Source organism: Dolichospermum heterosporum TAC447, from assembly GCF_024584745.1.
In the GTDB taxonomy this organism is placed as follows: domain Bacteria; phylum Cyanobacteriota; class Cyanobacteriia; order Cyanobacteriales; family Nostocaceae; genus Dolichospermum; species Dolichospermum heterosporum.
The window spans coordinates 1,441,786-1,555,060 of sequence record NZ_CP099464.1 but is presented as its reverse complement, the minus strand read 5'-3'; the positions used below and the strand labels follow the sequence as shown (position 1 = coordinate 1,555,060).

The window sequence follows — 113,275 nt, the reverse complement described above, 5'->3', positions numbered from 1 at the left end:
AGAACCCGATTTTCTGGAATGACCTCTGTTGCGGTTATGGGGGTTACTGGGGGGGGATGTAATAAGTAATTGGACAAAAATATTTACAGTCATTGCGAAGGAAGGGAAGCAATCACAACCCTGGCGATTGCTTGATTTCACTTCGTTATATATGGCTAACGCCACGCTGCGCTAACGTAATGACATTGTGTAATTAATTCTGTCTCACTACTTATGAAGTAAGAAGTAAGGAGTAAGAAGTAAGAAATAAAGAAGGAAGGGCGCAGGGCCTGCGCCCTACGATTGTTCGATGATTCCGCCACCTAAGACTTTTTCACCTTCGTACCAAACGGCTGCTTGTCCAGGGGTGATGCTGAATTGTGGTTCATCAAATACTAACCGGACGCGGGAATCTGGTAGGGGAATGACTGTGACGGGTACGGGTTGGGAACGATAACGGATTTGAACTTCGGCGCGAATGGGGGCGACAGGTTCAGCTATGGAAACCCAGTTTACTCGATTTATTGTACATTCTGACTGAGATCCTTTGGTGCGATCGCCTACAACTACTTTGTTATTAGCTGCGTCTAGTTCAATCACATACAAGGGTTCAGCGGCGGCGATGCCTAAGCCTTTTCGCTGACCAATGGTGTAATGATGAACACCATCGTGTTGTCCCAAAACTTTACCAGTGGTATCTACAATATCACCAGGTCGAGGAGCTAAATATTTATCTAAAAATGCCCGCATAGAGCCATTGCTTTCTACTAAGCATAAATCTTGACTTTCTGGTTTATCGGCGGTTTTTAAGTTGTATTCAGTAGCAATTCTGCGAGTATCGGTTTTATTCAGTTCACCCAGGGGAAAAATTGTTGCCCCTAATAAGTCTTGGGATAAGTCATAGAGGAAATAAGATTGATCTTTGTTGCGGTCTACGGCTCGTAATAGTTGGTAACGGTTAGTGGTGTCATTGTAGCGGATTTGGGCATAATGACCTGTGGCGATTTTAGCCGATGCCAATTTTTCCCTTGCATATTCCACCATTGGCCCGAATTTCACCGTTTTGTTACATTGGGAACAAGGCAACGGCGTAATGCCTACACTGTAACCTGTCACTAAAAAATCAATAATTTCTGTTTGAAAGACATCCCGAATATCAACAATTTCATGGGGTATACCCAATTGTTCACAAATATTAGCCGCGTCGATCATTCCTTCAGAGCAACATTGCCCTTTGCCTTTCATCAGCCAAAGAGTTAAACCAATTACATCATAGCCCTGATTATGCAGCATAGCGGCGGCTACGGAACTATCAACGCCACCGGAAAGACCAACGACAACTTTTTTCATAAGGATATCCGGTAAGTAGGAAACGAGCGTGGCTTGGCTCCCTGAGAGGAAAGCGACACGGGCGGTTTTAACCGCTTTGAATGCTTTTTTCATTACCGTCTTGGAGTTAAGAAATTCGGGGTACTTTTGTGGTGTACTTTCAACGGGACAATTACCGATTCAAATTTCCCAAATCTGTACGCATAATGTAAGTAGTGAAACAGAATTAATTATACAATGCTATTGCGTTAGCGCAGCGTGGCGTTAGCCGTATGGAACTAAGTTAAATGAGGCAATTCCAAGGGTTGTGATTGCTTCCCTTCGCTCGCAATGACTGTAAATATTTTTGTCCAATTACTTATTGCTCCGAAGAGCCTCCCATTTCTGGGGTAATGTTAGCTGCGTCAATGTTTTAAGAGCTTTTTAGGCTTGCAACACTGTTTCAGTGACTTTGAAACTGTTTAATCACAAGCGACAGAGCAGGGAACTAGCTACGCATTCCAGGGTGTCGTGACTCAAAAAACGTAGTCAGTGAAGACTTAGACTGGTCAGTACAGCTTGCAATTTCTTACAAGCTCAGTCCCTTTAGGGCTGAGTTACTGACATTTTTCAAAGTCTTTGGGGCTTAATTGTTGCCACAAAGAGATTTTTATTTGACCACAAGGTGCGAGACTGTCCAATTATAGCACACATACTGATAAAGCCTGAAGGGGATGGCAAAACTAAAGTCTCCAGATTGTCCAGATTAGTGAGAAAATAAAAACTTGCAATTATCTTTACCTTGTATTGTTGACTGACCAAAGGAATTGGAAAAAATGTGGCAAAGAATTACGTTCATCTTATTATTGCTATTGAGCTTCAGCTTGAGTAGTGGCGGTGTAGCTAATGCGGCTGGACTAAATAGGTTTGTAGATAGTGCTGACGGTTATCAGTTTGATTATCCTAATGGTTGGTTACAAGTTAAAGTTGGTGATGGTCCTGATGTGGTGTTTCACGATTTAATTGAAGTATCAGAGAATGTGTCTGTGGTAATTAGTCCGGTGGCTTCTGGTAAAACTTTGGCGGAATTGGGAACGCCAACGGAAGTTGGTTATAAATTAGGAAAGGCGGCTCTTGCTCCTGTAGGTTCTGATCGGACTGCTGAGTTGATCAATGCGGCTGAAAGGGAAGTAGATGGAAAAATTTACTACTTTCTAGAATATGCAGTTAAATTTCCTAATGGACAGGAAAGACATAATATTTCTAGTGTGGCTATCAGTCGTGGTAAGCTGTTTACGTTTAATGCTTCGGTTCCTGAGAAACGTTGGAAGAAGTTGCAACGGATGATTGATGAGGTTGTGAGTTCTTTCACTGTTTATTAATAACTAGAAATGGTGGTAATTGACAATTAACTATTATCAATTACCAAAAAACTACTTATACAACAATTTATGAAAATTCCGCAATTTGTGCTTGCTTCTGCTTCTGTTGCCCGTCGTCGGTTATTGCAAACTGTGGGAATTGAACCAATAGTTTGTCCGAGTGATTTTGATGAGTCACAAGTACAACTAACTGAACCTGGGGAATTGGTGAAAACGCTGGCTAAGTGTAAAGCGGAAACTGTGGTTTCCCAATTTCCATCGGCGTTGGTGATGGGTTGTGATTCGGTTTTGGCTATGGGTGGGGGGATTTACGGTAAACCAGGGGATGCGGAGGAAGCGATCGCTCGGTGGCAATTGATGCAAGGTAATTTTGGTGACTTGTACACTGGTCATGTTTTGATTGATACTACTAAAAATCAAACTGTGGCTAAATATCAAGTTACTAGGGTGTATTTTGCGAAAATGAGCGATCGCGCTATTCTTGCCTATGTAGCTACAGGTGAGCCTCTTCAATGCGCTGGAGCATTTGCTTTAGAAGGCTTTGGAAGTTTGTTTGTGGAGAAAATAGAGGGTTGTCACAGTAATGTCATTGGTTTGAGTTTACCCTTATTGCGGCAGATGATCGGGGAATTAGGATATGAAGTTACAGATTTTTGGGGATAGTTAAGTAATTATTATTCCCAATTTTTAATGGATAAAATGTTAAAAAATAGGGACTCCGCAAGGCAGAAGTCAAAAGTCAAAAGCAATATTGAGCAAGATTTTTGGCAATTAAAAATGGTTGGTTTATTTACGCCGTGCTGCACTACTATCTTAATATAGAATTGGTTTAGGAAAATAAAGCATGAAACGAGATGAGGTACTGGCAACTTTAGCTGCACATAGAGAAAAGTTGCAGGAACTGGGAGTAAAATCCCTTAATTTGTTTGGTTCAGTGGCGCGGGATGAAGCTAGTTCAGATAGCGATGTAGACTTTTTAGTGGAGTTTAATCGTTCGGGTGGGTTGTTTCAACTTTTGCAAGTGCAGTATTATTTAGAAGATATTCTGGGATGTTCTGTTGATTTGGGAACGGAGGATGCTTTGAGAGAACATTTGCGAAAACCTGTATTAAAGGATGTCATTCGTGCCTTCTAGAGATTGGCGGTTTCGTATTCAAGATATTGTCTTATCTATCAATGAAATTGAGCAAAGGACAAGGGGTGTAACGTTTGAGGAATTTACAAAAAATCAAACGCTTGTCAAAGCTGTTCTCTATGATTTCGTCGTGATTGGAGAAGCTACTAGAAATGTTCCTAATGATATTCAGTTACGCTATCCTCTCATACCTTGGCGGTTGATGGGAGGGATGCGAAATGTTGTAACTCACGAATATTTTCAAGTTGATTTGAGTAGAGTCTCTTAAACAATTCAAAATGATTTATCCTCATTATTGCCACAACTACAAGAGGTGATAGAAAGAGAAATATCAGGAGAATAGTTGATCTGGTACAAATAATTGTAAACTAGGAAATAAATTGTATTTCCTAAATAATATGTCTTCTACTCCTTCTCTTCGTGAACAACAACATCCCCTGATTCATCAACTAGCTAATTGTATTGAAGCGGTTTGGCATAAACACTTAGACTTATCACCATACAATTTACCTGCGGAATTGGGATATGTAGAAGGTAAATTAGAAGGGGAAAAACTGATTATCGAAAATCGTTGTTATCAAAGTCCCCAGTTTCGCAAAATACACTTGGAACTAGCAAAGGTGGGGAATATGTTAGATATTCTGCACTGTGTGATGTTTCCTCATCCTGAATATGATCTTCCCATGTTTGGTTGTGATTTAGTCGGAGGTAGAGGTCAAATTAGTGCTGCTATTGCTGATCTTTCGCCAGTAAACTTAGATCGAATTCTACCAGATGGTTATAATTTGCAACTTAGTAAATTAACCACAGCCAACTTTTCTCAACCTCGTGAATTACCAGAATGGGGCCATATTTTTTCCGATTTTTGTCTGTTTATTCGTCCTAGTTCCCCGGAAGAAGAGACAAGTTTTTTGTCTCACGTAGAATCATTTCTAGATATTCATTGTACCCAAGCGATCGCATCTAGTCCAGTTGCACCTGAAAAAGTAGCTCAAATTATTGCTGGACAATATAATTATTGTACCAAACAACAACAAAATGATAAAACCCGTAGAGTTTTAGAAAAGGCTTTTGGGATAGATTGGGCAGAAAATTATATGACTAAAGTTTTATTCGACTTGCCAGAGTTGCCAGAATAATCTGAGAAAATATTACCAGAAGTCTCAGCAATTAAAAATTGCTATGGCAGCATCCCAATTATGCGGTAAGCATAGATGCTTAGAGACTTCAGGGAGAATAAAAGGCAAAATAGCCGAAAAGTGATGAAGAGAAAAAATGAACAATAAATTTAAATTCTGTATTAATTACTATACAGAATTTGGATGCTAAAAATCACAATTTAAACAAATGACCCAGATTGGGACGGTCTACCACTTCCTCTAAGAGGGTGTTTAAAAAGTCACGATTGCTGTATCAAATGTTTTACCCCTCCCTAACCCTCCCCTTATAAAGGGGAGGGAACTGGATTTTCTTGTTTCTCCCCTTTGTAAGGGGGGTAACAATGTGATGAAAATTACGGGATACCACTTTTAAAACATCCTTCCCCTTTGCAAGGGGAGGGTTAGGGTGGGGTAATTTCAGGAATAATGGTGATTCGATAACTTGTGTAAACTCTTTTGCGTTTACTAGCATTTTGCGAACTGACAGAATAAGGAGGGTTTCCTAATCCTACCATTACCGGAATTTCCGTTTTTACTTTTCCTGCTTGACTGGATTCTTCGGCAATTATTTGAGTAATACCAGGAATTAGATCACCTTCCTTTATTCCTGCTTCTAACGCATTAGTTAAATAAACTTTCAATCTTTCTTCTGGTACAAATTTATAACCTAAATCTCCTAATAATAAACCTAATTTTAAATGCGCTATAGTATAGGGAGTCATTAATAATTCAAATCCAAATAGACGGTTTAAAAGTCTTGCACCTCTTAAAAAATTAGTCGGGGATTTTATCCAAAAAAATTTAGTTTAGCATTGTTCTAATTAAATCATTTTTTTGCGATCGCCTTAGACATAGCACATCACAGGAGATCAAGAAATCGCTCAATATCAGTGTGGGCTTGTTTCAAAATATGGACAAGAGTAGAGCGTTTAACAGGTTTATGAGCCGGAACTGTCAATTTAAGGACTTCATCAGTCAGTTCTTTTTCTAATCGAATGTGGCTACCACGTTGACGAGCTACAATCCATCCATCTCGTTCTAGAGCAGCTATGATTTTAGTGTATGGAAGGCTGGGAACTTTACTCATATAACCAACTCTTGAACAATGATACCTTCCTGAGCGGAAAATTCATTTTCTACAGGTTCAAGATATAACTCTATAGCTTCTTTAATATTTGCTAATGCCTCATCAACATTTTCCCCTTCACTGATACAACCAGGTAAGGAGGGAACATAGACGGTGTAGCCACCTTCATCACTAGGTTCTAGAATTACTCTTAGCTTCATATTTTTACATCCATGATAAGTTTAATTATATAACAATATTTGAAAAATGCTGTAACTTCGTCCAAGGCGTTCATCAATTAACAATTCATCTGCATTTAATTCTAGAGCAAGAGCGTTGCCTATGGCGAGCGAAGCTATCGCTTCAGCTTCACCTCGATCTAAATTGTGATTATTCCGTAATACAGAAATAAGTTCAATATTTTTAGCTGGTATAACTTCAATCCAATCTAAAGAAAGCACTCCTGCAATTAAATTTTCTTCATCACTTGCATTTCTAAGTTCTTCTGCAACTCCTTGAGGAATAATCACCTTGTTGTAAATCTGCTGTAAAAGTGACAAATAACCAACAATGGCTAAATTACTCAAAGGTGAAGTATCGCTGATAATAATCATAGCCAGCCTTTTGCACTTAGATGCTGGATATCTTCCTGTAACTCAGCTACATCATAGTGAATACATATTCCCCGTTCAGCAAGTAATTTTTGAAACTTAATTTGATTCATTCCTAATATTTCACTAGCTTTACCCAAGCTGATTTTTTCTTGCTGGAATAACAAAATTACAATTTCCATCAAAAGTTGCTTCTCTGATAAACCACTTGCTTTGACGACTTCATCTGAAATGATCATAATTAATTTTTTAACCTGTTTTCTTGATTCTAACAAATAGAGTTGGCTATAGTCTAAGATGTATACACTACTATGGCTAAATTATTTGATTCTACCTGCTTAATTACCTCTAAAGGTAACTCTAACACCTCCGCAATTTGCTCATCATTTAAACCAAAATACCGTAATTTATCAATTTTTTCTATCTGAGTTTTATTATTTTTACGTTGCTTTAATCTTAAATATTCAATAAAATCTGAGTCTTGTATTATACAAGACAATTACTACCAGTAGTCATCGTAGGGTTGGTTAGGCGAACAAGGTAATAAAGAAGAAACATATAATAATGTTTATGCTCCGTAACCCACCATTTACTATCAATGCTTATGGTAGGTTACGCTGTTGTTAACTCAGTCTAAGAAATAGAGAGTAAAATGGGAATAATAGACAAGCTCTTATAAATGAATATAGCCGCTCAACAACTACCTAACTTAACAGGAAAAACTCATTCAGAAGTCTTAATAATTCTCAGCAACCAAGGATTTGAATTTAAAACGCAAACTCAAGGGGGTTATGAAACATTTCAGCATCCAGATGGTAGCCAAATTCATATTCGACCAAATGGGGAAATTGTCCGCACAGGTTCTAGAATTAAAGCAGTTGATGGCAAATCTTACCGTCGTCGCTACAATCAACATGGAGAGCAGATAGAATTTGTTTCTGGAGCTAATACTCATAATACTGGAGAGATTGTAAATTTATGACAACAACAATTGCACCAACCCTCACTACTTTTCTCGAAGATTTGAAAAGTGCTGACTTAGTTGGTATTTCTTTAAATCCTCAAAACCTGGGATTACGTCTTGACTTTACCTTTGGTCCTGAAGCCGATGATGTCGCTATTGAATTTTACCAAATTATTCACCTGGTTTTTTCTCAACCTCTCAATGCAAATGATGAAGATATCTGTTTTTGGGTAGGAGAAGTTGAACTCAAGAAAATTGAAGATAATATCCAGGAATTTTTATCTACATCCTATCCATTTGTCAATCAAACTGGCATAATTAATACCAACTTACAATCACTAATTTATTTTCATTTAGAAGGAGATATTTGTTTGGAGGTTGTTTGTAGAAATTATAAAACTTTCCAACAAGTCAAAAATTAAATAATTTCAAATAGAGCTAAAAGTACAGTAATAGTCCAAATCTTTGTAAGATACTCAAACGACAATACACACCTACCTAACAAAATAGTGATATAATTAGAGTGGATAATTCTCTTGATAATACTATGTCCATCAACGTAATCAAAGAACATATTGAAATCACTCCTGGTATTTGTGGAGGAAAACCTCGCATTGCTGGACATCGGATTCGAGTTCAGGATATTGTGATTTGGCATGAAAAAATGGGAATGTCTCCTGATGAAATTCTCTACCATTATCCTAGTATTACCTTATCTGATGTCTATGCTGCTTTAGCATACTATCATGATCATCGGGAAGAAATTAGACAACAAATATCAGAATCAGAGGCTTTAATCCAAGAAATTCAAGCACAAACTCCTTCGATTTTGCAACAAAAACTGAAAAAAAGTCAAATTTAATACTATAGATATTCTTGTAAAATTATTCGCCAAGCTTGAATATGAGAATCTTTTACCTCCGTTGAATTTCTAGCATCTATTACTAATTCTTCGGTATATGTGCTAATAAATTCATGATAATCTTCTATAAAACGCAAGTAATATTTTAAGGTATTCACAATACCATTAGCAATAATTTCTAAACCTCGTTCTCTTTTAATACCCAAAATCAATTCATTAATATATTCTTCTTCATCTTGATTAATAAAACAGTTGTTGTATGTTGTTAGAATATAATACCTTTCTATTGTTGTATTGGCAGATTTTTTTACTATATCTAATATCATATTTCTGTCAATAGGAACATTATGTTTTATCTCTAATATTTCAAATGGATTATTATGGTTGTCCCTTATTTCTATATCACCATAACCATGTTTATCAGCAGAAGTATGAACATTTAAAGGTAGTAGTATTTTATTTTCAAATCTGCGGATAGTTTTAAATAATTGTTTGTAAATAGCAAAAATTACAATAACTGGTAGCCTAGAACTTAAAGCTTCTTCAAAATGTCTTTCTACCATTTTTATAACTGTATTGATATTGATAATATTTATAGAATTAGCAACTTCTAGCGTTTCTGAAAAAACAACTTCATGAGATTGGCACAGAAGATGTAATTGTGCAAAAACATAAACTAAACAATTTTCAAGATCAATCGTTTGATTTTCAATTTTATCAATTAACTTCAGAAAAGGTTCAACTAAGCTTTTACTCCTTAATGGTAATTTGACTCCCTCATCAAAATTCCAGATAATTTCTGCGCGTGTTGCTTTAGTTAAAAATGCAGTTTCTTTATTAGCATATTTAGGAAATGTACGTTTAAAAAATGGTGTAGTTACTTTGGTATCAATGACTCTAGCAGAATATCCATTTGGAAATTTAGCCATGTGCAATCTTATATCTTGCTCAGGTTTAATTATTTTCTTGAGTAAAGTTGTAATAATTACCTGAATTAAAGATTTATCAGTTTCTATTTTCTGAATAAAAATATCTAGACTTGCTTTTATTTCTTCCTGAATTTCTGATAACGCTTGATTTTCAATTAATTTAATTGCTTGTTGATAGTATTTTTCTAATGTTTCTATTTCTTGATTATAATTATATTTCATATAAATAATTCCTGTTGTTTAGAATCAGATTGTTCCATGCGGTTATTAGCTAAATTTACATAATCTGGATTAATTTCAATTCCTAAATAAGTTCTATTTAAATTTCTAGCTGCTACACAAGTAGTACCACTACCACAAAAAGGATCAAGTACAAAATCACCTTCTTGACTTAATAATTTAATAAGTTCCTGAATAATATATATAGGATAAACTGCTGGATGATGATTATTTTTAGTAATTTCTACTGGACTTTCGATGATGTCTTTTTTCATCGTATTTCCTAAAATTCTAATAATAGTAAAACCATTATTCTTAATTTGGTTATTTCTACCTCCATCTTGTCCACCATAGGCTAATTTATGTACACCATGAATTTTCATTCGGAATCCTTCAATTTCTCCATTGTGTACTGCTAAAATAGCTTGATTTAATGCTTTAACAGCATTTATTTTTTGTTCTTCGCTTAAATCAGAATTTTTAATTAATTCCAGATATTTTTTACCTAATTTATCAGATGGTTTACCTTTAATACTTTTATTAAAGGTATCTAGATGTTGTAAATAATTATCTAAATTAAAGTAATAATCTTTTGATTTGGCAAATATGAAAAATGGTTCTGTAGCTTGTATTAATTTTCTTTTATCTTGCCGTGGTGTAGGATTTAGTTTTGACCATGTAATTTGATTAATCAGAAAAATATTTTGATTTTGGGTAGCTTGAATGGCAAATTTATAAGGAATTAGAGATAAACCACCGTTAATATATTTATCTCCCAAATTAAAAACTATTGCTCCTGTTTTTTTCAAAACGCGCACACATTCCCCAAATACCGTTAAGATATTTTGTAAATATTCTGCTTCAGTTGTTTCATTCCCTATACCTAAATTACCATTTCCATAATCACGTTGCTGAAAATATGGGGGTGAAGTGATGATTAAATCAAAAGTATCACTTTCTATTTGTTTGAGAATAGATAGATTGTCACCGAGAAGAATTTTATTTCTAAAGTCTAATATTTGTTGTTGTACTTTCATATAATTTAATTATTAATTATATTAATTAAATTGTCATTTTCAAACTATCATACAGCATTTTTGTTTTTAACCTTACAAATTTAATAAAATTTAACGTTTGATTTAGTTTTGTAGGGTGTGTTAGCGATCGCATAACGCACCTTTTTTATGCTGTTGTTAACCTACCCTATAGTTATAATTTCTCTCTCTGGTAGTACATTAGCTGAAAATATAGCATAATTAACAATATAATTAACCTAAAAAGGATTATCAATAATGACAATAGTTAACTTACAAATGCCCTTTGAATCATTAATTGCGGCAATTTCATCCCTAAATTTAGAAGAAAAACATCAAATTTTGGAATTTCTAGAAGAACAACTTTTAGAAGATGAAGAAGATTTAATAGAACAAAATCCCCAAATTATGTCCGAAATTGCAGAAGCTCGTCAAGCTTATCAAAATGGCGACTATCAAACAATTCAAGAATATATTGCTAATCAGAATCCTCAAATCTCATGAGCTATGAAGTTATTATCCCCAAATCAGTGCAGAAACAACTGAAAAATTTACCACCAACCATAAGTGAGCGAGTTTTAGAGAAAATTTTATACTTTCTGCGCCAACCTACCTTATAAAATAGTGATATAATTAGAGTCAGAAGTGTTGAATGTTAAGATTTTGATGATCTTGTTCAAGTTGTGCATTGGCATTGGTGATACCAAATTTGAGCAGTTAATGACTCTATTCTCAATAAATAAGGGATTTTGCCTGGGTAAAACGCAAACATTGTCAAGTTTTATTGCAGGATTCAACACTTCTGAATTAGAGTGGATAATTCTCTTGATAATACTATGTCCATCAACGTCATCAAAGAACATATTGAAATCACTCCTGGTATTTGTGGAGGAAAACCTCGCATTGCTGGACATCGGATTCGAGTTCAGGATATTGTGATTTGGCATGAAAAAATGGGAATGTCTCCTGATGAAATTCTCTACCATTATCCTAGTATTACCTTATCTGATGTCTATGCTGCTTTAGCATACTATCATGATTATCGAGAAGAAATTAGGCAACAAATATCAGAATCAGAGGCTTTAATCCAAGAAATTCAAGCACAAACTCCTTCGATTCTGCAACAAAAACTGAAAAAACGCAATGATAGAGAGAATTAAATTTCATTTAGATGAAAGTGTTAGTAATGCGATCGCGTTAGGTTTACGTCGTCGAGAAATCAATGTTACTACAACTTCAGAAGCCGGATTAATTGGTGTATCAGACAGAGAACAAATTGCTTTTGCTTGATCTGAAAACCGGATCTTGATTACTCATGATGATGATTTTGTGATCCTTCATCGTAGCGGTATAACTCATGCAGGAATTACATATTGTGATCAGAAACGCCGTTCGATTGGTGAAATTTTAAATACTTTAATTCTGATTTGGGAAACACTTGAACCAGAAGATATGAAAAATCAACTTGAATTTTTGTAATTAAGCACCTTTTTTGTAGTTACTGGTGCTATTACCTAACCACAACTCACCCCAGATGACATTTTTTTAGATTGAGCTAGTTATAGAATAAATTAGTACAATTCCAAACAATCCAGATTTGGATTATCAAGCAATTTTTGAATTGCTTCCACCCCAGAACGCAGTAGAAATTCAACTATTTGTGTTGGTGCATTTATACAGCGTAACCATATAACTTTAGGTGGAGAACCATACAAACGGCCTCTCTCTGCAAAATCTACATCTTGAGTAACGATACAAAAATCATTTATCTTAGCAAATTCCCAAATTTCAGTATCAGTTTTTTCTGCTAAATCATGAAGCTGAACATGACTAGAATCAAGAAAAATATCTGCTAATCGAGTTACTAATTTACGACTCAAATTTTGATCAAAAAGCAATTTCAAGCAGAATCTACCATAGCAACTAAAGATGTTCACGGTCAGCAGCAAATTCTAGACAAGCTCTAATATCGTCTTCTGTTAATTCGGGAAAATCCTCTAATATCTCTGCATAAGACATACCAGATGCTAACCAACCTAAAATATCATAAACTGTGATTCTCATCCGGCGAATACAAGGTTTACCACCCCGCTTATCTGGCTCAATGGTAATAATATCTTGATAGCTCATATTATTTAATCTCTCTAACTTTATAGTATTTTAACATCTTTATTGACCTTGTTCAATTAACCAGCGAGCAACAGCCACACCTGTATTTTCATCTACCAAAAATCGCATCTAGGCAATCTCCGCAATCAAATTTTGAATTTAACTCAATTTAACTCAATTTTCATAATCCTGAATTTAACTGAATTATTGATTGATATGTTAAGGGATACTTTTAAGAGTATTCTAGAAAGAAAAATTATCATGAGTTCACTGAAGAAGTTCGTATCCTCAGCTATATCTTTGGCGATTGCTGTATCACTTGTACTATCTTTGACAATTGGGTTCTCTGGAACAGCAATGGCAGGATTTCCCCCTTTGACTGGCGCACGGAGGGAATGGTTACGGCCTATTGAAGAATGTGTTCCTGTCCAAGAAGGAAGATTTAGAGTTAGGCAGAAAGGAGAAATAAAAGCACTTACTACTATTAAATCTGCTGTAGTTAAATTAAACCCTCCTGATCTTCGTGGACGAATAGACAGAATTCAGATTCAGCAAAGAGTTCCTAACTTCGAGTGTGAAGGTATTCCAGTCGAGAATGGTGAAGACTTAATTGCAACTTGCAATAAAGGTTCTATCCACTTATCAGCGTTACCATTTGTTTACTCTGCATCAGGAAGATTTGATCCTCCAGGCGATGGCCAATTTTGTGTTGAATTAAATTAATAAATCCCTAATTTTCTTTCTTACAGTTTGCTGTAAAAGTTATCTATAGCAGTTCTGAATGATATGTGAAAACGAAAAAAGCCAGTAAAATCTGTAAAATCGAGATTTTGATCACATTAAGTTTTCATAAATAAGACAGGATTGCTATGGTTTTTATTCCAACTTTAAACGCAAAGTAAAAATATTTTTTCTCTATTTCTCAATTAATTTAAAACACTTCCTAAATATAGGATATCTCATTTTATTAAAAAATACTCAGATGACGTTAACAGTTTTTTACTGCGGCTGAAGTGGCAGATAATTAACTCTAATTATCTGTCCATTTAATACCTTGAGTAATAGATTACTCTATAAGTTATGGGTTGTAAATTAAATACCAAATGAAACCTCTATGAAGTGTGAAAAGATACAATTCAGGCAAATTGGGAATGCTAAAGTTTCTTTACAAGAAAACCCTAAAGGGGTAATTCAATTTTTTGGCGGTTATTTTTTTGGTACTTTTCCTACTTGTTTTTACAACAAGCTTCTAGCAGACCTAAAAAGTTATGGCTATACAATTGTTGTATTTCCATATTCTTTATCATCAGATCACATTCTAGTTGCAGAAACTTTATTTGAATCCCACACTAATACACTAAAAGAGCTAGAAAAGGTTGATGATTTTTACAAAGATCATAAAAACTATTCTTGGGTTGCCCACAGTCTAGGCTGCGAATACATAGCTTTATTAAACCTTTTAAGCAACAATGATAAAAATAAGCGAGACAATATCGCTAGTGCAATAAATAACGTTCCTACCATCTTGACAGAGATTAATGAAGATGCTGTTAGAAGAATTTTTCAGCTAAGTTTGCAACTAAAAAATACACTATCACCAATTGGAGAACAACCATCTGTATTTATAGCGCCTTGTTTTAGACCGCCAACTTCATTCTTGCAATGTATAATTAAGCCTACTCAAGAACAAATGTGGCATTGTATAGAAGAGAAAAAAGATACTTCATTCCAATTGACATCTGTTATTTCTTTTACGAATGATGGTATAGCAGGAAATGGTAATAAATGCCAACAATGCAACTTTGACATAGATACTAAATATAGTCAAAAATGTAGCGATGTATGCTTTTTAATCGAAAAACTCAGACTAAAAAATAGAGATTTATGGGTTGAACTAGATGGTGATCACATGACACCTATCCAGATGAATAACAAGATCAATTTAGCAGAGAGTGTAGTAAATTTTTTAAATAAACCAAAATCTACGGAAAATTGAACACAAGATAAATCACAATTATGCCCCTAACAACCAATCTAGCAGGCAGAAAAACTCTCTTGCACGGGGAAAGTGGGGTAGAAACAACCAAGAGAGCGATCGCCTTTCTTTCATCAAAGCCATTTCACGAAAGCGCGATCGCTTTTTTGATTTGTGGAAGGCGATCGCACCTCCCACATCCCCAAGAGCGATCATTCCTAATCTTGACTCAAAGGTATTTTACCGGAAAGTGCCGGAAAGTGCGATCGCCTTTTATGTACAATAATCAGTAATAGGCATAGCAAATTGTCATATTACTTACTCCAATCTTGAATTTCTAAGTTTTCTATTTTTCCAAAATCTCTGATATTATTTGTGACAATAATCAAATCGTTGGCTATGGCAATTCCTGCTATCAGAATATCAATATCGTCAATTGGCGTGCCTTTATTTCTTAAATTGGCATAAATATCAGCAGAAATTATGGCAGAGCTTGTAGTTAGAGGTAAAACCGTATTGTATGAAACAAATTCCTGAAAAGATGTGAGTTGTTTTTGCGCGTCACGATGTTTTAATCCACTGACAATTTCATAATAAGTGATGATGCTAATGTTAATTTTGTCATACTCTTTCAAATAGGCTTGAAAACGCTCGATAACTAGACTATGATTACGGAAGAAAAAAGATAAAATGTTTGTGTCAATCAACGCTGGCTTCATCACTTCTTCTTCCTAAAAATGCTTGGTGGCGGCGGGTGATTATTTCTTCATTGAAGTTAGCAAATACTTCATCTGACATATCATTCCAACATCCAGCAAACTGCATATTTTTATTAAATGAAGGTTGAGATACTTCTATACCTAAGCGAAAATAATGAATAAAATTATATAATTCTTCTAATTTCTCTGGTGGAACAAGATTTATTTCCGTAATAACTTTTGTGCGTAGGTTGAAAGAATCCATAACAAGTTAATATAGATTGATTGAGTGACAAATAAATTATATCTCACATTCCATTTATTTACAGGATGGCAACGGTCAAATGAACACTTTGTTGCGATCGCCCTACTTATCCCCAAGAGCGATCGCCTGTTTAGAGATAGTTGACATTTCCCTAACTCCCAATCGCATCACTAAAATAACTCCGATACAATTGACAACGCGGTTCTACTTCATTCCCCACCAGCTTGACCAAACCCATACTCTGTAACTGATAAGCTGATATTGTTTCTAATCTCACTGGTTCAGTAGCAGAAATCACTGTTTGCAATGCTGTAATTAGTTTTGGTTCTTCTCGCAAATTCAACCAAAATTGTCTTAAATGATGGCTATAAATACCTGCGTCAGTTCTAGCCTCTACTAAAAATTGATCAAGAGTAATATCAGGATAACTTTTAAGGTGAGAAAATGCCTGCTGCAACAGATAAGGATGACCACCTACCAATTGCATTAAAGGATCTACTAAAGATGAATCTTCAGCTAATCCATACTTGTTCACGTAACCAGCGAGCGACAGCCACACCTGTATTTTCATCTACTAAAAATCGCATCTAGGCAATCTCCGCAATCAAAGGCATGAAACTGGTACTTTCTAGAGAGCGAGATGCAAATAATAAACAAGCGCGAATATCTGCTTCTACTAAACCTTCATATTCTTCCAGAATTTCTGCGACTGTTGCACCATGTGCAAGGAGATTAAGAATATACTCGACGGTTAAGCGTGTACCCTTAATTGTCGGTTTTCCAGCCATTACTTTGGGATTTGTAGTAATACGATTCAGTATTTCTCGTTCTATCATATATTCTCAAGTGGTAAAGAGTATAGTAGTTAGATTTATTATAATAGCAAAATTGCTTACTGAAGTTAAGAAACTCAAAATATCTAACTAATTATCTTTTTACCCATCAATTAACCGCACATAAATAGCCCGTGCTATTTCCCGATCTATAGTCATAGATAAACCACCACATTTAATCACAAAAGTCGGAAATTGCTGTTCTACAGTAATCGTATTCCCTGTTTTAATGCCCATTAATATCAGCTTTTTTCTAATCGTTTCATCCTGACTTTGGCAAACAGTAACTATCCCACAATCTCCTGATTTCAGCAATTCTAAAGAACAACCCATAATAGTAAAAGGAGTAAACATTGTATTATCAGAATAAAAAGCGAAAATTGAAATGATGAAAGATGATAAACATCCTCCATCATTGTTAAAAATGAAAGGTAAAGCAAAAGCTTAATGGTGTCAACTTAATCTCAAATCCCTACCACATCTCGTTCCTAGTCTCTGACTAGGAATGCAGTTGATGAGGCTCTGCCTCTAATATCATTGAAGGCAGAGCCTTCTAAAATGCGTTCCCAGTCTCTGACTGGGAACGAGATGAACGAACGAGATGAACGAACGAGATGAACGAACGAGATGAACGAACGAGATGAACGAGATGAACATCCTCCATCATTGTTAAAAATGAAAGGGTAAAGCAATGCTAAACCCCTACAGATATTGTATTAAGCAAGATAAGGTTCTTGGTGGGTTTTGATTGTGCAGTTAGAACGGGGGTAGGTAACACACAATAAAGCGAATCCTTTGCCCATTTGCTCATCATCTAGGAATGATTGATCGTCTTGATTGATTTCACCTTCAACAACCTTACCTACACAGCTAGAACAAGCGCCAGAGTGACAGGAAAAAGGTAATTCAATACCAGCTTCTTCTGCTCCTTCGAGAATTGTGGTGTCTTCGTCAATTTCAACTGTAGTGTCTAAATCTTCTTTTTTGTTGATCAATCTTACTTGATAAGTTGCCATTTTTCAATTTTCCTCAAAGATTAATGAAGTGAGCTTTTGAGTTACAGCAACGGACAAGGAGGTGAGGACATTAACTAATAATAAATAAAAGACTTTTAGCACTGTCACCTGTCACCTGTTCCCTGTCACCTGCTATAGAACTATTGTCCACAAGGTACACCTGTGGGAGTACCATCATTGGTTTTAAAAGACTTGCCACAACCGCAGGTATCAGTTGCATTGGGATTGGAAAACTTGAAACCGCTATCCATGACTCCCTCAACAAAATCAACTACCACACCTGCTAATAACGGCGCACTTTTAGCATCAACGTAAATCAACACATTTCCTTGTTGAGATACGACATCATCAGGTTGGGGCTTACTGGTAATTTCGATGCCATATTCATAGCCGCTGCAACCACCATCTTTAACCGAGATGCGGACACCCTTTTTAGCGTCTTCGGTTGCAGAACCTTTTAAAAATGCCCAGAGACGAAATTCAGCCTTTTCTGTTAAAGTAACAGTCATTTTGTTTCCTATTCTGTAGCGAATATTCTGATTTGGGATGTGGATTTTGAAAAAGTGGTACTTTAAACCGTTGCAGTTTGAGATTGGGAATATCTCCAAGGGGCAGTATTACCGCAGACTTGACAATTGCGATCGCGGTGAGAACGACGTTTAGCAAATTCCATTCTGTTCAAGTCAATCGTCAGCAACTCTGACAACAGCGGTTGACTAAAACCAGTAATGAGTTTCACCGCTTCCAAAGCCGTCAAACAAGCCAAGGTCCCAGAAACCGCCCCCAGCACAGAAAACCCGCGCCGATCCCAATCAGGCTTTTCTGGAAACAGACAGGATAAACAAGGCGTAACACCCGGAATAATCGTGGTGAGATAAGCCTCCATTCCATCCATAGCTGCCTCTACCATTGGCTTACGCCAGCGCACACAGGCTTCATTTAACAAATTGCGTTCAGTGAAATTATGAGCGCAATCCAAAGCCATATCCGCCGACTGCACCAACTCATCTACATTTTCAGCGGTAATGTAATCATGAATTACATCCACTTGGACATCGGGATTGATGGCTTTGAGTGTTTCTTGGGCTTTAAATACTCTAGGTTTACCCACCCAGTCATCAGTCATCAAAACCTGACGATTCATATCATCCAGCCGCAAATCACCACCCCGGACTAGGATTAGCCGCCCAATGCCCGCTACTGCTAGGTAAAGCGCCGCCGTACCGCCTAATCCACCCACACCCGACACCAAAACAGTCGCTGATTTCAGGCGTTTTTGAGCTAATTCGCCAAAATTAGGAAGCATCATTTGACGACTATAGCGTTCTAATTCGGTAGGCGTTAGGTTGATCACTTTTTAACTCCTAATCTGAGGTGATTTCTGTCAGGGTAACTACATTTTTCCGCTTATCATTAAACACCTTGAACAGCTTTTGTTCATGAGGTGTAGATTCTATAAACACCTGATAAGCCTGTTGCAAAGCAATACAATATTTTTCTAATCTTTCTTGGTCACTTATCTGGGGATAACTATCATCAATTTGACTCATGAACTGAGAGAACTTTTTCAAAATATGTAAACGATTAACATTTACAAATTTTTGGTCATAGGGCAGTTTAAAAAAGATAAAAAACTCTTCCGCGTCTACGAGCTTCTTGAATTCATCAATATTGGTACTCATTTAGAATTCTCCATTTTTTTGAGTTTTTGCTTGAGTCCATCTAACTGACAGTAGATTTCATAAGTAGCAGCAGCAACATCCATCAGTTTGTGGTAATCTGTTGGCAGTCCTTCCGCTAAATCATGCAGATCCATTTTCATTTGACCTGCTTTGCTATTTAGCTTTTTAATCTTGTTGGTGATTTCCTCAATTGTCATTGGTGATTGGTGATTGGTAATTGGTAATTGGTAATTTTTGCCCAGTCCCCAGTCCCCAAGTATTAAAGATTGCCTACTTCGGGGAAACGTTTGGCTAAATCAATTCCCTTCTCAACAAACTTTGTGCCTTCTTCGTCTAATTTCTCGAAGGAATCAAAACCAAAACGATGAGCATCACGTAAAGTTTTTACCGCTAATAATAAGCGTCCAGAAAATATTAAAGCCCAGCCGAAACCCTCATGTCCTAGTTCAACAACTACGTTGGAAATGAGTCCAGTTTCCTTTTCAATACTGGCAGCTATAGCCCGAAAAAAGGCATTAATACGAGAAATTGTAGCGGGATCAATTTCACCTTCTACGGAAATTTCCCGTTTCTTTTGTTTAGTAACAACATAGGGTTTTAGGATTAACTCATCAGTCCAACTCCGGTAAAAACCATAGCTATCTTGCGCCCGGATTTGTTGAACTAATGATTTATGGAAAGGCGTTAAAACTACCTCTGAATTGTTACCAGTTCCATTCACATCATTCATACTCATAATGTTGCTTCGTTTTCAAGTTCTTCAGCAAAACTAAGTTTTTTCTGGACTAAAGCTTTCCGTAACCAAGGTGGAGGATTACCCTTGAGAGTTTTAACTAATTTGTTGAGAATATCTTCAATCTTTTCCTCTTCAGATTTAGCCTTAACTGGGGTTACACTCTTTTTAATTAAACGAGCGGCTGCACTACCACCAATAGCGACAACATAAACAATTGTGCAATCATTCAGTGCTTGTAGTTTGGGGGTAATTTTATCTTCATTACCATCTTCTTTGAGATCACCTTCAAACTTGAGAGTTTCTATGAATTCATATCCGTTGTCGGAAATTTCATAAACATCAATTTCCTTAGCCCAACCAAAGTGAGCATTAACATGAATTCGGTCAGTTGTCGTAAAAGCAATTTTCACTTTCATTTGTCCTTTGTTGGTTGTCAGTTGTCAGTTGTTGGTGGTCGGTTGTCATACTAATTATTCTGAATTAAGATGAACGAACCACAGAGGCACAGAGGACACAGAGATAGAAAAAATGGTATCAGGTGTTATTTGTTGATTACTGATGACCATTGGTTCATCATTGATGATTCTTCTTGTTCTATAAATAGGTTTCCCATGCCAAAAAGAAGTTCGATAGTACCGCGATAGCCTACTTTGGTAAATAGCCCGTTTCCTAATCGGTCATAGATAGGAATACCTAAACGATAGAGGGGAATTGAAAGGCGTTTAGAGATGGTATTTACGTTGGAATTTCCGATTAATAAATCAGAACCTAACGCCAATTTTTCAAAATCCTCTAAATCACCAATGGTGACATTCTTGATAGGAAGTATTTCAAGTAATGGGGAACGAGTTGTGGTGACAGCATTGTGAATTTCCGCCCCCATTGATTGCAAAAATCCAACTATAGTCCACAACAAATCTGGTTCTAAAGCTAAAGATACTCGTTTGGAACTAAAATAAAAGTGAGTATCTAACATTGCATCTTGCAATTGCCGACGTTGACGGCGATATTTTTCAGGAACGGGATTTCCACTTAATAAAGATAACTTTTGCAGAAATTGATCTACAGGTTCTAATCCTGTTAAATCTCTAAATACTTGATAACTTGTTCCAAAGCGTTCCTCTAAAATTTGCGCCGCCCCTAACATACTTTCACCTAATGCTAAGGTAAAAGCTGAACTGCCTAAAGAACGCAATTGTTTGAGGGTTGTACCACTAGCAGTTATAGGAGTATAACCATCTTCCAAATGTCCATCTAAAGAAGCTCCCAAATCAGGAACAAAGATTGGTTCTAAACCAAAAGCTGTGACAATTTCTCGAATTTCCAGCACATCTCCGGGAGTGAGCGCAGAACCAGCTAAAACTGTGATTTGTTCTGGTTTGATTCCCCCGGCTTTGGGAATTTCTTTAACTATACTTTCTACCGCAACTGCAAAACCGTCTTGCAATGCACCTTTAAAATCGGGAGTGGGAGCAAAAATAATGGCTAAATGATTAAGTTCAGGATGACGTTCTCGAATATCCTTCAAGAACATTTCCATATCATCACCCCTAGTTTCTGTTAAGCCAGTGGTACACAAACCAATAATTTCCGGTTGTACCTTTTCCACCAAAGTGAGAATAGCTTGCTCAACATTTTCCTCACCACCCAAAATAGTAGTAACTTCCGTCATTGCAGTAGTAGCAAGAGGAATTGCTTCCCGAAAATGTCGAACCAAAACCACTTTTGCAAACGCCGTACAACCCTGAGAACCATGAAATAAAGGCATAGTTCCCTTCAAACCCAAAAAAGCCAAAGAAGCACCTAAAGCCTGACTTTGTTTAAGGGGGTTTACAGTCACAGACTTTTCTGGAATAATTGCGATCGCCATAAATTAATCTTTCATAAATTATAAACTTCTGAACATCTAACAATCTTGTGGGATGGGCTTCTAGCCCATCCAAGGGCAGGCAGGATGCCTACCCCACAAGAATTAACAAGATATTTCTTCCTTTGCGCCTGGAGCATCTCTGCGTGAGACAATTACTCCCAAGGTGCTGGCTTCCGAATTTGCTCCCACACAGGACTATATAAAGCCTCAGTCAACTCCCGCGCCATTTCCACCATGCCCACATAACCGGCATATGGATGATGACGTTCTTGGTTAATATCTAAAAAGGGAATTCTGGCTTTGAGAGCAGTATATTGATTTCTGCCCCCAGCAATAAGCATATCTGCGTTAGTTTCTTGAATTAATTTCAGGAGTTCTGTGGCGTTCCCCTTCTCCAACATGATCCCATCATTACCCAACAAATTTTTGATTTTCGCTTTATCTTCTTCTGTACTTTTGCGCGTGCTAGTTGCCACAACTTCAATTCCCAAATCCTTCGCAGCGGAAATAATTGACCAACTTTTCACACCACCAGTATAGAGAACAATACGCTTTCCTTTCAACTTGGCTCGATAGGGAGCAAGGGCAATATCCAAAGCCGCAGTTTCTTCAGCAATAAGTTTTTCTGTGCGTTCCTGCAAATCAGGATCACCTAATTTAGCAGCTACAGTTCGCAGACAACGATTAATATCTCTAATTCCATAAAATGACTCTTCAATGTAAGGAATTCCATAACGTTCCTCCATTTTTCGCGCCATATTTAAGAGCGCTCGTGAGCAGATCATCACATTTAATTTAGCCCGGTGAGCATAACGCACTTCTTCATAACGAGCATCACCAGTAATTTTCGATAAAACCCGAATTCCTAACTTTTCAAATAAACTTAAAACCCCCCACATTTCCCCGGCAATATTGTACTCACCGATGATATTAATATCATAGGGTGTAGTATATTCCGGTTCAGCAGTACCGACTACATATTCTAGTAAAGCCTCACCACCAAAGCGATTACCTAAGTTTTTGCTGCCAATAAATCCGGGAGCAATCACAGGAATTACCGGAGTTCCAGTTTTTTCGGCTGCTACCTTACAAACAGCATCAATATCATCACCAATTAAGGCTGTAACGCAGGTGGCATAAACAAAAACCGCCGCAGGTTTGTAATTTTCATTAACTTCTAAAATCGCCTTATAAAGCTTTTTCTCACCACCAAAAATCACATCATTTTCACCCACATCGGTAGTAAAACCTGTCTTATAAAGCATTGGACCTGAAGACAGACTACCACGACTTCCCCAGGAATTGCCGGCGCAAGCGATCGGACCATGTACCAAGTGAGCAGCATCAGTAATAGGAACTAAAGCAATCATCGCTCCATCAAAGGCACAACCACCTTGAGCCGCGCCAGGTTGGGCTTGTTGGGTACAAGATTTATTTTTCTTTTCTCCCTGTTTCTTTTGATTATGTTCGCATCCTGATTCACTCAGAAGTTCGTTAATTTTGCTTTGGGTGACTTTCATTTTTATTCTTGTGCTAGATGGAGTTTACAACCATGACAAATCTTGCTTAAAGTTAATCATCAAGATGATGATTTTGAGAAAAATATTGCAAATTAATAAAAATTATTTGTGGAACTATTGACAGCATCATCCATTTCTGGGTTTGTGTCTCTACAGAAAGGATAATAGAAAGTTGCTGTAATAGAGAATAAGTGAGAAATATCTCACAAATAATTTAGGATTACCACAGGACATATTAAATATAATAATTCTAATTTCCCGAAAATAACCAAGTTTTTATACTTAGTTTGGATTGATTTATAGATTTTCTGCAAAATCTGATTAACTTAATATTTACACAGATAAACTTTCAAAAAAGATATGTATTTATCTGTATTTTCTAGGTGTGGGATTTTCATAACATTTGGTTTTGCAAGAGAAAATAGAAAAATTGTCAGAAATGGCTAACGCCACGCTACGCTATCAGGATGTCCATGATTAAAGGATGAACAGCATGAAAAGGGGGATTTTATCACCAATTACCAGGAACTTATTTGAAAATTCATCCGTCAAGTAGATCAAAGGAACAAAAAGCTTATGCTAGGAATTGGAGATAGGGGATGGGATTTTAGGTAAATTACCTAAGTCCCAATCCCCTTTGTTTATTGTCGAGGTTGGGGTTTCCCCATCCTTACAGACATTTCTTAACGAATTAAGTCGTAGGAAATATCGGTCTTACCAGCAACATTGGTGGTGCGGTCAATTTCTTCAAAGACTGTGTTAACAATCCAGTTCAACAGGTTGATGATACCTTTGTAACCAACGGTTGCATAACGGTGGTAGTGGTGACGATCCATGATAGGATAACCAATTCTGACTAAGGGTACACCACAATCGCGCCACAGGTACTTACCGTAGGAGTTACCAATTAATAGGTCTACGGGTTCTGTGAACAACAAAGAGCGTAAGTGCCACAAGTCTTTACCACCCCAGATTTTAGCGGACTTACCAAAGGTACTAGAATCTAACAATGCTTGCAATTCTTTCTCGAATACGTCGTTGGTGTTGTGAACCAAGATATGTACTGGTTCAGCGCCCATTTCTAACATGAAACCAACTACGCTATAAACTAGGTCAGGATCACCGTAGATAGCGAAACGCTTACCATGTAACCAAGCATGGGAGTCGGTCATTGCGTCAACTGCACGACCACGTTCGATTTCTAATTCTTCAGGAATAGCCTTACCAGTCATTTGGCTGAGTTTCATCAAGAACTCGTCAGTTCCCTGGATACCCCAAGGACGAGAAACACTAACGTCTTGTTTCCATTCCTTAGCAATGTATTCACGGGTCTTGGTGGTGGAGTAAGCTTGAAGAGCAATAGTAGCTTTAGCGTTGATGGAATCTGCTGCATCTTCTAGCTTAGTACCACCTGGATACATATTGTATTCACCATCACAAGGTGAATCAACATAATCACTGTTGTCAGATAACAAAGTGTAGTCAATACCCATTAAAGAGGCAATCCGCTTAATTTCGCGGTTGTTTTCTACGTAGGTATCAAAACCAGGAATAAAGTTGATTTTACCGTTGCTCTTGGCTTTCTTCTTACCTTCTGTCAAGGTAGAAAGAATTCCCTTCATCATGTTGTCGTAACCAGTGATGTGAGAACCAACGAAGCTAGGTGTGTGAGCAAAAGGGACTGGGAAATCTTGAGGAACAGAACCAGCTTCCTTAGCATTACCGATAAATGACTGTAAGTCATCACCGATAACTTCTGCCATACAGGTGGTGCAAACAGCGATCATTTTTGGCTTGTATAAGCTGTAGGAGTTAGCCAAACCATCAATCATGTTTTGTAAACCACCGAACACAGCAGCGTCTTCTGTCATGGAAGAAGAAACACCAGCAAATGGTTCTTTGTAGTGACGGGTTAAGTGGGTACGGAAGTAAGCTACGCAACCTTGAGAACCTTGAACAAAAGGAAGAGTACCTTCAAAACCCACAGCCGCAAACATAGCGCCTAAAGGTTGACAACCCTTAGCTGGGTTAACGGTTAAAGCTGTCCGTTCAAAGTTCTTTTCCCGGTATTCCCAGCTTTTTGTCCATTCGGAAACCCGTTGTACTTCTTCGTTGGTGTGACCGTTTTCAAACTGTTTCTTGTTTTCAAACAGTTGTTGGTATTCTGGCTGGTGGAATAGCTCAACGTGGTCCTGAATCTTCTTTGGATCTTGAGGCATTTCTATATCTCCAAGCTTGCTGTGTATGATGTTTGCGTTCGGTGGAGAGTGGGGAATGTGCCTCAAAATTCAGAATGCAAAATCCAGAACTTTGAATTTTTAATTTTGAATCTTGACTTCCCAACTCTCCTGGGGTAGAACCCCAGACTATCTTTTGTCCCCTAGACGGAAGCTTTAGCTTTAGCCTTAGCTTGAGCTTTCTTGTTCCAGGGAGCACCGATTAATCCCCAGGTTGGGCTGTTGAGTGCCAAATCCATGTCCCGAGCGAAGATTGCGAATCCGTCGTAACCGTGATAAGGACCGGAGTATTTATATTCCTGGTTTAATAGCTTTTAACTTCGCTATGTTTGCAGTGAGCAATGTCAGCGATAAACTATGTTTGCAATTAACTGATTTATTTTTACTCTAAATATAGTCTGAAAGATTCAGAATAAGTCTCACGCAGAGGAAAAATTAAATTTCTCTGTGCCTTGAGCGTCTCTGCGTGAAATAAATTCATATTCTTAATCAGCAACGCCAAGGATTATGAAAGAACAGCTACTATGGGAATTGGGACAAGTAAATCTGCGTTTGAAGTCTGCAAAAACCAGAGTAACAATTCGGGAATCAAATGGATGTCTGCAATTACGGGCAACTTTACCCATTAAACCGGGAGATGAGGATATCAGGGGAACTGGCAAAAAACAATACAATCTCAGTTTGAATATTCCCGCAAATTTACTAGGTTTGAAAACTGCTGAGGAAGAAGCTTATGAGTTAGGTAAGTTAATTGCGAGAAAAAGTTTTGTTTGGAATGATAAATATTTGGGAAATGAAGGAATTAAAAAGGAATTAAAAACTATTAGTGAGTTGTTAGAAAAATTTGAGGAGGAATATTTTAAAACCCATAAACGCACGACTAAAAGTGAACATACTTTTTTCTATTATTTTTCTCGCCTTAAGCGTTATACAAATGCTGATGATTTGGCAATTGGGGAAGTTTTGATTAATGCGATTGATAAGATAGATAAGGAATGGGCTAAATATAATGCTGTGAGGGCTATTTCTGTTTTTTGTCAACTTTTCAAAATTGAGATTAATTTAACTCATTATTCTAAAGTTCCTGAAAGTAATTCTCGGAATGTTCCTACTGATAAGGATATAGTTACTGGATTTTATAAGTTTGATGAATATTTGCATAATCGAGGTAAACAAGTTAATCAAGATGTGAAAGATAGTTGGCAACTTTGGCGTTGGACTTATGGAATGTTGGCGGTTTTTGGTTTACGTCCCCGTGAACTTTTTGTTAATCCTCATATTGATTGGTGGTTGAGTAATGAAAATATAGATTTAACTTGGAAGGTTGATAAGGACTGTAAAACTGGGGAAAGGGAAGCTTTACCTTTATATAAAGAATGGATTGATGAATTTGATTTAAGGAATCCTAAATATTTAGAAATGTTGGCGATCGCAATTAGTAAAAAAGACCAGAATAATCATGCAGAAATCACGGCTTTAATCCAAAGGGTGAGTTGGTGGTTTAGAAAAATTGGTTTGGATTTTAAACCCTATGATTTACGTCATGGTTGGGCAATTCGAGCGCATATTTTGGGAGTTCCTATTAAGGCTGCGGCGGATAATTTGGGTCATAGTGTGCAAATTCACACGAAAACTTATCAACGTTGGTTTTCTTTGGATATGCGAAAGTTGGCAATTAATCAGGCTTTGAGTAAACGGAATGAGGTGGAGTTGATTAAGGATGAAAATACTGGGTTAAAAATGGAGAATGAACGGTTGAAGATTGAGGTGGATAAGTTGAGAATGGAGATGGTTTATAAGAGGAGTTAAGTTTGGTTAATCAAGAATATCATTTTTGTGAAATGTGGTATAATTGGTCAATAAATAATTATCTCAACCACCTAGCGAAAAAAATGCTATGATTAGTTAATGGGTAAACTAAGTAAATTAATTAAATATCTTCTCTCTCGCCCTCCTGAAGCCAGATTTGAAGAGATTAGTTATGTTCTTGAAGCTTTTGGATATCAGGAAACTAGAGTAAGAGGAAGTCATCACGCTTTTGAGAATGAGCAAGGAGAAGTAATTATTATTCCCAAAAAAGGTGGTAAAAAAGTCAAACGAACGTATATTGAAGAAACGATTAGATTACTAGATTTGGAAAATTGGCAAGATGAAAACTAATTCTCAACTTGAGCATCAATCTTTAGAATATTATCTGTCCTTAAAATATCCCATGTCTATTTATCCAGAAGAGGACGGAGGATATACAGTAATTATTCCTGACTTACCAGGTTGTATGAGTCAGGGAGAAACTTTAGAGGAAGCGATAGAAAATATTAATGAAGCGAGAGAGTTATGGATAGAAACTGTTTATTGTAGTGGTAAAAAACAAATTCCTTTACCTTCTAAACTGATTTCTATAATTAATTCGTGAACAACCATCAAAAATTTTACCCAAACTGCTAACAACATAATCAACCAGGAGATCAGTCTATGGAAAGTATGAAAATTAAAACACACATTGGTAATGATAAAATTCTCAAAATTGAACTTCCTGATGAATTTGCCAATGAAGAATTAGAAATAGTAATTGTGTTTCAACATATTGCAGAAAAATCATTACAATCTGCAACCAAAACGCCGGAAGAATTAGGATATTCTCGTAGGTTTTTAGAAGAAGTAATTGGTAGTTGGGAAGGTGAGCCGATTGAACGTCCAGAACAGCTTTATTTTGAAAAACGGGAGGAAATTCAATCGCCTATCTCTTAGATACAAATGATTGTATTCAAAATGGTCCTAATATACACAATTTAGGTAACTTATATGTTACATCATTTGTTAGAATCAGGATATCCAGGATTTTAGGATTTACAGGATGTGATTGATTATTTTTTTAAATAATGTTGGGTTGTACTGTTGCTTAACCCAAGTTACAGACTAATCCTTATATTGATTGGTGGTTAAGTGTATATTTTTGTTAAGGTATAATAGGATGACTTAGTGCTGTGTTATACTATGTTAATCTAATATTAGATAGAAACAATGAATCATGCAAATTATGATTGAAGTTAATCTTAATATATTACATCTAAAACTGATAACAATATCAAGACTTTTTGTGGCTTTGATTCTCATTTATTTAAATTTAATTATTTCCAAGCCTTGTTTTTCCTTGCCAGGGGACAGCATTCAAAAATCCATCAAACATATTAACAGAAATCAGCTTGGAGAAGGGTTGATTTTCAAGCCATTTTATATTAACTCTATCCTAGCTCATTATGAAGCTATAATTCAGTTCCAAGGTAATAATGTCAAGATAATTGTTGGTGAAAAAGTCTCTGCTGATATGCTTTGATCGCAATTCAATGCTTTATTTAGTATAATGTTTTTGCAAAAATAGTAATTGCAATTTTCCAAATAGCAAATGATGATGAACAAATAAAACCAACAATATGTTACAAAGCCTAAATCTTCATAATTTCAAAAGCCATAAATCTACAGAACTCAATTTCGATAACTCCCGATTACATGGACTCGTAGGAAAAAACAGTGCTGGTAAAACAACTGTATTACAATCATTGAATAATCTAAGCAAACTTGTTGATTCATCATTTGCAAAGATATTTAAAGATGAAAATTCACCTCAATTCATTACAACAATTGGGGAAAAAGCTATGTCTGTAACTGCGAGTGGTCTTTGTGATGATAATAGTTATCATCAGTGGGAAGTTTCCTATAGTTGGAAGCAGGAAAATCTTAAAGATTGGATTCCAACAACATCATGGAAAATAGATGGAACTGAAGATAGTTTTGAAAAAAAGAAAACAACACCAATTAAATACCCAGATCCAATTCGTAAATCTTTAAAATCTACTGTTTACCTAAAATTAGTTGCAAGTAATCTTGCCAAAGCAGCTTACAGTGAAGAAATTACACCGAGAGTAAAGTTTGATGGTTCATTATTAGCACCAACCTTAGATTTTCTCCGTGATGAAGCACCAGATAAATTTCAATTAATAGAAGAAAAGCTGAGTCGAATTGTCCCAAATGTCCGCAAAGTTGGCATCAAGAGAGCAAAAGTTCCAGTCATTCGCAAACGGTTAATCGAAGTTGATGGTAAATCTATTTCCTATGAAGAAACTCAGGAAATGACAGGTCAAGAAGTTATATTAGACATGAATACAGGTGAACGTATTCCAGCCCATGCAATTAGCGAAGGAACAATGTTAACTTTAGGATTATTAACTGTATTAATGAATCCTAATCAACCTAATTTAGTTTTATTAGATGATGTGGAACAGGGACTTCATCCTAAAGCACAACGTGAGTTAATGACTGTTTTCAAAGAAATCATCGCCGAAAATCCTAACCTGCAAATTATTTTCTCTACTCATTCCCCTTATATTATTGATGCACTTGCTCCTTCTCAAGTCCACATATTAAATAATAGTAAATCAGGTTTCACAGTTTCCAAACGTTTAGATGAACATCCTGATGTAGAATGGGCAAAGGAAACCTTGACAACAGGTGAATTTTGGGATGCTGAAGGTGAAGATTGGGTGGTAGAAGGAGAAGTCAGTGATTGAGTTTATTGTCATAGTTGAAAGTGGTGCAGATTATAGAATAGAACAGCTACTAAGTTAGCCGAGCGAGTTTTAAAAGAAAAATTCGATTGGTTAGATGATGATATTCTGAAACATTGTTTTCAGTGGACTGGTTTAGAGTCAGGAACAGAATTTTCTTGCTGGAGAGACATTATCAAAATCATTGATGATGCAAAATCACAAATAAAATATAAACCTGCCAGATTTCTAGGTCATGATAGTAAAGGTGTATCTTTAAAAGCCGATGGAGCAGCATCTATTAAAGTTCTTAATTTAGTACGATTTCTGCAAAAAACACGACATATTAAAGCTGTTATTTTTATCCGTGATTTAGATAATCAACCGGAACGTAAAGAAGGAATTGAACAAGCACGTTCAGAACATATTAATAAAACGCCGAAATTAGAAATTATAATTGGTGCGGCTGATCCAAAACGTGAAGCATGGGTTTTAAATGGGTTTATTCCATCTAATCAACAAGAAGAACAAATACTAGAAGAAATCAAAAATAAATTGAGTTTTGATCCTTCCATAGAGTCTCACAGATTACGTGCTACTTCAGAGAAAGAACCTGAACGAATCAGAAATGTAAAAGTAGTGGTTGAACAATTCACAGGAAATGATATGGAACGGGAAAAGCTATGTTGGGAAGAGACAGATTTAAAACATCTACGAGAGAGAGGAGTTGATACGGGTTTGACAGATTATATCTGCGAAGTTGAGGAACGATTAGCGGCAATTCTTGTGTCCGAGTGAAAACTATTATAGACCTGAGAGCGATCGCTTCGCTCGCCGTAGGCATCGCACGGCAAGCTTCACAATGGCGGAAAAGATGGCTCGAATTTAGGTTAATGGTAGACATTGCCCATTTTCTTATTTGCCTGGGTTTTATGCCTTTTTATTCAATTCAAATTTCACGCCGGTGAGTTGTTCCGATACAACCCAAAGTTTTTGAGCGATCGCTCGATCTTTGGATAACTGATTTGATTCCACCTTGACTGGATAGCCACTTATCTCCATAAATCCATTGGGACCGAAATATTCCGCCCCTTTCAAACCTTCTTCAATTGCCGCCCGCAGAGTTGGTAATGCGCCCATTGTGATATCTTGAGCAAAGATACCATTGAGATATTTCATCACATCACCCGCCGTTCTCTGCAATTCAGTTGCAGTCCAACCCGGATGTGAAGCAGTTACAAGGGTGTTGATCCCTTGCTCTTTTAGTTTCCGGTCGAGTTCGTAGGTAAAATAAAGATTAGCAAGTTTGCTATCACCGTAAGCCGTCCATTGGGCATAATTTCTCTTTTCCCAATTCAAATCATCGAAATCTAGTTTGCCAAAATTATGTGCGCCGCTGGAAACATTGACAATTCGTGAAGCTTTCGTGCTAATCAAAAGTTTTAAAAGTTGTCCCGTCAAAGCGAAATGTCCGAGATGATTAGTTCCAAATTGTAATTCAAAACCATCTGTAGTTTTTGAATACGGTGGAATCATTACACCCGCATTATTAATCAATAAATCCAAACGTGAATAATTTTTCTGAAAGTTTTCAGCAAAATTGTTAACCGATGCTAAATTCGCCAAATCAAGTTCCATTACCCGAACATCAGCATCTTTATTCTGTTGAATAATTTCCGCCAACGCCTTATTTCCTTTCTCCAAATTACGAACCGCAATGATCACAGATGCTTGTTTATTAGCTAAAACCCGCGCCGTTTCATAACCGATACCGCTACTTGAACCTGTGACAATTACTATTCTGCCTTTTTGACTCAGAATATTTTCCGTGTTCCATTTTTCGTTTTTCATCATCATAAGATAGTTAAATTAACTAATTTACACAAATAAATACCACATTCAACTTAGGGAACACCAAAAAATAAATTACCCAATTTTGTGGGATGGGCATCCTGCCCGTCCTTGATGATTAGCGGGCAAGATGCCCGCACCACAAGAAATTTTTGGGTATTTTTTTAATTGGAAGTCCCTTAGTGAAAATATTGAATTTTTCAGCTTTGTTTAAGGCAAGTCTATTTACGTATAACATACTAGACTTATTTTAAACTCCTATGTACACCCCAAAATGTGAAAACAATCTTAATAATTTGGGTTCTACCGCTCCCCTTATGGAAGAGAATATTAATTTAATTTTCGTAGGTTGGGTTGAACGAAGTGAAACCCAACATTAGCGGGAGGATAAATAAGAGGTGTTGGGTTTCGTTCCTCAACCCAACCTTGTATCTTAGAGGTATGTTAGAAGAAGTGGTAGACCGTCCCAACCTGGGTCAGAAAAGACCGCTTTGTAGCAAGGATCACCACAACAATCTCCATGACAGAACTCGAACAGTCGCCTGGGGTAAAAACTATGAACAAAGACATAGATAATATAGCCCGTATCGTGCAAGGATGAGTGAAATCAAGGGGATGAATAAAAACAAAACAAATTAAAAAGAAGTAATTGAAATTGGAGAGTTAAAAATGGATTATATCTCCCAATGGGTAGGCATTGACGTAAGTAAAGCAACACTTGATGTTTATATCCGTCCAATGGGTAAAGCATTTCAATTTGCTAATACTGAAACAGAAATAGCTAATCTAGTTAAGCAACTTCAATCTAACGATTTAAACCTAATCGTACTGGAAGCAACAGGAGGACTAGAAACAGAATTAATCATTCAATTGCAAGCGGCTCTTTTACCAGTAGCATTAATCAATCCTCGTCAGGGAAGAGACTTTGCTAAAGCTACAGGTAAGTTAGCCAAAACCGATGCCATTGATGCACAGATTTTGGCGCATTTCGGTGAAGCAATGAAACCGGAGGTGTTAGCAATCGAAAGTGAAATGTCACGTCAATTAGGCGAATTAATTAGTCGCCGAAGACAATTAGTAGAAATGTCTACAGCGGAAAAGAATCGCCGTGACCGCGCTCGTGGTAAAGCTTTGACAGATATTGAATCCCATATTGATTATCTTGAGCAACATCTTCAACAACTCAATCAAGAAATTGAGACGTTGACCCAAAATAATCAACAATGGATTGATAAAGTCAATCTACTCAAAACTACTCCTGGCGTTGGTCAAGTAATTTCTACCACTTTAGTTTCTGACTTACCAGAATTAGGTCAATTAACTGCCAAACAAATCTCTCGCTTAGTTGGTGTTGCACCAATTAATCATGATAGTGGTCAGCACAAAGGTAAGCGCATGATTAATGGTGGTCGCGCCCATGTTCGTGCCATTCTTTATATGGGTGCTGTTGTTGCCATGCGTCATAATCCTGTTATCAAAACTTTTTATGAGCGCTTGGTTGAACGTGGTAAACCCAAAAAATTGGCCATTACTGCTTGCGTTCATAAAATGTTAGTTATTTTAAATGCGATGATTCGAGATCATCTTCCTTGGTCTATTTCTCAAGACTCACAACCAATTTCTGCATAAAGTTCTACTGTCGTTTTTATACCTCCAATCTAGTTTGGTAATTTATGGCAATCTATAATTTACCTGTTTTGTTCTGTTCTGTTTTTCTCCTCTATTTTCTGACTTTTTTCCTAGACTTTAAATTTTTCCTTAACGATCGCTTGACAATCAAGACAGTCGCTACAATAAATCTTGTTTTACATAAAGGGAACGGTAGAGCCATAATTTGTAAATATTTTCATCCTTGCTATCTTGGCGCGAAACTTACCTGAAAATAATTGTAATTGTAAGTAGGTGAACACAATAAAACCAAAGTGTGTAAAGAAACGTAAAATCGCCCAAAACCTCTTTACTCTTGCCTATTGCCTTGCCATAACGACAATTTTCAACGCCAACCTACTTAGTTGCTATAATCAAAACGAACTTAAAAACACCCTGCTATGATCGCCATTCCCCAACAACTGCCAAAAATGACCATTGAGGAATATTTCACCTGGGAACTTGACCAGGATATTCGCTATGAATACATCAACGGCGAAGTTTTTGCCATGACAGGTGGGACAATTCCCCACAATGATATTGCTCTCAATCTTTACAGACCTCTATATTCTCATCTTCGTCCTAGAGGTTGTCGAGTCAATGTGTCAGATGTGAAAGTGCAAGTTACCCCTAAAAGCCCATACTTCTATCCTGATCTTATCGTCAGTTGTCACCCTGATGACCTTAATGCCCGCAAATTTATTCAAAACCCTAAATTGATTGTTGAAGTTCTTTCTCCTGGTACAACTAATAAAGATAGAGGAGAAAAATTCAGATATTATTTAACAATACCCAGTTTACAAGAATACATCTTGATTGATTCCGAAAAAATATCTGTTGAACGTTACTGTCGAGGAGAAGGAAGAATGTGGCTTTACTATCCCTACACTACTGGAGACATCATCACTTTATCAAGTATTGAATTTGAATTTCCCATAGAAATGCTTTATGATGGTGTAGGATTGGAAATAGAAACATAAAAATATATTTCCAACATAAGTTTGATAAGAGGATGTTTGAAAAGTTTCCGGCGATTAGAAATCGCTACTACACAAACAAAGTCCACCTGCGTGGACTAACTAAAAATCAAGGCTTTTGAACCCACGAAGGTGGGTTTCGTCTGTGTAGCCGCGACTTCTAGTCACCCTTGCAAGTAATAAATTAGACTTTTCAAACACCCTCTAAATGTCAGTTAAAATTTAATCCCTTATTAAAACTATGGCAAAGCGTAAAAAAAGCAATCTTCAATGGATTAAAGAAACCCTAGAATTAAGCCCAGATCATCATTGGGAGGGTCCTGATGATTATAAGATTTTTGTAGCTGGGAGGGGCGCGGTTCGCTTCAATGTTCCCCAAAATTGGGTGTTTGAACCACAAGAAAAATCTTTTAAGTTCATGGATAAAAAACCACCTGATGATGATTGTTGTTTAGAGGTATCTTACAATCATTTACCCCCGAATGACTGGACACTTTTTCCCCTTAAACATACTTTGAAAAAAATCATGGAAGATGACAGCCGTGATGTGATTGAAAGGGGAGAGGTGATTACTGTTAAGCGACAAACAGCCCGGATTATGTGGTGTGAAATTAAATTTATTGACACTCAATCCGAACCCAGGGAAGCTTTTTCTCGGACTTGTGTGGGTTTGGGTTCAAATATTCAATGTTTAATTACCTTTGATTATTGGGCAGATCAAGCAGAGCAATTAATCCCGATTTGGGATGAAGTGATGCGGAGTTTGACACTAGGATTATATATCAGAGATCCGAGAACTGGTTTAGCTTTTCCCGATTAAGTAAGTGGGCGTTAAAAAATATAATATAAACCTAACCCCCCAACCCCCTTCCCTACCAGGGAAGGGGGAATCAAAGCCTCTCCCCTGGTAGGGGAGAGGTTTGGAGAGAGGTTTTATATTTAATTGTGCCAAGCTACTTAAAATGCCGATAAAATAACCTCAGCTTGAGTTTTCGCATTACGAGTGGAGGTTGTTGGTTTGACAGTAGATGGTGCGAATTTGGGTTAATTGTGGATGTTGGTGAAAATTATTTCCCAGATTTTGGGTAAACTGGAGACTGCAAATTAACCCATTACACAGATTCGTAATTCAATATTCATGGCAAATCCCACCGCAACTCTAGAAACTTCCCTTGGTACTATTACTCTTGAGCTATTTACCGATGTTATGCCCATAACGGCGGGAAATTTCATCAAATTGGCTAAAAGTGGGTTTTATGATGGTTTGCATTTCCACCGTGTGATTAATAACTTCATGGTGCAGTTTGGTTGTCCTTACAGTAAAGATCCTAGCTCTCCGCGTGCGGGTACAGGCAATAGTCCTGATGGGTGCATTCAAGATGAGCATCCTGAAGATGGGAAACTTTCTAACGAACCAGGAACTCTCTCTATGGCTAATACAGGGAGACCTAATAGTGGTAGTTGCCAGTTTTTTATCAACACTGTCCACAATCACTATCTGGATTGGTTTACACCTGGTCAATCTAAACACCCTGTTTTCGGTCGAGTTACTGAAGGGATGGATGTATTGAAAGCCATTGAAACTACTCCCACGGGTGCAGGCGATCGCCCCAAAACTCCAGTTAAAATGATCAAAGTAACTATCCACGAATAAAATCAAGGATTAGTGCGGAGGCTTCTCCGCACACCGCTATCTTCAAGGGACTTCCAATTAAGTAGGTGAACACAATAAAACCAATCTGTGTAAAGAAAAGTAAAATCGCCCAAACCCTTTTCACTCTTGCCTCTTGCATGAGTGCCTCTTGCCTTGCCATAACGACTATTTTTAATGCTAACCTACTTACTTATCTCATCAACCGCCTTGTCACCCGTTAAGCAGAAAATTAACACACATTGAAATGGTTAATCCTAGATCATTAAATGATAGCATAGATGATTACTTATGGTAACTATTTATAGTAAATATTGGACTGATTTGGCACAAGGTTGTTAGATGTTGTTGAGACGTTTTTTAACTTCCCCTTTGATATTTCTTGTTAGTATGCATACAAACCCCTTTAAACAATTACAAGTCAATCTTTCTGTAACGGCTGCTACTATAGCCTTGTTGGTTACTGCGCCATCAATGGCTCATGGTCAAGTTAATAGTACCACCACTAAGCCAACCTCATCAAATTCTAAGACATCAGTAGTTAATATATCCATTACTGAGGCTGAAGTGCTGGCTGCTCAAAAAGCCTGGGGTGAAGCATTGGTTTCCATCAGTACCACCTATGATGAAAAGGGGATAGCCGCTGCTAGAAAATTGGCTGACAATATAATAGATCAATCATATGCTTATCAATCGGGATTGGTGTTGTTCAAGCCAACCTTGACAACTGGAGACCAGACCTTCCGCACGACACACAAAGGAGCTTTGTCTTATTTTGTGGGTGGTGATTCCTCCTTCCCTCAAGATACTGGTTTTGCTCTCAAAGGATGGCGAAAGGTGGAAATTCGCAACGCTGGTATTTTTATTGTTGGTAATACTGCTACCACTATGGGTAATGTTTCCATAACTGATAAAACAGGTAAAGTCACAAAAGTAGATAAAACCTGGCAGTTTATTAGAGGTGGTGATGGCAAATTGCGTATTATTCTACACCATTCTTCTCTGCCCTATAGTCCAAAATAAACATGGAATAGATCCCCGACTTCTCTAAGAAGTCGGGGATATGAAATAACTCTAATCGCATTAAAATGAGTAATTGGACAAAAATATTTACAGTCATTGCGAGCGAAGGGAAGCAATCACAACCCTTGGAATTGCTTCATGTCACTTCGTTCCATATGGCTAACGCCACGCTGCGCTAACGCAATGACATTGTGTAATTAATTCTGTCTCACTACTTAAGGTTGTTAATTTGACGGTGATTAATTGTCTGATAGCGTAGCGTGGCGCAAGCCATATCAGGATTTCCAGGATTTCAGAATTTACAGGATGACGGATCTGTTTGTAGATGAGGTTGCTAATTTGAGGATATACTAAACACGGGTGAGGTTTAAACTTTTGCCAAATGACAAAGAACCCAGATGTGTAGGGGTAAAGCATGAGCTAAACCCCTACGTTTAGAATCAAACAATCAAACCGTTTTGAGTATAATTAATTGGTGAGCAATCGCTGTGGGAAATTGTCTGATAGCATAGTGTACCAGAATTTGAAAGTTTTCAACTATCCTCTAAATAGTCCCTAATAATCTCTAAAATCACTTGTTCAAGCTCTGGAATTGTAGATGGGATAATTTCATCTTTAATATGCTTATGATCTGCGTAGCCCAAATCAGGTTTGTGTTTTGCATTATCATAGCGAAATATTAAGTTGTTTTCATTGTCTTGATAATGGAATGAATAAGAGAGCTTTTCTAATGATTCTTGTAGATCAATGTATTCTTTGAAAAATAAGCGACTCCCTGGTGAAAATTCTAAATTTCCCTGGATAAACCCGACATAGTTTGATCTAGCATCTACTGAAAAATTAAAGGATATAATCCACCCTTGGTTCACATATTTTTGAATAATGACAACAATATTAGCTTGGTAATTGTTGAGTGACATATTCTATAGCATCCAACTTTTGTAAAGCATTAATTAATTTGTCCTTAATTTTAATTTCTCCTGCCCAACTTACATATTCATCGTCCCCTCCTGATAGGTTTTCTGCTGTCCAATTAGTCCAGAAAAATTCCGATGAAACCTGATATTTTGTTTCAAATTCTTGCAATAATTTATTAGTTTTCTCTAAGGATCTTTGTAAATTTTTAATCTCAGATTCAATAGCTCCTTTAATTAGGTTTTGGACGATTTCAACGTCGGGAGAATCAGATTTAATTTGTACTTGTAACATAAGGTTTACTTCTTGTCGTTACTAATTAATTATAGCATTTGTCTGATAGCGTGGCGCAAGCTATAGGAGGATTTACAGGATGAGGGATCTGTTCGCAGATGAGGCTGCTAATTTGACGGTGATTAATTGTCTGATAGCGTAGCGTGGCGCAAGCCATATCAGGATTTCCAGGATTTCAGGATTTACAGGATGAGGGATCTGTTTGCAGATGAGGCTGCTAATTTGATGGTGATTAATTGTCTAAATCAGGATTTACAGGATTTCAGGATTTACAGGATGAAGGATTCGGTGGTTAATTGGTGGCGATCGCTGTCCCTATATCCCTAGATCCCCGACTTCTCAAAGAAGTCGGGGATCTGAATAACTCTAATCGCACCAAAATAAGGTTGTTACCCACATTCCGCACCCTGAACTGTCACATATCAAAAAAGCCTAGCGAGTAGTACATAATAACTAAAAATCATTCGAAGGGTAAGAGGCTTAATGATAGTAAGTAGCATTAAGCTGGGCATGGAGTGAGAAAGTGGAACTTCGTAACGGGACTGAAAGAAAGAGAAAATTCGATATGATTAAAAAATTAATTGTTCACAAAAGCAAGAAATGAGAGAATCACAATAGAACAAGTAGAGGAATCTGTTGTGAAATTAAAACCCCAAGAAATAGAAATTCAAAACATAGATCATCTAGGGATAGTAGCAGGGATGATAGATTCAATCGGAATAGTAGAAATAATAAATGAATTAATAGGAGTTGAAAAAGACGAGAAAGTAAGTGCAGGTCAAGTAGTAAAAGCCATGATAATAAACGGGTTAGGATTTGTATCGAAACCCTTATATATGTTTCCCCAATATTTTGAAACAATCGCCTGTGAACATCTAATAGGAGCAGGAGTAAAACCAGAATATCTCAACGACGATAAACTGGGGAGAGTTATGGATAAACTATTTATCAAAGGATTGGATACACTATTTTTTATCATAGCCTTAAAAGCAGCACAAAAATTTGGAGTATCACTGTCAACCTCGCATTTAGACTCATCATCAATACACGTGCATGGGCAATATAATACAAGTTTACCAGAAGTAATATTTGAGAATCAAAAAGTAGGAAATAACCAAGAATTAGAAGAATTAGCAGTAAAATCACCAAAAGAGATAACCATCACCTACGGTTATTCCCGTGACCATAGACCAGATTTAAAACAATTCATCATAGAAATGATATGTTCAGGAGATGGAGACATACCAATATTTTTAAAACTAGCATCAGGAAACCAAACAGATTCATCATGCTTTGGTCAAATAGCAGTAGAATATCAAAAACAATTAGAAGTTAATAGTCTCATCGTTGCTGACGCTGCTTTATATACAGAATCAAACCTGAAAATGATGTCAGAATTACGTTGGTTATGTCGAGTACCATTAAGCATAAAAGCAGCAAAATCATTAATATCAACATTACCAGAATCAGAATTTATTGATAGTACAATACCAGGATATAAATTAGCATCAAAAACCGAAAATTATGCAGGGATAGAACAAAGATGGTTAGTAGTGCAAAGTCAAGAAAGAAGAGAATCAGACCTGCGTAAGCTCAGACAAAAAATTACCAAAGCAGAATCAAAAGCTGTGAAAGATTTGAAAAAGTTATCACAAGAGAGATTTGCTTGTGAGGCTGATGCTATCAAGGCATTATCAAAATTATCAAAACAATTCAAATATCATCAAATTAACGAAATTTTGGTTACTCAAATCAAATTTAAGACAAAAGATTCTTCAGAAGAAATATCTTACCAAATATCAGCTACAGTTTCCGAAAATGAAAGTAAAATTAATACAGAATTGCTGAGTGCAGGACGTTTTATTATTGCTACGAATGTTTTAGATTCAAATGAACTTAGCAATGATTCCATGCTGAGTGAATATAAAGCTCAACAGTCTTGTGAGCGGGGGTTCGGTTTTCTTAAAGACCCATTATTTTTTGCAGACAGTATTTTTCTCAAAAGTCCTGAGAGAATAGAGTCTCTGGGAATGATTATGGGTTTATGTCTACTGGTTTATACTTTGGCTCAACGTCAAATTAGAAATGCTCTGAAAGATTCTAAATCAACAATTAAAAATCAATTAGGTAAAGCAACTGACCGTCCTACTTTACGCTGGATTTTTCAATGCTTTCAGTGTATTCATTTAGTTGAATATAACAACGAACAACACGTCTCTAATTGGACTCAAGATAGGGATTTTATTCTGAATCTTTTACCAGATGATTGTTTTCATTACTATCAATTAGCCACTTAATTCTTCTCTCCATTAATTTAATTAATATCAGATTTAGGAGCTAATCTGTTTGATTTATTGCTCTATTTTACTATGTCTATAATTTCGTTTTTTACTTCAATTTATTAGTCTAACTTATAATCTGTATCTTGAATATCTTCATTTATTTATCTTTTTCTCCCTCTGGGTGGTGTTCATTCTTGTTGCTCCTTATTGACAATGGGTTTTGATGCCATTTTTGGTGTTTTTCTTTTTTGCCAATGTATTTTCTCGATAATATGTTATTTTTTATTCTCAATTTTATTTCTTGCCTATGTAATTCCACTCCTGTGACAGTTGGGGTGCGGAATGTGGGTTGTTAATTTGAGGATAATTAATTGTCTGAATCAGGATTTCCAGGATTTCAGGATTTACAGGATGAGGGATCTATTTGCAGATGAGGTTGTTAATTTGACGCTGATTAATTGGTGGCGATCGCTGTGGTACATTATTTGATAGCTTACAGGATGTGATTTATCATTTTAAGCGATCGCTTTCTAGTATCAAACATTAATTATTTAAAAGCTTCAATCTGATCCAGATAAACATTAATTAACTGATGATCAGCCACTAAAATTTCATCGAATAAAAACCCATTCATGCGATTTTTCTCACTTGATAATGATTCCCCATCAACTTTGCTGCAAATTGAATACAAGCATAAATATCTTCTCGTTGTAGAGAGGGGTACTCTTCCAGAATTTCCTCAATTGAATCACCAGCGCCTAAAAACTCCATAATTGTTTGTACAGAAATTCGAGTATTAGTAATAATGGGTCGTCCATTACAAATGTCTGGATGAATAGTTATTCTACTTTCCATTTTGGTTACTTCTTGTCGTTACTGATTAATTGTAGCATTTGTCTGATAGCTTGGCGCAAGCTACATGAGGATTTCCAGGATGTGATTTATCATCGCTTATATCCCCGACTTCTCTAAGAAGTCGAGGATATGAAATAACTCTAATCGCACCACAATAAGGTTGTTAATTTGAGGATAATTAATTGTCTGAATCAGGATTTCAGGATTTACAGGATGAGGTATTCGGTGGTTAATTGGTGGCGATCGCTGTGGGAATTTGTCTGAATCAGGATTTACAGGATGAGGTTGCTAATTTGAGGATAATTAATGATGAGTGATCGCTGTCCCTATATCCCTAGATCCCCGACTTCTCAAAGAAGTCGGGGATCTAAATGGGATCTAAATTAAATTGTATCTGGATCAATATTTAATTCTCGCAACTTTGCTGCTAACCGTTGAGCTTTTTCATCAAACATTGTTGCTCTTTGAGCTTCAATTGCTGCTCTTTGTGCTTCAAATTCTGCACTTTCTTCCGGTGTAGGAACTAAATATCCAGCAGATGTAAAATACCTTAATAAACCCCGGTCAATTCCCAAATATAAACCCAGTTCTTGACTCCATAAATGTCCATTTTCATTGGGTTCTACAACTTGATATTTACCATGTATTAAATAAAAACCTGCAAATTCTAAGCTATAGGGATCAAACCAAAAATACTCAGGTGTGCGGAAAATATCTTGATAAAGTTCTTTTTTAGTTTCTCTGTCAGTTTTCGCTGTAGTTGGTGAAAGAATTTCCACAATCAGGTTAGGATATTTACCATTTTCTTCCCATACAACCCAACTTTTTCTAGTTTTTCTTTCCGTTCCTAGAACTACGAAAAAATCTGGACCTCTCACATCTTTTGATTTTTTTTGATGGGGACTATAGTAAATACTGAGATTTCCGACAGCATAAAAATCAGTTCTCTCTTTCCATAACCATTTGAGTGATTTTATTAAGAGCATTATTTGTTCGAGATGCAGTTCTGTTTCCACTGGCGGTTCATCACTATATAAGTCACTGGGTGGGAAAATTATCTCTTCTGATATATCTTCTAATGTGTTAGATGGGGATTCTGGCGCTTGAGTAATCATCATGTATGATACCAAGTAATTATTTGTTGATTATAACATGACTCCGAAAATGTTAAGTTATACCTACACAACACCAAAAACATTTCTAATTATGTTTATGAAAATGTTACGATATCACTGGTAGTAGAGGAGAACAACAATGAAAAAAGCATTGATGATCAAAATACTCATTTCATCCTTAACTTGCTTAAATATATTTACCTCTCATCAGGTTGCGGCTCAACTTTTACCACAACCTTGGGTAACGGTGGGAAGTAAAGATAGTGAAGTTACCTATGGTGCGGGTGTTAAGGTTTTAGGTTTTGGTCTTGAAGTAGGAAGGAGTCCTCAAGGTGCTATGGGAGCAGATTTTTTAAAATTCTTGAGTTTACCAGTTATTTCACCTTATGTCGGAATTGGTTGGTATTCGGAAGATCAAGGAGTGGCTGTTTCTGGTGGTGTACAAGTAGTCACTAGCGATCATGTTTTTGTGGGTGCTGGTTACAATTCTGTGCGAGGAGTTAATGGTCAAATTGGTGTGAAATTTTAGAGGATGTTTGGATTTTTTAATTCTTTTCTTCAATCCCCTTATCTCCTGTTAAGCCTTCTATTTCTTCTTCAGTAAAAATAGGAGGCCATAATTCAGAAACAGCTAATTCCCAACCTGGAAAAAGTTCTGGTAAAGTTAAAATATCGCCATTATGAAAAACTATTGGTTCACCTTGAGAAGGATAAACTGTTACTGTTTCTTCATCAGGATCAATTAAAATTCCAATAATTGCACCTAATTTGATCAAGTTGAGAATCTTATTTTTTAATGTTTTAATTTTATCACTTTGAGATTTAATTTCTACTACTAAATCTGGTCCAAGTTCGCCAAAATAGCGAGGACTTTGACGCAGACGTGCAGCCCGAACAAAAGAAACATCCGGTGCGGTGAGGTTGCTATCAGGTAAAATAAAACCACCAGCAGAATCAAATACTCTTCCTAAACGACGAGGATTTACCCAAGCGAAGAGAAAAGCAATTAAACGACTGCTAATTTCACTAGATACAATATCTGATGGACCTACAATAGAAATTCTCCCGTTTGTTAATTCAACATCGTAATCTAAACCAGCTTCACTAAAAGCAGTTTGAACTTGTTCTACATCTTTCAGGGTCATGATTGGCATAAATTTATGCTCCTTGTTATAAATGTCAGTTATTAATATTTTAAACCATTTGTCAGAATCAGGATATCCAGGATTTTAGGATTTACAGGATGTAATTGATTATTTTTTTGATTTTTTCAAATTATGTTGGGTTGCGCTGTTGCTTAACCCAACCTTGTATCTTAGAGGTATGTTAGAAGAAGTGGTAGACCGTCCCAACCTGGGTCAGAAAAGACCGCTTTGTAGCAAGGATCACCACAACAATCTCCATGACAGAACTCGAACAGTCGCCTGGGGTAAAAACTATGAACAAAGACATAGATAATATAGCCCGTATCGTGCAAGGATGAGTGAAATCAAGGGGATGAATAAAAACAAAACAAATTAAAAAGAAGTAATTGAAATTGGAGAGTTAAAAATGGATTATATCTCCCAATGGGTAGGCATTGACGTAAGTAAAGCAACACTTGATGTTTATATCCGTCCAATGGGTAAAGCATTTCAATTTGCTAATACTGAAACAGAAATAGCTAATCTAGTTAAGCAACTTCAATCTAACGATTTAAACCTAATCGTACTGGAAGCAACAGGAGGACTAGAAACAGAATTAATCATTCAATTGCAAGCGGCTCTTTTACCAGTAGCATTAATCAATCCTCGTCAGGGAAGAGACTTTGCTAAAGCTACAGGTAAGTTAGCCAAAACCGATGCCATTGATGCACAGATTTTGGCGCATTTCGGTGAAGCAATGAAACCGGAGGTGTTAGCAATCGAAAGTGAAATGTCACGTCAATTAGGCGAATTAATTAGTCGCCGAAGACAATTAGTAGAAATGTCTACAGCGGAAAAGAATCGCCGTGACCGCGCTCGTGGTAAAGCTTTGACAGATATTGAATCCCATATTGATTATCTTGAGCAACATCTTCAACAACTCAATCAAGAAATTGAGACGTTGACCCAAAATAATCAACAATGGATTGATAAAGTCAATCTACTCAAAACTACTCCTGGCGTTGGTCAAGTAATTTCTACCACTTTAGTTTCTGACTTACCAGAATTAGGTCAATTAACTGCCAAACAAATCTCTCGCTTAGTTGGTGTTGCACCAATTAATCATGATAGTGGTCAGCACAAAGGTAAGCGCATGATTAATGGTGGTCGCGCCCATGTTCGTGCCATTCTTTATATGGGTGCTGTTGTTGCCATGCGTCATAATCCTGTTATCAAAACTTTTTATGAGCGCTTGGTTGAACGTGGTAAACCCAAAAAATTGGCCATTACTGCTTGCGTTCATAAAATGTTAGTTATTTTAAATGCGATGATTCGAGATCATCTTCCTTGGTCTATTTCTCAAGACTCACAACCAATTTCTGCATAAAGTTCTACTGTCGTTTTTATACCTCCAATCTAGTTTGGTAATTTATGGCAATCTATAATTTACCTGTTTTGTTCTGTTCTGTTTTTCTCCTCTATTTTCTGACTTTTTTCCTAGACTTTAAATTTTTCCTAACGATCGCTTGACAATCAAGACAGTCGCTACCGATTAAAAATTTTATCCTTTGTGCTTTCAACGCTCGTTTGTTAAAACAAACTATAAGTTCTGATTTATATAATCATAATGCTTTTTGGACATTTCTCCTGACAATATACTCATATCACAAAAATCCTCTTCCGATATGTTTGCAGGAATACGATGAATAGACTGACATATTTGTAACCAGTTATCTTCATAATTCATATTCAATCCATTGGTTTTATTAAGCAAGAAAACAAACGAATACCAACCAAACTTTATATATTTATGAACATGAGGAAATCTAAACAATTCTGCATTTATGATTCCAAACCTTTGTTTAGCATGAATGGTTGTATTACGCATTTTTCTATAGATATTTTCACAGTATCCATTCAAATAATCTAGTTCTTCTGGTGTAGCATTATGTGACATTAAAAAGTTTTTCCATTTTTCATAGAAAGATTTTCCTAATACATTGTTGTCAATAACGTCATTGATCACAGATTCCATCTTCATTTGAAAAAATATTGCTGCATTAATGCAGTATTTAGCCTCCGCTTCACGTAAAGTTATAAGATAACTACTCCAGTGTAAAGCATTTATAGGATCAGCAGAATCTACATCAATATCTCGTACTGTTAGGTTTGAAGATAAAATGTCTATATCATGATTTTCTTTGAAATCATAAGAAACAACATGGATGTTATTATTAGTCAAAGCCCTTGATATAGGTTCAATATATATAAGATATGCTTTATACAACTCATCTAAGGCTTTATTTCCTGCATATTGGGCGATATCAAAATAATTTAGATCAAGCATATTCAAACTAAGTAACCTTGGTTAATATAATAACATTTTTTCTAAGACATATTTCTGATTATGTTATGGATATTAATACTAAAAAATACCTAAAACACCTGATATAACTAGGTTTCGCTAAAAGAGAATCAAAAATTTAATAAAAATATGATTTCTGATTATTGAATCCCTTACTATGTAAGGACTTAACCTGATATCAAGTATTAATTTTCTCTAACTAGTCTAGGAGAGCCATTTAGTCTAGAAAATCAAAGCAAAAAAAGTTATTCAATTTTACCAAACCACCAAACATCAAAAATTAATAACTTAATAAAACCTGGAAAAGTCACCCTTTCACCACTTGCAGTTATCCATAAACAATGTTATGATAGAACATAATAAAATCAATTTAGGCTAAAAACTAAAATATCAAAATTGCCCAACTAAAAAACCTCCCAAAAAACCTTAAACTAACGCACCTTTCCAGCAACATTACCAAGTTCGGAGTAATCCCAAGAGTGCATTTGACGGAAAGGAAGACCCATCTTTTGGAAGACATACTTCTCTTTCACACCAGAAGCAACTAGGTCTGGCTTCAATGCTTTGATGAACTCTTCAAATTCGTAAGCGGTAACGTCGTCATAAACGATAGTTCCGTTTTCGATGTAGTGAGTAGTACGTTTATAGTCGTCATTATGACCGAACTCATAACCTGTACCAATCATCTTCATTCCCAAATCTTGGAAAGCGGGAACAACGTGACGGGGACGTAAACCACCAACCATCATTGCTACAGTCTTACCTTCCAAACGGGGGCGATATTGACTAACGATCGCATCCATGGTAGGTTGATACTTAGCAATTACTTTTTCAGCATTTGCTTGGATTTTTGCATCAAACTTAGAAGCGATTTCACGTAAAGATGCAGCAATCTTGGTAGGACCAAAGAAATTATATTCTAACCAGGGTATACCATAAGCTTCTTCCATGTGACGGCTGATGTAGTTCATCGAGCGGTAACAGTGGATGAGGTTCATCTTCACGTTGGGGGTCATCAACATTTCGTTGATTGTACCGTCACCAGACCATTGAGCAACAACGCGCAAACCGATTTCTTCTAACAAAATCCGGCTCGCCCAAGCATCACCACCGATGTTATAGTCACCAATGATGGCTACATCATAAGGAGTGCCTTCAAACTTCAATGTACCGTCTTTCTTAGCTTGATCTGCTCTGGGGAATACCCAGTCACGAATCATGTCGTTAGCGATGTGGTGTCCTAAAGACTGAGACACACCACGGAAACCTTCGCAACGGACGGGAATAACTGGCTTACCGATGGTTTTGGCTGTATTTCTAGCTACTGCTTCGATGTCATCCCCAATCAAACCGATAGGACATTCAGATTGAATAGAAACCCCACGATTTAAGGGGAATAATACATCTAATTCTTCAATTAATTTAGTCAGTTTTTTGTCACCACCAAACACGATATCGCGTTCTTGGAAGTCGGAGGTGAAGTGCATAGTACCGAAGGTGTCAATACCTGTTGTACCTAAGTAATAGTTACGACGACCAGACCAAGACCAGTAACCGCAACCAACAGGACCGTGACTAATGTGGATCATGTCCTTGATAGGACCCCAAACCACACCTTTAGAACCTGCGTAAGCACAACCACGAGCGGTCATTACACCAGGCAATGATTTGATGTTAGATTTAACACCACAATCAGCCTTACCTTCTTCAAATACGTTTAAATGCTTCTCGCGCTTCTTAGCAGCTTTTTCGGGGTAAGCTTTGAGAACTTCTTTAACTAGTTCTTTTCTTTGTTCAACAATCTTCTTGTCGTCTGGAGGAGTCATTGTTAGTCTCTCTTGCTCCTAAAGGAACGAAAATAGGGATGAATTTTGGGAAATGGAATACCATCCCCCTGTAGCGATAGGGGAAATGTTGGTCAAAGGTGAGAGCTTTTGATGTGCTGCTCTCTGCCTTTTTCCTGGTGCTAGAAAATTCTTTCTTCGTAGCGAATTATGCCTATTTAGCCAGCATTTTTGCAGCGTTTTCTTCGCTTTCGAGAATACCGAACTCAATCAACAATTCTTCCAATTCTTCCATTTCGATAGGTGTAGGAATGGTGAGGTTGGTGTTGTTGATGATCTTCTTAGCTAGTGCGCGGTATTCGTTAGCTTGTTTGCTATCAGGTGCATACTCGTTCACTGTCATCCGACGTAGTTCGGCGTGTTGAACTATGTTATCGCGGGGAACGTAGTGAATCATTTGGGTGTTCAACCGTTTTGCCAAGGTTTCGATTAATTCGATTTCTCGGTCTGTGTTACGGCTGTTACAGATCAAACCACCTAAACGAACTCCACCGGAGTGAGCATATTTAAGTACACCACGAGCGATGTTGTTTGCAGCGTACATCGCCATCATTTCACCTGATGTAACGATGTAGATTTCTTGTGCTTTACCTTCACGGGTAAGACTATTGATATAATCTAAATTCACGTAAAGTGTTTATTTTCTACAATGTTTACTGCGATCATTGTCAGAAATGGACAGTTTTTTTATTAGGGTGAATCTAGGGTATGAACAGATCACAGGAAGCATTTGCCGATTTTCAACCAACAGCTATCACGGATGGGGGATATTTAGGTAGAATGCAAGCAGTAAATGACCAAGAAGTTCACATCAAAACTAAGTTAGAAACGGAATTAAAAGCAGTAAATACTAGACTCAAAGCAGCTAAGGTTTGTGTTTATATCCGAAAATCTGGTAATTGTTTACAGTTGAGAAGTACCCTACCTATTAAACCAGGGGATATTGATAAAAACGGTAGTGGGACAAAACAATATGATATTTCTTTGAATATTCCCTTTAATTTTGATGGTTTGAATACGGCAGAAGAAGAGGCTTATGAACTAGGAAAACTGATTGCTAGAAAACAATTTCATTGGACGGATAAATATTTAGGAAAAACAAGAATTAGAGCTAATTTACAAAATATTAGTGACTTAATTATAAATTTTGAAGAAAATTATTTTCAAACTAGAAAACGGACTCTGAAAAGTGAAAATACTTTTAATAGTTATCTATATATTGCCCAAAAGCATTTACCGAAGGATAAACTAGCGATAAATGCTAATTTTATTGAAGCTGTGCAATCTTGTAGTTCTTCGGATAGTGTAAAAAATGAGTTAATTAAGGTGATTCGGGTGTTATGTAAATGTTCTGGTTTAGAAATACCTGAGTTAAATAACTTTAAAATCCAAGCTACTGCTAAAAGAAAGCGGGATATACCGACAGATTTAGAAGTTGAGAAAGAATATTTAAGGTTTCAAAACTATGCTTTGAACCGTCCCACTAAGTTAATAAATAGGGAAGATCGGAATAATTGGAAATTATGGAGATGGGTATATGGAATGTTGGCAACTTATGGATTAAGACCATTAGAAATTTTTGTTAAACCTGATTTGAATTGGTGGTTATCATCAGATAATACTATGAATACATGGCGAGTAAATGAAGAATGTAAAACTGGAGACAGGGAAGCATTACCATTATATCCGCGTTGGATTGAGAGTTTTAATTTAAAGAATGATCAAGAAGCAATTGAGTTATTAAAAGCAAAGATTGCCGATAAAATTACCAGTAAACAAATTAATGCCGTGCGACATGGTACAGATAGATGGTTTAGATTTGTAGAAATTCCTTTTCAACCCTATGATTTACGTCATGCTTGGGCAATTAGAGCGCATTTGATGGGGATTCCTATTAAAGCTGCGGCTGATAATTTGGGTCATTCTGTGAATATGCACACTTCCATTTATCAGAAGTGGTTTAGTTTAGAAAATCGCAATGTGGCTATTGAAGAAGCTATTAAGAAGAAGTCAAAGGCGGAAGAGTTGCAAGAGATGGTTATTCACTTGGAAAGGGAAAATGATCGGTTAAGAATTGAGAATGAACGATTGAGGTTGCAGATAGCAAATTTAGATTTAATACAAGTAGTTAAGTAACAGAATAACCTCTTGTAATTTACCAATATAAGTAGGTGAACAGAAAAATTTAAAGGTATGTAAAGAAAAGTTAACCTAATTAGCTTTGTTAAATTTAGTACGTTCTGTCCGGTGTTTTCCTTTTTTACCTCTGGTTTCAACACCATCCATAACTGCATACGCTAGTTCTAATTCATCCTCAAACATTTTTCCGGCAATTTCATCTCGTTTAAGATGTTGCCATTCTAATTCAATTGGATTCATTTCCGAGCAATATTTAGGAAGAAAAAACATATATAAACCCATGTTTTCCCACTTTGTCCATAATGCCTGAACTTCTCGACAACGATGTATTGGTTCATTATCTTGAACTATGATTCTCATTCGTTTATTCTCATATGCTTCTTGCGCCTCTTGTTCCATCATTTTGATGTAAGAACTGCGCTTAACTCCTCCAATTACTAGACCATAAATAAAGCTAATTAATGGCTGAAATAGCCCAATAATACTGATTCTGCGTCCACGTCTTTTTGTTTGTTCGAGCTTTTTTTGTTCTCCTTTTTGATAGTATGTATAACCTGAATCACTCCAAGCTGAAAATCCTGATTCATCTAAATACTTTAGGTCTATTTCTCCACTAGCCGCAGCCAGTTCTAACATATCCATATCTGCCTGTTTACTTGCACGATTCACTGGATCTTGTTTTGCTTGATGACTTATTCTTATTCGCTTCCATCTCACCCCTTTTTTTTTAGTCCCCGTCTAGTGTGTTAATTTTGACAGGGAAACCAGGGATTTCCTTCATGCAGAAAGTGTGATAAAAAAAAGAATGCCTGAAAGCCCATAAAAAGGTTTTAGGAAAGCAAAACAAGCAGAAAGAAGGCAATAGGGGAATGGAAGGATTTAAAAGTTCCGAAAGCCGATTAGTACGGCTATTTCAAAAAGGTCGAGAACAGTGGAGAAAAAGAGCCGCAGAAAAACAGAAAAAAATGAGAGGAATGGAAATCAAGATCAGAGACTTAAGTACAAGTCGAGACCTTTGGAAATCGAAAGCACTATCAGCACAGCAGCAAAAAGAGCAGTTGGAACAAGAATTAGAAAATTTGAAAAAAAAACTGAATTTGACAAATTAAAAAAACAAAATAATCATGTAACCGAATTAAGAAATCAAGAGCTAGAAGAGTTAAGACCTAAAGGGCATAGTTATTTGGTTTGTGTCATAGAAACAGCAATAAAATTCTTAATAACAGGCTTAAATAGTCTGAGAGGGATTGAAAGAAATTTTGAAATATTAACAGAACATTGGATATTTTCAACACCTAATTTTAATACGATACGACAATGATCATTACGATTGGGATTGTATGAGTTTAATCGTAAAAAAGAATATCGGGAGGATTGGATATTTATTTTAGATATGACCATAGAGTTAGGAGCAGCGAAATGTTTAGTTATTTTAGGTATATCTCAAGAAAAATTTACCCGAATTGTTAAGGAAGAGGTGAGAAGTTTACAACATGAAGATGTCGAAGTTCTCAGTTTAGAAATCATGGATAAATCACCTGGTACGGTGATATTAGAAAAGTTAAAAAAATTAGCAGAATGTGTAGGAACACCTGTACAAATAATATCAGATTGGGGAAGTGATATCAAGAAAGGAATAAATTTATATAAACAAGAGAATCCGGGAGTTATTCTTACTTATGATATTACCCATAAAATGGCTAATCTCCTTAAAAAAGAGCTATTACCAGATGAGAACTTTAAAAACTTTCTGCGACAATGCAGCTTGACTTATTCATTAAGTTCAGCAGACAAAATTATATTTTCTTATCCCTCCTAAACAAAGAACTAAGGCTCGTTATCATAACGTTGATGTTTTGATAGAATGGGCAATAAAAGTCATAGAATATGAAAAGCACCAAGACTTTTCTCAAATTAGCACTATCTATAATTTAGACAATGAAGCACTATTTCTACTAAGCTTTACTTTGGGTGTAGATATTTTAAATATTCTCAAAAATCTCACACCATTTGTTTATAAGAACCGTCAGAAATTTACTGAAGCTCTTAGCAAACATTTAGGAAAAGAATTGTACGTTGTTCATGGAGAAATTATTTGTCAACATTCTGATTTAGGACGGAGAAGTTTTTATAATAAATTTGGTTGGCTCTTTAATTATGAACAAGATATTAATACCTATACCGAAATATTTACTCAAATTCATTCTGTGCAAAAACAACTAAAAACTCAAGGTTTACATTCTGAATCTCTAGAAGAATGGTTGAAAACTATCTCTGTTGATTCTTTGACTCCAAGAGGACAAAAATTTCATGAAAAAATTATTGAGTATTTAACATTTGAAACTAATCAAATTCCGGTAGGTCAAATTCTACTTGGTACTAGTGATGTTATTGAATCCCTGTTCGGTAAATATAAATTCTTTGCAGCTAGACGACCTCTTAAAGATATTGGTGCTAGTATTTTATTGATTCCTCTCTTTACGCTCAAAATTACGACAAGTTCCGTAAAACAGGCAATGGAATCTATTCGTTTTATTGATGTTATTTCTTGGACTGAATCTATTTTTGGTTTTTCCATGCTCTCCCAAAGACGAAACCTTAAATCCGCAGATATTTCTGACACAGAACCTGCATGAAGTCTTATGGGTAAAGGATTCACAGAATTAACACACTAGTCCCCGTCTGACTGTGTTGGTACTTACTTTTATCCCACGCTCTTTATCCAGTTTTTCTGCTAATTGCTTACTGTTATAAGTTCTTGCTTCTTCTTTCAAGCATTTTTCCAAATATTCAATGTCAGCTTCCATCAATTTTGGCTTTCTCCCTCGACCTGGTAACTCATGGAGTCCTTCTATTCCTTCTTTTTCCCACTTATTCAACACAAGTCTTACTGTTTGCTCTCCCCAATCAAAGTGAGCTGCTATTTTTTCCACATACCAACCATCTGCATTTAATCTGATCACTTCACCTCTATCTTTTACTTTCTGTGGTACTTTCGCTGTTCTCAGGTCAAACAACTCTCTATCTTGTTTTTTTGTTAGGAATATCCTTAACCTTGACCCCATATTTACATCACCCTAATATATGTTTTTCCGTATTTACTTATCTTTACACACCTTTAATTTTTTTTGCTTACCTACTTACTCCAAATGCGATCGCTCGGTTGTGCTTTGCGATCGCTCTGACAACCCACAAAATCGGAAATGCGATTCCTACGGAGCGCTTCGCTATCGCTCTGACAACCCACAACACCGGAAATGCGATTCCTACGGAGCACTTCGCTATCGCTCCATCTTGCTTAAAAAAATATTACTGAAAAGCCTAGTGGTCTGTCAATTTTCTAATTGTGGATAAAGACTTAGAGTAAATAACCACTCCATTCCCTCACAACTCATAAATTTATGCTTGACAGACCACTAGGTATAGCTAGTTGTAGACATCGCTCACATATAACACTCAGCACTTCAGAGGTAAGCTGTTACTGTAGTAACCAGTATTTCTGAAATTTTGAGTAAAAGAGAGTTAAAAGATGTCAGATCACAAATCTAGCGTAGAACAATATGTACAAGCAATCAGTGAAAGTGGACTATCCATATATGATTATATTGAAGTTGGCGATCGCAATCTTTGGATACCAACACCGGATTTAGAAATATTAATTGATGTAGCTTTAAGGGCGATTTCTCTGCAAGGTTTACCTCTAAGAACTCGCTCTAAGTTTGTGAAAGAACTTATATGTCAAGCTCTTGGTTATCCAATACCCAATTCATTCAAAAAAACTAAACCTCGGTTTCCAGGTCAATTTTTCGATACTTACATTCAAAAGTCTAATAATTTGCAGATTTGGAATGATGAAACTGAAGCAACAAGAAGATATGTATTAATCAGGGTGAGTAGTGATGATTTGATCACCAAGGTGAAAGCTGTAACAGGAGATACCCTGGCAAAACTTGATACTACAGGAACTCTAACTCAAAAGTATCAAGCAAAACTATTAACTGGACAAGTTGATGCAGAATTAGTCACTAATCAAGATTCCAATTTGCTTTTACCCTTTCTTAATAAAAACGTTGATTTACAATTAGTTACTAGCCCTATTAATTACCCTGGATTGGGAGAAATATTGCCAATTGAAGAAATTTTTAATTGCTTACGGCAGCTAATTGGACAATCTATAGTTCATATTGGATATGACCAAGAACGCAATCGTGGAGCAGCATTGCATAGGCTTATCTGTCAGCAATTAGGCTATCAAAATTATCAAGATGATGGGCGATTTCCTGATATCTGTCACCAATTACTAGAAGTAAAACTTCAAACTTCATCAACAATTGACCTTGGATTAGTTTGTCCAGACAGTACAAATCCTCTGGATGTACCAAAGATAGGTGATTGTCAAATTCGTCATTGTGATGTGCGTTATGCTATTTTTTATGCTGTTAAAAGTGGTAAAAATCTTATACTCACAAAGTTTTATCTAACAACAGGTGAGAGATTTTTTAGTAGATTTCCCCAATTTCAAGGAAAAGTCCTCAATAAGAAATTGCAAATACCGTTACCGACTAATTTCTTCGATAGCTAATCCAAATGATTCCCAAATCATAGCATCTAATTCTCTCCAAGTTATATCTGCTTCTATGGAGGGAATTAGATTGTAGATATCTTTAGCTTTTTGAATAATTGCTCTACCTATATAACTTTGAGGATTAGGGATAGGAAAATGTTCAACATATTGGGTCATAAAGCGTCTTCTTCCAGCATAGAGCTTATTATGAAAACGGTAGTCATAGAAATTTTCAATAAAAGTGGAGTTGGCAACCGCTACAGCTAACCATAATAAATCTATATTCTGGGGATTTTTACTCATCAACCAATAACAATCCCCATTAATTACAGAACCACTTAAATCAATCCAAAAAGTAGGCTTTTCAGAAATATCACGGAATACTAATTTAGGATATTGCCAAGCTGACGGATCTTGAGGAACCCAAATTTCATACCATTTTCGCCCTGCATTAATAACATATTTCCGATCTTCAAGTTGAGTACGGTAAAGTTCTAAATATGCTTTACTTCGAGGATATAAAGAAATATCTACTGCATTTCTATGACCTTCTATTACTTCATGAGGATAAAGAATTTGTTTAGGCTGTTTAGTTTCAATAGGTTTAAATTGTCTAGCAATATGATGAGTAGTCAATGATTTTAAAAGTTCGGGTTTTTCTACTTCAGACATTTTCTGCCAATCAGAGCGAATAAATACTTTATCAGCACAAGTTTTTACCCCAACTCGAATATCTCCAATATCACGAAAAGTTGCCCAAGTATGAGACTCAACTGTTTTCAGCCAACTATCAATTTTTGCTGTTGTAATAGACCAAATTCCGCCATTATTTATATTACTATTGAGTTCTCCGTGTTGTACTAAAAAATTTCTGCCATCACTAATTTTTATATTTCCTTGTTTAGATATAGCTTCAATGGGATTATCCGCAAATTCTTGAGCAGGATTTTTAGTTTCATAAATAGATGTAAAAGCAGTAAAATTTTCTTTTAGTGTATTTCTACCTTCAACTAAGAGGACAGCCGGTAAAACTGCGGCTGAAAATAGCTTTGTATCTCCCAAGTCCCATACATGACGGATATTAAAGTTATTTAAGATAGCTTTCCTGACTGAAATTCCTGATTTCACAGTCATAAACCGATTAGAAGTAATGATTCCAGCTACACCTTGAGGATCTAGAACTGAGGCAATACATAGAATAAAAGCATAGTAAATATCTACGCGACCTGATAAACCAAATTCCTTGGCAATTTTTTGAGCTTGTGTTCCTCCTATAATTTGTGTGCGAACATAGGGAGGGTTAGCTATAACTACATCATAGTATTGATCCAAAACTGTTTCAAACAAGTTAGGCGTTTTATATTTATCTAGTTGCAAAGAAACATCATCTAGGAAGTTTTTATTCCAAAAATTACAATTTATGTGGGGAAATTCCATTTTAATTTTATTTCTTGCAATTTCTAGAGCGTTAGAGTTAGTATCAAAACCATATATCTCTACATTAAAACTTCCCAGATGTTTTAAAGACCTTAATAAGCTAATTAATAGTTGTCCATCACCTACTGCGGGATCTAGAATTTTGATAGGAGATATAAATTTTTTCTTGTTAACGACATCTACTATCTGTTTTGCTACGAAATCTGCTAAAATTATTGGCGTGTAAGTAGCACCATCTCTTTTTTCTTCAGAAACATTCTGATATCTACTTTTAGGTACACTTTGAAAATAAGCTTTCATACTTCAGTTCTTTTTTAACTATACTCATTAGTTTTTATTATATGCTAAAAGGGAAGTTAGCAGAAAAAATCAGTAACACATTTATCAAAAATCATGTATCCCCATTGACACTAGGGACAAAATAGGGTAAATAAAAGAATAAATCCTAACAAAAAACCCATTTATCTAAAATTTCCCAGGGCAGAAATAGGGCATAAAAAAATCAAAATTTCCAACCAATTGCATTCACAAAAACCCTAGACAAAACAGCTTAATCTTCACGGATAGGCATAGCAAAACCACCGCATACAACGTCACCTAATACGTCGTAAGATACGAAATCTAAATCTACGTAAGCACCGTTTTCTTCAAGGAAGTTAATAGCGGTGATAATACCACGACCGGCGCAACCTACACCGGGTTCTGGCCCACCGGATTCCACGCATTTAACGTCGCGGAAACCTTTGAGCATTACTTCATGAAGTTCTAGGTCTTCAACAGATCCTCTTTCAGCAGCCAAGTGAAGAACGGTTGTTTGAGCCTTGGAGTGAAGCATCAAACGAGTAGAGCTATATTAACAATATGGGCAATATGAGGAATGATGATGAAAGCAGGTTATGTGAGGGTTTCCACCCGTGAACAGGATGAAGGCAATGCTTTGGAACAACAAACAGCACGAGTAGAAAGGGCTGGCGCTATTGTCATCTTCTCAGATGTTGAGTCCGGGCGCAGCGACAAGAGGAAAGAATTTAATAAAATGATTGCTCAGTGCAAACAAGGCAAGATCACCGAAGTCATCTGTACGAGAATTGACCGACTAGGACGCAGCGTGGTGGGGATTCACAAAGCGATCGCTATCTTTGAGGAGTACAAAGTCAAACTCACGGTTTTGGATGCCCCCGTTGACCCATCTTCCCCCTTTGGCTGGTTTTCTGTGAATCAGATGGCTGGATTGGCTGAATTTGAATCTAGGCTACTTGCTAATCGTATCAAAAACGGCATGAACTTTTTTAGAGAGCAGAAAAAGGCTTCTCCCCGTCCACCTTTTGGGTATTGTCGCGTGGATGAAAAGTATGCTCCTGATTTATCAGAGATGAATGGAATTAGTAAATGGGCGATCGCTCACAAGATGATTGAATATTTTCTCGGTGATGGGGCTACATTGAGGAGTACGGGTCAATATTTACTGCAAACTTATCATCTCAAGTGGACTGCTGCCGGACTGCGTTACTGGCTTTTAAACCCTGTACTCAGGGGCTGTACTGCCTACAATATCAAAGACAATTTAAATAAACCTGAGAACTGGGATATTCATGAAGATACTCACCAACCTTTGATTACTGAGGATATATTCAAACGCATAGTTAGAAAACTTGACGAGAATAAATCTAAATACAGCTACGGTAGAGAAAAAAAGGAAACAGAGATTTTCCCACTAGCGGGGCAGATTATTTGCGCTGACTGCGGCTATAAATGTTTTTGTAAGAAACGAAATTCGACATATAGAGTCCGTTGCAAAAAACATGAAAACATGGGAAATGATTTTTGTAGCAACAAAATTAGTACCTATCTACCAGATATTATTTTAACGGTAGATCAAACCTTAGTAGAACGGCACAGAGAAATTAAGGAATATGCAATTACAAATTCAAATGTGGAAACACAAGATAGCCCGGAATTAATTGCTAGACAAGAGCAACTAAAATCATTGAGACTTTTACCTAAAAACCCAATAATTCAAGATGCCATTGACCAAACAATTTTAGAGATCAATAAAATCAAACAAAAAGAAACTGTAGTCAACAAAATCAACAGCGAACTATTTGATATTCTTGCGTTTTGTTGTAGCAATATTAATTTTTGGGATGAAACACCCTGGGCAGATAAATCTTTAATATATAAAGAATTAATTGATTACGTAAAAGTTGCCAATGGTGAAATCAAAGAAGTCAAGCTGCGGGTTTAAGCAGCCCTTGAAGTTCTACTTCAAATTCTTCTTCTGATAATAACATTAATCTCTTTCTGGTATAAGGATCTAAATACCGAATCCTATACCATTTTTTAGAGACACGAATCAATACTTGAGTCGCTGTTTCTTGCATATCATAATAGATGAAGTCTTATAACTAGTTTAGCTATTTTTTGATATTTTTGTCTGTTTATGATGAACAAATTTATTGTTCAGACACAAAATCAAATATCAAATCAAGTTTTGTGTTTCTCAAGAATCAAGAATCTCATATTGTTTTGTATGAATTATTTATCAGTGTTCTCTGATTCTAAACTATTCCTTAACCACCGTTGGTAATGTGTCTGCATCTTGCACAGTCAGGGGAAATTTTTTAACGTAGTTGCCATTACGATTAGCTTTGTAATCAGCAATCATTTCTAAGGCTTTACTAGCGGCTAAAAGTAATTTAATTCCGTAGTGGTGTCGGAATATCAAATCAATTAATTCATGACAGTGAGCTTTTAACTCTTGTCTGTGCCTCATTAATTCATTTTCGTTTACACATTTTTTCATGATTGTCAGTTGTCCTTTGTTAATTGTTAATTGTCAGTTGTCCGTTGTTTAAATACCAATGACCACTGACAACTAACGTATTTTTCTGGACAAGCCTAGTTTTAATTCTTCATGTCGGGTTAAAGATTGACAATCAGCACACGCTACGATTCCTTCAACGCCTTTACCTTTAACTTGAATATGTTCTGGACACCAATCTAAATGTGCAATTATTTGGCATAGTCTTTTGCTTCCTAAGTCCCCAAATCCTTTAAACCTGGAATCCTTGTAGTAAACATAAGAACCGATGGGGAATTTGTTGTTTCTTTCAGCAATTACATTGATAAATTCTTCTGCTTTTTCTGTCTCAGTATTGGCAACTTCTCCTGATTGTTGCAACTCTTGTAATTGTGATGGTACAGATTCACCCATCACAGTAGCTTCAACCTCAATTACAGCAGAAGTTTTAGGCATTTCTATAACTACCTGTGTGATGGGTTGTGATGGGTCAAAAGCCAAATTTCCTTGTAATGCTGTACCAGTATTAATACTTAGAGTATTTTTGATGTTCTCATTCTCAATTGAATAATTGTCAATTTTGCCATCACACCCATCACATGCTTGTTGTAAAATGGGTCTAGCCATCACATTATCCATCACCGACCCATCACACGACCCATCACATTTTTCTGATTCAGTATTGAAATTGCTATTATTTGGTTCTAATTCAGACAACTTTGTGATTAATGTAGAAATGTCATCATCGCTACCTGTTCTTATTTTGATGCCTTCAAAATAAGACCCTTTTCTATCTGTTCCTTTGGAAATTGGCAACTTTAACTGTGCCTGTAACAAATCAAGTAACAAACTGGTGAAACGTTTCTGAGATAACGGATTTGTGCCTGTGTTTTGCGCGTATTGACAATAGTTAGGATAAAGCCAAGTATTAGCGTTGCGATATGCAGTCCAGGATTCAGATTGACCCATATCATCTGTTGTAAATCTGATTTGTTGGGCAATACCTACATAATTTCTATATCCAGTTTCTTGTACAAGTTCTTCATCTGCCCAAGCTGCTAAAGGGTTAGTTTCTGTCAGCATGGTTGCTTTTTGCTAACAGAGTAATTGGGAAGCTTCACAGTGATTTTTGAGAAGTTCCTTAGCACGAACTTCACCCATACTCAAAACCCAGTTAAGAAGCCCTGGGATATATCCGGCAAACTCCCCAAACATTTCGCCGTTAGTCCGAAAATCTAGTAAAACACGCTGGTCTTTACGCTCAACCTGCTGATCAAACCGGACACCAATCCGACGACGTTCTGTGCCAGATGTATAATCTGATGATGAGATAGCTTCATTACCAGCAATAATTATCATCCCAGGATATATAAAACCTGATGTGGATTGTTTACCCTTGACTTCGTAGGGAATTAAATCAGAACCAGTCATGGCTTTAAGTATTGAAACTTCACCCGCAAATCTTTCTGAGTCAGTGATCACACATAGGCGTTTACCTTTGAGTGAAGCAGATTCAAAGTTAGATTTTTCCAGTTTTTGCAGTTTTGTAGAGTGGGTATTTCTAAGTCCTACAAGTGCCTGTGCTAGTCGGGTATAAGTCCCCTTACCAGTCCCACCCTTGCCGATGATTTCTAAATATTGTTGCCACTCTGATTTACCAGTAGCAACGGCATAAAAGTAGGCTCGAAGTACATCTATAGTTCCCTGATCCTGAACTTGAGAATTAAACCATGCTTCGATAGGTGGACAAGTTGCGATTGCCGAATACTGATAAGGTAAACACCAAGTCAATCTGTTTCCTGGACAATGCGATGTAAGTTCTAAAGTTGAGGGATTTAATAATCCATTAGTCATGGGAATAAAACCCGTAATTTCATCCCATTCTTTGGCGGCTAATTTTGCTCTTAATTTGCGCTCGACTCCCGAAGTGAACCCGTGTGAGATAGGGTGAGGTCTACCATATTTGTCACAGAAATAATACTTGTAAGGTTTAATTTCTGTTTCACAAATCAATGAGACAGCATTCGAGGTTTCTAATCCCCAAATACCATCAATATTTGCAGAATATCTGTACCATTGTTCTTCCTCTACATTCCAAGCCAATTGATCACGATACTTTTCAGCCACCAAATCAGAAAATTCAGCTTCACACCAGGACTCAATAATTGATCTATCATTACCACCATCACCCCCATATTCGATAAATTCAGCATCCCAGTTGACAAGTTTTTCAGTGAATTTATCAGCAGTTTGTCCTATCAGCCGGTTCATTATTGCAATGAACTGTTCACGACTCCAATCCCCATTAGCTGCTACCCAGTCGGCAATATCGCCTTTTTCTGGCATTTCTTCCCAAAGTTCCAACGGGTTCAAGACGAGACAAGGAAATTGGATTTTGGCTGCTGCATTGGCAATCGCTAATGCCTTTTTCATGCCAATCTCATCATTGTAACGGGGTGTGATCCAGATTCGGACGGCTGCGCGAATTGTTATGCAGTGTTAGAAAGTTGGATTCATTCACATCATCCCAACCCCAAAATATCCGATGTTTTTGCAGGAACAGTCAGAAAATCAACCAATGGCAAACTACAATGGATTGGACAAATCAATCTACAACCCCAACGCTTAAAATGGATTTTGGAATGGGGAAACTGGGAAAACCCCGAACTCGTATTTGTCGCTAATTTGGGGGATTTATTTCACGAAAAAGTCCCCTTTGAGTTCATAGATGAAGCTGTGGCATATATGATCATAGCCCGGTGGAACATTTACCAAATTCTCACCAAACGCCCAGAAATCATGTATCGGTATTTCACCAGTCCTGACCGTCTTCAAAAGATTAAGTCTGCATTGGTGAAAGCTAAATCCGAAATACTAGAAACCAAATCGACAAAACGGGTACGGAAGTTAGTAGAGGAAAGTTGCAAATTTTTAGAGGAAACGGAACTCAAGTTACCATTTAATCATCTGTGGTTGGGGTATTCAGTATGCACACAGAAAGACGCTGAAGATGTTTATTATCTGCTAAAAACACCTGCCAAAATTCGTTTTCTCAGTTGTGAACCGATTCTGGAACACATTGATTTATCAGAATGGTTGGGTGAGTTTATTGGTGCGGGTATCTGTGATGGTTGCGGAAAGGAAAAAAGTCAACTATACGGTGTTGATGCTTATCCTGTATGTGGTGCGGCAATTTGTAATCAATGCGCTTCCAGACTACATTGGGTCATATTAGGGGGAGAGTCAGGGGCAAATGCTAGAACTACTCATCTTGAACATTTACGTTCACTCCTGAATCAGTGCCAAAAAGCCAACATTCCTCCATTTATCAAACAACTTGGTGCTAAACCAATATTGAATAACCAACCCTATAAAATCAGTGATAAAAAAGGTGGAACCCACATTCCGCACCCCAAACTGTTACAGAGGGAAATTACGGAGATGAAAATCAAAGGAAGCATCAAAACAAACATATAAAGTGAAAAACGGCATTTGAGAAACAGTAAATCACCAAAAATGTCATCAAAACCTATTCTCAATAAGAAGCAATAAGAATGCACACCACCTGGAGAGGTCAACAAATAAATAAAAGAAGATATTCAAGAAACAATTATAAGTTAGACTAATCAATTAAAGTAAAAAACGAAATTATAGACATAGTAAAATGCAGCTATAAATCAGAGAGATTAGCTCATCTTTACAAGAGAAATTAAATTGATAGAGATAATAATTAGGTGACTAATTGATAGTAACGTAAACAATCATCTGGTAAAAGACTCAAGATAAAATCTCTGTCATTATTCCAATTAGAAATATGTTTCTCCTGATTGAGTGTAACCAAATGAATACACTGAAAGCATTGAAAAATCCAGCGTAAAGTAGGACGATTAGTTGCTTTGCCTAATTGATTTTTAATTGTTGATTTAGACTCCAAAAGAGCATTTCTAATATGACGTTGAGCCAAAGTATAAACCAGTAGACATAAACCCATAATCATTCCCAAAGACTCTATTCTTTCAGGATTTTTGAGGAAAATACTGTCAGCAAAAAATAATGGATCTTTGAGAAAACCAAACCCTCTTTCGCAAGACTGCTGGGCTTTATATTCCCTGAGCATGGAATCATTGCTTAGTTCCTGTGAATCTAAAACATTCGTAGCAATAATAAAACGTCCCGCATTCAGCAATTCTGTATTAATTTTACTTTCATCCTCGGAGACTGTAGCTGATATTTGGTAAGATATTTCTTGTGGAGAATCTTTTGTCTTAGATTTGATTTGAGTAACCAAAATTTCGTTAATTTGGTGATATTTGAATTGTTTTGATAATTTTGATAATGCCTTGATAGCATCTGCTTCGCAAGCAAATTCTTCTTGTGATAATTTTTTCAAATCTTGTACAGCTTTTGATTCGGCTTTGATAACTTTTTGTGTGAGTTTACGCAAGTCTGATTCTCTTCTCTCTTGACTTTGTACTATTAGCCATCTCTGTTCTATTCCGGCATAATTTTCGGTTTTTGATGCTAATTTATATCCTGGTATTGTACTATCAATCAATTCTGATTCTGGTATTGTTGAGATTAATGATTTTGCTGCTTTTATGCTTAATGGTACTCGACATAACCAACGTAAATCTGACATCATTTTCAGGTTTGATTCTGTATATAAGGCGCAGTCTGCTACTATCAGACTGTTAACTTCTAATTGTTGCTGATACTCAACTGCTATTTTACCAAAACATGATGAGTCGGCTTGGTTTCCCGATGCTAGTTTTAAAAATATTGGTATGTCTCCATCTCCTGAACATATCATTTCTATGATGAACTGTTTTAAGTCTGGACGATGGTCACGAGAATAACCGTAGGTGATGGTTATTTCTTTTGGTGATTTTACTGCTAATTCTTCTAATTCTTGGTTATCTCCTACTTTTTGACTCTCAAATATTACTTCTGGTAAGCTAGTATTATATTGCCCATGCACGTGCATTGATGATGAGTCTAGATGTGATGTTGATAGTGATACACCGAATTTTTCGGCAGCTTTTACAGCGATGATAAAAAATATTGTATCCAATCCTTTGATAAATAGTTTATCCATGACTCTCCCCAGTTTATCGTCATTGAGATATTCTGGTTTTACTCCTGCTCCTATTAGATGTTCACAAGCGATTGTTTCAAAATATTTAGGAAACATATATAACGGTTTGGAGACAAATCCTAACCCGTTTATTATCATGGCTTTTACTACTTGACCTGCATTTACTTTTTCGTCTTTTTCGACTCCTATTAATTCATTTATTATTTCTACTATTCCGATTGAATCTATGATTCCTGCTACTATCCCTAGATGGTCTATGTTCTGAATTTCTATTTCTTGAGGTTTTAATTTCACAACAGTTTCCTCTAATACTTCTGTTGTTATCAATTATTGCTTATTTGGTTATCGCCTCATTTTTTTCTTTTGTTACCAAGTTTCACTTTCTCACACCATGTTCCTTTTAATACTACTAATTCTCATTAAGCATCTTAATTTTTGAATTGACTTTAGTTATTATGTACTACTTTAAGGGCTTTTTTGATCTGTGACAGTTTGGGGTGCGGAATGTGGGGTGGAATTTTATCTGAATTTCCAGAAGATTTACAAATCAGGGAGTTTCCAAATGTCTAATCAAGATAATCAAAGGTTGAATAACTGCAAAAGTTGCAACTCAAAGAATACAACTTACAACCATAATCATGGTTTCTGGGAATGCCGGGAATGCCAATACTGTGATGAACTTTGGGCTTATAATATTGATGATCCAGACTGGATGAACTAGAAGATTTGCTTCAAAAAAATAATTATCAAATATGAAAACTAATGGCTGTCTCTATAACAGAGATAGCCTTTTTTTGACAAGAAAATGAACATTAATTTAACACCAAAACAGATGCTCTAGAAACCTGCAAAGACAACAAATTATCCCACCCAGAACTACTCAACCATTAATTAGGCTTCACTATTTCTATAACTTCTTTAAATCCAAGCGATCGCACTAAAACATCACTCGTGACCGCGATCATAAATTGAAAAATTATCAGTCCCACTAAAATAGATGTGAGTCCACCGGGAATTTTTTCTATTAAACCAATAAATTCCTCTGCTTTTCTAATTCTATCTTTATGTAAATCGAGTTTATTCCAGTTTTCTTTATCAGAATCCTGATGAGTTTCTAACACCTTTATTTGAGTCGTTAGCAAAGAAAAAGATTCTTCTAGCCTGTAAACTCGCTGTTCTATATTGTAGAATCCTGACGTTTTTTGTTGCAAGTCTTGAATGCCTTGCAAGATTAGGTTAAGTTGATTTTGATTTTCCATATTATTTAATTCCCGCTAAATCATTTTTGTGTTTGGCTCTTAAAGTTTCAACCTAATTTTTTTTGACTGGTTTTCATAGTCTCCACTTCTTTAGCTAAAGAAGCTTTTCTGGTTTTCCTTAAATATTATCTATCGTTCTTGTGCTTTGCTTTTAAAGAGGTCATCGCTTGCCTCTGTTGAAATCTTAAAGCTGCTTTTTTTTCGATATTGTTGCCATATTAACTCCTCAATAAATTGATATTTTTCCTATCAATTATATCTGATATTTTTCAGTTTAAGTACAATCTTGAAAATTTTATTCTTATAAAGTGCTGAGATTAAACTATTCTAGAATCAGAATCATGCTCCTCAATAATCTTTTCCATTGCGACACGACGAGAATAACGCTCCTCTTCCTTGCGGAACTTGTAGCTGTCGATAATCTTGTCGGTTCATGATGGAAGTTATTTAATAGTTACACCAATGGTTTTTACACCTAAACGGCTGAAATCAAGTGTATTGTTGGTAACAACAGTTAAACCGTTAACCAAAGCTGTCGCACCGATGATGGCATCTGGTGTTTTGGTCTTAAATTTCTGTCTGAACAAGATAGCCTGTTCAGTGATAGCTTCTTTCAGATCGAATACTGTGGCATGGCTGATAAATTCCCTCGCTTTAGTATGCAATTCAAGATCAGCCGCAAACTGCCCCCAGCCCAAAAATTCGATTTTGGTGATAATAGAAATTTTGAAACTATCGGCGAGTATGGCGTGGATGGCTTCGTCATCTGTCAACCCGTTAAAATAGTAGATGATGATATTGGTGTCAATCAAGTAAGCCATTAGAGCCAACCTTCACGATTACTGGTTAAGTAGTCATCAATGACTTGCTTTGGTTGATGAGTAACCCCAAAAAACGATCGTGGACTAAATGGCTGGGTAGGTTGCTGTATTTGTCCGAATTTAATACTATCTTCCTGCGCTAGTTGTGTTAACACTATCTGTACTAGTTGAAATTTATCTGCATGGGATAGGGCGGCAATCGCGGGTAATATTTCTGCAATTGATGTTGACATGGTGGTTGATCTCTAGAGGTTGGCTTGATGAAATATGGCGGCTGAGTAGCATAAATAATCAAATTGCTATCAATCAGCATCGTCTCTCCCGAATAAATTGCGATCTTGGCGTTGTTCACGCTGCCAAACAACTGGATCAGCAATTTCTGCAAAAGGATTTAACGCCACCGCCTGCGCCAATGCTTGCGCCAAACCTTCGCACCTTACTTGGTTTGAAGTGATAGGCGTTTTTTCTCGTGCTTTTTGTTCTAGAGCGGCGGCATGGTGTTGAATTTGTTGCAAAATAGGGTTCATAGCTGTCGTTTCTCTAGTACCGACGATATCTATATTACAGGAGTTCGCGGTAAGCGTAAATCTCAGTGGGTGTGAGAGGTGTCCACATTGTTAAAACGAGTAGAGTCAGCTTTAGGATCGCAACCTACGATCATGATGCGTTGACCCATTTCAGCCATAGCGGCTAAAGTATTTTGAGAAGTGGTAGATTTACCGATACCGCCCTTGCCGTAGAAAGCTATCTGTCTAATTTTTTCTTCAGTCATTGTTCGTGTTTCCTAGAATTAGTTGATTGGTGGTTTTGTCTGTTGGTTCTCACGGCCAAAGTTCTACGGCGGTGAGCGTTTGTAGAACGTCGCTATCTATGGAGGCGATCGCTCTACAAAAAATCTAGTGGTGTTCATAGTATTTATTGGTTTGTAGGGATTTTTGTTTGTTAGTCATCAGTTATTTTTTACTAATGACTAATTTCTAAACTGCTTCGACAATAATTTCTTTACTGATGCGATCGCGCAATCTCGCTTCAATCGCAATCTTTAAAGTTGCAGTGCTGCTAGAACATGAACCGCAAGCACCTTTAAGAATTACTTTAATTTTATCGCCTTCGACATCATAAAGTTCTACATCTCCCCCGTCGGCGATTAACACGGGTCGGACTTCTTCATCTAATACTTTTTGAATCAGGGCAATTTTTTGAACTGTAGTTAATGGTCTTGTTTGCTCTGAACTAGGAATTTCTGTGTTAGCTTTCGCCTTGTAGCTGTGGAGATTTTTGTTGGCGGCTTCCTGCTTTACTTCTCTTATTATATCATCAATCTTCGTTAAACAAGAACCGCATCCGCCACCAGCTTTTACATAATTTGTTACTTGCTCTGCACTGAAGAGATTGTTTTGTGCAACTGCTTTCTTAATCTTAGCATCAGTTATTCCGAAACAGCTACAGATGAGGACACCTTCTTCATCGTCATGTGCCTCTAGAGGAATACCACGATAATTATAGATAGCAGCTTCTAAAGCCTCTTGACCCATAACAGAACAGTGCATTTTCGCTTCAGGTAAACCACCTAAATAATCAGCAATTTCCTTATTTGTTACTCCTAAAGCTTCATCTAAAGTCAAACCTTTGACCATTTCAGTTAAAGCACTGGAAGATGCGATCGCACTTGTACAACCGAAAGTTTGAAAACGGGCATCAAGAATTTTATCTGTTGCTTCTTCAACTTTCAAATGTAATCTTAAAGCATCACCACAAGCAATACTTCCCACTTCACCAGTTGCCACCTTCACACCAGCTTCGCCAGTTTCTTCAATTGCACCCTGGTTTTTAGGATCGTAAAATAACTCTAATACTTTATCAGTGTAGTCCCACATAATTGATTTTAGATTTTGGATTTTAGATTTTGGATTGGTGATTTGTCATTAGTTAGTAGTAAATGAAAACTGACTAATGACTAACTACTAATGACTACTGACCATTGACTGTTGTTGTAACCAATCGGCATTATCATTCTTGAAGGGAGATAAAGCCCGAAGACGGTCAACAATTTCCGGCATTACGGCAATTACTTGATCAATTTCAGCTTCAGTTGTGTAGCGAGAAAGACTGAAGCGAATCGAACCATGTAAAGTAGTGTAAGGTAAACCCATAGCTCGTAAAACATGAGAAGGTTCTAGAGAACCAGAAGTACAAGCAGAGCCAGAAGAAGCGCAAATACCGTACTTATTTAAAGAGAGCAAAATTGCTTCACCTTCAATATATTTAAACCCGATATTCGTAGTATTTGGCAATCTATTTTTGGCATCACCATTTACTTCACAATCAGAAATTTTAGCTAGAAGAGACTGTTCCAAATAATCACGCAACTTTGTTAATCTCTGAGTTACTTCTTCTAAATGCAACAGTTCTAATTCCGCAGCTTTTCCTAAAGCAATAATTCCCGGAACGTTTTCTGTACCGCCTCTGCGTCCTCGTTCTTGGTGTCCACCAACTAATAGAGGACGGAAACGAACCCCACGTCTCACATACAAAGCACCAATACCTTTAGGAGCATGAATTTTGTGACCAGATATAGTTAACATATCTATGGTGCTGGTCTTCATATTCAAGGATATTTTGCCTACCGCTTGCACCGCATCAACGTGGAAGAGAGCGCCATATCCCTTAACCATAGCACCAATTTCTTCAATTGGAAAGATAGTGCCGGTTTCATTATTGGCATACATTAATGTCACCAAAGCAGTATTACCAGTTAGAGAAGCTTCTAGCTCACTCAAATCTATTTGTCCCTTAGCATTTACTGACAAATAAGTAACTTGATAACCTTTGGATTCTAATTGTTTGCAGACATTTAAAACTGCTGGATGTTCTACTTGGGAAGTGATGATGTGACGTTTTTCAGGTTGAGCTAATAACGCCGCATGAATAGCAGCATTATCACCCTCAGTTCCGCAACTGGTAAAAACAATTTCTGATTCATCTGCTCCCAGTAAAGCCGCTACTTGTGATCTAGCTGTCTTTACAGCCTTCCCAAGTTGTCCACCAAAAGTGTGCATACTAGAAGGATTAGCATAATAGTCCGTCAAATAAGGCATCATTGCCTCAACAACTTGAGGATCTATTTTAGTGGTGGCATTATTATCAAGATAGATGCAATTATTTTGCATGATTTTCTCTATAAAAGTATAAAGTGATAAAGAAGGAGTCAGGAGTCAGGATTATGGCTAACGCCACGCTATCAGGAGTCGGAATAAAGATAAATATAAATATTCCCTATTCCTTGTTAAGTAGTCGGACAAAATTAAATTCACTCGTTGAGAGAGGGAACTCTTAACTGGGAACAGGGAACAGAAAAATCAGTTGTGTAATTAATTCTGTCCCATTACTTAACTGTCACCTGTCACCTGTCCCCTGTCACCTATATAACTGCTTCTCCTTGATGCTTTTGCAACTGTTCGGAAAACTTCTGAGAATAGGACTTATACCAATTTTCCCAATAGTCTTGTTTATTGGTTAACTGTGCTAAAACCCGGTTGTAAGTAGCAAACCAACTTTCCCAATAATCACTAGGTTGTTTAACGCAACCATCAACAGTAGGACAACTGGCCTTGCATTGAGGTACAGTGTGAATACTACCAGCGCAATTTGTGCAAAGTTTAGAGTCAATCCAGTAATTACCGTCAACTTCTTGAATTGCACCGGTAGGACAAACAGATAAACACAACTTGCAGGAAATACACTGGCTAGTAATTTCGTAAGCCATGATTATTTACCTCGGAGATTTTAGATTTTAGATTTTGGATTTTAGATTGGAGTCTATCAAATCCAAAATCCAAAATCCAAAATTGAATTACCCATTAGCCTGAACATATTGCTCGTAAAATTCTAAAGCAACCTTTTCAATTACGTCGTAGGCTTCAACAGTTTGGATTCCTGCTGCTTCTAATCTTTCCTTGGGACAATTGCCTATTTTCGATACCAAGACTGCTTTACAATCTGCGATTGCTTTCATTATATTGTCTGCTGTAGCTTCTTCGCTGTAACCACCTTGACAATATTGATCAATCTTGCGGTGACTAACAAAACGAACTTCATTACCATCAACTTCATAGACTTGAAATTCCTTCGCGTGTCCGAAGTGTTGGTTAACTAATCCACCGCCTTTTGTTGCTACTGCAACTAGGATTTTAGGACTATTAGCAGATTTTTTGCCAGTTGATGCTTTATCTTTAGCAGCCTTAATTTCTTCTCTAAATTTCTCAATCCCTTCGTGAACTTCTTGACGGGTTTCAAAGTTATATTCTGGAGCCATTTCCATGAACTTATCTTTAGTAAATTCTTGGCTACGGTCTTCTCCTAATAATCCTACCGCATCGGCTCGACACTGGCGACAGTGGCGCATCATTTTCATGTTACCAGAGCAATTGTCTTGGACTTCCTTCAGTTCTTTTCCTGTTGGTCCACGTTGACCAGTTAAACCAAAATGAGTCCCATGTTCTGGTGCAGAAATTAGCGGCATAATGTTATGTAAGAATGCGCCTCTCTCACGAATAGCCTTATTAACTTCTACCAAATGTTTGTCATTAACTCCAGGAATCATCACGGAATTAACTTTGCATAAGATATCAGCTTCCTTGAGAGCTTGCAATCCTTCCAACTGTTTTTCTAGGAGAATTTTTGCTCCTTCAATTCCTCTGTAACGCTTGCGTTTATAGTGAACCCAAGAATAGATTTCTGCACCTATTTCGGGGTCAATGGTATTAAGGGTAATAGTAACGTGATCTATATTTAATTGTTTGATGCGATCAATATATTCTGTGAGCATCAAACCGTTAGTAGATAAGCACAATTTAATATCTGGTGCTTTATCGGCAATTAATTCAAAAGTCCGAAAAGTTTTTTCTGGATTAGCCAAAGGATCACCAGGACCCGCAACTCCCAACACAGTCATTTGGGGAATTTTTCCGGCAATTACTAACACTTTATGTGCAGCTTCTTCCGGTGTGAGCAATTCGCTCACTACTCCAGGACGACTTTCGTTAGCGCAGTCATACTTGCGGTTACAATAGTTACATTGAATATTGCAAGCTGGAGCGACGGCAACGTGCATCCGTGCATAGTGATGATGAGCCTCTTCACTATAGCAGGGGTGTTTAGAAATGCGCTCTATCATTCTTTGATCCATTTCTGGAGTTGTGGTGCTATCGCAACCACAAGCAGCAGATGTAGCGGGGGTGATAATGGCATTCTCGAAGTCGGAGGTGAGAATATCTGTAGCAGGTAGTGTCATTGAATTTCGCTGTTGCAGGTGGACTTGAGAGCCACTGTGGGAGATGCTTTTACTACTGGCAATATCTAAATTATTTTAGATATGGTGCTAATCTCATCCCTCCACTCACTTTTGACTACTAACTTTGTTTTGTTAAGGAGCGTTAAGTGATTGGCGATAAATGATTTATAGCAGCCCTTTTTTTTGCCCCCTTTGGTTTACACCAGGATAGAACTTATTGGATTTATTATGTTTGTACTCAAATCCTTAAATCCTTGCATTGCAACGATACAAAAATTAAAAAAGATTTTTTCAGGTAGGGGTACGAGTATTTATAGTTAGGGGTACGAGTATTTATAGTTAGGGGTTCAGGATTTCTTTGTACTCATCTCAAACTCGATATCTGCAAGGGTTTTGGCTATATTTTTAGCGAATTTTCCTGATATTCGACTGTACTCAACTTTCCTGCAAATTCTCCTAGAAACTTTTGGTCTTCAGAGATTTGAGGTTAAAAAACTGGAGTAAAATCAACCCGATTACTCCAGATACGTGGGAAATTCAATTCTGTATACAACCTATCATTTTTTTTGGCGTAAAAATGCAATTTATATTTTTTTAAGTTTTTGATTATTAATGACATTTTTATGGCTGTATTGCTTGCTTTACAACAAATACAGCCTAATTACACTATCTATATTAATGCAGATAATTTGCAAAAGATTTAATTTTTTGATCATTATTTTTTGATGATATTGATAATTATGTTAGCTATGAACTTTTCCCCATCACTACGCTATAAATATAGTAAACAAAGCACATTAGGAAAAATGTGATCAAAGCTATTATTATCGGGAGCATCCCAATTTTGCAGAAATAAGCTGGCGATTGGAAATCACGGCTATAAGTAGTGAGACAGAATTAATTACACAATGTCATTGGGAATGGAACGAAGTGAAATGAAGCAATCGCAAGGGTTGTGATTGCTTCCCTTCGCTCGCAATGACTGTAAATATTTTTGTCCAATTACTTACAAACAAAGTCCGCCTACGCGGACTAGGGAAATTTGGCGTTGCTGAACTGAAGTATGAAATTGAAAAATCAATGACTTCAAACTCTTACTCTCTGTGACTGGAGCGCCTCTGCGTGAGGTAAAATCATATTCTGAATCAGCAACGCCGGAAATTTAAAACCCACGCAGGTGGGTTTTGCCTGTGTAGTCCTGACTTCCAGCCGCATGGATTCTATATTTTGGGTAAATTTGCATATTTGGGATACTCCCTTGTTATCCATCTTGATGATAATTATGAAGCGGATACTGTTACGTTACAAGATTTGATTTATTTGTACGCACTGTGAGCTTGTAATAAATCAGTAGTATTAGGATGCAAGCGTCTTTGTGGCTGACGTGACGGGTGTTTGTAGTTCTCAAAATTTGGATTCGGTAAAGTTGCTGAATGCAGATTTAGTTATTGATTTTTGACATTTCGTTACTTTCTGTTATATTTACAAAAGTGTCTGTTAGGTAATTCAGAAAATCTAACTTGACAATATGGCTGGGTAACATATTAGTTTTATTTAATAGAGGGTAAATTAATGAAGAAACAGTTAAACACTGCGTTACGGAAAACGTCAAGTCTGGGGCTAATGTTACTACTCCCTATATTGGGAAATTTACTCTTTTTAGCTAATGCTAAGGCAGAGTTGAATAGTAGTCTGAAAATTGAAGTAGAGGGACTCAAAAACAAATCTGGACAAATTTGTGCCACGCTTTTTGATAAAAGTCAAGGATTTCCTCGTGATAGCAAAAATGCTTTACAATCTCAATGTATCAAGATCACAGAAATGTCTCAAAAACTGACTTTCAATAACTTGAAAGCGGGTAGTTATGCTGTTGGATTAATTCATGATGCCAATGAAAATGGTAATCTCGATACTGGTTCTTTTGGTGCGCCCATAGAAGGTTTTGGGTTTTCTAATAATCCAGAGGTTTTCACCGGACCGCCTAAGTTTAATGATTCGGCTGTTACTGTATCTAAAACTAATACTGATATTAAGATCAAGATGAAATATTTCTTCGGTTCTTAGTTAGAGATAGCGTAACCTACAATCAGTAATTAACAGTGGGTTACGCTGCATTAATTTTATGTTCTTTTTTATCCATTTCTCGGAGGAAAAAATTAACTCAGCTACACAGCTTAGATAATTGGTGATTTCGACGAACCCTGCGCGAAAAAATTTGCCGTTTGCGAACTAATAAACTAGAATTTTTATAATAACGATCAACACAGAGAAAATTTATCATTTTTTATTTTGTATCCCCACATACAGCAAACAAATCCGAAAACAAAATAAAGAAATCCACCTTTCCACTACCAAAATAATAAAATACTAATAGTAGTAGGTAATACATAAAATCTATATTTAAGTAATTGGACAAAAATATTTACAGTCATTGCGAGCGAAGGGAAGCAATCACAACCCTAGCGAACTGCTTGCAGCAGCGCTAGTTCCCTCCGGGACGCTCCGCGAACGCTATTACTTCATTTCACTTCCTTCCATATGGCTAACGCCACGCAACGCTTACGCAATGACATTGTGTAATTATACTCAAAACGACTAGAAGCTGGACTTTTTTATCATACAAAGAACAAGGTTCAAAGCCTCTCCAGTGTTAAATATTATTCCTTTTCCCTCTCCTCTTAGGAGAGGGTTAGGGAGAGGTTTACCAGAGGGGTTTCATATTTGGTTAAACTATGAACCGTTTGCAGTATAATTCTGTCTCACTACTTTACTGTCATCAAGACAACGTTTCTCAGGAAATGAGTACAACTAAATATATGGAAAAATATCTTGCCTAAATAGTTGCAAAGTCCTACAGATTAAGAGGTTTCTGGTGAGTACAAAAAAGCTGCATCCCTGATCTGAAAATACCAGCACCCCTGTGATCAAAAGCTAGTACCCCTACCCCAAGAGAAAATGTAAAGTTCTGTTAAATAGGCAGTTAAACATATTGAGTACAAGCTTAATAAATTTAATAAATCTAATCTGCGTTGCTAATTCTGTCTGTTTGGAAGTTATCTGATATAAGCATGAAAACAGTACAGGATTTTTTCACCTAACAATACCAATGCACCAGTCATTAAACAGGATCATTAAGACTGAGACTGTAAATACAAAGCTACGTAAACATGAAGGTTTTAGATTTTTTTTAGAACCATTAATCAGTGATTTTCGGATTATTTTTGAGCGTGATCCAGCAGCACGTAATTGGTTAGAGGTCATATTTTGTTACCCCGGATTTCATGCTCTGTGTTTACATCGTCTGGCACATTGGTTACATATCCACAATGTGAGTTTTATTCCCCGGTTGATTTCTCATTGGGGACGATTTTTCACAGGTGTTGAAATTCACCCAGGGGCAAAAATTGGTAGGGGTGTATTTATTGATCATGGCATGGGTGTTGTGATTGGTGAAACTGCTATTGTGGGAGATTATACACTCATTTATCAGGGTGTAACATTGGGAGGAACGGGGAAAGAAAGTGGTAAACGTCATCCGACATTGGGTAGTAATGTTGTTGTCGGTGCGGGTGCGAAAGTATTAGGAAATATTCAAATTAGCGATCGCGTCCGTATTGGTGCAGGTTCAATTGTCCTGCGTGATGTGCCTCCAGATGCCACCGTTGTAGGCATTCCTGGCCGGATTATTGCTCCTAAGTCTCATAACCGCATTTCCCCCTTAGAACATGGCAAATTACCCGATATAGAGGCAGGTGTGATTCGTTCTTTACTCTCGCGGATTGAGCAGTTAGAACAACAAGTCCAAACTCTCACTAATCATCACCAAGATGATCAATAAAGTTAACTCCATAAATTGTGAATTACTGATGTCACCAAATTGTAACTTTTTAACTGTCGGTGAACAAATTTTGCAAGTTCCTTTAGGTGATAGATGGTGTATTTATCATCGGTTGCAAGAGTTGATGATTTCCTGTTCCTGTCCCCCGGATGGGTCTTTGCGCGTGCAAGTTAATAACCTAGAAGAAGCGATTCTTGTTCGTAGTACATTGATGCAATTTTTTGCTTCTCGTCATCAATTGGTGACATGGTTAGAGAATTGTTTGTGTAACGGTGTTGAGTAAAGATTGCTGGAAACAATCATGTTTTTTTGATTAGTACGACTGATAACAATTAATAATTCTAGCCCTGTCTAATCCAAAGCATATCAGAGGTTAATTTTTAATGCAAGTCTGATTGATCTCAAGTCATTATTCACTCACAAAATACCTTGCATATTCCAGATAATTCACATAAGCTAAGGTTCACTCAGTTAGCTAAAACTAAAAAAATTAGTAATTGCTGATGGGAATAACTTGTCCCTTATGTTGATTGCAATTGTCAATGTCCAATTATGGTGATTAATCGTATTGATAGGAAGTTACTGCAATTTCTCCAAAAAGAACTGGCACTTTCCCAGGCTGATATTGCTGTAGCAACGCGACATCCTGAGTTCAATCATGGACCTTTACCGATGCTGCTTTGGCAATATGGTTTAGTGGATTTACAACAACTAGACAGAATTTTTGATTGGCTTGCAGAACATCCTGAATTGAGGTAGATGAAAAATTACCAGTAAACATAAGAGGTAAGAATTATGATTACTAGTTTGGTTGCTGGTATGAGTATGTTATTTTTTACAGGATTTACTAATATTTGTCTGGGTTATTGGCTATTAACAAAATCCACAAATAATACCACCGGAAATATTGGATAAATTATACTTATTTTTTGTTTCTTGTCATACAGATGCAACAGAAATATTTGATTAATAATTAAGGATCGTAAATCATAATTCATGATTTATTCGCTCAATTTATAATTTATTGCCCATCTACCACCATGAAGAATTGTAGCGAACAAGGATATTACAAAAAACTCCGCTAGAGGGATGTTGAAAATGTATCAAATCATGATTAATGATACGACATTACGTGATGGGGAACAGGCAGCAGGTGTTGCTTTTAACTTAGAAGAAAAAGTAGCGATCGCTCAATTCCTAGATACCATTGGTGTCCATGAATTAGAGGTAGGAATTCCGGCGATGGGAGAAGAAGAAATTCGCGCCATTGTTGCCATTCGTAACTTAGATTTAAACGCTAAATTATTAGGTTGGAATCGCGCTGTATTATCAGATATTAAAGCTTCTATAGCCTGTGGACTAGAACGAGTACATATTGCTATTCCTGTGTCTGGAGTGCAAATTGCCGCTAAATTTCATGGACAATGGCGAGTAAGTTTACAAAAACTAAAAGACTGTATTAGCTTCGCCTTAGATCAAGGTCTTTGGGTATCAGTTGGTGGTGAAGATTCTTCTAGAGCCGACGAAAACTTTCTCCAAGATGTTGCCATGTTATCGCAAGAATGGGGAGCATCTCGCTTTCGGTTTTGTGATACAGTTGGGGTACTTGATCCCTTCCGAACTCACCTGAAAGTTAAGCATTTAGTATCAACTCTATCAATTCCTATTGAGATTCACACCCATAATGATTTTGGACTAGCAACTGCTAACGCCTTAGCCGGAATCAAAGCTGGTGCTGTATCTGTAAATACTACCGTTAATGGACTAGGAGAAAGAGCCGGAAATGCAGCTTTAGAAGAAGTAATCATGGCTCTAAAATGTATTTACGGTGTTGACTTGGGAATTCAAACTCAACACTTGTTAAAACTATCTCAACTAGTCGCTAAAGCCTCTGGTGCTAATGTTCAACCTTGGAAAGCAATTGTGGGTGAAAATACCTTTGCTCATGAGTCTGGTATTCATGCTCATGGTGTTCTGCAAAACCCCGTTACTTATGAACCTTATGCTCCTGAAGATGTGGGTTGGGAACGGCGTTTAGTCATAGGTAAACATTCTGGTCGGCATTCATTATCTAATCTCTTAGAACAGCATGGCATCTTTCTTGATTCTCAAGAAATCCAAGCTATTTTAGATGTAGTCCGTCAGCAATCAATCCTCAAAAAACGCAGTCTCACTACAGAAGAATTATTAAATTTAGTCAGCGAAAAAAGGTATTCCCATGCAACGTGATGAAATAGAACTAGACTCGCAACCCATTTTTGAAATCGGTCAAAAAGTTCGAGTTAAGAAACTAATCAAAAACGATGGAACTTTTCCAGGTAGAGAGATTGGGGAAGTTTTAGCAAACATTGGTGATGTTGGTTATGTTTCCAGCATTGGCACATTTTTGCAAGCTTATTATATCTATGCTGTGCATTTTTTGGAAACAGGGTACATCATCGGTTGTCGAAAAAGAGAACTAGAATCTGCTGAGGAAACACATGAAAGTAATGCTGCGAATGAATGATGCTGGTACTTTAATTGCCTACGTCCCTAAAAAAGATTTAGAAGAAGAAGTAGTCAAAGAAACAGATAGTGCAGCAGGTAAAATTCTCACTTTAGCTAATGGTTGGGAATTAGAATTTAGTGAATTTCCCGATAAAAGTCGTTTACCCGTAACTTTAGAAGCTAAACGCCTTCCTTAAAATGCAAGTATTCAGCCGTTAGTTATTAGCTATAGTGATTATCGGTTGAATGAGATAGAAGAACCCCACCCCTCACCCCTCCCCGCAAGCGAGGAGGGGGACATGGATTAATTATCAATTGGTAATGTGGGGTTTATTATTTTTTATTTGAAACATAGAGTTATCGCAAATGGGTGAAAAATATTTGACCTTATCGGAATTGAATATTGAGGGACAGTTTTTAGGGTTTGTGGGTAAAGACGCTGGGAAATGTAAACATTTACAGTTAGCAGTTTCTGGGGGAAATATTAAACTGAAAATCCCTAAAAATTTACGTTGTTCGCTAGGTTTATCCTTAGTTCCTGGTGAACAAATTCGCATAGATGCTATTAGTAAATTAAACCTCCGTAACAATAAACTAAAACTGCAACTTTATCAAATTCAAGCAATTGGTTTTTGTGTGCTGGAAAATTTCCTTCCTCAACCCAAAGCCAAAATTATGGTATGTCAAAAATCTGGCTGTCTGAAACGGGGTGGCAAGGGATTATTATTAGACTTAGAAAAAACTTTAGGCGATCGCGGTTTATCTGATAAAGTCACAATTGAACATACCGATTGTCAAAAACGCTGTAGCAGCGCTCCCAATTGTGTTTTAATGCTAGGTAAAAAACAATACAAGAAGGTTCAACCAGAAGCGATCGCATCTTTGCTAGAAAATCATTTAAGTGGTTGATGTAGCGTCACAAAATATACTATTTTGCTTGAATTATCTCGTTCCCAGTCTCTGACTGGGAATGCTATCACAAGAGGCTCTGCCTCGACTTCAGCTAGATAGTAAATAAAAATACTGATATCATAAACATATCTCATCTCATCTTTCCCATTCCTGACGCAAAGTATCCAAATGACTCAACATTGCTGCTTTTTTAGGCTTTAAAATTCCGGCGTTGCTGATTAAGGGTATGAATTTTAGTCTCACGCAAAGGCGCAATCACGCTTCGTGATCTTGAAGAGTAGACGCACTGAGGTAAGAGTTTTAAAGGTTCAATTTGGGAATTTCATACCTCAATTCAGCAACGCCGAATAATTTTTTCATTAAGAATTTGCAAATCTAAGAATAATACTGGTATCAAGTAAATAGCTTTTCATATTCCTCTATCATCATAAATATTTTCTCGACGTAGTGATTCATCTGATAGAGTAATACTACTTTGAGGAAATTGAGATAACCATTCCTGAAATTGTGCTACTTTTTCTGCTAATGTTAAATTTTGCTGTTCTGCTGGCAGAATTATATTGATATGAGAAAGTTTAGATAAGAAAAGTTTCTGATCTTCGGGAGTTAATTTGGAAACAATTTCTACAAGGGAATCAACAAGTTGTACATTCATAATTATTTATGTTATTTACTAGGTTATGGACAACATTTCTGTATTTTAATTATAAACTCTAAACTGCAAAATTCTTTTAGTCCATTTTAACGGAGTTTCGCTATGAGACTGGGAATTTATTCCCATGCGGGTGATGATGCTTCATGAAGTATAATATTTTCATCATTAAATCCTATAAATTCTAATTCAGACAAAAAGAAACAATCTAAAAATACCCAACGTCAATAACAATTGATCATCCTTGTATTCTGACAAAGGAAATCATGAAAAATATCCTCATATTAACCACAATTCTATCTTTAGGTAGTGTAATAACTTTCAAATCTATGCCTGTTGTTGCTAATCCCAGCCACCAACAGTATCAAGTTAACAAAGACATTAAAACCATCCAATCCGTACCAATTCCAGCCAATGAATTACCACCACCATTAGACAAAAACGGAGTATTTAGAGAAATTACCAGTGGGGGAATAGCTGGAAAAACCTATGAAACAGTTTTACTAAAAGACGGTCAACTGATACGAACAAAAACAGGTGATGCTAACGACTCAGAGCGTAGTATCAAAAAAGTTACTGGAGAACAAGTTAAACAATTTGAAAAATTATTAACCCAAGACAAATTTGAACAATTCAACAAATTGAGTTTCCCAGCACCTCCAGGTTCAGCAGATTATATCACCTATACCATAACCAGTCAAAAAGCCACAACCCAATATAATGACATATCGCAATCTCAACTACCAAACAAACTAGATAAAGTTGTCAAAGCATGGAACGAATTAAAAAATAGTGCCAAATAACTAACCCAAATCCTCAACCTTTAGAGGAAGTTGAGGATTTAAATCACACTCTTAATTTCTCTCTGCGCCTCTGCGCCTCTGCGCCTCTGCGTGCAAAAAAATCATCCCTTCTCAACCAAACCCTCCAAAACCTGCTGTAAATCAGTCGTCAACTCAGCCACCGATTGTCTAGCAGCAACGCGACTACCTTTATAAACCGCATAACGTTGAGAAATAGAAATGGGTTCACCCACAGTTATTCTCACCTGCTGCTTACCCAATTGTGGACGATTTACAGGAATATTCCCCTTAATTTTATTAACCATATCCCATAAAAGTAAAGTCATTTCAGCAAATCTTTCCACCGTTGGTTTTTCGCGGATATACATCCCAGAAACAGCCACAAAACTCTCAACCAATCTCATGTGCCACATCCGAAAATATGCTTCTTCAGCGATTCTATCTCCCAAACTTTTCTCAATGGGTGATAATAATTTAATATCCTTAAAATCTTCCCTAAATATATAATTCCAACCGGCTTGTTCTACCCGTCTACATCTATCATTCCAATTCCCCCTAGATGGTAAATCAAAATATTGTTCAGCAATAAATAAAGCAATATTCATCACAGCTTGTAAACGATAAGCTAAAGCTTCATTTCTATCTATAATTTCCCCATTAGTAATTTTTTCATCTGGTAATGTTTGATGATAAAACTTAGTATAAAATTGTTCCATTACCGCTAATAAATGTTCAGCCAAACCTAACAATCGGGGATAAAGTGCAGCCAAATTAGCCTCAGTTTGATCCTGATTCACAGATAAACCACTAGCCGCTTCTAATCCAGTTAACAAATTTGCTATATTATCCCAAGGCTGATTAACATAACTATATTTAATGCCAATTGGTACAATTAAAACTTCCTCATTTCTTCCCGCTTTTTGCAAATCTTCCGCACACCAAAAACCCATCTGTGCGATACCCGGTTCTAAGGGACTAATAATCTCCGATAAACCATTTGTAGCACCTTCTGGCGCAGCAGCCATGGGAAACTGACCATTGAGATACAAATCCCGCACCGAACGCAACCCAGTCCAGTCAGCTTTACCGCGTTGAATCGGAGTTCCCCCCAAATGGGAAATTACCCAACCAACTTGAGAACCAGCCCAGAGAGGAATACCCCGATCATAGATAAAATGGGCATGAAGGGGATATTGTAGCTGTGTACCCCCAACTCGTGTTACTTTAGGCAAGATTTGGGACAGTAAATAGGTTAAACAAAGAGGGTCTGCTGTTTGAGGATGACGAAACGCCAACATAAACCGAATTTTACCATCCTGAAACCGTTGATAGCAATCCGCCAAAACTTCAACATTGTCTGCTTCAATGTTGCTAATAGGTGTTTTCCAGCGAATCCAGTTAGGTAGAACTAGATGTACCAACTTTAACAACAAAGGGTTAAAAGCTGGCGGAATAAATTCTAAAGGTGGTTGTGCTTGATACATTGCTTCAGACACAGTAATCATCTCCTCAAGTTATAACAGGTGACAGGTGATACCAATTTTATGTGAGGCTGCACAGAATAACAATCATTCATATTTATCTGCGTTTATCTGCGTTTATCTGCGGTTAATTATTCTGAAAATTTTATTCTATGCAGCTTCGTTTTAATTTGGTATGACATAGGTTAATCTTCAATAATTAATTGGCAAAATTAGCAAGTAAAGGTAAAAACAATGCGATTATCACAAATGTTATTTGTTACACTACGGGATGATCCGGCTGATGCGGAAATCCCTAGCCATAAATTGTTACTCCGCGCAGGTTATATCCGTCGCATTGGTAGTGGGATTTATGCTTATCTTCCCCTAATGTGGCGGGTTTTGCAAAAAGTTTCCCAAATTGTCCGGGAAGAAATGAACGCTACCGGCGCACAAGAATGTTTATTACCACAGTTACAACCTGCTGAATTATGGCAGGAGTCAGGACGCTGGGACACCTATACTAAAGCTGAGGGAATTATGTTTTCTCTCGTTGATAGGAGGGAACAACAATTAGGACTAGGACCAACTCACGAAGAAGTAATTACCACAGTTGCCCGTGATATGATTCGTTCCTATCGTCAATTACCTGTACATTTATATCAAATTCAAACTAAATTTCGTGATGAAATTCGTCCCCGTTTCGGTTTAATGCGCGGACGAGAATTTATTATGAAAGATGGTTATTCTTTCCATGCTGATGAAGAAAGTTTGCAAAAAACTTACCAGGAAATGTATACTGCTTATAGTAATATGTTGCGGCGTTCTGGTTTGGCTTTTCGGGCTGTGGAAGCTGATTCTGGTGCTATTGGCGGTTCTGGTTCAACAGAGTTTATGGTCTTAGCCGATGCAGGAGAAGACGAAGTTCTCTATACGGAAGATGGTAAATATGCTGCAAACGTAGAAAAGGCAGTTTCTTTACCAGCAGCAGTGGAAACTTCACCTTTTACAACTTTTGAAAAACGGTCAACTCCGGGAACAGAAACTATAGACAAAGTTTGTAATTTCCTCAAATGTTCTCCTAACCAAATTGTTAAAAACGTTTTATATCAAACTGTTTATGATAACGGTTTAACTGTTTTGGTGTTAATAAATATTCGCGGAGATCAGGAAATCAATGAAGTTAAATTACAAAATGAATTAACTAAATTAGCTCCTGAATTCGGCGCTAAAACTATCCTCACTTTAACTGTACCAAATGCCGAAGCCCAAGCAACATGGCAAGCAAAATCTTTGCCTTTGGGTTACATAGCACCAGATATTAGTGATGATTATATTGCGGAAAGTAAACAGGTAAATTCTCAGTTTGTGCGGTTGGTGGATAAAACCGCTGTGGAGTTAAAAAACTTTGTCACTGGTGCAAATGAAGCTGGTTTTCATGTAGTTGGCGCAAATTGGGGTGAGCAATTTAAATTACCTGCACTAACCGTAGATATTCGTAAAGCCAAATTAGGCGATCGCTCTCTGCATGACCCAAATCAAACCCTACAAACAGCTAGAGGCATCGAAGCCGGTCATATTTTCCAACTGGGTACAAAATACTCTGAGGCGATGGGTGCAACTTATACCAACGAACAAGGGGAAGAAAAGCCTTTAGTCATGGGTTGCTATGGTGTGGGTGTGTCACGGTTAGCGCAATCAGCCGTAGAACAATCCTATGATAAAGATGGCATAATTTGGCCAGTAGCGATCGCCCCCTATCACGCCATCATCATCATTCCTAACATTAAAGATGCTCAACAAATCGCCGTTGCTGAACAACTCTACACAGAACTCAACCAAGCAGGTGTAGAAACCTTATTAGATGACAGAGACGAACGGGCAGGAGTAAAATTCAAAGATGCAGATTTAATCGGTATCCCCTTCAGAATCGTCACTGGCAGAGCCATTACAAATGGTAAAGTCGAAATAGTCAAACGCGCAAATCGTGAATCTCAAGAAATTGCCATTGACGAAGTGATCAATACATTGCAACAATGGATTAAAGACGCAATAGAAAGTTAACATTCAACTATTGTAAACTGGGTATTCTGAGACCAAATCAGTCGAATTATTCCCATTCCTGCTATCATAAGTTGTCTCAAACCCGTAGGGGTGGAGTCTCCCCACCCTAGACTGCATTTTATGAGAACAAAAACCACTGTATTTCATGAAATTACCAAAAATTTAAGTATTACAGAGAAACCCTTTAATCAATTAAAATAATTTTTACTTAAACTCATCCTATCATTATACTGAGATAATTAACTGCAAACCGGATTTATGAGTCAGTGCCTTAACCCCGCGTGTCTACAGCAAAACCCACCAAAAACTATCCTTTGTCAATCCTGTGGCAGTCAAATAGTGCTGAAAGAACGGTATCGCGCCATCCGCATTATTGGTGAAGGTGGTTTTGGGCGGACATTTTTAGCAGTAGACGAACAGAGATTAGATACTCACTGCGTTATTAAGCAATTTCTACCCCAACAATCAGGAAGTGGTGCGCTCAAAAAAGCCACAGAGCTATTTGAACAAGAAGCATTCAGACTCAACGATTTAGGGAAACATCCCCATATTCCAGATTTACTCGCATTCTTTCCCCAAGAAGGCAGACTTTATCTAATTCAAGAATTTATCGAAGGTCAAAATTTATTAAACGAACTGCGACAAAAGGGGAAAATTAGCGAATCTGAAGTAAAAAAAATCCTAATTGAATTATTACATATTTTACAATTTGTTCATAACAATAAAGTAATTCATAGAGATATTAAACCAGAAAATATTATTAAACATTCGCAAACAGGCGCTTTATTCCTAATTGATTTTGGAGTTTCCAAAGACGTAGGGAACAACGTTCTCACCAAACTGGGAACAGTTACAGGTACACCTGGTTATGCACCACCAGAACAATTTCGCGGCATAGTTTATCCCAACAGCGACCTTTATAGTTTAGCTGTAACTTGTATTCGATTATTAACAGGATATTTCCAAAAACCAGATGGTACTGATCCACTATTTGATTTAACAGTCATGCAATGGATATGGAAAAAATATATATTTGTGAATCATGACTTAGAAATAATATTAGATAAAATGCTGCAAGACTTACCCTCAAATCGCTTTCAGTCGGCAACAGAAATTTTATCAGTATTGCAACCACAGCAACTTTCACAAATAACCATTTCTCCTAATCACTCCCAGCAAGTCACTACAACAATTGTTTCCCCGAAACAACCCATAGTTTTTAGAGACAATTTAGGAAATAATTTATTTTTGGAAATGGTAGGTATTCCTGGTGGCACATTCTCTATGGGTTCACCAGAAGGAGAGGGATATAAAAATGAAAAACCTCAACATAACGTGACAATTTCACCTTTCTACATCGGAAAATACCCAATTACCCAAGCACAATGGCAAAAAATCGCCAGTTTACCGAAAATCAACATAGATTTAAACCCTAAACCCTCATACTTCCAAGGTGCAAATCTGCCAGTGGAAAAAATATCATGGTTAGATGCCCAAGAATTTTGTGCTAGGTTGGGGGAACACACAGGTAAAATGTATCGCTTACCTAGCGAGTCTGAATGGGAATATGCCTGTAGAGCCAAGACTACAACTCCATTTTACTTCGGTGAAGCCATTAATACAGATGTAGTTAATCATAATAACAAATACAAACAGACCACAGATGTAGGCGAATTTCCCCCTAACAACTTTGGTTTATATAATATGCACGGTAATGTGTGGGAATGGTGCGAAGATTTTTGGCATAGGGACTATACAAATGCACCCAATGACGGTAGTGCTTGGACTGGTAACGATAGCAAACGCATATTGCGCGGTGGTTCTTGGCTTCAAGAGGCTGGGAACTGCCGTTGTGCCTATCGTAACTACATAGTTGCTGGTGGCAGTAACTACGGTAGTGGTTTTCGAGTCGCGTGTTCTTCTGGGTGATTCCTAATCTCCAATTCCCGCATCTCGTAATCGTTTCTCCAACTCCGCTAACCGTTGTAAAGCCTGCTCTTTTTCTCGTCTTTCTTGTTCTTTTTCTCGTCTTTCTTGTTCCTTTTCTCCTCGTTCCTTCTCAACCGACTCAAACCCCCACAATAATAAATTACCCTCCTTATCCCACCAGCGCAACCAATAACCATCACGGTTTTCGCGCTTTCCTTGCCATACACCAATAAATAAATCCATTTCCCCTAACCAATAACGGTTATTTTCATCAGGGGAACGTAATTGATATTTTCCTGAACTTTGTAACCGATGAACTTCCAAAACACCCGTATCAGGTGCAAAAATTAGATAATTTGCAACTTCTAACACCTCTTCATAAAAAAACCATTTACCAGGGGGAAAAGTCCTTTTACTAGAATATTCACTCCCATTTGCGTCAGAAAGAAATTCCATCACCACAACCGGTATTTCACCCTGTTTGTGAGGAGTATAACTACGTTGTATTTGCTCTCTAGGCACAGTAATTTTGGGTATGTAAGCCCAATCAGGTGCTTTGATGACAATTTTGCCATTAACTACGGTACAAATGCCGTAATTGGTCGTAGCCAGGGCTGTTTCTGGGAGTTTCCCTGCCAGTTGCAGGCTTTCCGTCAGTGCAGCGGCTAAAGAAGGTTGATTAACATTATCCACTGGTTCATCTTCTAAAACAAAATCTTCAGGCAAGAGTTCCCAGGTAATCTTGTGGGTCGAAGCAGTAACAACCATAACAACCACAAATAAGGGATTGATTACTAATTATAGTATTTATCAATTCATTTTTTCGGGAAATTGGCCTTGAAAATTTGATTAATATAGCAGATATGTATGGTGTGTAAAGCTATTGAGGGCATGGCTACGCTTAGAGCGACAGCACAACGCACCATTATTGACAATTTAATGCCAAGTAGGTGAACACAATAAAACCAACCTGTGTAAAGAAACGTAAAATCGCTGAAAACTTCTTTACTCTTTACTCTTGCCTCTTGCCTTGCTATAACGACAATTTTCAACGCCAACCTACTTATTTGATTTGCTTACCATATTTTACTGAAGTCTAATTTAAAAGTTTTTTCAAGAAACCATAGGATTTAGATAAAGAGAAAGGTAACGGACTTGTAAAGATCACTCTACAATTGGAGTGGCAAGAGGCAAAACTAGCAATAACAGTTCATGTCCAGATCAAAAGCCAAGATTTGCACCGGGGAATAACGTTTATAAACAGGCTACTTATCTTACAAATACTATTTCCATCCTCAATCCAGTAGGTTTTATATTGTCAGTAACCCAGCCCTAAAGGAACTGAGCTTGCAAGAAATTGCAAGCTGTACTGACCAGACCACCCTAAGCGGCTTGCCCTGAGCGAAGTCGAAGGGAGTCTAAGGGTAGCCGTTATTTGAGTCACGACACCTCGAAATGCGTAGCCAGTTTCCCGCTCTGTCGCTGTAAGTTAAACAGTTCTAAGGTCACTGGAACAGTGCTTTCAGCCTAACAAGCTCTTATAACAGGTCAAGGCTAACATTACCCCAGAAATGGGAGTTGGTTTCCAGATTCCAATCAAAAATCTGGTTTTAATTTTAACATCCACAGCGGTCAAAACCGTGGTCAGTGAGCTTGTCGAACTGCTCGTGTCGCGGCTGGTGAGCCGCGTCGAACCATCCCTCTCAGGTCTAAAGACGCTGAGTTTCCCACTTACCGCGAGGTTTTATGAATAACCAACAAAGAACTAACGGCGTTTCTTCCGGTGTGATAGCAGCTATTTCCGCAGCAGTGGTAGTGGTAAGCGGTGGTGTGGCTTGGTTTTCTGCCCAAACGCCCAATCCTCCTACACCTGATAACTCTTCACAATCTATTAAACAGCCCATCAAGCAATCAACAACCCAACAGGGCAATCAACAGACTGCTAGTATATACTGGCTCAGATCCAAGGAAAATCACCTGGATTTAGTTCCCCAACCCTTTAAAGTTGCTGCTACCCAACCCAATCAAGTTTTAGAAGCAGCATTTAAAACTTTATTAGCCGGTCGAAGTGAAGGCACAGGCTCTACTACTATTCCCCCGGGTACTCAACTATTGGGACTCAAAGCAGAAAATAATGATATTCATGTGAATTTGTCTGAACACTTTACCGCTGGTGGAGGTAGCACTTCCATGATGGGGCGTGTGGGACAAGTTGTATATACTGCTACCAGCTTAAATCCTCAAGCCAAAGTATATATCGAAGTCAATGGCAAACTTTTAGAGGTTTTAGGGGGTGAAGGTGTGGAATTACAACAACCTCTCACCCGCGAAAGTTTTCAGAAAAATTATCCGCTTTAGTCAGTTGTCAGTTGTTAGTTGTCATTGGGAAAATTCTTTCTCCCCCCCTACTTCCCCAACTCCCCCTACTTCCCCAACTCCCCCAACTTCCCCAACTCCCCCAACTCCCCCTACTCCCCCAACTCCCCCTACTCCCCCTACTCCCCCTACTCCCCCTACTCCCCTACTTCCCCTTTTCCCTGTTCCCCATTTAATACTTAATCAGGGTTAATTCTCATTAAAGGCTGACCATATTCTACTGGTTCACCATTTTGAACTAAAATTTCCATCACTTGTCCAGAGACTTCGGCTTCAATTTCGTTCATGAGCTTCATGGCTTCAATGATACAGACACTTTGACCAGCTTTGACGCGATCGCCTACCTCCACAAACGCTGCTTCTCCTGGGGCTGGGGAACGGTAAAATGTCCCTACCATTGGTGATGGTACTTCAACTAATTTTTGATTAATTGGTGAAGAAGAATGAGGAGCTTGTGCGACTGAATTATCAACAACTTTATTGGTTACAGCCCCCTCAGTGGAACTTGGTAAGGCTGTAGATACCAACTGGGTTACACCAGCACTCACCACGCCACTAACTGTTCCTGGAGCATTATTGCTAAAACTGACAGCTTTTCGGACTGTTAGCTCAAATTCATTATTTTTGAGGGTAACTTCCGCAATATCTGTTTGGGCAATAGTTACTAATAGCTGACGGATTTCATTAAAGTCTAATGTCACAATTATTTTACCTCGACCTAACTGTTAAATTAAAATTCTAAGTAAGGCAGGGATTTAATCCCTCTATAAAAAAGGGATTGAAATCATGAGTACCAATTTTAGATTTTGGACTTCGACTTCGCTCAGTCGAACAAGTTTAGATTTTGGATTTTATGGCAACTTTCCAGGTAATCAAGAACTCAATTGACATGAATTAAACTTATGCCACAACAGGGTTTTACTCCTGACGCTGACTCCTAATTGCTGACTTTTGCTGTATTCCTCACTATTCCAAATTGGTATCAAAAAAATAGGAAAATTATTCCCTGCCTAAATACTTATCTTCTCTGGTATCAATCTTAATCCGTTCCCCTTGGGCAATAAACAAAGGAACCATGATAGTTGCCCCAGTTTCCAGGATTGCGGGTTTAGTACCACCTGTAGCAGTATCACCTTTGACACCGGGATCTGTTTGCACAATTTCCAAAACTACAGAATTAGGTAGTTCTACTTCTAGGACTTGTTCGCCCCAGCGAATCACGTTAACTTCCATACCATCTTTGAGGTACTTGACGCGATCGCCAATTTGCGCTGAAGTTAATCTACCTTCCTCATAGGTTTCCATATCCATAAAGATAAACTCATCGCCTTCTTTATAGGTATGTTGCATCGTCACTTTTTCCAAAGTTGCCTGGGGAACGCTTTCTCCAGCCCGAAAAGTTTTTTCTAACTGTTTGCCAGTTTGGACGTTTTTCAGTGTTGTCCGCACGAAGGCAGAACCCTTGCCTGGCTTAACGTGAAGGAAATCTACCACGCGCCAAACCGAACCATCTAATACAATTGAAACACCAGGTCGAAAGTCGTTACTAGAGATCATGAAACTTTCAAATTTTGCAAGACAATCGGCATTTATTGTACCCTTCCAGCGTCATAATTGGTTAGTTGTTATTTGTCAGTTGTTATTTGTCAGGGAAGAGGAAACAGGGAAGAGGGAACAGGCAAAATTAATATTTCTTCCCCTACTTCCCCTACTTCCCCTACTTCCCCTACTTCCCCTACTTCCCCTACTTCCCCTGCCTCCTCCATCCCCAGTCCCCCAATGTGGGAAGATAATCAATAAGTTACTTCCAGTCAACACTTTGATGCTGAAGAAAGGGAAATTTCATGTTGAACTTATTTAAGTCCTGGGTGAAGAACAGCCTAAAAATATTGCTATTAACAATATTTTTAGGCATAAGTACGGCTGGGTGGACTCCCGCTAGTAACGCTGGCTTACCAGCAGGAAACGCAATTACCGACGGTAAGGCTTTGTTGCGCTATGCACTGCCGATAGATAATCAACCTGTCCGTAAACTGCAAGCCAGTTTAGAGGATATTTCTAACCAACTGCGGGCAAATAAACGATGGGGTGCAGTTAATAATGACCTCAAGCAGGCATTGCGGATACTCGATAAACCTTCCCAAATATTAGCAAGCGTTCCGGAAGAACGCCAACCTCAAGCCGAAGCTTGGATGACTGAATTGAAATCTGGTATCATAGAACTGCAAGAAGTGGTTAAAACTAAACAAAAAGAACCCATTCTTGACGGAAGAGCTAAATTACTCAATCTTGTCAGCTTGTTAGAAGAATCAATGGTGACAAAATTCCCCTTTGAAGTTCCGGCTGAGTATAGTAACTTACCCCAACTGAAGGGACGCGCTAGGATTGCTTTCAAAACTAATAAAGGTGATTTGAGTGTAGTTGTAGATGGCTATAGCGCTCCCGTGACTGCTGGTAATTTTGTTGATTTGGTACAAAGAGGTTTTTATAACGGTTTAGAATTCACCCGTTCGGAAGAATCTTACTTTCTCCAAACCGGAGATCCTGTAGGTAAGGAAGTCGGTTTTATTGATCCTCAAACTGGCAAATATCGGGCTGTTCCTTTAGAAATTTTGGTCAAGGGCGAAAAAGAACCAACCTACGGTATTACTCTCGAAGAAGCTGGGCGTTATTTAGATATGCCTGTTTTACCGTTTTCGTCTTTTGGTGCGTTAGTTATGGCACGTCCAGAAAATGAAGCTAATGGTGGTTCTTCGCAAATTTTCTTCTTTTTGTTTGAACCAGAACTTACTCCCGCAGGACGTAATCTTTTAGATGGTCGTTATGCTGTGTTTGGTTATCTGACTGAAGGGAGAGAGATTTTAGATAAACTCAAAGCTGGTGACAAAATTGAATCTGCAACTGTTATTCAAGGCATAGAAAATTTAGTTCAGCCTCAAGCAGCTTAATTAATTATTGTTCGTAGTTGGTGCTTGATTACTAAAGTGCCAACTACAAACTTAACCGTTCACAGGGGGTGAGAAGTTATTAAAAAACCTGAAAGCTTTGTCTGTTGGGTTTTTCAGGCAACTTGACATATTAACGAATGGTTCTTAAATTGGCTAGAAAAGGATTTGCAAACCGATATAGAGATTTTGCGAATTTTAAATGACCTAAAAAAATCAAATCTATAACGTTTTTCATGCTGTTTTCGTGGAATTTCATATAGAGCGTTTTTTGTACCCCCCGTGAACGGTTACTTACTAGACGACCCTTATTCATCAATGCACTATTTTGTTATTCTGTCAATGCGTAAGTCCTAATTTTGTCAAAAAAAATTAGATGCTTTACCCCTAAAAATTTGGGTTATACTCTAAAAAAAATAATCAAATTGTAGGCATTTATATGGATAAAAACCAAGTATTTCAAGTCAATAGTCCTAAAATTGTTTCTGAAACTATTGATGGAGAAGTTATAGTTGTTAATATCGATCGGGGTTACTATTACAGTCTGCTAAAAACTGGTGCAGATTTGTGGAGTTGTATCGAAGGTCATCTTGATTCGCAGAGTATGATCCAAGAAATTGGAAAAAAGTATGATGGCAGTATCGAAGAGATAACTGCGGCAGTTGATGAATTTCTGGATAAATTGCAACATGAAGACTTAATTATTGCTAATACCATTATTATTACACCTGGAGCTATTAATCATCAGGAATCAGCTACCGGTAATGAAAAGCCCAAATTTGAGAAACCGATTTTAGAGAAGTTCACAGATATGGAAGATTTACTTTTACTCGATCCTATTCATGAAATAGATGTAGATGCTGGATGGCCAAATGTGAAACCAGTTTCATAGTGCAATACTGTAACCAAAACCCTGAAATCCTATTGATATAGTCACGATTTTATTGGATTTCAGACCTAGTTTGGAAAATTGGCTACAGTATTTTAATGAATACAATATATTGATTTTACATGAATTTAGACTTGCTCGATGGCGTAGCCGCCCGCCAAGGGCTTCGCCTGGCTTACTTTGATAGTTATCGACTAGAACTGTCGCACAAACAATTACTCAAAGCCACACTGTTAAAAGAGCAGGCAATGTTAACGGCTTGGCAAGATTGGCGCGATTCAGTTGATATAGAAACTTTAGATGCTAGTTCCTATTCATTGCTGCCACAACTTTACCAAAATTTATTAGCTCATGGCGTTGATGACACTGAGATGTCCAGGCTAAAGGGGATCTATCGCCGCAATTGGTATGCTAATCAATTGAAGCTCAAGTCCCTAAAAGCAATATTGTCTAGTTTAAAGGATATTGGTATTGAGGCGATTGTGCTGGGGGATGCTGCTTGGGGTGGGATAGGTAAAAATAAAATTGAGAATTATCGATCAATTTCTAGCTTCCATCTCTTGGTTGATGGCAATTATTTAGAGACAGCAATCGAGCATTTGATCTCGCTTAATTGGCATAGCGTTGATGGGACTACCCAACAATTTAGGGAATTACGCAACAATTGTGATTCATCGCTGAATTTACCGCTTTATTTGCAAGGACATCTGTTTTGGGCAATTCCCCAAGACTATACAGATGGGCAGGTGTGGCATTATGCGACTGCGGATTGGAGCAATGAAGCAGGTTGGCATCTGAGTCCAACGGATCAGTTCCTGGATGGATGCGCGCGAATGTTTTTTAGACAGCGATTGCCCAAATCATCGAATCCACAAATACACAGGATTGCAGATGCTTTCCTGTTAATTGCGAATCTCCCAAACAACGATTGGATCAGGTTGATCACACAAGCACAACGATATCAAATGATCTTGCCTGTGCAGAATATGTTGCGGCTTTTGCAGCAGTTAGTTGCATTAGAATTACCAACGTGGGTATGGCCGGCTCTCTGGCAAATGCCGATCGCCAATATGGAGTGGCTAAAGTATCGAGTTTTGTCCGGTGATCGCCGTTCTCTGATGCGTTCAACCATTGTGCAATCGCTACAACTGTTGACTCTTTCAAAGTAATTGTTTCTTAACTAGATTTCAGTGATTTTTATGTACCCTAACCCTGATCTGAGTATTGCTGAGAGCGATCGCCTTGCTTATTTCCAACTGGTATATACAGGCTTTGAAAGAGCCGCTCAGATTGCTGGCGAGGTGCAATATTTTTATACCATCGGTAAGTATAATCTCTGTCTAAGGTTTGCAGGAGAGGGGCTGATTCCCCAGATTACCCCTGCATTGTCCCATTTGGCGATAGCCCCAGTTCCCCAGCCCCATCTAACGATTTGCTTATGGGATAATACCTCAACTAAAACACAATTGCCATTATTAATTGATAGCCTGTTATCCCTAATTAGAAGACATTGGGCAGATTATCTCGGTCCACGCAAAGAGATCAAAGCCTATGATGGCGATCGCATTCGTTCCAATTTTCATATCGGTCCGAATATTCTCAGTGTCCTAGATCGAGAACAGAATTTAGCTTGTTATTGGATTGATGATGCTAAAGATATTCCTTATTGGGAAAAAGGATCTCCTCTGCAAACCATTTTGAATTGGTGGACAAGCGATCTCCAACATCAATATGTTCATGCAGGGGCGATCGGTAATCTGGATGGGGGAGTTTTAATTGCAGGAAAAGGTGGTTCTGGTAAATCCTCTACTTCCCTAACTTGTATTAATAGTTCACTCCTCTATGCCAGTGATGATTATTGTTTACTTTCCACTGATCCCAAGCCCTATGTTTATAGCCTTTACAACACCGCCAAATTAAGAGGACAAGCGGATCTAGAACGATTTCCCCATTTAGCGGATCTCATTGATAATTGCGATCGCTTAGAGAATGAAAAAGCAATGCTATTTTTACATCAACACCATCCGCAAAAAGTTGTACTAGGATTTCCGATTAAAGCGGTTTTAGTTCCCCAAATTACCGGGAAATCAGATACCGACATCCGTCCTATCAGTGGGGGATTAGCCTTACGCGCCCTAGCTCCTAGTAGCATCTTTCAATTAGCTGGTAGTGGACAAACAGCATTAAAAATCATGTCAAATTTAGTTAGACAAGTTCCTTGTTATGTTTTGGAACTTGGCACAGATATGGTACAAATTCCCGATGTAATTCTACGTCTACTATCGCAAATTTAAATCTGGGTAACTTAAACTTAAAAGAGAAGTCTATAAAATGGGGTATCTACGGCGAAAAATGATTGAGGGCTTAACTAGATTTGTACCGACAATTCTTCCTGCCCAAAGGCAATACTATAACGAAACCAATAATGATCGATGGATTGCTGAATATGTCTTTCCCAATAAACAGGACGGTTATTTCTTAGAGGTTGGAGCAGCGAATGGTAGAGAAGTAAGTAGTTGTTATGTCCTTGAGAAAGAGTTTGGATGGAAAGGAATTTGTGTTGAACCGAGTGATTACTTTTTTGAGCAATTGGTTCGCAATCGTCCCAATAGTATTTGTGAGCAAGTCTGCTTATCCAATCAAGTAGGAACTGTAACTTTTATCGAAGGCAGCGATGAGACGGTTAGCCCTTATTTAAGCGGCATCAAATCGAACTTAGAAACAGTTAAGTATCAGGGGAAAGAGGTTGTCGCTAAAGGCAAAGAAGTTAAAAAGGAGGCAGTAACCTTAGAGGTGCTGCTTAAAAAATATCATGCTCCTCAAGTGATTGATTATGCTGCTTTTGATATTGAGGGCAGTGAATTGGATGTTTTAGAAGTTTTCCCCTTTGAGTCTTATGTCTTTCTAGCTCTGAGTTTGGAATGTGATGGTTCTATCCGTTTACCCATTTCTCAGTTATTAGAATCCAATGGCTATCAACGCGCTAAAAATCCATTTAATCGGGATAAACCTTGGGAAATGTATTGGTTACATCAGAGTGTTTACTAGTTTGGTTACTCTTAAATATCTGTGAGCAGATTTTTGGTATTATCTTGACATTTGTATCCTAACAGTTTTTGGGCATTAATGAATAATTTACCTTTAGTAACTGTCATTATCCCTGTATATAATTACGCCAATTATATAGGCGCAACACTTGATAGTGTATTTGCTCAAACCTATTGCCCAATCGAAGTCATTGTTGTGGATGATGGCTCAACAGACAACAGTGCTGACATTGTACGTGGTTATCCAGAAGTACAGTATTTTTATCAATCAAATCAAGGTGTGTCAGTTGCTCGCAATGTGGCGATCGCTGCTGCTAAAGGTGAATTTATCGCATTTTTGGATGCAGATGATCTGTGGAAACCTGATAAACTCAGTCTTCAAATTGCCTATATGCTGGAAAATCCTCATATTGGGATTACAGGTACAAAGGCGATAAATTTCTTAGAATCAGATACTCAACTTCCCCCTTGGCTGAAAAATAATCCCACTTGGGAAGAAGAAACAGCCATCATTCCTAGCACAATAGTGGTTCACAAATCTGTTTTTAGTCAAATCGGGGTTTTCTCTCCTGATTATCGTGCCAGCGAGGATACAGAATGGCAATGGCGAGCTAAAGATGCAAAGATCCCCATGTTTAAGATCAATGAAATCCTAACATTAAGACGATTTCACGGCTCCAATCTAGTGTGTTAATTCTGTGAATCCTTTACCCGTAAGACTTCATGCAAGTTCCGTGTCAGAAATATTTGCGGATTTAAGGTTTCAGGCTTTCAGGGATTCTTTTTTCTATCACACTTTCTGCATGAAGGAAATTTCTGGTTTGTCTGTCAAAATTAACACACTAGCTCCAATCTATCATGGCTGATGGCAGGAACTCTAACACATCGGAGGTGGAGAATTATGAAGGAATCGATCGCTCGTAAAACCCAAGCTCGATGAGCTAATCTATTTTATTCATTCATAGAATTAAACATCTTTCAACAGAATTTTAGCATTATCTTGAGATTCGTATCCTAACAGTTTTTGGGCATTAATGAATAATTTACCTTTAGTTACTGTCATTATCCCTGTATATAATTACGCTAATTATATAGGCGCAACACTTAACAGCGTATTTGCTCAAACCTATCACCCAATCGAAGTCATTGTTGTGGATGATGGCTCAACAGACAACAGTGCTGAAATTGTGCGTGGTTATCCAGAAGTACAATATTTTTATCAATCAAATCAAGGTGTATCCGTCGCTCGTAATGTGGCGATCGCCGCTGCAAAGGGTGAATATATTGCTTTTCTGGACGCAGATGATCTGTGGAAACCTGATAAACTCAGTCTTCAAATTGCCTATATGCTGGAAAATCCTTATATTGGGATCACAGGTACAAAGGCGATAAATTTCTTAGAGTCAGATACTCAACTTCCCCCTTGGCTGAGAGATGATCCCAATTGGGAAGAGGTGACAGTGATCATTCCTAGCACAATGGTGGTTCACAAATCTGTTTTTAGTCAAGTTGGAGATTTTTCTGTTGATTATCCTGTCAGCCAGGATACAGAATGGCTATGGCGAGCCAAAGATGCGAAAATTCCCATGTTTAATATCAATGAAATCCTGACATTAAGACGATTTCATGGCTCTAATTTATCATGGCTGATGGCAGGATCTTGCAAATCTGAGATGTTTAAAATGATCAAGCAATCGATCGCTCGTCAATCGCGCCAACCTGAATGAGCTAATCTATTTTATAGACAATACCTTGTCTATTTCCTGCTTTGTTGGGTTAAGCGAAATTCATAATCATTATCCAGTTCATGCTGTAGAGATGTGCCAATGTTCCCAGCCGCACCGGTTAATAAAATCAATTTCTTTGTTGTCGATGTTGTTGATTGACGGGTTCTCAAAAAGTCAAACATAGTAGTACAACACGGCGTAAATAAACCAACCATTCTAAATCGTTAAAAAGCCTATACTGTCTTCGTTTTGACTTTTGACTTTTGACTTTTGACTTTTGACTTCCGCCCTGCGGTAGTAGTGCTGTCGCCCCTCAAGATTCTTCGTTTAAAACTCTCTGTTCTGCACGTTCTCGATCTAGCTTGGCTTTGATTAGGTGCAGTTGTTGATTTGCGTATTGACGTTCTGTAATTCCACTATTGCTTTCATGTAGTCGGCGGTAATAGACCACATCTGGAATTGTAATTTGTTGCAGTTGATGTTCCATCGCCGAGATATACCAACTTATATCAATACCTGTTTTGAGATTGGTGTCAAAGTTTCCCACTCTCAAGAAAGCCGATGGCTTGATTAATATTGCACTAGATAGATGCGCCGCGATTGGTTGTTCTGGGCAGCGAATCCTGTTTCTGAAGTTTTCATCTAGTTCTGGGCTATAAAAATTTTGAGCATAGCCAAAGACTGCTTCTATATCTAGATTAGTATCAAAGATCGCCATTTGTTTTGCTAGTTTGTCCTTAACCCAAATGTCATCGGAGTCGAGAAAGGATAAAAACTCACCGCTTGCCATTGCAATTCCTGTATTTCTAGCAGCACCGATGCCACCATTGGTTTGATAGTGATATTTCAGGGGATAGCTTTGGGCTATTTCGCCACTGCGATCGCTCGATCCATCATCAATCACAATCAACTCAATGTGGGTATAGGTTTGGTCTAGAACACTTTCGATAGCTTCGGCTAAATAGCGCTCTCGGTTATAGCAGGGAATAATAACACTAACTAAAGGTAAATTCATCATATTGATTTATATACTTCACTATTACAAAAGCTATCTAGAAAATAATTTGCTGATAGTTGATCACGAGTTTCGCAGGACTTGAGATATTCATGAGTTTCTAAAATGAGTGCCATATCCAATGCTTTTTCTGCTGCTTCTTCTAGGGTATGGAAATACATCGGATAGTCTTCGCCTAGATATTCTATTACACTAGGAATAGGATTAACTAGCAGTGGTGTGGCACGAGCAATACATTCAATAATGGCATTATTTGCACTAGAGTCATACAAATCCACAAAGGCGATATTCATCGAGAGCAGATCATCATAGGCATCGTCGGGAATATGTTTAATAACAGTTGTATTCTCAAGATAAGCTGGATCAACTTGAATTTTATAAATCCTCTCCTCTATTTTCATTAGTTGAGCTAATATTGTTTCTGATGATTCAAACAAAAAACCTAATCTCACCTTTTCGTAACCAAGAGAGTTACCTTTAGCTAGAGGTAATTGATAAATTGAATGTAACTTCCGCAACCACCAACCAATCTGTACTACTTTTTTCTGAGGATTGGCGAGAAATTGATGAAAATCAAATTGTTTTTCGGGAATCTCAGTGGGATGGATTAATACCGAAACCGGTTTACCTGTTTCTTTCCGCAGCCAATCACCATAATAGTGAGATAGTGCAAATAATCCCACGCAGTGAGGCAAACTATCTTGCCAAATTTGCTTCTCAAATATTTTTTGGGGCGATCTGTGATAATGGAACCAGATGGGCATCTGGTGGGGGTTGTGCAGAAATCCCACCCAAGGAGTTTTATAAGGGACAATGCCTTTTTCTTCTGAGTTCGCTAAACTCTGGAAAACTCCATCAGCCTGCATTTTTGCTAAGATCCGGGGCGATCGCTGACCGATGTGATGATGTTGAAAGAGAAATTGATCTTCTAGGAAGCCATCAAACAAAATACCTTGGGGATTGTGTAAAGAACTTAGCGCTTGAATTGCAAAATTCCAACCACTACGATGAGGAGCAAAAACTCTTTGTTGTCCGAGATTAATTTTTCCTCTGGCTATACCTTGTAGTTTTTCAGTAGGAAAATAAAGATTTTCTGCTTTTTTATCTGGAATAATTTGTGTGGAATTGCTGGGTTTTCGCCAGCCCAAAGATTGATAATAAAAAGAAAGATCAGTGGCATCAAAGTCAATAGCTAAAGCTTGTTCATAGTAATCCATCGCTTCTGCTGTCCGTCGTTGCTTGAGCATTACATTGCCCAATTGTTCATAGGCAGGCAAAAAGTCTGGTTTCAGTATTAAGGTTTCCTGATAGCGAGCGAAGGCATTTTCCAAGTCACCGCGCAGTTGCCAAGCATTTCCTAATTTAAATTTGGTTAGTGCTGGGTTGTCTTGGTTATTGTTTTTGTTTAGTTCCAGATTCATATATTTCTTGCAAAGTGTATTTCCATAATATGCGGATGGGACGAACAAAGTAATACAGAAAAAATAATTGCTGAGGAAGTCTTAAAAATTCATGATCGTGTTCATTCGGTACACATAATCTCTTCATCAGAAAATACAGATATAATAAACTCATTGAAACGGCTTCATTAAGCCACGAACGATTTAATGAACTATCTAGTGTTTTTAATGGTGAGATATATCCTAAATACAAACTGCGGATAGTAGATATAAATCTACTTTCATAAAACGCTTGGTATAAAGTGCTATCTGTCTTACTCTCTAGAGAATTGAACAGTCCGATTTGTGTGTCCAGTAATTTAATCTGAATAAATTTTGATACAATATAATCTGGTACAGAAATATTGAAGAGATTTTGGGTTATGTAGATTCCCAGTAAAAATAGTTTCTCACACCGCAACTCTGAAGATAGTCGCAAAGTTAAGTGCCAATCTAAATCCGGATATGCTTGGATCACTTGGGCAAGATCACAAATTTGTTTAAGCGATTGCAACCACTCATAATCCTTGGCAATATTAACACTTTGAATAATTAATGCTATTTCTGGAATGAAACTTTTGATAGATTGACCCATGAGTGTCATGGGCTGACAATATTCCCAAAGGCGATCGTAATGGTTCGGGTTCCAAGTCCGTCTAGGTGGAATACCCCAATGTAAATCAATACTACGTTCTAGGTTGCTATGCAGTAATGATGGCTCAAATCTGGCGTTAAACATCTCTGCTTCCGGGGCTTTGTAAGACAGAGATATTTGCAAACTTGTCTCGAAGGCATCAATTTCAGCCTCTTCTAAAAAATTAGACTGATAGCCTTGACTAATTAAAACTGCTTTGGCTTGCCAAAAGTCCCGTCGCTGCACCAAAATATCAAGATCATTAAACTGGCGCAAAGTCAGATTCCCATAAGCTGATGCTGCCAGTGCTGCTCCCTTAAAAGCGATCGCCTCAATTCCTGACTTTTCTAATTGCGTCAAAATCCTTAACAGTTCTTTAGTTTGAGATAAGTTATTCAATCCATTCATGCGATTGAGTGTTTGCAGTTGCCGCATTACCGAGGGCGGGACATCATCAATTTCTTTCAGACTTTTATACAGCAGAGGCATTACACCCTGAGCGATGCTAATTTCTATCAATTTAGACCAATTGAGATCATCTGTTAGTAAGTCCATAACTGCGTTAACAGTCGTGGTGTGAAAATGGAACTTGAGACAAGTAACTAAAGCGATCACTTCCGGAGATAAAGTATTTTTATGAGTTTCAGATACTATTTTATACATGATTTCCTAATACAAAAAAATCTGATTTCAGGATAGCGCCAAGTGGTAAGTAGGTTGGCGTTGAAAATTGTCGTTGTGGCAAGGCAAAAGGCAAGAGTGAAGAGGGTTTGGGCGATTTTACGTTTTTTTACACAGTTTGGTTTTATTGTGTTCACCTACTTATATATTATTGATAATTTTTAGATTGGGTTGTAAATAAATCAGCATATTTACCATTGAGAGACATGAGTTGATCGTGAGTTCCACTTTCAACAATCTCGCCCTCGTGCAACACATAAATTCGATCTGCTGTTCTCACAGTAGCCAGTCGATGGGTAATTAGCAGCACTGCGCGATCGCTCATGATTTCTCGAAACTTCTGGAATACCGCCGCCTCTGCATAGGCATCCATACTACTGGTTGGTTCATCTAATATGACTAACTGAGCATCTCGCAAAAAAGCACGAGCAAGGGCAATTTTCTGCCACTGACCGCCACTCAATTCTTCTCCTCCCTGAAACCATTTTCCTAAGAGAGTTTCATATTCTTGGGGCAAACTTTTAATTACAGAATCAGCACCTGAATGTTCAGATGCTTCCATAATTTTTTCAGAGTTAGGTGATAAATCAATATTGCCAACCCAAATATTATCTTTTGCTGTTAATTGATAGCGGGTATAATCTTGAAAAATCACACTAATCTGACGCTGTAAATCCTTGATTGCAAAATTTTTAATATTAACCCCATCCATAGTAATACTACCGCCAGTTACATCATAAAGACGACATAACAATTTCACTAGGGTAGTTTTGCCAGATCCATTTTCACCAACTAGTGCCACCACTTCTTGAGGCAAAATTTTCAGATTGACTTGTTTAATTGCCTTCCTAGACGAATTTTGATGTTGAAAGCTCACATTCTCAAAAACAATACCTTTTTGCATTTTAGATGGAACTGGCTTGGGCTGCATAGTTTCATGCATCCCATTTGGGAGAGCCAGGAAATCAAATATATCCGACAGAAATAAATTATTTTCATGCAGTCCGCCTAGACTAGCAATCAAGTCTTTGAGTCCATTTTGTCCCCTCTGAAATGCTTGACTATATAAAACTAAATCACCCAATTGAAACTTACCATAAATTGTTTGATGAATAATAAATAGATATGTTCCTATCATCAACAGCCCAGTACAACCCTGTGTAATTAATCGCATCAGAGATTGTTGGACTGTAATAGCAAGTTTCTCTTTAAATAGTTGTTGTCTAAGTTGATAAAATCTTTGAATGAAAACATCACCTAAACCGAATATTCTAATCTCCTTTGCAGGTTGATCTCCTAGTATTAAATGTCCAAAGTAGTTAGCTTTACGTTCTATTTCAGTTTGACGACGCTGCCATTTGTAGAGAAATTTTGATTGCCAAAAGCGAATAAACATTGTCGGTATTGAAGCCACCAACAAAATTACAAATATCACCCAATTTAATGAGAGTAATAATCCAGAGATTACTGTCAAAGAGATAATATTTTGAAAAGCAGTAGTTAAATTGCTTAACATTCGGGTAGGGCGGTGTGGTGCTTCCCACTTAGCACGTTCCAAAATATCTTGTTTTTCAGGGCTTTCGTAGGATTCTAGATCAATAGCGATCGCTTTTCGGAAAATCGTTACCTGCATATAGTCTGTCACCCTCTGCGATAGGGTTGTAGAGCATATTTCCGCAATTACAGTATTAAAATTGATCCATAATACAATTGCCCCAGCATTGATGAGCAGAAAGGTAATATCTCCAAACATCTGTTGTTTATCGTTAATGCTGATACTGACAGCAATGCGATCCACAATTAATTTGATAATGTAAAGTAATGTCAGAGGTAATATACTTTGAATTACATTAAAAATTACATTGGCAATCATCCAGTTTGGAGAACTTTGCCAAACTAGACTAATCGCACGTTTGATGTTTGTCATTAGAGGGTGTTTAAAACGTCGGGTAGGTTGTAAAAAAGCTCTCTCAATGTAAACTGTGGTTTTTCTGTCACAGTTTACCCTGAGAGTAACATGAGTAAAGCATACCCCAATAATTTGACTGATGCTCAATACGAATTTCTGAGTATTGATAATCGCATACCCAGAACCTTCATAGCTGTTATCACGCTTGATGCAATACAATCAAGATCGCAGACCCTGCGCCCCTACAGGCTTTATAATTTGCTGACTGCATCTCACTCAAGTGCATACTGCTATAGTAGTAAAAATAACAAAGAATTTAAATGTACTAAGTAATTTGACAAAAATATTTACAGTCATTGCGAGCGAAGGGAAGCAATCGCCAGTGTTGTGATTGCTCCATTTCACTTCGTTCCAGATGGCTAACGCCACGCTGCGCTAATGCAATGACATTGTGTAATTAATTCTGTCTCACTACTTATGAAATTTGGGCAATGGCAAAAAGGTTTCAGGAAAAGATGCAGATCAATTCAGGGCAAACGCAGCTTATTTTTAGAATGCTTACTGGACCAAGGTTTTGACGATTGTTTAGTTTTGTGACTAAAAATTGAAACCCTTGCTGGACATGGATTACAGAATTTAGGGGCGTTTGCCCTCAGATCAATTAAGTAGTGAGACAGAATTAATTACACAATGTCATTGGGAATGGAACGAAGTGAAATGAAGCAATTCCAAGGGTTGTGATTGCTTCTCTTCGCTCGCAATGACTGTAAATATTTTTGTCTAATTACTTAAGCTATAATGGATTCTCCTAATCGTTTTAAAATTTGCAACACTTCAGCTAATTCATGTCGGCGGGGAAATAGGGAAAATGTGCGTGATACGTCGTATTCAGGTTTGTCTGTGATAGCTAGTTTTATAAATATAAATTCATCACCATTTGTAGCCATACCAAATACTGATTTGTCCCGGTGGGGAGTAGTTAACATATAGGCTAATAACTGCGGTACTGCTGCGACAACTGGAATGCTATTTCGTTTAGATTCAACCACAAAAATCCAAAGTTTTCCCTGGACAACTAGGACATCAATAAAACCGCGAATTGTTTCTTCTGGTTCTTCAATTTCTAAATTTATGCCATAGGGTGAACGAATTCGGTAAGGTGAATCTAGAAAACCTGCAAGTTCTAAAAGTGGCGAAACGACTAAAAGATTAATTGTCCCTTCTAATAATAAACCATCAAGGCGATGATAATCATAACGCTGTTTGATGCGACTAACACCTGATTGTTCTTGTGGGTTGAGTTGTGGTAAGTCTGTTAACCATTCATTAAAAAAGTTTTCATCTTCTGCTTGGTGTAAGTGACAACGAGTTTGTAAATCACTCAAACTTTTAATGCTGTCTGTGATGCCAATGGTAGAAACCATTTCTGTTACCTTTAAAAATATCTCAGATTTGTAGGGTAGCTAACCCACTATTTACACTGACTATCCCAAATTACCTGCATTGAATACCTGCTCAACTGTAATATTCAATTCGGAAAAAGTCCGCGATATAATTTTTTGATTAGCAGTAAATACCGTATCTTCATATAATCCTTCTTCCAGAAATAACACAGAAATCTTATTCTCTAAAGGATCGACAATCCAATATTCAGGAACTCCTAAAGCTGCATATTCCGACCGTTTATAACGATAATCTCTTTTTACCGATTCTAGACCAACCACTTCGATAATCAATAATGGTGGTGATTGAAATACAGCAGAAGTATTTTGTAATTCCTTTGCATCTTCTAGGGTAACTACACACAAATCACTCAACCGCGATTTGTTTCTACTTGTTCTCACCCCAGTTTCCCGAAAACACAGCCAATGTAGAGTTAAACGCTTTATTTCCGCGATTATCAGCAAGCCGGATGAACTCAGCCGGACGGTCGCCCCTCCGACTGGTCTTCAAAACCGTGCTTGAGATTTTCATCTCACACGGCTCCTCAACAATTTGGTCTGTTGTTACAGATACCATACGTCCTTTGCGTTGATGCTGCCATCTTCTGACGTTTTCTTATCGTGGCAATGACGGTGTAATAGCTGCCAGTTTTTATATTCGTCTTTACCACCCAGTGATTTTGGGGTGATATGGTCGATTTCTAGCAGGTCGTCAGTTTTGAAGAATAATCCACAGCATGGGCATTTTCCCTTTTGCTTTTTAAGTAGGGTTGCTACTTTAGTTGGCGTTTCGGGGTGTTCTCCCTTCCTGGTTGCCCAATAGACCCAGTTTCCATCGTAGGGGCTGGAATTTCCTTTTACTTTTACGTGTCTTTTGATGGATGTTTTGGCAGGATTTGCCAGTTCCCATCCATCTGGACTTTTAAAATTCCAATGGGTTTGCCAGTATTTCCTGACAACCCATTTCTTGCCCTTCCTTGGGTGTCTGCGGCAAGCCCATACAAGTAGTCTTTTAAATAGCAGGTGTGCAACTGTATCGAACGTTTCCTGGCTAACTACTGTTGAATAGTAGTTACACCATCCCCTGATGACAGGATTTAATTTCTGTATTAGGAGGTTTTGGGGTAACGCTGTATGTGCCTCAATGATTTCTACTAACTTCTTGTAATGACGCTTTGCCTTTTCCTTTGTAGGTGTGATGATAGTTTTAAAGCCTAATATTTGTTTCCTGGGATTTTTTGCCGAATTATGTTTTCCTGCCTTATGTTGGCAGATGTTGAATCCTAGGAATTCAAATCCAGCTATGCCTTCTACTTTTTCAAGTGTATGGGCAATCCGGGTTTTACTTGGCTTCAATTCTAAACCCATGTCTTTGAGCCATTCCTCAGTAATTCGTTTGCACTCTTGGATAACGGACAAGTCTCGGTGGAGAATTACAAAATCATCGGCGTATCTAATGATTTCCGGCTTCCAACTTCCATTGGTGTATCTAATCCCGTTGACTTTAGTGAATTCAGGATAATTTTCCCTAATTCTGGTTTCCAATCCATGCAATGCGATGTTGGCAAGAAGAGGGGAAATAACTCCTCCCTGTGGGGTTCCTTCTTCTGTGGGGAATAGGGTTCCATTATCTACTACCCCAGATTTAAGCCAGGCTTTAATAACCCGTCTAAGTTTGGGGAATGTGCCAATTTTCCTTAGAAGTGCTTCATGATTGATTTGGTCAAAGCATTTTGATATGTCAGCAGCAAGGGCGTATTTAGGTACGAACCTAATGCTGTTAAATATTGCTGCAACCGCATCATGACATGAGCGTCCTGGTCGAAAACCATAACTATTTTCTTCAAATTTGGCTTCCCATTCGGGTTCCAAAGCGATTTTGGCTATGGCTTGTAATGCCCTATCGTTCATTGTCGGAATTCCGAGTGGTCTTTTTTCCGCTGATCCAGGTTTAGGTATCCTTACCCTTCTCGTTGGATTGACCTTTTGATTAATCTCAAGACTGGAAACTAATGTCAGCCTTTGTTTAGGAGTTAATGATTTTACTCCGTCTACTCCGGCTGTCTTTTTCCCTTGATTGTCCTGAGTGACCCGACGAACTGCCAGGCATTTTGCAGACCAGGATTTCATCAACAGACGCTGAAGTCTATGGACTGTCTTGACATCACCACGATTAGAGGCTTGATAAATCCGCCGTTGGAGCTTAAAAACATTCTTCTCTAGCTTTCGCCAGGGAATATTTTTCCATTCATACATCGGTTGTAATGCCGTGTTCATGACTTATTAACTCTATTTGGTAGCTTTATCGTCCAAACTGTCGCGTCTCCGTCTGCTTATCTCTTGTATTACCAAGAGCATTTGCTTCTGAGACAATCCTGTCCTCGTAATGCTTGCGGTTGATACCTACTCAGGAGAATCGACCTTTCCTGAGAGCAAATATGAGGATTATTTCGTTCCTAATAATCATTTGACGCTGTATTTAGGGTGGTACTCTTCGCCGGGTTTATTGAGGGTGAATGTCAGTCGTGGATGGAAACGCTGACCCCATGTATCCTTTGCCTTTTGGCTCCAGCCTATCAGCCTGATTTGGCTGGTTAACTTTAACGACGATTCGGGCATACCTTCACGTTAGTTACCCATGTACAGCTTTGCTTGCAGGGATTCCACATTGGGCTTGTAGTTACCCGCTTTTAACCCTTGCACTCCAGCATTGATAATCAGTCTCAAACTGTAGGGTTATGCTTTCATCTCTTCACCAAGAGAGGTAGGAATTTTCACCTACATGATTATTAAGTTGTCAATTTCAGTAGTTTTATAATCTACTATTTGAAATTGCCTCTCATCCTTGGATAGTTTCCATTTCGAGAGAACGAATCGCACCCATCCTGATGTTTTATATTCAACAGAACGACAATCTTTATGAAATTGAGGATATCCCTTTAAACCAGGAATATTCTTCTTGCAATTATCGTAAAACCGAGAGATAGAAGACCATGCCCGTTCAGCACTAGCTTGTCGCGCCATTGAATTGAGTTCATTAGCAAACGGGAAATTAGCTGCTAGTACAGCACAATATTTTTGCAAGTCATTTTTGCCTGTATCTTTAACATCCATCCATAGCCGAATACAGCTATTACGAACGAATTGGGCAGTACGAATTGCATCATCTATTGCTGTTAACTGAACTGATTTTCCGTAAACTTTAAACTCAAAAATTAGCATTATCCCCACCTCCAATCTTATACTACTATTTGTGTTGTGGCGTAAGATTGTCAAGATATTTAGCAGTACAAGATTAAAGGCGGTTAAAACCGCCCGTGTCGCTTATATCTCTTTCTCTGAAGCCACTGAGCTTTACGCTTACCAGATACTTCTGTAATCAGTAAATTTTATTATGAATAATAATTTATCTTCCCTGCGAGTTCGAGATATTGGTGAACAAGGTCTTTTAGAAAGATTACAACGCTTTTGTCCACCCGATATCATTGGTGATGATGCGGCAGTATTGGAAACTTTGCCAAATCAATCTTTAATTGTCACCACAGATATGCTGATTGACGGCGTGCATTTTAGCGATGTTACCACCTCTCCAGAGGATGCCGGTTGGCGGGCTGCGGCGGCGAATTTGTCGGATTTAGCAGCTATGGGGGCAACTCCGGTGGGCATAACTGTGGGACTAGGTTTACCTGGAGATGTGACTGTAAATTGGGTAGAGCGACTATATCAGGGTATGACAAAATGCTTATCAAAATATCATGTTCCCATAGTAGGTGGTGATATAGTGCGATCGCCCATTACCACTTTAGCAATTACCGCCTTTGGTCAAGCCAACCCCAACTTCATCATCCGTCGTGCGATCGCCCAAGTAGGAAATGCTATTGTGATCACAGGTATACATGGAGCGTCTCGTGCAGGCTTAGAACTACTCTTAAATCCCTCAATCGGTCAAAACCTCAAAACTGAAGCCAAGACAGCCTTAATCACCGCCCATCAACGCCCTAAACCCCGTTTAGATGTCTTACCTATTTTGTGGAAAATTGTAGAATCCCAATCCAAAATCCAAAATCTAAAATCTAAAATTACCGTTGTTGGCATGGATAGTAGTGACGGTTTAGCAGACGCAGTATTACAAATTTGCCGAGCCAGTCAAGTCGGTGCAGTTATAGAATCTAGTCAAATCCCCTTACCATCAGCCTTTGAAGAGTGGCTAACACCAGAAAAATCATTAGAATATGCCCTCTACGGTGGCGAAGACTTTGAATTAGTCCTGTGTTTACCACCAGAACCAGCATTAGCATTAGTGCAAAAACTAGGCACAGGTGCCGCCATAATTGGCACAATTACCCCAGGCTCAAACGTGATTTTACACCAAGAAAAAGCAGAAATCCCCGACCAAGTTCTCAGCCTCAGCCAGGGATTTCAACATTTTAGTCAGTAGTCAGTAGTCAGTGGTCAGTAGTATTTAAACAAAAAACAACTGACAAAGGACAACTGACAAAGGACAATTAAACCCATTTTTCAGCTACTAATTCCGCCAAATCAAGAACACGTTGGCTATAACCCCACTCATTGTCATACCATGCCATAACCTTCACCATGTCATTGCCCATAACGATAGTCAAGCTGGCATCAACAACAGAAGATTCATCTGTCCCTTGATAGTCAGAAGATACAAGTTCCAATTCGGTGTAACCCAAAATGCCTTTGAGAGGACCTTCAGCAGCCTCTTTCAGCGCTTGATTAACTTCTTCGGTAATAGTGCGCTTTTCAGTTTGCACTACAAAATCCACCATAGAAACGTTAGGGGTAGGTACACGCAAAGCCACACCATTTAACTTACCCTTCAACTGAGGAAGTACCAAAGCTACTGCTTTTGCTGCACCTGTAGAAGTGGGAACAATGTTGATAGCTGCTGCTCTAGCCCGACGCAAATCACGGTGGGAAGCGTCTAGTAAACGCTGATCACCTGTGTAGCTGTGGGTAGTGGTCATTATGCCTTTAATGATACCAAATTTTTCATCTAATACCTTGGCAATAGGAGCTAAACAGTTGGTTGTACAACTAGCGTTACTGATGATGTTATGTTTGTTGTGGTCATAATCATGATGATTTACACCGACGACAAAAGTACCATCTTCATTTTTACCAGGGGCTGTAATCAAAACCTTTTTAGCCCCGGCATTTACGTGCCTCATTGCCCCTTCTTTGCTGGTAAAAACACCTGTTGATTCGATAATCAGGTCAATTCCCCATTCTTTCCAGGGCAAGTTATCTGGGTTGCGATCAGATACGCATTTAATTGTATTTCCATTAATTGTGATGGAGTTATCATCAGCACTAATATCCACACCTTTCAACTTGCCTAGCATAGAGTCATATCTAAGCAGGTGAGCATTAGTTCTAGGGTCGGATGTGTCATTAATCCCGACCAGTTCGATATTGCTATTTTCTCTGCCCACCCAGCAGCGTGCAAAGTTACGTCCAATGCGCCCGAAACCGTTAATTGCAACTCTAATCACAGTGTCTTGCCCTCTGTATTTATGCCTATAAGTTGATATCGTTGACCCCAATCATATCGCAAAGAGGGTGGCTATTTATAACCAGAAAGTTTTAGATCAACAAAAAAATACAGAATTTATAATCAGGAGTCAGGAGTCAGGAGTCAGGAGTCAGGAGGAAGAAAAGAAGAAAAGAAGAAAACAAGAAAGAAAATTCTTCCCCTGCCCCCTGCCCCCTATTCCCAATGATGATTTTTATAAATTGAACAATAATTTCACTACCAATGTACTATTGTAGTCAATTCCGACAGAGGCTTTTAGTAAGTGATCCAAGTTGCTGTCTCTAAGCCCATGCTACTTAGTTCTAAAACAATCATAACAAAATGTATTTAAATTTACACAATTTTCTTTCCCGATGTAGCAGAAATTTTCAGAATAATCTTATGGGCAGATTAAAAACAGCAAGAATTTTCGACCGGGGGGTAATCTGGCTCACAGAGCAAAACGAAAGTCAAAATTTAATCATTCAGCAGGGATGAATATTTTGGATGGCATAGTTAGGATCTGTAACAATCAAAATCCTGTTATGATACGCGTGTCTTATGTGGTTCTGGTGTGGTGTGGTGTAAGAGGTAAATAAAAATGAGTAATTCTATAGATTTTAGTGGCAGACCATTTCATTTCATTGGGATTGGTGGGATTGGAATGTCTGCTTTGGCTTATGTTCTAACTAAACGCCAATTGCCAGTATCCGGTTCAGATTTACGTGCTAACCATATTACGCACAAGTTAGAATCCCTGGGCGCTCACATTTTCAGTAAACAAGAAGCCAATAATTTGGCATTTTTTCTGTCAGAAGTAAGGGCTAATACCGTACCGTTAACTTCTCCAGAAAAGTTGTCTGCTGTGAAAACCGCTTTACCCCAAGTGATTTGTTCTACAGCTATTAATGCTAATAATTTGGAGTATAAAGCGGCTCTAGAATTAGGTTGCCCCATTTGGCATCGTTCTGATGTTCTCGCAGCTTTGATTGCTGATTACTACAGTATTGCTGTAGCAGGAACTCATGGCAAGACCACTACTAGTAGTATGATTGGTTATATGCTATTGCAAGCTGGGCTTGATCCGACAATTTTGGTCGGTGGTGAAGTTAAGGCTTGGGAAGGTAATGCTAGAATGGGTGCAAGCCGTTATTTAGTAGCAGAGGCAGATGAGTCCGATGGTTCTCTGGTAAAACACGCTCCAGAGATTGGTATTATTACTAATATTGAATTAGATCATCCTGACCACTATGAGACATTGGAAGAGGTGGTTGATACCTTCCAAACCTTTGCTCAAGGTTGCAAAACTTTGGTGGGTAGCATTGATTGTCAGACAGTGCGTGATAGGTTTAAACCAACCATTACCTATAGTCTTTACCCAGATAAAGGTGCTGATTACACCGTTACCAATATAGATTATCGTGCTGATGGCACAACAGCTTTGGTATGGGAAAAGGGTAAAGCTTTGGGTTTGTTAAATTTACAGCTATTGAGTCATCATAACCTCAGCAATTCTCTAGCAGCAGTAGCTGTGGGTAGAGTTTTGGGATTAGAATTTGGAGAAATTGCCCAAGGTATTGCTACATTTGAAGGCGCAAGACGACGGTTTGAGTTCCGAGGTGAGGCGGCTGGGGTGACTTTTATTGATGATTATGCCCATCATCCTAGCGAAATTAGCGCTACTTTAGCCGCTGCTCGTCTTCAAGCTAGACCGGGACAAAGGGTAGTTGCTATCTTCCAACCTCATCGTTACACGCGGACATTAACGTTTTTAGAAGAGTTTGCTGAGTCTTTTACTCATGCTGATTTAGTTGTGCTGACGGATATTTACAGTGCGGGTGAACCTGATTTAGGACAAGTGAGTGGACAGGATTTAGCTACTGCGATTAGTAAACACAATCCTGAAGTGGTTTATCAACAAACTTTATCTTTGGTTAGTGAGTTTTTACTGCAAACCTTATGTTCGGGGGATTTGGCACTGTTTTTAGGTGCGGGTAACTTAAATCAGGCTATTCCCGAACTGATTACCATCATGAGTGAACCAGCGATCGCCACTTCTTAGACTAAGAACTTCACTCTAGTAGTGTTGTCATCAATTCACTACCATAGACAAAGATTCACCGATTCAGGAATAAAACCCTGTTGTCTTCTGAGTTTCACAGTTAATTGATGTCCTCACTATCTTGTCTGTTGCCATAAATAACAAATGTCAAAAATTCACTAATTGAAGTAAAGATGATAACTTCCCAGGGATTTGGCAAAATCTGCGAATTTTCTAATTTCACTCCACAAATGCAAACAAAAGATGATGTGGATAATAGTAAATTAATTTACCTACCAGGGACGAATTGTCCTTTGAAAACTCATACTTCTTTGTCAGCGTTTACTTCTTATCGAGTTGGTGGAGAGGCTGAGTGCTATGTTTCTCCCTATGATTTAGAAGCGTTACAAGTAAGTATTGAGTACGCAAAAGAAAATAATTTAGCAATCACAGTATTGGGTGCTGGTTCTAATTTGTTGGTGAGCGATCGCGGCATACCCGGTCTAGTCATTGCCACTCGTCATCTCCGGTCTAAAAACTTTGACCCAACTACAGGTCAATTAACTGTATCCGCCGGAGAACCTATCCCGACTCTAGCATGGGACGCAGCCGCTTTAGGATGGGAAGGATTAGAATGGGCTGTGGGTATTCCCGGAACTGTGGGCGGTGCAGTGGTAATGAATGCTGGAGCGCACAATAGCTGTATCGCAGATATGTTAGTTAGCGCTCAAGTTCTTTCTCCAGATGGAACTTTGGCAACTCTCACCCCAGAGGAATTAGGTTACACATACAGGAGTTCACTCCTCCAAGGTCGTAAGCGGATTGTGACTCAAGCCACCTTCCAACTGCAACCAGGAGCAGATCCTGTGCAAGTGACAGCTAGAACTAAGGAACATAAAAAACACCGACTCAGCACTCAACCCTACAGCTATCCTAGTTGTGGCAGTGTGTTTAGAAATCCTAAACCTTATTCTGCTGGTTGGTTAATTGAACAAACCGGACTCAAGGGTTATCAATTAGGAGGAGCGCAAGTCGCCCAACTTCATGCTAATTTTATCGTCAATCGGGGAGGAGCTAAAGCCAGCGATATTTTCTCCCTTATTCGTCATGTTCAAAATGAGGTGCAAGAACGCTGGTCAATTTGGCTAGAACCAGAAGTGAAAATGTTAGGTGAGTTTCAAGCAGGTTGCTAAATAAAGGCAAGAGGCAATAGGCAATAGGCAAGAGTAATTAAATTACCAATGACTAATGACTAATGACTAATGACTAATGACTAATGACTCATCGCATCTATAATTGAATTTGATTTGTCAACAATCGTACAGCGGATAACCAGTTATGGCAGAAAAAGGACAGGGATTTGGCTTTGGCTTAGGCAAAATGAAAGAACTAGCCGAAGCATTTAAAAAAGCGCAACAAGTTCAAGAAGGTGCAAAGCGTCTTCAAGAAGAATTGGAGCAAATGGAGATTCTTGGAGAATCTGGTGGTGGACTTGTGAAAGTCGTCGTCAGTGGCAACCAAGAACCCAAACGAGTAGAAATTGCTCCATCTGCTTTAGCAGAAGGTCCAGAAGTGCTTTCTGATTTAGTCGCGGCGGCGATGAAAGATGCCTATAAAAAGTCCACCGAAACCATGCGAGAACGTATGGAAGATCTAACCAGTGGACTGGAATTACCTGGAATGTAAGTAATTGGACAAAAATATTTACAGTCATTGCGAGGGAAGGGAAGCAATCACAACCCTGGCGATTGCTTCATTTCACTTCGTTCCCTATGGCTAACGCCACGCTGCGCTAACGCAATGACATTGTGTAATTAATTCTGTCTCACTACTTAGCCACTCAATTTTGGATTGACGATTTTGGATTTTGGATTTTGGATTGACTCCAACCTAAAGTGTAGAAGCTCAAAAATTTTGGTTTTGGGATTGACGTTAGCGAAGCGTACGCAGCGCAGCGCAACGAG

Annotated in this window: 126 protein-coding genes and 7 pseudogenes (1 of these 133 cut by a window edge); 63 read left to right on the top strand and 70 right to left on the bottom strand. The window is 37.7% G+C overall.

Annotated elements, in window-relative coordinates:
• Positions 1 to 22: the 3' portion of a class II aldolase/adducin family protein gene (locus NG743_RS07095; protein ID WP_027404258.1), read on the top strand. Its footprint begins 755 nt before the window's first position; the window shows 22 of its 777 coding nt (coding positions 756-777); its start codon lies off the left edge, out of view; the stop codon is at positions 20 to 22.
• A gap of 254 nt (positions 23 to 276) precedes the next feature.
• Here the strand turns inward: NG743_RS07095 and mnmA are convergent, their stop codons facing one another.
• Complete coding sequence (mnmA, locus tag NG743_RS07090; protein WP_027404259.1) at positions 277 to 1,329, bottom strand: tRNA 2-thiouridine(34) synthase MnmA; 1,053 nt, start codon at positions 1,327 to 1,329, stop codon at positions 277 to 279.
• A 794-nt stretch (positions 1,330 to 2,123) separates the two neighbouring features.
• Between mnmA and psbP the strand changes: the two genes are divergently transcribed.
• The 5 genes from psbP to NG743_RS07065 all read left to right on the top strand — a co-directional run bounded on the left by psbP (position 2,124) and on the right by NG743_RS07065 (position 4,943).
• The gene (psbP, locus tag NG743_RS07085; RefSeq protein ID WP_027404260.1) at positions 2,124 to 2,669 is read left to right on the top strand and encodes a photosystem II reaction center PsbP; all 546 of its coding nucleotides are present in this window, start codon (positions 2,124 to 2,126) and stop codon (positions 2,667 to 2,669) included.
• A gap of 69 nt (positions 2,670 to 2,738) precedes the next feature.
• Entirely contained in the window at positions 2,739 to 3,332 is a 594-nt protein-coding gene (locus NG743_RS07080) for a Maf family protein (RefSeq protein ID WP_027404261.1), read from the top strand.
• A gap of 181 nt (positions 3,333 to 3,513) precedes the next feature.
• Positions 3,514 to 3,804 carry a nucleotidyltransferase family protein gene (locus tag NG743_RS07075; protein ID WP_027404262.1) on the top strand — a complete coding sequence of 97 codons (291 nt, stop codon included), beginning with the start codon at positions 3,514 to 3,516 and terminating at the stop codon, positions 3,802 to 3,804.
• A complete protein-coding gene (locus tag NG743_RS07070; RefSeq protein ID WP_257121757.1) occupies positions 3,794 to 4,072 on the top strand; it encodes a HepT-like ribonuclease domain-containing protein in 279 nt (92 codons plus the stop codon). Before NG743_RS07075 ends, NG743_RS07070 begins: the two co-directional genes overlap by 11 nt.
• A gap of 130 nt (positions 4,073 to 4,202) precedes the next feature.
• On the top strand, positions 4,203 to 4,943 hold the full coding sequence (locus NG743_RS07065; RefSeq protein ID WP_168467367.1) for a phycocyanobilin:ferredoxin oxidoreductase: 741 nt from the start codon (positions 4,203 to 4,205) through the stop codon (positions 4,941 to 4,943).
• A 422-nt stretch (positions 4,944 to 5,365) separates the two neighbouring features.
• Here the strand turns inward: NG743_RS07065 and NG743_RS07060 are convergent, their stop codons facing one another.
• From NG743_RS07060 to NG743_RS07035, 6 genes are all read right to left on the bottom strand, one after another.
• Positions 5,366 to 5,686, bottom strand: coding sequence for a hypothetical protein (locus tag NG743_RS07060; RefSeq protein WP_228044042.1), 321 nt, complete (start codon positions 5,684 to 5,686; stop codon positions 5,366 to 5,368).
• A 137-nt stretch (positions 5,687 to 5,823) separates the two neighbouring features.
• The gene (locus NG743_RS07055; RefSeq protein ID WP_257121756.1) at positions 5,824 to 6,051 is read right to left on the bottom strand and encodes a type II toxin-antitoxin system HicA family toxin; all 228 of its coding nucleotides are present in this window, start codon (positions 6,049 to 6,051) and stop codon (positions 5,824 to 5,826) included.
• Complete coding sequence (locus tag NG743_RS07050; RefSeq protein WP_193964621.1) at positions 6,048 to 6,251, bottom strand: type II toxin-antitoxin system HicB family antitoxin; 204 nt, start codon at positions 6,249 to 6,251, stop codon at positions 6,048 to 6,050. The genes NG743_RS07055 and NG743_RS07050 overlap by 4 nt, the downstream gene beginning before the upstream one ends.
• A 21-nt stretch (positions 6,252 to 6,272) precedes the next feature.
• Positions 6,273 to 6,644, bottom strand: coding sequence for a PIN domain-containing protein (locus tag NG743_RS07045; protein ID WP_257121755.1), 372 nt, complete (start codon positions 6,642 to 6,644; stop codon positions 6,273 to 6,275).
• Complete coding sequence (locus tag NG743_RS07040; protein WP_257121754.1) at positions 6,641 to 6,880, bottom strand: UPF0175 family protein; 240 nt, start codon at positions 6,878 to 6,880, stop codon at positions 6,641 to 6,643. The genes NG743_RS07045 and NG743_RS07040 overlap by 4 nt, the downstream gene beginning before the upstream one ends.
• Positions 6,881 to 6,933: 53 nt before the next feature.
• Positions 6,934 to 7,140: a hypothetical protein gene (locus NG743_RS07035; RefSeq protein WP_257121753.1), complete on the bottom strand. Its 207-nt coding sequence runs from the start codon at positions 7,138 to 7,140 to the stop codon at positions 6,934 to 6,936.
• A 180-nt stretch (positions 7,141 to 7,320) separates the two neighbouring features.
• On the opposite strand from NG743_RS07035, the gene NG743_RS07030 reads away from it, so the two are divergent.
• The 3 genes from NG743_RS07030 (at position 7,321) to NG743_RS07020 (ending at position 8,467) form a co-directional block, all read left to right on the top strand.
• Entirely contained in the window at positions 7,321 to 7,623 is a 303-nt protein-coding gene (locus NG743_RS07030; protein WP_257121752.1) for a hypothetical protein, read from the top strand.
• Positions 7,620 to 8,027 carry a hypothetical protein gene (locus NG743_RS07025; protein WP_193964615.1) on the top strand — a complete coding sequence of 136 codons (408 nt, stop codon included), beginning with the start codon at positions 7,620 to 7,622 and terminating at the stop codon, positions 8,025 to 8,027. Before NG743_RS07030 ends, NG743_RS07025 begins: the two co-directional genes overlap by 4 nt.
• A 125-nt stretch (positions 8,028 to 8,152) precedes the next feature.
• Entirely contained in the window at positions 8,153 to 8,467 is a 315-nt protein-coding gene (locus NG743_RS07020; protein ID WP_257121751.1) for a DUF433 domain-containing protein, read from the top strand.
• A gap of 2 nt (positions 8,468 to 8,469) precedes the next feature.
• On the opposite strand, the gene NG743_RS07015 is transcribed toward NG743_RS07020, so the two are convergent.
• Both NG743_RS07015 and NG743_RS07010 read right to left on the bottom strand, forming a co-directional pair.
• Positions 8,470 to 9,618, bottom strand: a complete 1,149-nt coding sequence (locus NG743_RS07015; protein ID WP_257121750.1) for a DNA methyltransferase — start codon at positions 9,616 to 9,618, stop codon at positions 8,470 to 8,472.
• A complete protein-coding gene (locus tag NG743_RS07010; protein ID WP_257121749.1) occupies positions 9,615 to 10,652 on the bottom strand; it encodes a DNA-methyltransferase in 1,038 nt (345 codons plus the stop codon). Before NG743_RS07010 ends, NG743_RS07015 begins: the two co-directional genes overlap by 4 nt.
• 255 nt (positions 10,653 to 10,907) lie before the next feature.
• Between NG743_RS07010 and NG743_RS07005 the strand changes: the two genes are divergently transcribed.
• The 5 genes from NG743_RS07005 (at position 10,908) to NG743_RS06990 (ending at position 12,128) form a co-directional block, all read left to right on the top strand.
• Positions 10,908 to 11,153, top strand: a complete 246-nt coding sequence (locus NG743_RS07005; RefSeq protein ID WP_257121748.1) for a hypothetical protein — start codon at positions 10,908 to 10,910, stop codon at positions 11,151 to 11,153.
• Positions 11,150 to 11,269 carry a type II toxin-antitoxin system RelE family toxin gene (locus NG743_RS26840; protein WP_371316500.1) on the top strand — a complete coding sequence of 40 codons (120 nt, stop codon included), beginning with the start codon at positions 11,150 to 11,152 and terminating at the stop codon, positions 11,267 to 11,269. Before NG743_RS07005 ends, NG743_RS26840 begins: the two co-directional genes overlap by 4 nt.
• A 216-nt stretch (positions 11,270 to 11,485) precedes the next feature.
• Positions 11,486 to 11,809, top strand: a complete 324-nt coding sequence (locus NG743_RS07000; RefSeq protein WP_257122126.1) for a DUF433 domain-containing protein — start codon at positions 11,486 to 11,488, stop codon at positions 11,807 to 11,809.
• A complete protein-coding gene (locus tag NG743_RS06995; RefSeq protein WP_228039412.1) occupies positions 11,793 to 11,939 on the top strand; it encodes a DUF5615 family PIN-like protein in 147 nt (48 codons plus the stop codon). Before NG743_RS07000 ends, NG743_RS06995 begins: the two co-directional genes overlap by 17 nt.
• 15 nt (positions 11,940 to 11,954) lie before the next feature.
• Positions 11,955 to 12,128 (top strand): hypothetical protein, encoded by a 174-nt coding sequence (locus NG743_RS06990; RefSeq protein WP_228039411.1) that lies wholly within the window; start codon positions 11,955 to 11,957, stop codon positions 12,126 to 12,128.
• Between the two features lie 92 nt (positions 12,129 to 12,220).
• Here the strand turns inward: NG743_RS06990 and NG743_RS06985 are convergent, their stop codons facing one another.
• A complete protein-coding gene (locus tag NG743_RS06985) occupies positions 12,221 to 12,553 on the bottom strand; it encodes a DUF5615 family PIN-like protein (protein ID WP_257121747.1) in 333 nt (110 codons plus the stop codon).
• Between the two features lie 19 nt (positions 12,554 to 12,572).
• On the bottom strand, positions 12,573 to 12,779 hold the full coding sequence (locus NG743_RS06980; protein WP_306459831.1) for a DUF433 domain-containing protein: 207 nt from the start codon (positions 12,777 to 12,779) through the stop codon (positions 12,573 to 12,575).
• Positions 12,780 to 12,911: 132 nt separating this feature from the next.
• Here NG743_RS06980 and NG743_RS06975 point away from each other — a divergent pair, with 132 nt between their 5' ends.
• Positions 12,912 to 13,481, top strand: a complete 570-nt coding sequence (locus NG743_RS06975) for a hypothetical protein (RefSeq protein ID WP_257121746.1) — start codon at positions 12,912 to 12,914, stop codon at positions 13,479 to 13,481.
• A 391-nt stretch (positions 13,482 to 13,872) separates the two neighbouring features.
• Positions 13,873 to 14,754, top strand: a complete 882-nt coding sequence (locus tag NG743_RS06970) for a DUF1350 family protein (protein ID WP_257121745.1) — start codon at positions 13,873 to 13,875, stop codon at positions 14,752 to 14,754.
• An 18-nt stretch (positions 14,755 to 14,772) separates the two neighbouring features.
• Here NG743_RS06970 and NG743_RS06965 read toward each other — a convergent pair whose 3' ends face one another.
• The 17 genes and pseudogenes from NG743_RS06965 to NG743_RS26835 all read right to left on the bottom strand — a co-directional run.
• On the bottom strand, positions 14,773 to 14,949 hold the full coding sequence (locus tag NG743_RS06965; RefSeq protein WP_168467372.1) for a hypothetical protein: 177 nt from the start codon (positions 14,947 to 14,949) through the stop codon (positions 14,773 to 14,775).
• Between the two features lie 98 nt (positions 14,950 to 15,047).
• Positions 15,048 to 15,452: a type II toxin-antitoxin system VapC family toxin gene (locus NG743_RS06960; protein WP_039200984.1), complete on the bottom strand. Its 405-nt coding sequence runs from the start codon at positions 15,450 to 15,452 to the stop codon at positions 15,048 to 15,050.
• A complete protein-coding gene (locus NG743_RS06955; RefSeq protein ID WP_039200985.1) occupies positions 15,433 to 15,696 on the bottom strand; it encodes a hypothetical protein in 264 nt (87 codons plus the stop codon). Before NG743_RS06955 ends, NG743_RS06960 begins: the two co-directional genes overlap by 20 nt.
• A gap of 151 nt (positions 15,697 to 15,847) precedes the next feature.
• A complete protein-coding gene (locus NG743_RS06950; protein WP_257121744.1) occupies positions 15,848 to 16,267 on the bottom strand; it encodes an AAA-like domain-containing protein in 420 nt (139 codons plus the stop codon).
• Positions 16,268 to 16,283: 16 nt separating this feature from the next.
• Positions 16,284 to 16,532 carry a DUF433 domain-containing protein gene (locus tag NG743_RS06945; RefSeq protein ID WP_168636820.1) on the bottom strand — a complete coding sequence of 83 codons (249 nt, stop codon included), beginning with the start codon at positions 16,530 to 16,532 and terminating at the stop codon, positions 16,284 to 16,286.
• Positions 16,533 to 16,631: 99 nt separating this feature from the next.
• Positions 16,632 to 16,883 (bottom strand): FeoA family protein, encoded by a 252-nt coding sequence (locus NG743_RS06940; RefSeq protein ID WP_257121743.1) that lies wholly within the window; start codon positions 16,881 to 16,883, stop codon positions 16,632 to 16,634.
• A 362-nt stretch (positions 16,884 to 17,245) separates the two neighbouring features.
• Positions 17,246 to 17,545: a 2Fe-2S iron-sulfur cluster-binding protein gene (locus NG743_RS06935; RefSeq protein WP_027404266.1), complete on the bottom strand. Its 300-nt coding sequence runs from the start codon at positions 17,543 to 17,545 to the stop codon at positions 17,246 to 17,248.
• Positions 17,546 to 17,685: 140 nt separating this feature from the next.
• Entirely contained in the window at positions 17,686 to 18,054 is a 369-nt protein-coding gene (locus tag NG743_RS06930) for a HesB/IscA family protein (RefSeq protein WP_027404267.1), read from the bottom strand.
• 62 nt (positions 18,055 to 18,116) lie between these two features.
• Positions 18,117 to 18,899, bottom strand: coding sequence for a HesA/MoeB/ThiF family protein (locus NG743_RS06925; RefSeq protein ID WP_193962508.1), 783 nt, complete (start codon positions 18,897 to 18,899; stop codon positions 18,117 to 18,119).
• Between the two features lie 10 nt (positions 18,900 to 18,909).
• Positions 18,910 to 19,227 (bottom strand): nitrogenase-stabilizing/protective protein NifW, encoded by a 318-nt coding sequence (gene nifW / locus NG743_RS06920; RefSeq protein ID WP_027404269.1) that lies wholly within the window; start codon positions 19,225 to 19,227, stop codon positions 18,910 to 18,912.
• Complete coding sequence (locus NG743_RS06915) at positions 19,224 to 19,424, bottom strand: CCE_0567 family metalloprotein (protein ID WP_027404270.1); 201 nt, start codon at positions 19,422 to 19,424, stop codon at positions 19,224 to 19,226. Before NG743_RS06915 ends, nifW begins: the two co-directional genes overlap by 4 nt.
• Before the next feature lie 62 nt (positions 19,425 to 19,486).
• Positions 19,487 to 19,963: a NifX-associated nitrogen fixation protein gene (locus NG743_RS06910; RefSeq protein ID WP_371316499.1), complete on the bottom strand. Its 477-nt coding sequence runs from the start codon at positions 19,961 to 19,963 to the stop codon at positions 19,487 to 19,489.
• Entirely contained in the window at positions 19,960 to 20,379 is a 420-nt protein-coding gene (gene nifX / locus NG743_RS06905; RefSeq protein ID WP_027404272.1) for a nitrogen fixation protein NifX, read from the bottom strand. Before nifX ends, NG743_RS06910 begins: the two co-directional genes overlap by 4 nt.
• A gap of 125 nt (positions 20,380 to 20,504) precedes the next feature.
• Positions 20,505 to 21,833, bottom strand: coding sequence for a nitrogenase iron-molybdenum cofactor biosynthesis protein NifN (nifN, locus tag NG743_RS06900; protein ID WP_027404273.1), 1,329 nt, complete (start codon positions 21,831 to 21,833; stop codon positions 20,505 to 20,507).
• A gap of 152 nt (positions 21,834 to 21,985) precedes the next feature.
• Positions 21,986 to 23,353 carry a nitrogenase iron-molybdenum cofactor biosynthesis protein NifE gene (gene nifE, locus NG743_RS06895; RefSeq protein WP_027404274.1) on the bottom strand — a complete coding sequence of 456 codons (1,368 nt, stop codon included), beginning with the start codon at positions 23,351 to 23,353 and terminating at the stop codon, positions 21,986 to 21,988.
• Between the two features lie 683 nt (positions 23,354 to 24,036).
• Entirely contained in the window at positions 24,037 to 25,572 is a 1,536-nt protein-coding gene (gene nifK / locus NG743_RS06890; RefSeq protein ID WP_027404275.1) for a nitrogenase molybdenum-iron protein subunit beta, read from the bottom strand.
• A 161-nt stretch (positions 25,573 to 25,733) separates the two neighbouring features.
• Positions 25,734 to 25,886, bottom strand: a pseudogene (locus tag NG743_RS26835) (nitrogenase molybdenum-iron protein alpha chain); the annotation flags it as partial.
• A 211-nt stretch (positions 25,887 to 26,097) separates the two neighbouring features.
• On the opposite strand from NG743_RS26835, the gene NG743_RS06885 reads away from it, so the two are divergent.
• From NG743_RS06885 to NG743_RS06855, 7 genes are all read left to right on the top strand, one after another.
• On the top strand, positions 26,098 to 27,399 hold the full coding sequence (locus NG743_RS06885; protein WP_027404276.1) for a site-specific integrase: 1,302 nt from the start codon (positions 26,098 to 26,100) through the stop codon (positions 27,397 to 27,399).
• Between the two features lie 99 nt (positions 27,400 to 27,498).
• On the top strand, positions 27,499 to 27,750 hold the full coding sequence (locus NG743_RS06880) for a type II toxin-antitoxin system HicA family toxin (RefSeq protein ID WP_027404277.1): 252 nt from the start codon (positions 27,499 to 27,501) through the stop codon (positions 27,748 to 27,750).
• Positions 27,740 to 28,003: a type II toxin-antitoxin system HicB family antitoxin gene (locus NG743_RS06875; RefSeq protein WP_257121742.1), complete on the top strand. Its 264-nt coding sequence runs from the start codon at positions 27,740 to 27,742 to the stop codon at positions 28,001 to 28,003. The genes NG743_RS06880 and NG743_RS06875 overlap by 11 nt, the downstream gene beginning before the upstream one ends.
• 59 nt (positions 28,004 to 28,062) lie before the next feature.
• Positions 28,063 to 28,338, top strand: a complete 276-nt coding sequence (locus NG743_RS06870) for a hypothetical protein (RefSeq protein ID WP_257121741.1) — start codon at positions 28,063 to 28,065, stop codon at positions 28,336 to 28,338.
• Positions 28,339 to 28,618: 280 nt separating this feature from the next.
• Positions 28,619 to 28,924 (top strand): hypothetical protein, encoded by a 306-nt coding sequence (locus NG743_RS06865; RefSeq protein WP_027404280.1) that lies wholly within the window; start codon positions 28,619 to 28,621, stop codon positions 28,922 to 28,924.
• A gap of 97 nt (positions 28,925 to 29,021) precedes the next feature.
• A complete protein-coding gene (locus tag NG743_RS06860) occupies positions 29,022 to 30,155 on the top strand; it encodes an AAA family ATPase (protein WP_257121740.1) in 1,134 nt (377 codons plus the stop codon).
• A gap of 531 nt (positions 30,156 to 30,686) precedes the next feature.
• Positions 30,687 to 30,929 carry a hypothetical protein gene (locus NG743_RS06855; protein ID WP_257121739.1) on the top strand — a complete coding sequence of 81 codons (243 nt, stop codon included), beginning with the start codon at positions 30,687 to 30,689 and terminating at the stop codon, positions 30,927 to 30,929.
• Between the two features lie 132 nt (positions 30,930 to 31,061).
• Here NG743_RS06855 and NG743_RS06850 read toward each other — a convergent pair whose 3' ends face one another.
• Positions 31,062 to 31,988: an SDR family NAD(P)-dependent oxidoreductase gene (locus NG743_RS06850; protein ID WP_257121738.1), complete on the bottom strand. Its 927-nt coding sequence runs from the start codon at positions 31,986 to 31,988 to the stop codon at positions 31,062 to 31,064.
• 663 nt (positions 31,989 to 32,651) lie between these two features.
• Here NG743_RS06850 and NG743_RS06845 point away from each other — a divergent pair.
• The 5 genes from NG743_RS06845 (at position 32,652) to NG743_RS06825 (ending at position 37,280) form a co-directional block, all read left to right on the top strand.
• Positions 32,652 to 33,611 (top strand): IS110 family RNA-guided transposase, encoded by a 960-nt coding sequence (locus NG743_RS06845; protein WP_193965010.1) that lies wholly within the window; start codon positions 32,652 to 32,654, stop codon positions 33,609 to 33,611.
• A 419-nt stretch (positions 33,612 to 34,030) separates the two neighbouring features.
• Positions 34,031 to 34,609 (top strand): Uma2 family endonuclease, encoded by a 579-nt coding sequence (locus NG743_RS06840; RefSeq protein ID WP_027404284.1) that lies wholly within the window; start codon positions 34,031 to 34,033, stop codon positions 34,607 to 34,609.
• Between the two features lie 238 nt (positions 34,610 to 34,847).
• Complete coding sequence (locus NG743_RS06835; RefSeq protein WP_027404285.1) at positions 34,848 to 35,426, top strand: Alr1449 family protein; 579 nt, start codon at positions 34,848 to 34,850, stop codon at positions 35,424 to 35,426.
• A gap of 318 nt (positions 35,427 to 35,744) precedes the next feature.
• Entirely contained in the window at positions 35,745 to 36,260 is a 516-nt protein-coding gene (locus NG743_RS06830; protein WP_168466901.1) for a peptidylprolyl isomerase, read from the top strand.
• A 387-nt stretch (positions 36,261 to 36,647) separates the two neighbouring features.
• Positions 36,648 to 37,280, top strand: coding sequence for a metal-independent carbonic anhydrase family protein (locus NG743_RS06825; RefSeq protein ID WP_027404287.1), 633 nt, complete (start codon positions 36,648 to 36,650; stop codon positions 37,278 to 37,280).
• Positions 37,281 to 37,813: 533 nt separating this feature from the next.
• On the opposite strand, the gene NG743_RS06820 is transcribed toward NG743_RS06825, so the two are convergent.
• Positions 37,814 to 38,200: a toxin-antitoxin system TumE family protein gene (locus NG743_RS06820; protein WP_257121737.1), complete on the bottom strand. Its 387-nt coding sequence runs from the start codon at positions 38,198 to 38,200 to the stop codon at positions 37,814 to 37,816.
• Complete coding sequence (locus NG743_RS06815) at positions 38,175 to 38,489, bottom strand: hypothetical protein (protein ID WP_027404289.1); 315 nt, start codon at positions 38,487 to 38,489, stop codon at positions 38,175 to 38,177. The genes NG743_RS06820 and NG743_RS06815 overlap by 26 nt, the downstream gene beginning before the upstream one ends.
• A gap of 189 nt (positions 38,490 to 38,678) precedes the next feature.
• On the opposite strand from NG743_RS06815, the gene NG743_RS06810 reads away from it, so the two are divergent.
• On the top strand, positions 38,679 to 38,816 hold the full coding sequence (locus NG743_RS06810) for a hypothetical protein (RefSeq protein WP_257121736.1): 138 nt from the start codon (positions 38,679 to 38,681) through the stop codon (positions 38,814 to 38,816).
• 374 nt (positions 38,817 to 39,190) lie between these two features.
• Positions 39,191 to 40,786 (top strand): IS1634 family transposase, encoded by a 1,596-nt coding sequence (locus NG743_RS06805; RefSeq protein ID WP_257122116.1) that lies wholly within the window; start codon positions 39,191 to 39,193, stop codon positions 40,784 to 40,786.
• A gap of 615 nt (positions 40,787 to 41,401) precedes the next feature.
• Here NG743_RS06805 and NG743_RS06800 read toward each other — a convergent pair.
• Together NG743_RS06800 and NG743_RS06795 are read right to left on the bottom strand one after the other, a co-directional pair.
• Positions 41,402 to 41,626, bottom strand: a complete 225-nt coding sequence (locus NG743_RS06800; RefSeq protein ID WP_027404290.1) for a DUF433 domain-containing protein — start codon at positions 41,624 to 41,626, stop codon at positions 41,402 to 41,404.
• A gap of 383 nt (positions 41,627 to 42,009) precedes the next feature.
• Entirely contained in the window at positions 42,010 to 42,744 is a 735-nt protein-coding gene (locus NG743_RS06795; RefSeq protein WP_027404291.1) for a Uma2 family endonuclease, read from the bottom strand.
• Positions 42,745 to 42,880: 136 nt separating this feature from the next.
• Here NG743_RS06795 and NG743_RS06790 point away from each other — a divergent pair, with 136 nt between their 5' ends.
• Entirely contained in the window at positions 42,881 to 43,270 is a 390-nt protein-coding gene (locus NG743_RS06790) for a hypothetical protein (RefSeq protein ID WP_027404292.1), read from the top strand.
• Between the two features lie 16 nt (positions 43,271 to 43,286).
• Here NG743_RS06790 and NG743_RS06785 read toward each other — a convergent pair whose 3' ends face one another.
• Positions 43,287 to 43,895 carry a Uma2 family endonuclease gene (locus NG743_RS06785; protein WP_193962983.1) on the bottom strand — a complete coding sequence of 203 codons (609 nt, stop codon included), beginning with the start codon at positions 43,893 to 43,895 and terminating at the stop codon, positions 43,287 to 43,289.
• Positions 43,896 to 44,292: 397 nt separating this feature from the next.
• Here NG743_RS06785 and NG743_RS06780 point away from each other — a divergent pair, with 397 nt between their 5' ends.
• The gene (locus tag NG743_RS06780) at positions 44,293 to 45,252 is read left to right on the top strand and encodes an IS110 family RNA-guided transposase (protein WP_193965010.1); all 960 of its coding nucleotides are present in this window, start codon (positions 44,293 to 44,295) and stop codon (positions 45,250 to 45,252) included.
• A 213-nt stretch (positions 45,253 to 45,465) separates the two neighbouring features.
• Here the strand turns inward: NG743_RS06780 and NG743_RS06775 are convergent, their stop codons facing one another.
• The 3 genes and pseudogenes from NG743_RS06775 to NG743_RS06765 all read right to left on the bottom strand — a co-directional run.
• Positions 45,466 to 46,212, bottom strand: a complete 747-nt coding sequence (locus NG743_RS06775) for a hypothetical protein (RefSeq protein WP_193962982.1) — start codon at positions 46,210 to 46,212, stop codon at positions 45,466 to 45,468.
• Between the two features lie 449 nt (positions 46,213 to 46,661).
• A complete protein-coding gene (gene nifD / locus NG743_RS06770) occupies positions 46,662 to 48,056 on the bottom strand; it encodes a nitrogenase molybdenum-iron protein alpha chain (protein WP_035083244.1) in 1,395 nt (464 codons plus the stop codon).
• A gap of 172 nt (positions 48,057 to 48,228) precedes the next feature.
• Positions 48,229 to 48,672, bottom strand: a pseudogene (locus NG743_RS06765) (NifH family ATP-binding protein); the annotation flags it as partial.
• A 110-nt stretch (positions 48,673 to 48,782) separates the two neighbouring features.
• On the opposite strand from NG743_RS06765, the gene NG743_RS06760 reads away from it, so the two are divergent.
• Positions 48,783 to 50,210, top strand: coding sequence for an integrase (locus tag NG743_RS06760; protein WP_027404294.1), 1,428 nt, complete (start codon positions 48,783 to 48,785; stop codon positions 50,208 to 50,210).
• A gap of 75 nt (positions 50,211 to 50,285) precedes the next feature.
• Here NG743_RS06760 and NG743_RS06755 read toward each other — a convergent pair.
• A pseudogene (locus NG743_RS06755) lies at positions 50,286 to 50,939 on the bottom strand (IS630 family transposase); the annotation flags it as partial.
• 289 nt (positions 50,940 to 51,228) lie between these two features.
• Here NG743_RS06755 and NG743_RS06750 point away from each other — a divergent pair.
• Genes NG743_RS06750 through NG743_RS06740 form a run of 3 tightly spaced genes read left to right on the top strand, consistent with a single transcriptional unit; the run spans position 51,229 to position 52,849 of the window.
• Positions 51,229 to 51,534, top strand: a complete 306-nt coding sequence (locus NG743_RS06750) for a hypothetical protein (RefSeq protein WP_160170650.1) — start codon at positions 51,229 to 51,231, stop codon at positions 51,532 to 51,534.
• Positions 51,535 to 51,549: 15 nt separating this feature from the next.
• Complete coding sequence (locus NG743_RS06745; RefSeq protein ID WP_051424436.1) at positions 51,550 to 52,032, top strand: hypothetical protein; 483 nt, start codon at positions 51,550 to 51,552, stop codon at positions 52,030 to 52,032.
• 37 nt (positions 52,033 to 52,069) lie between these two features.
• Positions 52,070 to 52,849, top strand: a complete 780-nt coding sequence (locus tag NG743_RS06740) for a hypothetical protein (protein WP_051424437.1) — start codon at positions 52,070 to 52,072, stop codon at positions 52,847 to 52,849.
• 27 nt (positions 52,850 to 52,876) lie between these two features.
• Here NG743_RS06740 and NG743_RS06735 read toward each other — a convergent pair whose 3' ends face one another.
• Positions 52,877 to 53,278, bottom strand: a complete 402-nt coding sequence (locus tag NG743_RS06735) for a helix-turn-helix domain-containing protein (RefSeq protein WP_027404299.1) — start codon at positions 53,276 to 53,278, stop codon at positions 52,877 to 52,879.
• Between the two features lie 71 nt (positions 53,279 to 53,349).
• On the bottom strand, positions 53,350 to 53,490 hold the full coding sequence (locus tag NG743_RS06730; protein ID WP_257121734.1) for a hypothetical protein: 141 nt from the start codon (positions 53,488 to 53,490) through the stop codon (positions 53,350 to 53,352).
• 252 nt (positions 53,491 to 53,742) lie between these two features.
• On the opposite strand from NG743_RS06730, the gene NG743_RS06725 reads away from it, so the two are divergent.
• The gene (locus NG743_RS06725; RefSeq protein ID WP_257121733.1) at positions 53,743 to 54,795 is read left to right on the top strand and encodes a hypothetical protein; all 1,053 of its coding nucleotides are present in this window, start codon (positions 53,743 to 53,745) and stop codon (positions 54,793 to 54,795) included.
• Here the strand turns inward: NG743_RS06725 and NG743_RS06720 are convergent.
• Both NG743_RS06720 and nifH read right to left on the bottom strand, forming a co-directional pair.
• Complete coding sequence (locus tag NG743_RS06720) at positions 54,769 to 56,514, bottom strand: N-6 DNA methylase family protein (protein WP_257121732.1); 1,746 nt, start codon at positions 56,512 to 56,514, stop codon at positions 54,769 to 54,771. The genes NG743_RS06725 and NG743_RS06720 overlap by 27 nt on opposite strands.
• A 256-nt stretch (positions 56,515 to 56,770) precedes the next feature.
• Positions 56,771 to 57,061: pseudogene (nifH, locus tag NG743_RS06715) on the bottom strand (nitrogenase reductase); the annotation flags it as partial.
• A 30-nt stretch (positions 57,062 to 57,091) separates the two neighbouring features.
• Here nifH and xisF point away from each other — a divergent pair.
• The gene (gene xisF, locus NG743_RS06710; RefSeq protein WP_053540139.1) at positions 57,092 to 58,459 is read left to right on the top strand and encodes a fdxN element excision recombinase XisF; all 1,368 of its coding nucleotides are present in this window, start codon (positions 57,092 to 57,094) and stop codon (positions 58,457 to 58,459) included.
• Here xisF and NG743_RS06705 read toward each other — a convergent pair.
• The 4 genes from NG743_RS06705 to NG743_RS06690 all read right to left on the bottom strand — a co-directional run bounded on the left by NG743_RS06705 (position 58,443) and on the right by NG743_RS06690 (position 61,447).
• Positions 58,443 to 58,595: a hypothetical protein gene (locus tag NG743_RS06705; protein WP_160170653.1), complete on the bottom strand. Its 153-nt coding sequence runs from the start codon at positions 58,593 to 58,595 to the stop codon at positions 58,443 to 58,445. The two genes, xisF and NG743_RS06705, sit on opposite strands and share 17 nt — an antisense overlap.
• Before the next feature lie 182 nt (positions 58,596 to 58,777).
• Positions 58,778 to 59,017 (bottom strand): hypothetical protein, encoded by a 240-nt coding sequence (locus NG743_RS06700; protein WP_027404304.1) that lies wholly within the window; start codon positions 59,015 to 59,017, stop codon positions 58,778 to 58,780.
• Between the two features lie 72 nt (positions 59,018 to 59,089).
• Positions 59,090 to 60,097 (bottom strand): hypothetical protein, encoded by a 1,008-nt coding sequence (locus NG743_RS06695; RefSeq protein WP_027404305.1) that lies wholly within the window; start codon positions 60,095 to 60,097, stop codon positions 59,090 to 59,092.
• Positions 60,098 to 60,109: 12 nt separating this feature from the next.
• Positions 60,110 to 61,447: a DUF5906 domain-containing protein gene (locus NG743_RS06690; RefSeq protein WP_257121731.1), complete on the bottom strand. Its 1,338-nt coding sequence runs from the start codon at positions 61,445 to 61,447 to the stop codon at positions 60,110 to 60,112.
• A gap of 63 nt (positions 61,448 to 61,510) precedes the next feature.
• On the opposite strand from NG743_RS06690, the gene NG743_RS06685 reads away from it, so the two are divergent.
• On the top strand, positions 61,511 to 62,491 hold the full coding sequence (locus tag NG743_RS06685; protein WP_306459830.1) for a DUF5131 family protein: 981 nt from the start codon (positions 61,511 to 61,513) through the stop codon (positions 62,489 to 62,491).
• 253 nt (positions 62,492 to 62,744) lie between these two features.
• Here NG743_RS06685 and NG743_RS06675 read toward each other — a convergent pair whose 3' ends face one another.
• Positions 62,745 to 64,403 (bottom strand): IS1634 family transposase, encoded by a 1,659-nt coding sequence (locus NG743_RS06675; protein ID WP_257121730.1) that lies wholly within the window; start codon positions 64,401 to 64,403, stop codon positions 62,745 to 62,747.
• A 268-nt stretch (positions 64,404 to 64,671) separates the two neighbouring features.
• Between NG743_RS06675 and NG743_RS06670 the strand changes: the two genes are divergently transcribed.
• Positions 64,672 to 64,830: a hypothetical protein gene (locus NG743_RS06670; protein ID WP_257121729.1), complete on the top strand. Its 159-nt coding sequence runs from the start codon at positions 64,672 to 64,674 to the stop codon at positions 64,828 to 64,830.
• Between the two features lie 166 nt (positions 64,831 to 64,996).
• Here NG743_RS06670 and NG743_RS06665 read toward each other — a convergent pair whose 3' ends face one another.
• The 9 genes and pseudogenes from NG743_RS06665 to nifB form a co-directional block, all read right to left on the bottom strand.
• Positions 64,997 to 65,368 carry a hypothetical protein gene (locus tag NG743_RS06665; protein ID WP_027404307.1) on the bottom strand — a complete coding sequence of 124 codons (372 nt, stop codon included), beginning with the start codon at positions 65,366 to 65,368 and terminating at the stop codon, positions 64,997 to 64,999.
• Positions 65,369 to 65,811: 443 nt separating this feature from the next.
• A complete protein-coding gene (locus NG743_RS06660; protein WP_027404308.1) occupies positions 65,812 to 66,189 on the bottom strand; it encodes a type II toxin-antitoxin system VapC family toxin in 378 nt (125 codons plus the stop codon).
• The gene (locus NG743_RS06655; protein ID WP_015081229.1) at positions 66,189 to 66,422 is read right to left on the bottom strand and encodes a hypothetical protein; all 234 of its coding nucleotides are present in this window, start codon (positions 66,420 to 66,422) and stop codon (positions 66,189 to 66,191) included. Before NG743_RS06655 ends, NG743_RS06660 begins: the two co-directional genes overlap by 1 nt.
• 69 nt (positions 66,423 to 66,491) lie before the next feature.
• Positions 66,492 to 66,716 (bottom strand): hypothetical protein, encoded by a 225-nt coding sequence (locus tag NG743_RS06650; protein WP_027404309.1) that lies wholly within the window; start codon positions 66,714 to 66,716, stop codon positions 66,492 to 66,494.
• A gap of 95 nt (positions 66,717 to 66,811) precedes the next feature.
• A pseudogene (locus NG743_RS06645) lies at positions 66,812 to 66,961 on the bottom strand (AAA family ATPase); the annotation flags it as partial.
• A gap of 205 nt (positions 66,962 to 67,166) precedes the next feature.
• Positions 67,167 to 68,066 (bottom strand): Fe-S cluster assembly protein NifU, encoded by a 900-nt coding sequence (gene nifU / locus NG743_RS06640; RefSeq protein WP_027404310.1) that lies wholly within the window; start codon positions 68,064 to 68,066, stop codon positions 67,167 to 67,169.
• An 87-nt stretch (positions 68,067 to 68,153) separates the two neighbouring features.
• Positions 68,154 to 69,359, bottom strand: coding sequence for a cysteine desulfurase NifS (gene nifS, locus NG743_RS06635; protein WP_257121728.1), 1,206 nt, complete (start codon positions 69,357 to 69,359; stop codon positions 68,154 to 68,156).
• Positions 69,360 to 69,610: 251 nt separating this feature from the next.
• Entirely contained in the window at positions 69,611 to 69,955 is a 345-nt protein-coding gene (locus NG743_RS06630) for a DUF362 domain-containing protein (protein WP_027404312.1), read from the bottom strand.
• An 87-nt stretch (positions 69,956 to 70,042) separates the two neighbouring features.
• Positions 70,043 to 71,482, bottom strand: a complete 1,440-nt coding sequence (nifB, locus tag NG743_RS06625) for a nitrogenase cofactor biosynthesis protein NifB (protein WP_257121727.1) — start codon at positions 71,480 to 71,482, stop codon at positions 70,043 to 70,045.
• 1,623 nt (positions 71,483 to 73,105) lie between these two features.
• Between nifB and NG743_RS06620 the strand changes: the two genes are divergently transcribed.
• The 8 genes from NG743_RS06620 (at position 73,106) to NG743_RS06585 (ending at position 78,716) form a co-directional block, all read left to right on the top strand.
• Positions 73,106 to 73,546, top strand: coding sequence for a DUF2141 domain-containing protein (locus NG743_RS06620; protein WP_035083251.1), 441 nt, complete (start codon positions 73,106 to 73,108; stop codon positions 73,544 to 73,546).
• A gap of 1,042 nt (positions 73,547 to 74,588) precedes the next feature.
• Positions 74,589 to 75,320 (top strand): serine O-acetyltransferase, encoded by a 732-nt coding sequence (gene cysE, locus NG743_RS06615; RefSeq protein WP_027404316.1) that lies wholly within the window; start codon positions 74,589 to 74,591, stop codon positions 75,318 to 75,320.
• 28 nt (positions 75,321 to 75,348) lie between these two features.
• Entirely contained in the window at positions 75,349 to 75,603 is a 255-nt protein-coding gene (locus NG743_RS06610; protein WP_027404317.1) for an Asr1405/Asl0597 family protein, read from the top strand.
• Positions 75,604 to 75,872: 269 nt separating this feature from the next.
• On the top strand, positions 75,873 to 76,079 hold the full coding sequence (locus NG743_RS06605; protein WP_027404318.1) for a DUF2949 domain-containing protein: 207 nt from the start codon (positions 75,873 to 75,875) through the stop codon (positions 76,077 to 76,079).
• A gap of 339 nt (positions 76,080 to 76,418) precedes the next feature.
• Positions 76,419 to 77,549 carry a homocitrate synthase gene (gene nifV / locus NG743_RS06600; RefSeq protein ID WP_027404319.1) on the top strand — a complete coding sequence of 377 codons (1,131 nt, stop codon included), beginning with the start codon at positions 76,419 to 76,421 and terminating at the stop codon, positions 77,547 to 77,549.
• Entirely contained in the window at positions 77,539 to 77,826 is a 288-nt protein-coding gene (locus NG743_RS06595) for a nitrogen fixation protein NifZ (RefSeq protein WP_027404320.1), read from the top strand. The genes nifV and NG743_RS06595 overlap by 11 nt, the downstream gene beginning before the upstream one ends.
• Positions 77,801 to 78,004, top strand: coding sequence for a putative nitrogen fixation protein NifT (gene nifT / locus NG743_RS06590; RefSeq protein WP_027404321.1), 204 nt, complete (start codon positions 77,801 to 77,803; stop codon positions 78,002 to 78,004). The genes NG743_RS06595 and nifT overlap by 26 nt, the downstream gene beginning before the upstream one ends.
• Before the next feature lie 169 nt (positions 78,005 to 78,173).
• Complete coding sequence (locus NG743_RS06585) at positions 78,174 to 78,716, top strand: (2Fe-2S) ferredoxin domain-containing protein (protein ID WP_027404322.1); 543 nt, start codon at positions 78,174 to 78,176, stop codon at positions 78,714 to 78,716.
• Positions 78,717 to 79,128: 412 nt separating this feature from the next.
• Here NG743_RS06585 and NG743_RS06580 read toward each other — a convergent pair whose 3' ends face one another.
• Positions 79,129 to 79,374, bottom strand: coding sequence for a hypothetical protein (locus NG743_RS06580; protein WP_193962885.1), 246 nt, complete (start codon positions 79,372 to 79,374; stop codon positions 79,129 to 79,131).
• A gap of 263 nt (positions 79,375 to 79,637) precedes the next feature.
• On the opposite strand from NG743_RS06580, the gene NG743_RS06575 reads away from it, so the two are divergent.
• Positions 79,638 to 80,174, top strand: coding sequence for a hypothetical protein (locus tag NG743_RS06575; RefSeq protein ID WP_027404323.1), 537 nt, complete (start codon positions 79,638 to 79,640; stop codon positions 80,172 to 80,174).
• Between the two features lie 101 nt (positions 80,175 to 80,275).
• On the opposite strand, the gene NG743_RS06570 is transcribed toward NG743_RS06575, so the two are convergent.
• Positions 80,276 to 81,670 (bottom strand): glycerol acyltransferase, encoded by a 1,395-nt coding sequence (locus NG743_RS06570; protein WP_027404324.1) that lies wholly within the window; start codon positions 81,668 to 81,670, stop codon positions 80,276 to 80,278.
• Between the two features lie 219 nt (positions 81,671 to 81,889).
• Between NG743_RS06570 and NG743_RS06565 the strand changes: the two genes are divergently transcribed.
• Positions 81,890 to 83,698, top strand: coding sequence for a proline--tRNA ligase (locus NG743_RS06565; RefSeq protein WP_257121726.1), 1,809 nt, complete (start codon positions 81,890 to 81,892; stop codon positions 83,696 to 83,698).
• A gap of 258 nt (positions 83,699 to 83,956) precedes the next feature.
• The gene (locus tag NG743_RS06560; protein WP_027404326.1) at positions 83,957 to 85,627 is read left to right on the top strand and encodes a bifunctional serine/threonine-protein kinase/formylglycine-generating enzyme family protein; all 1,671 of its coding nucleotides are present in this window, start codon (positions 83,957 to 83,959) and stop codon (positions 85,625 to 85,627) included.
• A gap of 3 nt (positions 85,628 to 85,630) precedes the next feature.
• On the opposite strand, the gene NG743_RS06555 is transcribed toward NG743_RS06560, so the two are convergent.
• Positions 85,631 to 86,395 (bottom strand): PDDEXK family nuclease, encoded by a 765-nt coding sequence (locus NG743_RS06555; protein WP_027404327.1) that lies wholly within the window; start codon positions 86,393 to 86,395, stop codon positions 85,631 to 85,633.
• A 978-nt stretch (positions 86,396 to 87,373) separates the two neighbouring features.
• On the opposite strand from NG743_RS06555, the gene NG743_RS06550 reads away from it, so the two are divergent.
• Positions 87,374 to 87,985 (top strand): GerMN domain-containing protein, encoded by a 612-nt coding sequence (locus NG743_RS06550; protein ID WP_027404328.1) that lies wholly within the window; start codon positions 87,374 to 87,376, stop codon positions 87,983 to 87,985.
• A gap of 197 nt (positions 87,986 to 88,182) precedes the next feature.
• On the opposite strand, the gene accB is transcribed toward NG743_RS06550, so the two are convergent.
• Entirely contained in the window at positions 88,183 to 88,704 is a 522-nt protein-coding gene (accB, locus tag NG743_RS06545) for an acetyl-CoA carboxylase biotin carboxyl carrier protein (protein ID WP_027404329.1), read from the bottom strand.
• Between the two features lie 298 nt (positions 88,705 to 89,002).
• Complete coding sequence (efp, locus tag NG743_RS06540; RefSeq protein WP_193964979.1) at positions 89,003 to 89,560, bottom strand: elongation factor P; 558 nt, start codon at positions 89,558 to 89,560, stop codon at positions 89,003 to 89,005.
• Between the two features lie 287 nt (positions 89,561 to 89,847).
• Between efp and NG743_RS06535 the strand changes: the two genes are divergently transcribed.
• The 7 genes from NG743_RS06535 to NG743_RS06505 all read left to right on the top strand — a co-directional run bounded on the left by NG743_RS06535 (position 89,848) and on the right by NG743_RS06505 (position 96,611).
• Positions 89,848 to 90,951: a peptidylprolyl isomerase gene (locus NG743_RS06535; protein ID WP_257121725.1), complete on the top strand. Its 1,104-nt coding sequence runs from the start codon at positions 89,848 to 89,850 to the stop codon at positions 90,949 to 90,951.
• A gap of 436 nt (positions 90,952 to 91,387) precedes the next feature.
• Entirely contained in the window at positions 91,388 to 91,840 is a 453-nt protein-coding gene (locus NG743_RS06530) for a PqqD family protein (protein WP_257121724.1), read from the top strand.
• Between the two features lie 119 nt (positions 91,841 to 91,959).
• Positions 91,960 to 93,006, top strand: coding sequence for a nucleotidyltransferase family protein (locus tag NG743_RS06525; protein WP_257121723.1), 1,047 nt, complete (start codon positions 91,960 to 91,962; stop codon positions 93,004 to 93,006).
• 30 nt (positions 93,007 to 93,036) lie between these two features.
• The gene (locus tag NG743_RS06520) at positions 93,037 to 94,131 is read left to right on the top strand and encodes a phosphoenolpyruvate carboxykinase (ATP) (RefSeq protein ID WP_257121722.1); all 1,095 of its coding nucleotides are present in this window, start codon (positions 93,037 to 93,039) and stop codon (positions 94,129 to 94,131) included.
• Between the two features lie 37 nt (positions 94,132 to 94,168).
• Complete coding sequence (locus tag NG743_RS06515) at positions 94,169 to 94,885, top strand: FkbM family methyltransferase (protein WP_257121721.1); 717 nt, start codon at positions 94,169 to 94,171, stop codon at positions 94,883 to 94,885.
• A gap of 78 nt (positions 94,886 to 94,963) precedes the next feature.
• Positions 94,964 to 95,578 carry a glycosyltransferase family 2 protein gene (locus NG743_RS06510; RefSeq protein WP_257121720.1) on the top strand — a complete coding sequence of 205 codons (615 nt, stop codon included), beginning with the start codon at positions 94,964 to 94,966 and terminating at the stop codon, positions 95,576 to 95,578.
• Positions 95,579 to 95,918: 340 nt separating this feature from the next.
• On the top strand, positions 95,919 to 96,611 hold the full coding sequence (locus NG743_RS06505) for a glycosyltransferase family 2 protein (RefSeq protein ID WP_257121719.1): 693 nt from the start codon (positions 95,919 to 95,921) through the stop codon (positions 96,609 to 96,611).
• Between the two features lie 313 nt (positions 96,612 to 96,924).
• Here NG743_RS06505 and NG743_RS06500 read toward each other — a convergent pair whose 3' ends face one another.
• The 8 genes and pseudogenes from NG743_RS06500 to NG743_RS06465 form a co-directional block, all read right to left on the bottom strand.
• Entirely contained in the window at positions 96,925 to 97,629 is a 705-nt protein-coding gene (locus tag NG743_RS06500) for a glycosyltransferase family 2 protein (protein ID WP_257121718.1), read from the bottom strand.
• Complete coding sequence (locus NG743_RS06495) at positions 97,626 to 99,047, bottom strand: tetratricopeptide repeat protein (RefSeq protein ID WP_257121717.1); 1,422 nt, start codon at positions 99,045 to 99,047, stop codon at positions 97,626 to 97,628. The genes NG743_RS06500 and NG743_RS06495 overlap by 4 nt, the downstream gene beginning before the upstream one ends.
• The gene (locus NG743_RS06490) at positions 99,019 to 100,362 is read right to left on the bottom strand and encodes a nucleotidyltransferase domain-containing protein (RefSeq protein WP_257121716.1); all 1,344 of its coding nucleotides are present in this window, start codon (positions 100,360 to 100,362) and stop codon (positions 99,019 to 99,021) included. Before NG743_RS06490 ends, NG743_RS06495 begins: the two co-directional genes overlap by 29 nt.
• Before the next feature lie 166 nt (positions 100,363 to 100,528).
• The gene (locus tag NG743_RS06485; protein ID WP_193961891.1) at positions 100,529 to 102,307 is read right to left on the bottom strand and encodes an ABC transporter ATP-binding protein; all 1,779 of its coding nucleotides are present in this window, start codon (positions 102,305 to 102,307) and stop codon (positions 100,529 to 100,531) included.
• 770 nt (positions 102,308 to 103,077) lie between these two features.
• Complete coding sequence (locus NG743_RS06480) at positions 103,078 to 103,713, bottom strand: type I restriction endonuclease subunit R (protein ID WP_027404342.1); 636 nt, start codon at positions 103,711 to 103,713, stop codon at positions 103,078 to 103,080.
• A gap of 60 nt (positions 103,714 to 103,773) precedes the next feature.
• Positions 103,774 to 104,184 (bottom strand): annotated as a pseudogene (locus tag NG743_RS06475) (Uma2 family endonuclease); the annotation flags it as partial.
• A 111-nt stretch (positions 104,185 to 104,295) separates the two neighbouring features.
• Positions 104,296 to 106,008, bottom strand: a complete 1,713-nt coding sequence (ltrA, locus tag NG743_RS06470) for a group II intron reverse transcriptase/maturase (protein ID WP_257121715.1) — start codon at positions 106,006 to 106,008, stop codon at positions 104,296 to 104,298.
• A gap of 534 nt (positions 106,009 to 106,542) precedes the next feature.
• A pseudogene (locus NG743_RS06465) lies at positions 106,543 to 106,953 on the bottom strand (RNA-guided endonuclease TnpB family protein); the annotation flags it as partial.
• Between the two features lie 172 nt (positions 106,954 to 107,125).
• Here NG743_RS06465 and thiL point away from each other — a divergent pair.
• Complete coding sequence (gene thiL, locus NG743_RS06460; protein WP_027404343.1) at positions 107,126 to 108,169, top strand: thiamine-phosphate kinase; 1,044 nt, start codon at positions 107,126 to 107,128, stop codon at positions 108,167 to 108,169.
• Positions 108,170 to 108,236: 67 nt separating this feature from the next.
• Here the strand turns inward: thiL and NG743_RS06455 are convergent, their stop codons facing one another.
• Positions 108,237 to 109,250, bottom strand: a complete 1,014-nt coding sequence (locus NG743_RS06455) for a type I glyceraldehyde-3-phosphate dehydrogenase (protein WP_027404344.1) — start codon at positions 109,248 to 109,250, stop codon at positions 108,237 to 108,239.
• A gap of 621 nt (positions 109,251 to 109,871) precedes the next feature.
• Between NG743_RS06455 and murC the strand changes: the two genes are divergently transcribed.
• The 3 genes from murC (at position 109,872) to NG743_RS06440 (ending at position 112,997) form a co-directional block, all read left to right on the top strand.
• Complete coding sequence (gene murC / locus NG743_RS06450; RefSeq protein ID WP_257121714.1) at positions 109,872 to 111,332, top strand: UDP-N-acetylmuramate--L-alanine ligase; 1,461 nt, start codon at positions 109,872 to 109,874, stop codon at positions 111,330 to 111,332.
• 173 nt (positions 111,333 to 111,505) lie between these two features.
• Entirely contained in the window at positions 111,506 to 112,504 is a 999-nt protein-coding gene (gene murB / locus NG743_RS06445; protein WP_027404346.1) for a UDP-N-acetylmuramate dehydrogenase, read from the top strand.
• Between the two features lie 145 nt (positions 112,505 to 112,649).
• On the top strand, positions 112,650 to 112,997 hold the full coding sequence (locus NG743_RS06440; protein WP_027404347.1) for a YbaB/EbfC family nucleoid-associated protein: 348 nt from the start codon (positions 112,650 to 112,652) through the stop codon (positions 112,995 to 112,997).
• Positions 112,998 to 113,275: the final 278 nt, after the last annotated feature.

What these genes read in the sequence shown, in the direction of transcription:
- NG743_RS07040 (WP_257121754.1), bottom strand. Translation starts at nt 6,880, where the DNA reads ATGATCATTTCAGATGAAGTCGTCAAAGCAAGTGGTTTATCAGAGAAG.
- NG743_RS06480 (WP_027404342.1), bottom strand. Translation starts at nt 103,713, where the DNA reads ATGGTTTCTACCATTGGCATCACAGACAGCATTAAAAGTTTGAGTGAT.
- NG743_RS06725 (WP_257121733.1), top strand. Translation starts at nt 53,743, where the DNA reads ATGTCAGATCACAAATCTAGCGTAGAACAATATGTACAAGCAATCAGT.
- xisF (WP_053540139.1), top strand. Translation starts at nt 57,092, where the DNA reads ATGATGATGAAAGCAGGTTATGTGAGGGTTTCCACCCGTGAACAGGAT.
- NG743_RS07065 (WP_168467367.1), top strand. Translation starts at nt 4,203, where the DNA reads ATGTCTTCTACTCCTTCTCTTCGTGAACAACAACATCCCCTGATTCAT.
- murC (WP_257121714.1), top strand. Translation starts at nt 109,872, where the DNA reads ATGAGTAATTCTATAGATTTTAGTGGCAGACCATTTCATTTCATTGGG.
- NG743_RS06800 (WP_027404290.1), bottom strand. Translation starts at nt 41,626, where the DNA reads ATGGAAAGTAGAATAACTATTCATCCAGACATTTGTAATGGACGACCC.
- NG743_RS07025 (WP_193964615.1), top strand. Translation starts at nt 7,620, where the DNA reads ATGACAACAACAATTGCACCAACCCTCACTACTTTTCTCGAAGATTTG.
- NG743_RS06820 (WP_257121737.1), bottom strand. Translation starts at nt 38,200, where the DNA reads ATGTCACTCAACAATTACCAAGCTAATATTGTTGTCATTATTCAAAAA.
- NG743_RS06720 (WP_257121732.1), bottom strand. Translation starts at nt 56,514, where the DNA reads ATGAAAGCTTATTTTCAAAGTGTACCTAAAAGTAGATATCAGAATGTT.
- NG743_RS07050 (WP_193964621.1), bottom strand. Translation starts at nt 6,251, where the DNA reads ATGAAGCTAAGAGTAATTCTAGAACCTAGTGATGAAGGTGGCTACACC.
- murB (WP_027404346.1), top strand. Translation starts at nt 111,506, where the DNA reads ATGATAACTTCCCAGGGATTTGGCAAAATCTGCGAATTTTCTAATTTC.
- psbP (WP_027404260.1), top strand. Translation starts at nt 2,124, where the DNA reads ATGTGGCAAAGAATTACGTTCATCTTATTATTGCTATTGAGCTTCAGC.
- NG743_RS06940 (WP_257121743.1), bottom strand. Translation starts at nt 16,883, where the DNA reads ATGTTTACTCCTTTTACTATTATGGGTTGTTCTTTAGAATTGCTGAAA.
- efp (WP_193964979.1), bottom strand. Translation starts at nt 89,560, where the DNA reads ATGATCTCTAGTAACGACTTTCGACCTGGTGTTTCAATTGTATTAGAT.
- NG743_RS07075 (WP_027404262.1), top strand. Translation starts at nt 3,514, where the DNA reads ATGAAACGAGATGAGGTACTGGCAACTTTAGCTGCACATAGAGAAAAG.
- NG743_RS06845 (WP_193965010.1), top strand. Translation starts at nt 32,652, where the DNA reads ATGGATTATATCTCCCAATGGGTAGGCATTGACGTAAGTAAAGCAACA.
- mnmA (WP_027404259.1), bottom strand. Translation starts at nt 1,329, where the DNA reads ATGAAAAAAGTTGTCGTTGGTCTTTCCGGTGGCGTTGATAGTTCCGTA.
- NG743_RS06495 (WP_257121717.1), bottom strand. Translation starts at nt 99,047, where the DNA reads ATGAATCTGGAACTAAACAAAAACAATAACCAAGACAACCCAGCACTA.
- NG743_RS06980 (WP_306459831.1), bottom strand. Translation starts at nt 12,779, where the DNA reads ATGAGCTATCAAGATATTATTACCATTGAGCCAGATAAGCGGGGTGGT.
- NG743_RS06840 (WP_027404284.1), top strand. Translation starts at nt 34,031, where the DNA reads ATGATCGCCATTCCCCAACAACTGCCAAAAATGACCATTGAGGAATAT.
- NG743_RS06930 (WP_027404267.1), bottom strand. Translation starts at nt 18,054, where the DNA reads ATGACTGTTACTTTAACAGAAAAGGCTGAATTTCGTCTCTGGGCATTT.
- NG743_RS06655 (WP_015081229.1), bottom strand. Translation starts at nt 66,422, where the DNA reads ATGTCAACATCAATTGCAGAAATATTACCCGCGATTGCCGCCCTATCC.
- NG743_RS07030 (WP_257121752.1), top strand. Translation starts at nt 7,321, where the DNA reads ATGAATATAGCCGCTCAACAACTACCTAACTTAACAGGAAAAACTCAT.
- NG743_RS06995 (WP_228039412.1), top strand. Translation starts at nt 11,793, where the DNA reads ATGATAGAGAGAATTAAATTTCATTTAGATGAAAGTGTTAGTAATGCG.
- NG743_RS06790 (WP_027404292.1), top strand. Translation starts at nt 42,881, where the DNA reads ATGAAAAAAGCATTGATGATCAAAATACTCATTTCATCCTTAACTTGC.
- NG743_RS06830 (WP_168466901.1), top strand. Translation starts at nt 35,745, where the DNA reads ATGGCAAATCCCACCGCAACTCTAGAAACTTCCCTTGGTACTATTACT.
- NG743_RS06795 (WP_027404291.1), bottom strand. Translation starts at nt 42,744, where the DNA reads ATGATGATTACTCAAGCGCCAGAATCCCCATCTAACACATTAGAAGAT.
- NG743_RS06785 (WP_193962983.1), bottom strand. Translation starts at nt 43,895, where the DNA reads ATGCCAATCATGACCCTGAAAGATGTAGAACAAGTTCAAACTGCTTTT.
- NG743_RS06585 (WP_027404322.1), top strand. Translation starts at nt 78,174, where the DNA reads ATGGGTGAAAAATATTTGACCTTATCGGAATTGAATATTGAGGGACAG.
- nifS (WP_257121728.1), bottom strand. Translation starts at nt 69,359, where the DNA reads ATGCAAAATAATTGCATCTATCTTGATAATAATGCCACCACTAAAATA.
- NG743_RS06575 (WP_027404323.1), top strand. Translation starts at nt 79,638, where the DNA reads ATGAAAAATATCCTCATATTAACCACAATTCTATCTTTAGGTAGTGTA.
- NG743_RS06865 (WP_027404280.1), top strand. Translation starts at nt 28,619, where the DNA reads ATGCAAATTATGATTGAAGTTAATCTTAATATATTACATCTAAAACTG.
- NG743_RS06485 (WP_193961891.1), bottom strand. Translation starts at nt 102,307, where the DNA reads ATGACAAACATCAAACGTGCGATTAGTCTAGTTTGGCAAAGTTCTCCA.
- NG743_RS06525 (WP_257121723.1), top strand. Translation starts at nt 91,960, where the DNA reads ATGAATTTAGACTTGCTCGATGGCGTAGCCGCCCGCCAAGGGCTTCGC.
- NG743_RS06630 (WP_027404312.1), bottom strand. Translation starts at nt 69,955, where the DNA reads ATGGCTTACGAAATTACTAGCCAGTGTATTTCCTGCAAGTTGTGTTTA.
- cysE (WP_027404316.1), top strand. Translation starts at nt 74,589, where the DNA reads ATGCACCAGTCATTAAACAGGATCATTAAGACTGAGACTGTAAATACA.
- nifB (WP_257121727.1), bottom strand. Translation starts at nt 71,482, where the DNA reads ATGACACTACCTGCTACAGATATTCTCACCTCCGACTTCGAGAATGCC.
- NG743_RS06620 (WP_035083251.1), top strand. Translation starts at nt 73,106, where the DNA reads ATGTTACTACTCCCTATATTGGGAAATTTACTCTTTTTAGCTAATGCT.
- nifT (WP_027404321.1), top strand. Translation starts at nt 77,801, where the DNA reads ATGAAAGTAATGCTGCGAATGAATGATGCTGGTACTTTAATTGCCTAC.
- nifE (WP_027404274.1), bottom strand. Translation starts at nt 23,353, where the DNA reads ATGAAAGTCACCCAAAGCAAAATTAACGAACTTCTGAGTGAATCAGGA.
- NG743_RS06650 (WP_027404309.1), bottom strand. Translation starts at nt 66,716, where the DNA reads ATGAACCCTATTTTGCAACAAATTCAACACCATGCCGCCGCTCTAGAA.
- NG743_RS07015 (WP_257121750.1), bottom strand. Translation starts at nt 9,618, where the DNA reads ATGAAATATAATTATAATCAAGAAATAGAAACATTAGAAAAATACTAT.
- NG743_RS06815 (WP_027404289.1), bottom strand. Translation starts at nt 38,489, where the DNA reads ATGTTACAAGTACAAATTAAATCTGATTCTCCCGACGTTGAAATCGTC.
- NG743_RS06500 (WP_257121718.1), bottom strand. Translation starts at nt 97,629, where the DNA reads ATGATGAATTTACCTTTAGTTAGTGTTATTATTCCCTGCTATAACCGA.
- NG743_RS06535 (WP_257121725.1), top strand. Translation starts at nt 89,848, where the DNA reads ATGTTGAACTTATTTAAGTCCTGGGTGAAGAACAGCCTAAAAATATTG.
- NG743_RS06775 (WP_193962982.1), bottom strand. Translation starts at nt 46,212, where the DNA reads ATGCTTGATCTAAATTATTTTGATATCGCCCAATATGCAGGAAATAAA.
- NG743_RS06565 (WP_257121726.1), top strand. Translation starts at nt 81,890, where the DNA reads ATGCGATTATCACAAATGTTATTTGTTACACTACGGGATGATCCGGCT.
- NG743_RS07010 (WP_257121749.1), bottom strand. Translation starts at nt 10,652, where the DNA reads ATGAAAGTACAACAACAAATATTAGACTTTAGAAATAAAATTCTTCTC.
- NG743_RS07005 (WP_257121748.1), top strand. Translation starts at nt 10,908, where the DNA reads ATGACAATAGTTAACTTACAAATGCCCTTTGAATCATTAATTGCGGCA.
- nifX (WP_027404272.1), bottom strand. Translation starts at nt 20,379, where the DNA reads ATGAAAGTGAAAATTGCTTTTACGACAACTGACCGAATTCATGTTAAT.
- NG743_RS07000 (WP_257122126.1), top strand. Translation starts at nt 11,486, where the DNA reads ATGTCCATCAACGTCATCAAAGAACATATTGAAATCACTCCTGGTATT.
- thiL (WP_027404343.1), top strand. Translation starts at nt 107,126, where the DNA reads ATGAATAATAATTTATCTTCCCTGCGAGTTCGAGATATTGGTGAACAA.
- NG743_RS06870 (WP_257121741.1), top strand. Translation starts at nt 28,063, where the DNA reads ATGGAAAGTATGAAAATTAAAACACACATTGGTAATGATAAAATTCTC.
- NG743_RS06695 (WP_027404305.1), bottom strand. Translation starts at nt 60,097, where the DNA reads ATGCTGACAGAAACTAACCCTTTAGCAGCTTGGGCAGATGAAGAACTT.
- NG743_RS06670 (WP_257121729.1), top strand. Translation starts at nt 64,672, where the DNA reads ATGTCTAATCAAGATAATCAAAGGTTGAATAACTGCAAAAGTTGCAAC.
- NG743_RS06955 (WP_039200985.1), bottom strand. Translation starts at nt 15,696, where the DNA reads ATGGATTCTTTCAACCTACGCACAAAAGTTATTACGGAAATAAATCTT.
- NG743_RS06880 (WP_027404277.1), top strand. Translation starts at nt 27,499, where the DNA reads ATGGGTAAACTAAGTAAATTAATTAAATATCTTCTCTCTCGCCCTCCT.
- NG743_RS07045 (WP_257121755.1), bottom strand. Translation starts at nt 6,644, where the DNA reads ATGATTATTATCAGCGATACTTCACCTTTGAGTAATTTAGCCATTGTT.
- NG743_RS06705 (WP_160170653.1), bottom strand. Translation starts at nt 58,595, where the DNA reads ATGCAAGAAACAGCGACTCAAGTATTGATTCGTGTCTCTAAAAAATGG.
- NG743_RS06915 (WP_027404270.1), bottom strand. Translation starts at nt 19,424, where the DNA reads ATGACAATTGAGGAAATCACCAACAAGATTAAAAAGCTAAATAGCAAA.
- NG743_RS06550 (WP_027404328.1), top strand. Translation starts at nt 87,374, where the DNA reads ATGAATAACCAACAAAGAACTAACGGCGTTTCTTCCGGTGTGATAGCA.
- NG743_RS06885 (WP_027404276.1), top strand. Translation starts at nt 26,098, where the DNA reads ATGAAAGAACAGCTACTATGGGAATTGGGACAAGTAAATCTGCGTTTG.
- NG743_RS06850 (WP_257121738.1), bottom strand. Translation starts at nt 31,988, where the DNA reads ATGATGATGAAAAACGAAAAATGGAACACGGAAAATATTCTGAGTCAA.
- NG743_RS06935 (WP_027404266.1), bottom strand. Translation starts at nt 17,545, where the DNA reads ATGGCAACTTATCAAGTAAGATTGATCAACAAAAAAGAAGATTTAGAC.
- NG743_RS06505 (WP_257121719.1), top strand. Translation starts at nt 95,919, where the DNA reads ATGAATAATTTACCTTTAGTTACTGTCATTATCCCTGTATATAATTAC.
- NG743_RS06780 (WP_193965010.1), top strand. Translation starts at nt 44,293, where the DNA reads ATGGATTATATCTCCCAATGGGTAGGCATTGACGTAAGTAAAGCAACA.
- NG743_RS07055 (WP_257121756.1), bottom strand. Translation starts at nt 6,051, where the DNA reads ATGAGTAAAGTTCCCAGCCTTCCATACACTAAAATCATAGCTGCTCTA.
- nifW (WP_027404269.1), bottom strand. Translation starts at nt 19,227, where the DNA reads ATGAGTACCAATATTGATGAATTCAAGAAGCTCGTAGACGCGGAAGAG.
- NG743_RS06970 (WP_257121745.1), top strand. Translation starts at nt 13,873, where the DNA reads ATGAAGTGTGAAAAGATACAATTCAGGCAAATTGGGAATGCTAAAGTT.
- NG743_RS06805 (WP_257122116.1), top strand. Translation starts at nt 39,191, where the DNA reads ATGATAGATTCAATCGGAATAGTAGAAATAATAAATGAATTAATAGGA.
- NG743_RS06825 (WP_027404287.1), top strand. Translation starts at nt 36,648, where the DNA reads ATGCATACAAACCCCTTTAAACAATTACAAGTCAATCTTTCTGTAACG.
- nifK (WP_027404275.1), bottom strand. Translation starts at nt 25,572, where the DNA reads ATGCCTCAAGATCCAAAGAAGATTCAGGACCACGTTGAGCTATTCCAC.
- nifU (WP_027404310.1), bottom strand. Translation starts at nt 68,066, where the DNA reads ATGTGGGACTACACTGATAAAGTATTAGAGTTATTTTACGATCCTAAA.
- NG743_RS06610 (WP_027404317.1), top strand. Translation starts at nt 75,349, where the DNA reads ATGTCACCAAATTGTAACTTTTTAACTGTCGGTGAACAAATTTTGCAA.
- NG743_RS06490 (WP_257121716.1), bottom strand. Translation starts at nt 100,362, where the DNA reads ATGTATAAAATAGTATCTGAAACTCATAAAAATACTTTATCTCCGGAA.
- NG743_RS06960 (WP_039200984.1), bottom strand. Translation starts at nt 15,452, where the DNA reads ATGAAGCCAGCGTTGATTGACACAAACATTTTATCTTTTTTCTTCCGT.
- NG743_RS06510 (WP_257121720.1), top strand. Translation starts at nt 94,964, where the DNA reads ATGAATAATTTACCTTTAGTAACTGTCATTATCCCTGTATATAATTAC.
- NG743_RS06860 (WP_257121740.1), top strand. Translation starts at nt 29,022, where the DNA reads ATGTTACAAAGCCTAAATCTTCATAATTTCAAAAGCCATAAATCTACA.
- NG743_RS06605 (WP_027404318.1), top strand. Translation starts at nt 75,873, where the DNA reads ATGGTGATTAATCGTATTGATAGGAAGTTACTGCAATTTCTCCAAAAA.
- NG743_RS06530 (WP_257121724.1), top strand. Translation starts at nt 91,388, where the DNA reads ATGGATAAAAACCAAGTATTTCAAGTCAATAGTCCTAAAATTGTTTCT.
- NG743_RS06760 (WP_027404294.1), top strand. Translation starts at nt 48,783, where the DNA reads ATGAACAGATCACAGGAAGCATTTGCCGATTTTCAACCAACAGCTATC.
- NG743_RS07080 (WP_027404261.1), top strand. Translation starts at nt 2,739, where the DNA reads ATGAAAATTCCGCAATTTGTGCTTGCTTCTGCTTCTGTTGCCCGTCGT.
- NG743_RS06515 (WP_257121721.1), top strand. Translation starts at nt 94,169, where the DNA reads ATGGGGTATCTACGGCGAAAAATGATTGAGGGCTTAACTAGATTTGTA.
- NG743_RS06595 (WP_027404320.1), top strand. Translation starts at nt 77,539, where the DNA reads ATGCAACGTGATGAAATAGAACTAGACTCGCAACCCATTTTTGAAATC.
- NG743_RS06835 (WP_027404285.1), top strand. Translation starts at nt 34,848, where the DNA reads ATGGCAAAGCGTAAAAAAAGCAATCTTCAATGGATTAAAGAAACCCTA.
- NG743_RS06555 (WP_027404327.1), bottom strand. Translation starts at nt 86,395, where the DNA reads ATGGTTGTTACTGCTTCGACCCACAAGATTACCTGGGAACTCTTGCCT.
- NG743_RS26840 (WP_371316500.1), top strand. Translation starts at nt 11,150, where the DNA reads ATGAGCTATGAAGTTATTATCCCCAAATCAGTGCAGAAACAACTGAAA.
- NG743_RS06910 (WP_371316499.1), bottom strand. Translation starts at nt 19,963, where the DNA reads ATGAGTATGAATGATGTGAATGGAACTGGTAACAATTCAGAGGTAGTT.
- NG743_RS06560 (WP_027404326.1), top strand. Translation starts at nt 83,957, where the DNA reads ATGAGTCAGTGCCTTAACCCCGCGTGTCTACAGCAAAACCCACCAAAA.
- nifN (WP_027404273.1), bottom strand. Translation starts at nt 21,833, where the DNA reads ATGGCGATCGCAATTATTCCAGAAAAGTCTGTGACTGTAAACCCCCTT.
- NG743_RS06875 (WP_257121742.1), top strand. Translation starts at nt 27,740, where the DNA reads ATGAAAACTAATTCTCAACTTGAGCATCAATCTTTAGAATATTATCTG.
- NG743_RS07020 (WP_257121751.1), top strand. Translation starts at nt 8,153, where the DNA reads ATGTCCATCAACGTAATCAAAGAACATATTGAAATCACTCCTGGTATT.
- NG743_RS07060 (WP_228044042.1), bottom strand. Translation starts at nt 5,686, where the DNA reads ATGACTCCCTATACTATAGCGCATTTAAAATTAGGTTTATTATTAGGA.
- nifV (WP_027404319.1), top strand. Translation starts at nt 76,419, where the DNA reads ATGTATCAAATCATGATTAATGATACGACATTACGTGATGGGGAACAG.
- NG743_RS06660 (WP_027404308.1), bottom strand. Translation starts at nt 66,189, where the DNA reads ATGGCTTACTTGATTGACACCAATATCATCATCTACTATTTTAACGGG.
- NG743_RS06690 (WP_257121731.1), bottom strand. Translation starts at nt 61,447, where the DNA reads ATGAAAAAGGCATTAGCGATTGCCAATGCAGCAGCCAAAATCCAATTT.
- ltrA (WP_257121715.1), bottom strand. Translation starts at nt 106,008, where the DNA reads ATGAACACGGCATTACAACCGATGTATGAATGGAAAAATATTCCCTGG.
- NG743_RS06665 (WP_027404307.1), bottom strand. Translation starts at nt 65,368, where the DNA reads ATGGAAAATCAAAATCAACTTAACCTAATCTTGCAAGGCATTCAAGAC.
- NG743_RS06735 (WP_027404299.1), bottom strand. Translation starts at nt 53,278, where the DNA reads ATGGGGTCAAGGTTAAGGATATTCCTAACAAAAAAACAAGATAGAGAG.
- NG743_RS06440 (WP_027404347.1), top strand. Translation starts at nt 112,650, where the DNA reads ATGGCAGAAAAAGGACAGGGATTTGGCTTTGGCTTAGGCAAAATGAAA.
- NG743_RS06520 (WP_257121722.1), top strand. Translation starts at nt 93,037, where the DNA reads ATGTACCCTAACCCTGATCTGAGTATTGCTGAGAGCGATCGCCTTGCT.
- nifD (WP_035083244.1), bottom strand. Translation starts at nt 48,056, where the DNA reads ATGACTCCTCCAGACGACAAGAAGATTGTTGAACAAAGAAAAGAACTA.
- NG743_RS06700 (WP_027404304.1), bottom strand. Translation starts at nt 59,017, where the DNA reads ATGAAAAAATGTGTAAACGAAAATGAATTAATGAGGCACAGACAAGAG.
- NG743_RS06965 (WP_168467372.1), bottom strand. Translation starts at nt 14,949, where the DNA reads ATGATCGCTCTTGGGGATGTGGGAGGTGCGATCGCCTTCCACAAATCA.
- NG743_RS06580 (WP_193962885.1), bottom strand. Translation starts at nt 79,374, where the DNA reads ATGAATGTACAACTTGTTGATTCCCTTGTAGAAATTGTTTCCAAATTA.
- NG743_RS06810 (WP_257121736.1), top strand. Translation starts at nt 38,679, where the DNA reads ATGAGGGATCTGTTTGCAGATGAGGCTGCTAATTTGATGGTGATTAAT.
- NG743_RS06945 (WP_168636820.1), bottom strand. Translation starts at nt 16,532, where the DNA reads ATGATAGAACGAGAAATACTGAATCGTATTACTACAAATCCCAAAGTA.
- NG743_RS06950 (WP_257121744.1), bottom strand. Translation starts at nt 16,267, where the DNA reads ATGAAAATACAGGTGTGGCTGTCGCTCGCTGGTTACGTGAACAAGTAT.